The sequence below is a fragment of the Nonomuraea bangladeshensis genome, assembly GCF_039529455.1.
In the GTDB taxonomy this organism is placed as follows: domain Bacteria; phylum Actinomycetota; class Actinomycetes; order Streptosporangiales; family Streptosporangiaceae; genus Nonomuraea; species Nonomuraea bangladeshensis.
Genome location: NZ_BAAAMV010000004.1, coordinates 392,816 through 505,340 on the forward strand (window position 1 = coordinate 392,816; position 112,525 = coordinate 505,340).

Sequence of the window (112,525 nt, forward strand, 5' to 3'; positions counted from 1 at the left end):
GCCGGGTCGGACAGCCAGGCGGTGTCCGGCTTCAGCACGAGCACGCTCTGCCCGTTCTCCTTGACCACGTCCGTGGGGATCGTCGCCTGCCGCGGGCCGCCCCTCCTCTGCTGGGACGTCCCGCTGCTGTCCCACATCACCGGCTCGGGCGCCTCCGCCACGACCTTGCCCTTGCCGTCGCTGAGCCGCAGGCCGCCGTTCTTCCGCTCCGCGAAGCTCAGCCCGCTGGTCTCCACCGGGATGCGGTATTCCACGGGCCCGGCCGGCCGCTCACGCAGCACCACGTCGTGGCGGAACCCTGTCGGCAGCGCGGTCACCACCAGGTCCGCTCCCGGGCCCGCCGCGTCGCGGTACTCGGCGACGTTGGCCTTGATCGTCGGCTTGGGGAGCTTCGTCGGCCAGGTGAGCGCGAATCGCTGCCCCTCACCGCGTTCCATGGAGGCGAACGGCGCGTCACCGCCGGCCGAGAACGCGACCTTCGCCTTGGTCAGCCTGGGTTTGAGTACACCGTCCTGTTCGACCAGGGTGGTGTCGAGCCAGGCCCACGTTCCGTCGGGCTGCTTGAGCTGGGAGGGGCCCGCGTACGACTCGGTCGTCAGGTGACCGTCGGGGTGGGCCCACGTACGGGAGGCCTCGGTGTAGATCTCCTCGACGGCGACCGGCTTGTTCTGCTTCTTGGCTTCCGCGAGCGCCGCCCGCAAGGGCGCGTCCGGATCCTTGGGGGCGGGGAAGGCGGTCGCCGTCGGGGCGGCCTTCGCGGCCGGCTCGGGCTCGGCCTGGGCGACGGCCGATGGGCCGGCCACGAGCAATGCCGCCGTGGCCGTGAGCGCCGTGGCCAGTGCTAGCCGGCGAGGTGGCCGAGTCCGCCTCGCCGATCTGCCTAATTGGTTCACTGACACCTCAATCCAGGAGGTTGTAAAGGGTTGGTGGCAGCATGCGGCCCAGCGCTCTTGATCTTGACCTCGACAACTCTCGATCTTGTCGTGCCGATCTGATATCCAAGGTTGGAGCTGCGAAGATCCGGGAGCCCCACCGCGGCGGCCATGCGCACGACCTTCGCTGTCGGGATCAGCTTGAGCGTTGCGAGGAGGGCAGGTGGAATACCGGGTCCTGGGCCCAGTGGATCTGTGGCGCGACGGGAGGTCGATCCCGATCGTCGGTCAGAAGCAGCGGACGCTGCTGGCGGTCCTGGTGCTCAAGGGCAATCAGGTGGTGTCCCACGACCGGCTGCTGAGCGCGCTGTGGGGGACGGAGATCCCGGCCTCGGGCCGGAAACTGCTGCACAACCATCTGTGGTCGCTGCGGCGGGCGCTGGGCACTCCCGCTCATCTGTCGGGCACCCCCGCGGGATACCGGCTGCACATACCGCCGGGTGGCTCCGATCTCGACGTCTTCGGCGCCGGCACACGGGCGGCACGCACCTCCCTGGCCGCGGGTGACGCCCGGCAGGCGGCTGACCAGTTCCGCGCGGCGCTGGCCCTGTGGCGTGGCCCCGCCTTGGCCGGCACCCGTGACGAGCTCCTGCTCACGGACGGCGCCGCGCTCGAGGAGCTGCGCATCGCCGCCCTCGCGGACCGGATCGAAGCCGATCTCGCCCTAGGCCGCCATGCGGACCTGATCGGCGAATTACGGCACCTCGTGGCCGAATATCCCCTTCAGGAGCGGCTGCGTGGCCAGCTGATGACGGCACTCCACCGTTCGGGCCGGACGGCGGAGGCGCTGGAGGAATACCGGATCGGGCGGCACCACCTGCGGCAGGAGCTCGGATTGGAGCCGGGCGAGGAGTTGAGCGCGCTGCACCAGGCGATTCTCTCGGCCGCTCCCGAGGAAAGACCCCACCAGGCACCTCCACCGGCTGTGCGGCCACGCCAGCTGCCCGCCGACGTCGTCCGCTTCGCCGGCCGCGAGGACAGTCTCCGTGAGCTGGATCGGCGGCTGCTGTCCGGCGAGGCCGCCTCGGTGAGCATCGCCATCGTCACAGGCGCCCCGGGAGTCGGCAAGACCGCGCTGGCGACCCGCTGGAGCCACCGGCGCATGTCCCTGTTCCCGGACGGCCAGCTCTACATCGACCTCCACGGTCACTCCCCCGGCGAGCCGGTCACGAGCATGCAGGCCCTGCACCAGCTCCTGTACGGGCTCGGCGTGGCACAGGACGCGATCCCGCCCGGGGCGGGGGAACGAGAAACGCTCTACCGTTCGCTGCTGGCCGACCGGCGGCTTCTCGTCGTGCTCGACAACGCGGCCAGGGCCGATCAGATCCGGCCCCTGCTGCCCGGTTCCGCGCACTGCAAGGTGATCATCACCAGCCGGGAGTCGCTCCGCGGGCTGGTCGCCACGCACGACGTGCATGCCGTTCCCCTCGATGTGCTGTCGCCCGACGAGGCGATGGCGTTGCTCGGCGCGATCCTGGGTCACGAGCGGGTCGCCCGCGAGCGGGACGCCGTGGAGTCGATGGCCCGCCTCTGCGGTCACCTGCCGCTGGCGCTCCGCCTGGCCGCAGCCCACCTGGCCGGTCAGCCGGATCTCCCCGTCGCCGATTTCGTCGCCGGATTCATCGGGCGTGACCGGCTGACCGCGCTGAACGTCGAAGGCGACCCCCGCGTCGGCGTCCGGCACGCGTTCGCGTTGTCCTACCAGGGGCTCGCCGAGACACACCAGAGGACGTTCCGGATGATGGGCCTGCACCCCGGCCCGGACATCGACGCCGACGAGATCACCGCCATGACCGGGGAGTCCAGGGAAGAGATCGCCTCGGCGATCGACGCGCTCGTCAGCGCCCACCTCGTCTACCGCAACCGCAGCGGACGCTACGTGCTCCACGATCTCGTCTGGCTCTTCGCGCGCGAGCTCAGCCACGCCCACGACAGCGAACGGCTTCGCAACGACGCCTTGTCCCAGCTCTTCGACTGGCTCGTGTACGCCACCAGGGCGGCCATGCATCAGGTCTACGCCGAGCTCACCGGCGAGCCCAAATGCGCGAAGCCCGTGCACGAGGTGCCGGTGTTCGACGGGTTCGACCCGGCGGCGGCGTGGCTGGACCTCAGATACCCCATGCTCATGGCCACGATCCAGTACGCCGTGCAGCACGGCTCCCACGCGCACGTCTGGGAGCTCGTGGACGCCCTCGACTACTTCTTCTACCTCAGGAACCGGATCGACGACTGGCTGGCGAGCCTCCGGCTGGCGCTGGAGGCGGCACGGGAGCTGCGGGACCGGGAAGGCGAAGGCCGCGTACTGAACGCTCTCGGCATGGCCTGCCTCTTCGCGGGGCGCGTGCGGGAAGGCATCGAGTACCAGCAGCAGGCCCTGGACCTCAGCCGTGCGGTCGGAGACGCCGTGGGCGAGGCATACGCGACCTACCGGATCGGCTACAGCCGTCTCTGGACCGGCGAGTTCCGTCAGGCCATCTCCGACAGTCTGCAGGCGATCGACCTGTACCGGCGACTGCACAACGAGCGGGGGGAGATCCTGGCGACCTTCGCCCTGAGCATGGCCTACCGCCGGGTGGGGCGGCTGGACGACGCCCTGTCCGGGGCGCTCAGCTGCCTCGACTACGACCGCGCGGCCGGCAATCCCGCTGACGAGGGCTACACGCTCGCGCTGCTCGGAGACATCTACGACGACATGGGCGACTCCGCGAGGGCTCTGGACGCCTACGAGCGTGCCGTGGAGCTGAACAGCGAGATCGGCCAGCGCAGAATCGAGGCCCAGGCTCTCAACGGCCTCGGCCGGGTCCATCGCAAGCAGGGTCGTCTCGCCGAGTCACTTGATCTGCTCCTGCGCGCGCTCGCCCTGATCAGGCAGGACGGCGACCGCACCAGCGAATGCGACATCCTGCTGGATCTCGGCCACCACCACCTCGCCGTCGGCGACGCCGAGGAGGCGCTGACGCACTATCGGCTCGCCCTGAACATCGCCGACGACCTCGCCGACCGGTACCTGCAGGGGGTCACGCGTCACGCGGTCGCCGACGCCCATGACGCTCTGGGCCGGCCGGACGAGGCCGAGGGTCTCTTCCGCGAAGCGCTCGACATCCTGGAGCCCATGGGCGTCCCCCAAGCGAAAGCGGTGATCGAACGACTAGGCGGCGTCGGCCGTCAGGCCGCCTCGAAGGAGCGGCGGGACAGGCCAACGCCGTAGCCGTCGAGCTCGCCCACGGCGCCGCGGGCCAACGCGGCGTCTGCACCGTCATCACTGAGACCGGCCGGGCCAGATACGTCGAGGCGAGCCGCGCCCAGGTGGAAACCCGGCGAGCCGCTCTCAAGGAAGCGGGACAGGCCGACCCGTACCGGGCCACCCCACTTACGACGCCGCGCCGCCGAATATGGGCGAGTTGTCTCCTGTATGGGCAGGTTAGTCAACGGCTACCCCCGTCGGTCGCGGCCGCGACTCGACCATGACACGGCGCGGACGAGGCAGAGACACGCCCGGCCGACAGTAGAGGCAGTCGGCCGCCGGGCGCTCCCAGCATCACGGCGTCGCCCTCCTCAAGCCGGCCGGGACGAACCGGCCGTGGCGTTCTGCCGGTCCGTCGAACAGGAAGTCATGGCGAAGATGATCACGATGAGGAGAAGGCGTGGCTGATGACGGGAAATGGGACCGGCGTTCGCTGTTGCGCGGCGCGGCCGTGCTGGCCGGAGCCGCCGCGGCCGCGCCGCTGCTGGACGGGGCGGCCACCGCGTCAACCGGCTGCGGTGACGCGGACGCGCTGTTCGAGGCCGGCAAGTTCGAGCAGGCCGGCCACGCGTACGAGGAGATCCTGAAGAAGGACCCCAGGAGCCTGCACGCGGCCCGCCGGCGCGGTTACCTCGGGCTGCTGTCCAACCGGTTCCCCGAACGCCGAGGAACACCTCGAGACGGGACTCGACCTGGCGCCCGGCGACAAGGAGACCAACCACCTCCTGGGCGACTGCTACATCCGGCAGGACAAGTTCGCCCTGTCCGCACCCCACTTGAAAGCGGCCGGGGAAGAAGGCTACGCCAAGTGGTTCGCGGCGGTCAGCGGCGAGGCGTACCAGATCCACGGCGGGACCACGCGGGTGGCATTCCAGCAGATGGACCCGATGCCGCTGGTGGAGGTCTCGGTCAACGGCGGACCGGCGAAGCGCTTCACGTTCTACACCGGCGCCCCGAATCTGAGCATGGCGCGCGTCGGTGGCCAAGGAGGCCGGGCTTAGCCCCGTCGCCAGCCAGAAGATTGACTTCATGGACAGCCCCATCTGGGTCCACTACGGGATACTGGGCTCCATCAAGTCGAGCGGCATCGAACTGCGCAACATCCCCGTGAGCTGGTCGTCGACGGAGTCGGGCGACGATGTCGAAACCGACAGCGACGGCCTGATCGGCACGTGGGTCTTCCACCACTTGCTGACCACCTTCAACTACGCGGACCGGCAGCTGATCCTGCGCCGTCGTACCCCCGAAACGGCCCGGAAGGCACGCGCCGCCGCCAGACGGGCGGGCACCACACCCCTGCCGCTGTGGCTGGCTCGTGAGCAGTACCTGCACAGTACGGGCAGCTTCACCGGCGCCGCAGGCTCCGGCACACGGGTGGTGGGTGTGAACCTCGGCAGAGTCGGCGAGATCGCCGCGGGCCTGCGAGGGGGAACGGCCAATCGGTTGGGGGTCCGCACCGGCTACGACGGCAGAATCGGAACTTTCGCCCAAAGCCACCCGGCTACCCCTGCTACCCGAACGAGATCCGCCTCGGCAACGCCGTCGCCAAGGAGGTCTACTGCACCACCAACCCGAACCAGCCGGTCAACGTGCCCTGGCCCTATGGGGCGGGTTTCGACTCGATGGGCTGGTTCGCCCACTGCTTCTGGAAGCCCTACAACATCACCGTCGACTTCACCGACATGAAGCTCTTCATCGCCCGCGGCAAGGCCGCCTGATCAACGCGACGGCACGAGGGCGAGGAGCTGTCGGCTCCTACGGGCGCGGAGGGAGGGTTGACCCGGCGCCCCTACCCCGTCGTCCGGCAGCGCGCCCCTGATGGCATGGCCTCGCCGCAGCAGCGGATGTCCTTGTCGCCGCGGACGCCGATCCCGTTCCTCGTCCGTCCGATCGCCGACACCTTGCGGGGAGGGATCTGGCGAGGCGCGGCGCTCGTCAGCTCGCACCTGGACGTCGTGTTCGGCACAAACCGGCGGCCGATTGCGGACTTTCCCGTCCCGGTTGGCGAATCGCGCTACCCGAGTACATTTCCGGATGAGACACTCTCCGCAACGAGCCGAACACGAGGCACGATGGGGCGGGCCATGCTGGACTGGTTTGTCGCAATGGGGGCGGGAGCGGGTGGCGGGGCGATCGTCGAAGGTGTCGCGCTGTGGGGGAAGCTGAACGCCTGGCGAGAAGATCGTGAGCGGGTTCGCACGTCCGGCAAGGACGAGCTGCCAGGGCTGCTCGACTACATCGATGTGTATCCGGACACGCTGGTCGCGTTGACCCGCGTCGTCATCGGGGCCGTGGCGGGGGTGCTGCTGCGCGACCAACTGACCGGCTGGATGGCCGCGGTCGTCGTTGGCGCCTCCGGTCCGGCCCTGCTCAGACGGTTCGGGACGGCGCGAAGCCCGGCCACTGTCCAGCCCGTGGAGGAGCCCTCCCTCGCCGAAGGGAGTGGCGTATGACCGGGTTCGCGAACCGCTACTGGAGGTCGCTCGTCGACACGCGGACCCCCTCATCCGCTCGAGTGGCTCGCCGCGGATGGGACGGGTACGGCTTCTGGAAGCGGTACTGGGCCTCGCTCCTGGACGTCCCCCTCGAAGCGCCGCGTCCCGGACAGGAGGAGCTGGAACCCGATCCCGGCCCGGCACGCCGCCGGGTGAGGCCACAAGCCCAGCACGATCCGGAATCCGGACGCTTCCGCCTTCCCCTACCGCCCAGGAGGGGCGTGGTCACGGCCGCCGGGTCGGGTGGCGTCGTCCTGAGGGTCTCCGGGCCGGATCGGCTGGAGCTCCTGCTGCACCGGATAGACGGCCGCGAGGCCGACGCCCAGAGATCGGACTACCGGCTGGAGGTCATCTCACCGGAGACCGCTGATCTTCCGGTCGTCCTCTCCGTTTGGTATCGGCGTCTCGGGGACGACACCGAGCAGGAAATCCTCATCCCGCTCACTCGGGCACCGCTGGGGCCGGCCAGTTCCGTCATCGGGTTGGCCGGATACGATCCCGAGGCTGGCTGGCAGATATCTCGGCCGGTTTCCGCGGGTCGGATTCCGGCCTGGAACCTGGACACTGCCCGCACATCAGTGGCGGCTGCGGCGAGCCAGGCCACCCTGAACGCCTGGCGTGACGTCGCCGACCAGGTGGATGAACGGGCTCGCACCATGATTCTCGGATACATGCCATGACGAGCGTCAAAGAGGGCGCTACGAACCTGCTTCACCGAGCAGAACTGCACCGGCGGCTGGCAGGGCTGAAGGCAGGAGCCGACGGGTGCTCTCCCGGCGAGGTGGTCTGGGATCTGACGGGACCCGAGCGGTTGTGGTGGAACTGCTGCAAGGAGGCGGTCGCCCACGAGCCGGAATGGCTGGCCGAGGACGAGGCTTCGGCGGTGCTGGCGTTGATCGCCGCGCACGCCTCCGGAACCACCGACGAACGTCGGGCGGTGACCGACTCCGCCACGATGACTCTGCTCGTGGCCCAGGCGCTCGGCGCTACCGATGGCGAGCGGCCATACGTCCTTGAACCGGTGGTCGATCATTGGAGCACCGCCGGGGCGCTTCCACCGAGGCCGGGCGGCGCGGGGCTGCTAGGGCGCGAGGGCATCGCCGCGGCCGACCTTCCCCTGCGGCCTCAGCTGGAGTCCCTGGTACGCACCCTGGAGAGGCTCGGCGACGATCCGGTCCGGGCGATGGTCGCGTTGACCGGTCTGCGGCTGGCCAGAGAAGACAAACAGTCACAGTACGTCGTCCGTATGTCGGTCGTTTTCGGTACGCCTGGAGAAGACGGCGCGGAGAAGGGCGCCGCCGGAAGCCTGGAACTGTGGGAATACCCGGGCGGACCCGCCGGTCTCTTCCCCGATCCCCGGACGATGGCGGGCATACGTGCCGACGGCGCTTTCGAAGACGCGCTCGCCGTCGCTTGGAACGCCTCGCCGGGACGTCGGGGCGGGCGGTGTGTACTGTGGCGGATCGTCGTCAACGGCGCTCCGGTGCCGTCGGTGGAAGGACCCTCGCTCGGCGCGGCCTTCGCGCTGGCCTTGCGTGAACTCCTGCGCAGGCCCGCGTCGCGCCGCCCATCTGTGGCCGCGGTGCGCGGGTTCCTCCGCGGGCCCAGGCCGCGAACCGCAGTCACCGGAGCGATCGACGAAAACGGTCGGCTGACCCATGTGGGCGACATCGAGGACAAGGTCGAAGCCGCCCACCGTAGGGGCTGGCGTCTGGTGGCGCCCCGGGAGAACCAGGGCGATCTCGCAAGCGCCCGAGATCCCGCGGGGATCGTCTTCGCCGACGATCTCAAGGATGCAGGCAGGCTCGCCAGACGCTGGCGCACAGGCCGCGCCCTCGTGGCACTCGCGGTGGTTCTGCTCCCCGCGGCTGCCGGATATGGCGTCTACCGGTACACCGTCACCGAGATCCCAAGGCTGAGAGTCGACGCGACGACGCAGACCGGCGCGGCCGCCTTCGAAGCCTTCGTCCGTTCGCACGAACGCCAGATCGTCTACCTCGACGTCAGGTGCGAGTCCTACACGTCGGACGCAAAAGAGATCCATCCCCGATCGCACTGCTGGTTCCAAGAGCAGGACAACTACAGCGACGAATCCCCCACAGCTTTTTTACTGTTCACCCACTCCCACGCCGAAACCGCCTACGAATGGTGGAACGGCCCCTCCCACGACTCCTGGGCCGGGCAGGGCGTTCTCTTCACCTATTTCCCCCAGAAGCCGGTCGGCAGCAGCGCGTTCTTCGCCCAGAACCACGGAGATGGCAGCAGCGGCGCGGGGGGCCTCGAAGCGAAAGGCTACTTCGAGATTGTCATCTCCGGAACCGGCTCTTTGGGCCCGCCCGGCGTGGACGTCGTGGACCTGCGCCCACGCTCGGCACCCTCCTGAACACGCACAGCGCAACGTGCTCACCCCCAGCAGGCGGAAGGTCGTCGAACCTCTGGAGAACCTGATCCGCCGTATGAAACGCCCCGGCTGCCCGCCACCGGCCTACGCCGGGGCAGGCGGCCAGCGACTGGAAGCCAGGGGCTGGTTCGGGCGGGGAGGCTCCGCGGACAACATGCCGCCTCCCAAGGCGCAGAAGGCGTCGGAGGAGAGCGCACAGCACCAAGCGCACGTGAACGAGTCCCGGCTGCGCGAGCTCAACGTCCAGGACAGGTTCGCGAAGAAGGCCATCAGAGACGCCGAGAGGGTCGGCAGGACGGCCAGCGCGGAGGCGCTCAAGGCCCGCACGTGAAGAGGTGCAGAAGGAACAGCGGAGCAGAGGATGGGGACGGCACAACTGACCGCGTGAGACCCGCTCCCCGAACCGGGTGAACCGGCCCGATCAGCAGCGGTGGCGCTGACGGGGCCCGGGCGACGGCGACTGTCAGGCTGCCTCGAAGGAGCGGCGGGACAGGCCCACGCCGTAGCCGTCGAGCCTGGTGACCACCGGCGCCGTGGGGTCGCCGGCGGCGCCGAGGGTGACGAACAGCGGGGTGAAGTGCTCCACGGTGGGGTGGGCGTACGGCATGCCGGGGGCGGCGGTGCGGAAGCGGGCGAGCTCGGCGACGTCGCCGCGGGCCAGCGCGTCGGCGGCCCAGGCGTCGAAGTCGGACGACCAGCCCGGCACCACGTTCCCCTGGAACATCTCCCTGGTCAGGAACGGCAGGCCGTGGGTCATGTGGCCCGAGCCGATCACCAGGACGCCCTGGTCGCGCAGCGGGCGCAGCCGCTCGCCGATGGCCAGCAGCCGGTCGGGGTCCTCGGTGGGCAGGCTGAGCTGGAGCACGGGGATGTCGGCGGCCGGGTACATGATCTTGAGGGGGACCCAGGCGCCGTGGTCGAGGCCGCGGCGGCCGTGCCGGTGGACGTGCTCGGTGTCCGGCATGAGGCCGGTCACCTGCCTGGACAGCTCGCCGGCGTCCGGGGTGTCGTAGCGGAAGGTGTAGTAGAGGGCGTCGAAGCCGCCGAAGTCGTACACGAGCTCGTCGGGCCGGTCGGCGCTCACCGACAGCGGCGCGGACTCCCAGTGCGCGGAGACGACCAGGATCGCCTTCGGCTTGGGCAGGGAGCGGGCCCAGTCGTGCAGCGGGGTGAGCCATTCGGGGCTCTGGAAGGGCAGGGGCCCGCCGCCGTGGGACAGGTAGAGGCTGGGCAGCGGCCCGTCCTGCGGCGTCCACGCCCGGTGCGGGTCGGCGGCCTCCAGGGCGGCGGCGCGCCGCAGGTGGGCGGCGAAGGGGTGCGCGGCCGGGATGCGGGCGTCGGCGGCGGCGGTCGGGGAGGGGGCGGGCGTGGGCATGGAGGCTCCTTAAGGCCGGGGGGCTGCGATGTGCTTCACGGGGCAGGATCATCATGGGTAGCAAACTTGTCGCGACAACCATTCCCGGATAGGACGGATTCTTTTGGACACTCCCTGGCTCGACCGGCCGCAGCTGCGCGCCTGGGTCCGGCTGCGCGCGGTGCTCGAACTGCTCCCGGGCGTGCTCGACGCCCAGCTGCGCCGCGACGCCGGCCTGACGGAGTTCGAGTACTACGTGCTGGCGACGCTGTCGGAGACGCCCGGACGGACCTCGCGCATGACCGAGCTGTCCTGGGGCACCAACGCCACACTCCCCCGGCTCTCCCACGTGGTGACCCGCCTGGAGGGGCGGGGCCTGGTGGAGCGTCTCTCCCGCCCGGAGGACCGCCGCACGACGCACGTCCGGCTCACCGACGAGGGGTGGGAGAAGGTACGGCAGGCGGCCCCCGGCCACGTGGAAACCGTCCACCACCACGTCGTCGACGCCCTCACCCCGGAGCAGCTCGACCAGCTCGCCGCCATCGCCGACGCCGTCCTCGCCAGGCTGGACCCTTCGGGGACGACGGCGGCGATCTACACCCGCTACGACGAACAGCTCAAAAAGGAAAAGCGCGATCCTGGTCGCGGACGGTGACCCACTGCAGCTCGCTGAACTCCTCGGCGGCGAACCCGAGCCCGAACCGCCCCCAGCCGCTGTCCTTGACCCCGCCGAACGGCATCTGCGGCTCGTCGTTGACCGGCTGATCGTTGACGTGCACGATGCCGACGTCCAGCCGGGCGGCCAGCCTCAGCCCGTGACGGGGGTCGCCGGTGATCACGGACGCGGCCAGGCCCAGGTCGGAGGCGTTGGCGCGGGTCACCGCCTCCTCGGCCGAGTCGACGGCCTCCAGCACCACGACCGGGCCGAACGTCTCGCCCTGCGCGATCTCGGCCTCGTCCGGCACGTCGGTCAGCACGGTCGCGGGGTAGCACGGGGGCCGGGGCACCCCGCCCGCCAGGACGCGGGAGCCGAGCTCGACGGCCTCCTTGACCCGGCGGTCCAGCAGCGCCAGCGCCCATTCGTTGATCACGGGGCCGACCACGGTGGCCGGGTCGTGCGGGTCGCCGGTGGGCAGCGCCGCCACCTTGGCCGCGAACCGCTCGGCGAAGGCGTCGGCCAGCGGCCGTTCCACGTAGATGCGCCGGGCGCACATGCACACCTGGCCCTGGTGAATGAAGGCGCCGTAGGTGGCGGCGTTCACCGCGTAGGCGAGGTCGGCGTCGCGGGTGACGATGAGCGGGTTCTGGCCGCTGAGCTGGAGCACGACCCGCTTGAGGTGGCGGCCCGCCTTCTCGGCCAGGCGCCGGCCGGTCGGGGTGGAGCCGGTGAAGTTGACCCGCTTGACCAACGGGCTGGCCAGCATGGCGTCGGCCACGCCGCCGGCCTCGCCCGGGGCGTGCGTGACCACGTTGAGCGCGCCGGCCGGCAGCCCGGCCTCGTGCAGCACCTCCGCCCACAGGGCGCCGCCGGTGTACGGGGCCTCCTCCGACGGCTTGACCACGACGGTGTTGCCGAGGGCGAGCGGCCCGACGACGGCCCGTCCCGACAGGGTGAGCGAGGCGTTCCACGGCGCGATGGCGCCGACGACGCCGACCGGGCGGCGGACCGCCATCGCCTGCATGCCCTCGACGTCGGACGGCAGCAGGCTGCCGGTCGGCTGGTAGGCGAGCTGGGCGGCCTGGCGCAGCAGCTTGAGCGCGAAGTCGACCTGGACCTCGCCGAAGTAGCGGCCGCACCCGGTCTCGGCGGCCAGGGCGTCGAGGATCTCGCCGCGCCTGCCGTCCAGGATGTCGGCCGCGCGCAGGAAGACGCGCTGACGCCGCCCGGGCGGCAGCGCCGACCAGCCGGGGAACGCCGCGTGCGCGGCGGCGATGGCCGCCTGCGCGTCCTCGGCGTCGCCGGCGGCCACCTCGGCGAGCACCTCGCCGGACCACGGCGAGTGGTCGGGATAGGTACGGCCGGAGCCGGCGGCCACCCACTCGCCGCCGATGAAGTGCCCGAATCGCGACTTGCGCCAGTCGCTCCCCGCTCGGGCCATGTGCCGTGGTCCTCTCGTTCGACGTGTTCGCATCAGAAGCATTCGGATGACTGGAACGCTGGAATCATATGCTGACCCCTGTGACCGATGAAGAGCTGGCCCGGACCTCCGCGGCGTCCCACTCGGTGTCGCTGGAGCGCGGGCTGAGCATCCTGGACGCGTTCACCGGCGACCGCTCGGTGCTGGGGATCGCCGACCTGGCCAGGGCCGTGGGGCTGAACAAGAGCACCACGCACCGCTACGTGGCCACGCTGACCTCGCTGCAGTACCTCCAGCAGGACCCGGAGACGAAGAAGTACTTCCTCGGCCCGCGCGCCGTCGACCTGGGCTTCGCCGCGATCGACTCGATGGAGCTGACCCGCGTCACCGGGCCGCTGCTGCAGGCGCTGGCCGACGAGACCGGGTTCACCACCAGCGTGGCCGTCGCCGACGGGCCCGACGTCGTCTACGTGGACCGGCGGCGCAGCACCAGGCGCACGTCCCTGGCCATGGACCTCAACCTGCACGTCGGCTCGCGGCTGCCGGCCTACTGCACCTCGATGGGCAAGGTGCTGCTGGCCTACCGGGACCCGGCGGCGCTCCGGCAGATCCTGGACCGCACCGACATGGCCCGCCGCGGGCCCAAGACCATCACCAACCGGGAGCAGCTGCTGGCCGCGCTGGCCAAGGTACGCCAGAACGGGATCGCGGTCAACGACGAGGAGCTCGCCCCTGGCCTGCGCTCGTTCTCCGCTCCGCTGCGCGACCGCTCGGGCGACGTGGTGGCCGCGATCAACATCGCGGTCTACCTGACGATGGCCCCGACCACCGTCGAGGCGCTGGCCGGGCGGCTGGAGGCGCCGCTGCGGCGCACCGCCGCGGAGATCTCCCGGCGGCTCGGCTACCGGCCGTCGGCGTAGCCGCGTTCCAGTCAGTGAATTCGCGTTCTACCCCTTCGGACGTCCTGTTGCACGGGTGTTAACGGAGCCGTACGGTCGGGGTCACCTTCACGGCATTCCGCAGGTCGGAGCCGCGCCATGGCCACGAGCCGGGCCGGCAGCCGACCCTCCCCTTCCTCGAATGTCCCCGCGGCGCGCGTCGCCATGGACGGGACATCGTCCGGCATAAGGAGTCCTCGCGTGAGCGACGCTTCCCCCGGCGGCATGAACCGCCGATCCTTCCTCAGCGCGGTCGGCCTCGGCGCCGCCGCGATCGGCGGGGCGCCGCTGCTGAGCGCCTGCGGAGGCCTCAAGGGCACCGGCGCCTCGTCCTCCGACGTCCTCAAGATCGGGTACGTGAGCCCGCAGACCGGCGCGCTGGCCGGCTTCGCCACCGCCGACAACTTCGTGGTCAAGCAGGTCACCGAGGCGCTGCGGGGCGGCTTCACCGCCGGCGGGAAGAAGCGCACCGTCGAGATCATCGTCAAGGACACCCAGTCCAACCCCAACCGGGCCACCGAGGTCACCCGCCAGCTCATCAACAGCGACAAGGTGGACCTCATCGTCGGCTCCTCGACGCCGGACACCACCAACCCGGTGGCCGACCAGTGCGAGGCCAACGGCATCCCGAACGTCACCACCATCGCCCCCTGGGAGGCGTGGTGGAACGGCCGGGGCGGCAAGGACGGCGAGGGCTTCAAGTACACGACGCTGTTCTTCTTCGGGATGCAGGAGTTCGCCGACTGCTTCTTCCCCATGTGGGAGCGCATGGAGGTGGGCAACAAGAACGTCGCGGCCCTGTGGCCCAACGACACCGACGCCAACGCCTTCCGCCAGGGCCTCGGCCCGATGATCACCAAGGCCGGCTACGAGGTCGTGGACGGCGGCGCGTACCAGAACGGCGTCACCGACTTCAGCTCGCAGATCGCGAAGTTCAAGTCGTCGGAGGCCGAGCTGTTCACCTGCACCCCGATCCCGCCCGACTTCCAGACGTTCTGGAAGCAGGCCCGCCAGCAGGGCTTCAGGCCGAAGCTGGCCACGGTCGCCAAGGTCATGCTCTTCCCCTCCGAGGCCGAGGCCCTCGGGCAGCTCGCCAGCAACATCGCCACCGACTTCTGGTGGAGCCCGGCGCACCCGTACAAATCCACGCTGGACGGCAAGACCGCCCAGCAGCTCGCCGAGGACTTCGCCGCCACCGGCAAGCAGTGGACCCAGGCGCTCGGCTCGGTCTACTCGCTGTTCGAGATCGCCGTCCAGGCGTTCAAGAACGCCGGCGACCCCAAGGACCGCGACGACGTGGCCGACAAGCTGCGCACCATGAAGATCAACTGCATGAGCGGCGACCTGGACTTCACCGCCGGCCCCAAGCCCGGCATCGCCCTGCAGCACCCGGTCGGCGGCCAGTGGCGCAAGGGCACCAAGTTCCCCTGGGACGTGGCCATCGTCGACAACACCCCCAACAAGGCCGTCCCCATCGGGGGCGACCTGCTGCCGACCGGCGCATGATGACCGCACCGCTGCTGCGCCTGGAGAGCCTGTCCAAGAGCTTCGGTCAGGTGACCGTCGCCCGGGACCTGGCCCTGTCGCTGGGACCGGGCGAGGCGCTGGGCATCGTCGGGCCGAACGGGGCGGGCAAGTCCAGCCTGTTCGCGATGATCTCCGGCGACCTGCGCCCGGACGCCGGCACGGTCTGGCTGGACGGGCGCGACGTCACCGGCGTCCCGCCGCACGCCCGCACCCGCGCCGGCATCGGCCGCACCTACCAGGTGCCGCGCCCGTTCAGCCACCTCACCGTGTTCGAGAACGTCCTGGTGTGCGCGCACCAGGGCGCCGGGCTGCACGGCAAGCAGGCCTGGTCGCAGGCCATGGACGTGCTGGAGCGCACCGGCCTGGCCGACCTGGCCAACACCGCCGCAGGGCGGCTCACCCTGCTGCAGCGCAAGCGCCTCGAAGTGGCCCGCGCGCTCGGCACCGGCCCCCGGCTGCTGCTGCTCGACGAGGTCGCCGGCGGGCTCACCGAGCCCGAGGTGGCCGAGCTGGTCGAGGTGATCAGGCGGCTGCACGCCGACGGGCTCGGCATCGTGTGGATCGAGCACGTGGTGCACGCCCTGGTCAAGACCGTCTCCCGGATGATCTGCCTGGCCGGCGGCGACGTCGTCGCCGACGGCGAGCCGGTCGCGGTGCTCGCCGACGCCAAGGTACGCGAGCTGTACCTGGGCGGCGTCATGGAAGGGGAGGGATCGTGACCCTGCTGTCGATCCGCGACCTCACCGTGCACCACGGCCTGCTGCGCGCCGTGGACGGCGTCAGCCTGGAGCTGGAACGCGGCGAGGTCCTGGCCGTCATCGGCGCCAACGGCGCCGGCAAGTCCACGCTGTTGCGGGCCCTGGCCGGGCTCAACGCCCCCACGTCGGGGACCGTGCACCTCGCGGGCCGCGACATCACCCGCTCCCCCGCCCACCAGCGGGTCTCGGCCGGGATCGCGCTGGTCCCCGAGGGCCGGCGGCTGTTCCGCTCCCTCACCGTCGAGGAGAACCTGCTCACCGGCACCTACCGCAAGCGCGGCGGCCCCTGGACCCTGGAACGGGTCTACGAGCTGTTCCCGTGGATGACCGAACGGCGACGCCAGAACGCCGCGCAGCTGTCCGGCGGCGAGCAGCAGGCCGTGGCCATCGGCCGTGCCCTGCTGACCAACCCCGACCTGCTGCTCGTCGACGAGCTGTCGCTGGGCCTGGCGCCGGTCATCGTGCGCCGCATCTACGAGACGCTGCCGGAGATCGTCGCCGCCGGCACCACCGCGCTCGTCGTCGAGCAGGACGTCTCGCAGGCCCTGCGCGTCGCCGACCGGGTGCACTGCCTGCTGGAGGGCCGCTCGGTGCTGGCCGGCCGGCCCGCCGAGCTCACCGCGGAGCAGGTCGAGCACGCGTACTTCGGCATCGGCGACCTCACGCAGGACGGGAAAGACTGACATGCAATGGTTCAACGCGGTGGTCCAGGGACTGCTGCTCGGCGGCCTGTACGCGCTGTTCGCGACCGGCCTGTCGCTGATGTTCGGCGTGATGCGGATCGTCAACCTCGCCCACGGCGACCTGGCCGTCGTCGCCTCGTTCCTGGCCCTCGCCCTCGTCGGCGGCACCGGGCTGCCGCTGTGGGTGGTCATCGTGGTGACCGTGCCGCTGTTCGCGGTGCTCGGCTACCTCACCCAGCGGGTGCTGCTGCAGGGCAGCCTCTCGTCGGGGCCGCTGGCCACCCTGCTGGTCACGTTCGGGCTGTCGATCGTGCTGCAGAACGTGCTGCTGGAGATCTTCTCCGCCGACACGCGCACCCTGGACGGCGGCTCGTTCGCCACCTCCTCCTTCCAGCTCGCGGGCTCCGTCACCGTCGGCTGGCTGCCGCTGGTCACGTTCCTGCTGGCCTGCGCCGTGCTGGCCGGCATCCAGGTGTTCCTGACCCGCACCGGGCTCGGCAGAATGCTGCGCGCCTCCTCCGACGACCGCGAGACCGCGAACCTGGTCGGGGCCGACAGCCGGCACGTGTACGGCGTCGCCACCGCCATCGCCTTCGCCACCGTGGCGCTGGCCGGGCTGATGTTCGCGGTGCGCTCGTCGTTCGACCCGGCCACCGGCCCGTCGCGGTTGATCTTCGCGTTCGAGGCGGTCGTCATCGGCGGCCTCGGCTCGCTGTGGGGGACGCTGCTGGGCGGCATCGTGCTGGGCGTCACCCAGTCGCTCGGCTCCCAGATCGACCCGGCGATGACGCTGCTCGCCGGACACCTCGTCTTCCTCGCCGTGCTGGCCTTCCGGCCGCAGGGCCTGCTCGCCGGACGGACCACATGAGCCTCTCCCATCTGCTGACCGAGCGGGCGGCGGCCGCCGTGGACGTGCGCCGCGCCGCCCGCACCTCCAAGGTGTCGGGCGGGGCGATGCTCGCCGTCGTGGTGCTGCTCGCGGCGCTGCCGTACGTGGTCTTCAGCGACGTCACCGACACGCTCGTCAACTTCTACGTGCTGGTCGCGCTGGCGAGCATGTGGAACCTGCTGGCCGGGTTCGGCGGCCTGGTCTCGGTCGGGCAGCAGGCCTTCGTCGGGATCGGCGCCTACAGCGTGATCGCGCTGGCCGACCTGGGGGTGCAGCCGTACCTGGCGGTGCCGCTGGCCGCGCTCACCTGCGTGGTGTTCGCGGTCCCCACCTCGTGGCTGGCCTTCCGGCTGCGCGGCGACTACTTCGCCGTCGGCACGTGGGTGATCGCCGAGGTGTACCGGCTGCTGGTGGTCCGCGTCGACGCCCTCGGCGGCGCCAGCGGCAAGGGCCTGGCCGGGCTGTCCGGCCTGGACCCCGCGCTGCGCGGCGCGCTGACCTACTGGGTGGCGCTGGCGCTCACCCTCGCCACCGTCGGCGGCTGCTACCTGCTGCTGCGCGGCCGGGTGGGGCTGTCGCTGATGGCGGTCCGCGACGAGGAGACCGCCGCGAGCGCCGCCGGCATCGACGTGACCCGGGCCAAGCGGATCGTCTACCTGGTGTCGGCCGCCGGGACCGGCGCGGCGGGCGGGGTGATCACGGTCGGCTCGCTCAGCGTCAACCCGGACGCGATCTTCAATGTGCAGTGGTCGGCGTACATGATCTTCATCGTGGTCATCGGCGGCATCGGCTTCGTCGAGGGGCCGCTGCTCGGCGCGGTGGTGTTCTTCGCGCTGCAGCAGCTGCTGGCCGACTACGGCTCGTGGTACCTGGTGCTCCTCGGCGCCGTCGGCATCGCGGCCGCGCGGTGGCTGCCGGGCGGGCTGTGGGGGCTGGTACGCGACCGGACCGGGCTGAGCCTGTTCCCCGTCGGCTACCACGTGCGGGGTGTCGATGTTTCCTGAGACGCTGAGCGGTGCTTCATCGGCCATCGGGCGCGGCGAGCTGTCGCCGGTCGAGCTCACCGAGCACCTGCTGGACCGGGTCGCCGCGACCGAGCCGGCGCTGCACGCCTACGCCACCGTCACCGCCGAGGCCGCGCTCGCCCGCGCCCGAGCCCTCGCCGGCGAGCCGCCGCGCGGCCCGCTGCACGGCATCCCGATCGGCGTCAAGGACCTCATCGACACGGCCGGCGTACGCACCAGCTACGGCTCGCCCCGCTTCGCCGGACACGTGCCGGACCGGGACGCGACAGCCGTCACCCGGCTGCTGGAGGCCGGGACGGTGATCCTCGGCAAGCACACCACACACGAGCTGGCCTGGGGCGGGCGCACCGACAGCGCCTGCTTCGGTCCCACGCACAACCCGTACCGGCGCGGCCGCATCCCCGGCGGCTCGTCCGGCGGGTCGGCCGCCTCGGTCACCGCCGGCAGCTCCCTGGGCGGGCTGGGCTCCGACACGGCCGGCAGCGTACGCATCCCCGCCGCGCTGAGCGGCTGCGTCGGCTTCAAGCCCACCCGCGGCCGGATCCCGCTGGACGGCGTGCTGCCGCTGGCCCCGTCGCTGGACCACCTCGGCGTCCTGGCCCGCACCGTGGACGACGCGGCGCTGCTCATGGACGCGCTCGCCGACCCCCTCACGGACGAACCGCCGGCCCGGCCGCGGGTCGGCTGGCTCGGCGGCTGGTTCGGCGCGGTGCTCGCCCCCGAGGTGCGCGCGGCGCTCGACGCCGTACGGGCCCGGCTGGAGGACGCCGGCGTGACCGTCGTGGACGTCGCCGTCCCCGACGAGCCGCTGATGCCGGAGGCGCCGCTGGCCAGGATCGTCCGCGAGGCCGGCGCCTACCACCGGGCCGCCTTCGCCGAGCAGCCGGAGCTGTTCGGGCCGGACGTCGCCGAGCTGATGCGGCTGCCCGCGCCGCCCGCCGAACAGGTGGAGCGGCAGGAGGCCGCGCTGGGCCGCATCGTCGCCGCGCTGCGCTCCGCGCTCGACGACGGCTGCGACGTGCTGGCCTGCGCCACCGTCCCGGTGACGGCCCCGCCCATCGGCGCCGGCACCGTCACCGTCGACGGCCGCGCGTGGCCCGTCGAATTCGTGCTGACCCGGCTCACCGCGCCGTTCAACGCGGCCGGCCTGCCGGCGATCACGGTGCCGGTCGCCCTGGCCGACGGCCTGCCGATCGGGCTGCAGCTCGCCGGCGGCCCGCTGCGCGACCCGACGGTGCTGGCCGCGGCCCGTCTCGTCCAGCGGCTCACCCCTCCCCCGCCGCCCCCCGCCATCCGTAGCGAAGGAGATCAACGATGAGAGTGACGGCCGCGGTCGTCGACGAGCTCGGCGGGCGCTTTCACGTCGAGGAGCTCGACCTCGACGAGCCGGGACCGGGCGAAGCCCTCGTACGCGTCGTCGCCTCCGGCATCTGCCACACCGACACCATCACCCGGCACGGCGACCTGCCGATGCCGTTCCCCGCCGTGCTCGGCCACGAAGGGGCCGGCGAGGTCGTGGCCGTGGGCGACGGCGTCACCTCCGTACGGCCCGGCGACCACGTGGTCATCGGCTGGCCCTCGTGCGGCGCCTGCCGCAACTGCCGCGACGGCGAGCCCCGCTACTGCGCCCGCCTCGGCGAGGCCCTGTGCGGCGGCGGCCGCCTGCTGGGGCCACGGGCCGGCCAGAGCGCGCTGCGCAGGCCGGACGGCTCGGCGGTGCACAGCCACTTCTTCGGCCAGTCGTCGTTCTCCACCTACGCGCTCACCTGGGCGGACGCCCTCGTCGTCGTGCCTTCGGACGCGCCGCTGGACCTGCTCGGCCCGCTCGCCTGCGGCATCGCCACCGGGGCGGGCGCCGTGCTGAACACCGTCAAACCCGGCCCCGGCTCCAGCCTGGTGATCTACGGGGCCGGCGCGGTCGGCCTGGCCGCGGTGATGGCGGCCAGGCTCTCCCCCGCCACGAAGATCATCGCGGTGGACCGGCACCCCTCCCGGCTGGAACTGGCCCTGGAGTTCGGCGCCACCCACACCGTCGACGCCTCGCGGGCCGACCCCGTCGCCGAGGTCCACCGCATCTGCGACGGCCCCGCCGACCACGCCCTGGAGTGCACCGGCGTCATCCCCGTCGTACGCCAGGCCGCCGACAGCGTCGGCATGCTGGGCACCTGCGTGCTCATCGGCGGCGCACCGGCCGGCGCCGAGTTCTCCCTCGACCACCTGACGACGCTGTGGGGCAAACGCATCGTCGGCACCCTCGGCGGCAGCGGCCGCAGCGAGACGCTCATCCCCACCCTGATCGAGCTGCACCGGCAGGGACGCTTCCCCTTCGACCGGCTGGTCCGCTTCTACGACCTGGCCGACATCGAGACGGCACTGCAAGACAGCCACCGGGGCGAGGTGCTCAAGCCCGTCCTTCGTATTAAGGATTAATCATGACCATCTCCCGCGAACTGCTCATCGGCGGCAAGAGCGTGCCCGCGCGGTCCGGCCGCACCACCGCCGACCTCAACCCCTACACCGGACAGCCGTACGCCACCGTGGCCGCCGCCGGGTCCGAGGACGTGACCCTCGCCGTGGACGCGGCGCAGGCCGCCTTCGACGACTGGGCGGCGCTCAGCCCCTTCGCCCGCCGCGCCATCTTCCTCAAGGCCGCCGACCTGCTCCAGGAACGCGGCGAGCAGGCGGCCGCCCTCATGGCGGGCGAGGTCGGCGGCACCCGGCCGTGGGCCCTGTTCAACGTCGGCCTGGCCGCGAACATGCTGCGCGAGGCCGCCGCCGCGATCACCGCCCCACGCGGCGACGTGCTCACCGCGCAGGAGGAAGGCGCGCTCGGCCTGGCCGTACGCGAGCCCGTCGGCGTCGTCGCCGCCTTCTCCCCCTGGAACGCGCCCCTCATCCTCGGCGTCCGCTCGGTGGCCGCCGCGCTCGCCGCCGGCAACACCGTCGTCATGAAGCCCAGCGAGGACGCGCCGATCGCCTGCGGCCTGTTCGTCGCCGACGTGCTGGCCGAGGCCGGGCTGCCCGGCGGCGTGCTCAACGTCGTCACTAACGACCCGGCCGACGCCGCGCAGATCGCCGAGACGCTCATCGCCGACCCCCGCGTACGCGCCGTCAACTTCACCGGCTCCACCGAGGTCGGACGCATCATCGGCACCCACGCCGCCCGGCACCTCAAGCCCGCCATGCTGGAGCTCGGCGGCAAGAACGCCATCATCGTGCTCGACGACGCCGACCTCGACTACGCGGTGGACGCGGCGACGTTCGGCGTGTTCATGAACGCCGGGCAGATCTGCATGTCCGGCGACCGGATCCTGGTGCACGAGTCGCTGGCCGAGGAGTTCACGGCCAGGTTCGCGGCCAAGGTCGCCACGCTGCCCGCCGGCGACCCGGCCGAGCCGACCACGGTCATCGGGCCGCTCGTCTCCGCGGCCGCGGCGCGGCGCGTCGCCGCCCTCGTCAGCGACGCCGTCGCCAAGGGCGCCACCGTCGTGACCGGAGGCGGCGAGCCTTCCGGGGCGGTGCACCCGGCGACCGTCCTGACCGGCGTGCCCGCCGACGCCGACCTGTACTACGGCGAGGGCTTCGGCCCGATCTGCGTCATCGACACCTTCGCCACCGACGAGGAGGCCGTCGCCAAGGCCAACGACACCGACCACGGCCTGACCGCGGGCATCATCACCGAGAACGGCACGCACGGCCTGCGCGTGGCCCGCCGGCTGCAGACCGGCATCGTCCACATCAACGACCAGTCGGTCGCCGACGAGCCGCAGGCCCCGTTCGGCGGCTTCAAGTCCTCCGGCTACGGGCGCTTCGGCGGCCGGTGGGGCATCGAGGCGTTCACCAACACCCGCTGGATCACCCTGGCGACCCAGCACGCCCACTACCCCTTCTAGGGTGCGCCCTACTGATCTGCGGCCACGACGTCGGCGAGCGGGGTGGCGGCGTGACCCGTCAGGTGCGTGATGTCGTCGCTCACCCCGTCGAGCTGCCCCGCCGCGATGGCGGTGTAGGTGGACACCCACGCGTCGACCTGCCAGTCCGGGGCACCGTAGGAGGCGCGCGAGCGATAGGCCTCCTCCACCGTCTCGGGCTGGTAGGTGATCGTACGGCCGCTCGTCCGCGACAGGATCCCGGCGACCTCTGTCAGGGTGAGCGCGTGCGGGCCGGTCAGGTCGTAGGTGCGGCCCGCGTGCTCGTCCGGCCGCAGCAGCACGGCGGTGACGGCGTCGGCGATGTCGTCCTGGGCCACGACCGCGGCCCGGCCCTCCCCCGCCGGGCCGCGGATGACGCCGTCCTCGCCCACGAGGGCGGGCGTGAAGTCGGCGTACAGGTTGTCGCGCAGGAAGGTGAACGACAGCCCGCTGCCGCGCAGGTGCTGCTCGGTGGCCCAGTGGTCACGGGCCAGGGTGAAGACGGCGTCCGGCGCGGCGCCGAAGAACGACAGGTAGACCACGTGCCGGACGTTCGCTCGCGCGGCGGCGTCCACGAACGCCCGATGCCGGTCCAGGCGGTCCGGTGACTCGGAGCCCGAGACCATGAACAGCACCTCGACGCCTTCCAGCGCGGCGACCGCGCCGGGCTCGCCGTAGCCGCAGCGCACCGCGGTCGCGCCGGGCAGGTCCGGGGCGCGGCCGGGGTCGCGCACCGCCAGCCGCTCCGGCACCCCGGCCGCGCCGAGCCCGCGGGCGACCCGGCCGCCGACGCGGCCGGTCGCCCCCGTGACGGCGATCGTCGCCTGGTCGGAGCGGGTCACAGTGGACCTCCTTCGATGTGTCGAACCTGGCGCCGATCTCCGGCACGAGCGGTTCGACGAAGTGCTTCAGTCAGTCTCGCAGCCGGGCAGCGGCAGCGGGAAGCTGACCGCTCCATGAACGCAGACCCAAGAGGGCTGTGGGATGCGAGAGGAGGATGCCTCAAGCGGGCAGCTTCGTGTCTATGACGAAGCTGATCTCGATGACCTGGCCGGGCAAGGTCAGGTCGGTGATGCCCACGACTGTGCTGGCCGGGCGGTGGTTGCCGAAGTACGCCAGGTTGCCCTCCGCGGTCGCCGTGGCGTTCTGCCGCAGGTTCACCACGTACAGAGTCTGCGAGACGATCTGGTTCCTAGTGGCGCCGTAGTGGTCCAGGACCCTGTCCATGTTGGCATAGGTCTGCTTGAGCTGCGCGGCGAAGTCGTCCGCGTAGAGGAACTGGCCTGCCCCGTCGAACGAGAGCTGTCCAGAGACGTGGATCAGCTCGCCGGACCTGATCGCCTGTGAGTAGCCGAAATCGCTCTCCGCCGGCACGTTGTAGCTGAAGACATCAATGCTGGTCATGGGTGCTCGTCCTTCCGATCCGCTCTCTTGTGGATACTCAGAAACTGTAGGAGAGTGAAGTCTGACCTGGAAGAACGCACTTTTTCGTGACTGAGGAACCAGATGGTGACCAAGCATCTACTCAAGGGCCTGCCCGAGGACGCTGACCTGCGGCGCGCCGACTCCCTGGCGCGAGAGATCTTCTCGGACGTCGCCAACAAGTGGGCCCTCCTGATCATCGAGGCGCTCGGCGAGCGCACCCTGCGTTTCAGTGAGCTGCGGAACGAGGTCGAGGGCGTCAGCCACAAGATGCTCACCCAGAACCTGCGCATGCTGGAACGCAACGGCCTGGTCGACCGGAAGGTGCACCCCACCGTGCCGCCGCGGGTGGAGTACACCCTCACCGAACCCGGCCAGGGCCTACGCACCGCTGTCGACGCCATATGCGGCTGGACCCACCAGCACCTCGGTCACATCGAGAGTGCACGCGGCCGTTTCGACGCCTGACGGGCACGCAACGGCACCTTCGTGTTGCGCGAGCAGTACTTCACCGCGCCGGTGGGGATGGCAGGTGTTGACGATCTCCCTCATGTCGTAGTTGCCCTGGTGACCGCCGATGGAACCGTGCCGGGCCTTCCACGCGGTGATCACGGGCTCGATCAGAGCCCATCGCTCATCGGATAAGTCGCGCCTGTAGAACTGGCGGTCACTCACAGGAGGCGGGTAAGCCTGTCCGGCCGGGGTGACCATCACCGACATCATCAGTCCCGTGGTGCCGGTCGGGGCCGCCCGTCCTGTGCCGCCACCACGCCTGTGGCCAGATCGGCCACGTGGAACTGCACTGCTCGGTCTGCGGGCAGCCGATGCGCGCCACGGACGTCGACGTCCTGCCCGGCCCCGGTGCCGAAAAGAACGTACGTGCCCGTGCCGCGGGGTCAGGACGAGGCGCGCGCAAGGGCGCCCGCGGTGAGCGTGGCCAGCATGTCACGCAGATGGGCCGCGATGTCCATCTTGTAGGTCGCGAGAGAGGGGTCGGCCTCGTAGGCGGCGAGCATCGCCTCCGGCGGCCGCGCGTGCGTCCATCCTGGGGGGCGTTGTCGCCCAGCTCGGGAAGGTGGTGGCGGGCGAGGGCGGCCATGACGCCGGCGTTGGCCACCGCTGCCCGCTTGTAGCGGGCGGCGACCTCTGCGGAGACGTTGTGTTCGAGGACCCCCGCCTGCGCGCTCAGCAGGTCGCACAGGACCGGGCGTTCGACGAGGGATGCGGTGACGGCGGCGGCGAACCGGTCGCCGCGCCTGCTCACCGGCTCGGCCGGTCGATGCCGGCATCCAGTTGCGCCGGGATCACCGGCGGGAACAGCGGCATCGGGCTGGAGACCGCTCGACCTCGACGCCGGAATGGTGCAGCGGGTCCGGCGGCGGCGCAGGTGGGCGCGGGGTCCTACGGGGAGGCGGGACCGGCAGTCGGCGATCCGCCCGTGGGGTGCGGATGCGTACGCAGACCGTCGAGCAGGATGCGGATCAGGGCGCCGGGGAAGTCCGGGTCGTTGTCGACGCCGGCGAGCGCGACGAGGCCGTCGAGGATCTGTCCGAGAGCGACGTCGCCGCGTACTTCTCCGCTGCGTTGCGCGGCGTGGAAAAGGGGTTCGCCGGCCGCGATCGTGCGGGAGCGGCTGGCGCGGAGGATGGGGGTGCCGTCGGCGGATTCGGAGAGGAGGACGGAGGCGAGAGGTCCCTTGCGGGCGCCGAGGGCGTGGAAGCGCATGAGCCAGGCGAAGAAGGCCTCGCCCGGCGTGTCGCCGCTGACGGATTCGGCTGCTTGGCAGATGTCGTCGACGGTGTGACGGAAGAGTTCCTCGACCAGATCGAGTCTGCCGGGGAAGTTGCGGTAGAGCGTGGCCATGCCGACGCCGGCACGTCGGGCGATCTCGGCCATCGACGGTGCGGCACCGGGGTCGGCGAAGGCCTCGCGGGCGACCGCGATGATCTTCGACCGGTTGCGCTCGGCGTCGGCACGTCGGGCGGGGGCGGGCTCAGCGCTCACGACGCATGCTTCCTTCCTTCGGCGTCCAGAACCTCAGCGTACCGGATACCCTTCTCACTTCTGCTTGCAAAACGGATAGGCTGTCCGTTACGTTAACCGGACAGGCAATCCGTTTGAGCCGGATCTGCCGACCAGGACACCAGGAGAGGAACAACCATGACCGCACCTGTGAGCGTCCCGCCCGTCGCCGACGCCGCCCGCCGTGACATCCCCGCCTTCGTACGTGCCGGTGAGCGGATGATGTGGATCGGAGGCCGGCAGGTCGCCGCGGTCTCCGGACGCACGCTGCCGAACACCGACCCGGCCACCGAGGAGGCGCTGGCCAGCGTGCCGCGCGGCGAGGCGGCCGACGTCGACGCCGCGGTCCAGGCCGCACGCGCGGCGTTCACCGACCCCGCCTGGGCGGACATGAGCCCCGACCGGCGCGGCCGGATCCTCAACCAGATCGCCGACGTCATCGAGGAGCACGCCGACGAACTGGCCACCATCGACTCGGTCAACATGGGCGCACCCCGCATGCTGACCGCGCACATGCTGGCCGAGGCGAGTGAGGTGTTCCGCTACTACGCGGGCTGGCCCACCAAGCTGTCCGGCGTGAGCGTTCCCGCGGGCAAGGACCGCATGGCCTACACCCGCAAGGAGCCCCTCGGTGTCGTCGGCATCATCTGGGGCTGGAACGGCCCGATGGGCCAGCTGCCCGGCAAGCTCGCCCCCGCCCTGGCCGCCGGCAACACCGTCGTGCTCAAGCCGGCCGAGACCGCCTCGCTGAGCACACTGCGCCTGGCCGAGCTGCTGGCCGGCACCGACCTGCCGGCCGGTGTCGTGAACGTCGCGACCGGCCTGGGCGCCGAGGCGGGCCAGGCGCTGGTCGCGCACCCCGGTGTCGCGAAGATCGCCTTCACCGGGTCGACCGCGACCGGCAAGCTGGTGCAGCGCCAGGCCACCGACACGCTCAAGCGCGTGACGCTCGAACTGGGCGGCAAGTCGCCGTCGGTCGTCTTCGCCGACGCCGACCTCGACGTCGCGGTCCGCGGCGTGGCGGCCGGCTTCCTGGGCAACGCGGGACAGGCCTGCGTCGCCGGATCACGGGTGTTCGTCGAGGAGAGCATCCGTGAGGAGTTCGTCGAGAAGTTGCTGAAGACGATGGAGGCGTTCACCCCGGGCGACCCGCTGGCCCAGGGCACGCTGGTGGGACCGCTCTCCACCAAGGCGCAGTTCGACCGCGTCAGCTCCTACCTCGACATCGCCCGCGAGGAGGGCGCGAACGTGGTGACCGGCGGCGGGCGCTTCGGTGACCACGGATACTTCTTCGCCCCCACGCTCCTCGACGACGTCCACCCCGGCATGCGCGTGGTCCGTGAGGAGATCTTCGGCCCCGTCGGCGTGATCACCACCTTCACCGGCATCGACGACGCCATCGCCCAGGCCAACGACACCGACTACGGACTGGCCGCCTCCGTGTGGACCACCGACCTCACCACCGCGCACCGCATGGCCGCAGCCATCGAGGCCGGCACCGTCTGGATCAACACCTGGGCCGAGATGAGCACCGGCAACCTCCCCTTCGGCGGTTACAAGCAGTCCGGCCTGGGCCGCGAAGGCGGCCTGGAAGGACTCGACACCTACACCCAGGTCAAGACCGTCCGCATCGCGCTGTGACCACGCCACCTCACGCCTGAGCGGCCCGGCCGTCCTCGAGCGCGACAGGCGGATGTCGCCGCCGCTGCCGGCACCTCACCCGAGACACGAGCTAATTGCAGGACTATGGTTATTGCGAGTTATATGCAAGTACGAGATTTCGAGGAGAGATAGCTCATGGGGCAGTACACCCTCCCGGACATGCCGTACGACTACGCGGCCCTGGAGCCCGCGATCACCGGCGAGATCCTTGAGCTGCACCACGCCAAGCACCACGCCGCCTACGTCAAGGGCGCCAACGACACCCTGGAGCGGCTGGCCGAGGCGCGCGACAAGGGCGAGTTCGGCGGGCTGGTGGGGCTGGAGAAGACGTACGCGTTCAACCTGTCCGGGCACGTCCTGCACACGATCTTCTGGCAGAACCTGTCCCCCGACGGCGGCGACCGCCCCGACGGCGAGCTCGGCGACGCCATCACCGAGCACTTCGGCTCCTTCGACGCCTTCAAGAAGCAGCTCACCACCGCCACCGCCACCGTGCAGGGCTCGGGCTGGGGCGTGCTCGCGTGGGAGCCGCTGGGCCGCCGTCTGGTCGTCGAGCAGGTCTACGACCACCACGGCAACGTCGGCATGAACACCACCCCGCTGCTCGTCTTCGACGCCTGGGAGCACGCCTACTACCTGCAGTACCGCAACGTCCGCCCGGACTACGTGGAAAAGCTGTGGGGCCTGATCAACTGGAACGACGTCATCGCCCGTTACGACGCCGCCCGCGGCGTCTGACGCACCCCCATGCCGGCGACGTCCGCCTGGCCACAGCTTGGTCCGCGGGGCCAGGCGGGCGCCGCCCCCTTCCAGCGTGAATCCCGGAGTAAATGGAGCGAGCGCCTACCTCAACGGGAGCATTATGGGAGGATCTGCCGGGATGAGTCCATTTTCGGTGGTGCGGTGGTTGCGCGCGGCGAGCTTCGCCGCCGCGTGCGCCGGCCTGGCCACCCTTGGACACCTGGCCGGCGGCGGTGCATTCGATCCGGCGGCGGCGCTGGCCGGACTGCTGCTGCTCCTGCCGCCCGCGCTGGCGCTGACCAGACGCGAGCGCTCGCTGGGCCACATCCTGCCCGCGACGGCGTTGGCGCAGGTCCTCCTGCACGTCCTGCTCAGCCGGAGTGACGTCGTCCACCAGGCGATGGGGCACCAGGTCGCGGATCATCACGCCGCCTCGCCGAGCCTGGGCATGGTGCCCATGCACGCGCTCGGCGTATTGCTGACCTCCGTGTGGCTGCGGTGGGTCGAGGAGGGCCTGTGCGCCCTGGTCCGGCAGCTTGCCGGGTGGGCGCTGCAACCGCTGCTGGTCCTGCTGTTCGTGGTCGCCGACTGGAGTTCGGCCCGGCCACGCGCGAACGCGCCCAGAGGCGAGGACGAGACCTGCCGGGCCGCGCTCGTCCTGCGCTACGCCGTGGTACGGCGGGGACCGCCCGCCGGGGCCGGTCCCGCGGTGTCCGTGTGATCCGATGATCGTGTGCCGGCCGGCATCGCCCGTGCTGACGGGCCTGCCGTCGGCCTGCTCGCGTACGCGCTGATCACCTTCGTCTGCGGGACGTCGACGACCTGCCGGACCCGCGCAGGCCACCTCGTGGCCGGGCGCCGTTTCCGGCTACCTCCAGACTCCTTCCGACAGGAAGCACCTACCGATGCGCCTTCGTCGTTCCCGCCGACCCCTGGCCGCCGCGCTGTGCGCGCTCACGGCCCTGACCGCCGCCGGCTGCGCCGGCTCCACCAGCGGCGCCTCCAGCCGGGCCGCCGCCCCCGCCGCTTCGGCGGCCGTGTCCGCCGGCCGTACCGGCTATCCCCTGACCTTCGACAACTGCGGCATGAGGCTCACCTTCGCCAAGCCTCCCGAGCGGGTGCTGATCCTCAACGGCACCAGCGTCGGCGAGGTGGAGAGCTTCATCATGCTCGGCCTGGAGAAGAACATCCTGGCCAACGTGCAGAGCTACGGCGTCTCCGACGACCCGTCGATGATCGGCAAGATCAAGGCCCTGCCGACCGGCGGGCTGAGCATGAACAAGAACTTCGACGTCCCCGCCGAGCAGGTGCTCAAGCTCAAGCCCGACCTGGTGGTGTCCACCTGGTCCGGCGGGTTCGACGCCAAGCGGGGCTTCGCCACCCGCGGGCAGCTCGCTGCCGCCGGCATCTCCTCGCTGGTCAACCCGACCAACTGCGCCATGGGCAAGCCCGAGGCGACCGAAGAGGAGAAGCGCGCCTACCGCAACCAGTCGATCAACTCCTCGCTGGAGTTCATCAGCCTGCTCGGCCGCGTCTTCGACGTGCAGCAGCGCGCCCTCGACCTGATCGGCGAGCTGCGGACCCGCGTCGAGACGGTGCGCCGGCGCGTCGCGAGCCTGCCCGCCAGGAAGGTGCTCATCGCCTATCCCGGCATGTCCATGATGAACGCGAACGGGCTGCCCGCCGTGATGACCGGCGGCATCTACGACGACGTCATCAAGGCGGCCGGCGGCGTCAACGCCTTCGCCGGGCTGACGGCGGACGCCACCACGACCCTCAACAGGGAGCAGCTCGCCACCGCCCAGGTCGACGTCCTGGTGGTCGGCCTGTTCACGCCGGACGAGAAGGGAGACGAGGAGGCGGCCAGGATCTTCGCCGCCTACCCGCAGTGGGCCGCGTCGAAGTCCAGGACCTACACGGTGGTCTCCGACGGCGTCCACCTCGGCCCGCTCAACGCCCACGCGGTGGAGAAGATCTCCAAGGTGGTCCACCCCGGTGGCTGACACCGTGACCTCCGTGCGCGGCAGGACGCACCCGATCTCCGGGCCGGCGACCGGGCTGCTGCTGACGGCCCTGGTCGCCGCCCTGGTCGCGGCGCTGGTGGTAGGCATCTCCATCGGCTCGGTCAGCCTGCCTCTCGGCCAGGTCTGGGGCGTGGTCCTGGCCTACCTGACCGGCCACGGCGCGCAGGCCGACCCGCTGCTCGGCCAGGTGGTGTGGGAGATCCGCACGCCCCGGGCGCTGCTGGCAGCGCTCGCCGGGGCCGGCCTCTCCGTGGCAGGGGTGGCGTTGCAGGCCCTGGTGCGCAACCCGCTCGCCGACCCGTACGTGCTCGGCGTGTCCTCGGCCGCCTCCCTCGGCGCGGTGCTGGTCCCCGCCCTGGGCGGCACCGTCGTGGCGGGCACGTTCGGCGTCACGGGCGCCGCCTTCGCCGCGGCCGTGGGCTCGGCGCTGCTGGTGTACGCGCTGGCGCAGCGTGCCGGGCGGCTGCTGGACTCCTGGCTGGTGCTGACCGGCGTCGCGATCGGCTACCTGTGCGCCGCGGCCACCACCTTCGTCCAGCTCCAGCTCAACCCCACCGAACTGCAGGGCATGATGTTCTGGCTGATGGGCAGCGTCGCCGGCGCGACCTGGGCCGACCTGGGCGTGCCCGCGCTGCTCGTCGTCTGCTGCCTGGCCTGGCTGGTGCTGCAGGCCCGGGCACTCAACGCGCTGACGGCCGGGGAGGACGCCGCGATCGCCATGGGCGTGCCGGTGGCGGCGCTGCGGATCGGGCTGCTGGTGGCCGGATCCCTGCTGACGGCCACCGTGGTCAGCGTCGTGGGCGGCATCGGCTTCATCGGGCTGATGATCCCGCACATGGTGCGGTTCGTCGTCGGCGCCGACCATCGCCGGGTGCTGCCCGTCTCGCTGCTGACGGGGGCGCTGTTCCTGGTGCTGGTGGACCTGGCCGCGCGGACCGCCGACCCGCCCAACGAGCTGCCGGTCGGCATCTTCACCACCGGGCTCGGCGTGCCGTTCTTCCTGTGGCTGCTGCGCCGCCGCGCGAAAGGGGGCACCGATGCGGCTTGACCTCGCGGGTGTGAGCGCGTCCATCGACGCGCGCCCCATCGTGACCGACGTGCACCTGACGGCCGGGCCGGGCGAGTTCGTCGCGCTCATCGGCCCCAACGGCAGCGGCAAGTCGACGCTGCTGCGCACCGTGTACCGCTCGTTGCGGCCCTCGGCGGGCGCGATCCGGCTGGACGGTCAGGACCTGTGGCGGATGCGGCCCCGCCACGCCGCCCGGCACCGCGCCGTGCTGCCGCAGCACGGCCAGGGCGGCGACGGCTTCTCCGTCGCCGAGATCGTCGCCACCGGCCGCCACGCGCACAAACGGCCGCTCGAACGCGACGGCGCCGCCGACCGCGCCGCGGTCGCCACGGCGCTGGAACGGGTCGGCATGGGCTGGGCCGCGGACCGGCTGATCTCCACCCTGTCCGGCGGGGAGCGGCAACGGGTGCTGCTGGCCCGCGCGCTGGCGCAGGAGGCGCCGCTGCTGGTCCTCGACGAGCCGACGAACCACCTGGACGTGGGATCACAGCTCCTGCTGCTGGACCTGATCCGCTCGCTCGGCCTCACGCTGCTGGCCGCGCTGCACGATCTCGACCACGCCGCCTCCTACGCCGACCAGGTGGTCGTGCTCCGCGACGGCCGCGTCGCCGGGCACGGACCGCCCCTGGAGGTGCTGACCCCCGGCTTCATCGAGGAGGTCTTCGGCGTGCGCGCGTACGTCGGCCCGCATCCGATCACCGGCCGCCCGCACATCGCCGTGGCCTCACGGAAGGAGTGAGCACATGCGAGCTTCCAAGGTGCTGCCGTGGGTGACGACCGTCGCCCGGTGTTTCGGAGGCGGCGTCCGGCTCGGGGCGGGGCAGGAGCCGGCCTACCTGCTCGGCGCCTGGATCGTCCGGTTTCCCCCTGGCCGGTTCTCGCTGGACGGCGCCCTTCACCTGACCAGTGACGTTGATGATGAGGAGAACGAGCAATGACGGAGAACGAGCGCGCCAAGGGTCCCGCACGGCGCGAGAAGATCAAGGAACAGCAGGCGGCCGCCCGCGCCCGGGACAAGCGCCGGCGTCTGGTCACGTACCTCACGGCGGGCACCGTCGCCGTGGCGGCGGTCGGCGCCGGCGTGTGGTACGCCGCCGGCACGTCCCGTTCCGAGGAGGCGGGAGCCGGGCTCGCGCCGATCACCGTCCAGCCGGACGGGAGCGTCGTCATGGCCAAGGCGGGCGTCACCGCGCCAGTCGTCGACGTGTACGAGGACTTCCAGTGCCCGGCCTGCAAGGAGGCCGAGCGGGTCAGCGGGCAGACGTTCAAGAACCTCGCCGCCGAGGGCAAGGCGAAGGTCGTCTACCACCCGATCACGATCTTCTCCCAGGAGCCGACCAGGTCCAACTCCGTACGCGCGGGCAACGCCTCACGCTGCGTGGCCGACGGCAGGCAGTGGATGGCCTTCCACGACCTGCTCTTCGCCGGCCAGCCCGCCGAGACAGTCGAGGGCTTCACCGACGACCAGCTCCTGAGCTGGGGCAAGGAGGCGGGGGTGAGCGCGCCGGGCTTCGAGCGGTGCGTCACCGGGCAGCAGCACGCCCAGGCTCACCTGACGTACAGCCAGAAGATCGGCGACGAGCAGAAGCTGTCCCGCACGCCGACCGTGAAGCTGAACGGCACGGAGCTCGACAACGCGGTGGTGTTCAGTCCCGCGCAGCTACGGGACGAGGTGACGCGGGCCGCCCGGTGAGGCCGATCCGACGGTGGTCGCGGCCACGCCGATCGCCCCTCAGCTCGCTTGCGTGGCGGCGTCCCGGTCGGCGACGTACGTGCAGCCACTGGCGGGGCTCTCGGTCGAGGCGATGACCGCGTCGAGGCGGTCACGGGTACGGGTCAGCCCGGCGATCTGGGCGTCGATGCGATCGCGTTCGGCGAACAGCCGGGCCCGGGACTCCGGAGTGCTGACCTTGGCCTCGACGCACGGCAGCAGCTCGGCGATGGTCCGGCTGGACAGGCCGGCCGCGTAGAGCATCTGGATCAGGTGGACCCGCTCGACCACCGATTCGGGATAGTGGCGCTGCCCGGAGGCGCTGCGGTGCGCCTCCAGCAGGCCCTGCTCCTCGTAGTAGCGCAGGGCCCGCACGCTGACGCCCGACCGCGCCGCCACCTCGCCGATCCGCATGGGTGACCTCCATCACAACACTTGCCTCTGACGTCAACGTCAGGTTTTAGCGTAGCGGCATGCAGATCAACGGAGCACATGTGCTGGTCACCGGCGCCAACCGCGGCCTGGGACGGCAGTTCGTCCTGTCTCTCCTCGAACGCGGCGCCGGCAAGGTGTACGCCACCGCCCGCCGTCCTGACCTCATCGACGTACCGGGGGTCGTCCCGCTGCGCCTCGACATCACCGACCCGGCGTCGGTGGCCGCCGCCGCGGCGGCGGCGCCCGACGTCAAGATCGTCATCAACAACGCGGGCATCTCCACCGGCGCGAACCTGATCGCCGGAGACCTGGACACGATCCGCCGCGAGCTGGACACCCACTTCTACGGCACGCTCAACGTGATCCGCGCCTTCGCGCCCCAACTGGCCGACGGCGCGATCATGAACGTGCTGTCGGCGATCTCGTGGCTCGCCACCGACGGCGCGGGCGCCTACCACGCGGCCAAGGCCGCCGAGTGGGCGCTCACCAACAGCGTCCGCCTGGAGCTGGCCCATCAGCGCACCCTGGTGACGGGGCTGCACCTGGGCGCCGCGGACACGGACATGATGGCCTGGTACGACGGCGACAAGGGCGACCCCGAGGTGATCGTCGCGGCGGCCCTGGACGGCATCGAGGCGCATCAGCCCGAGGTGCTCGCCGACGCCTGGAGCCGCCAGGTGAAGGCGTGGCTGCCGGAGGACCCGAGCGTCATCTACCGGGAGGCGGCGGCCGCCCTCACGGCCTGACCGGCGGGGCCGCGCGCCGGCGTTCGAGCAGGTCCCGCGCCTCCAGGAAGGGCGCGCGCAGGAAGGCCAGATGGTCATCCTGTCCGTGCCGATGGCAGACCCGCCCCGGCCACAGCCGCCGGCTCCGCTCGTCGATGTAGGCGAGCGACCCTTCGACGAGGTTCAGCATGTGCTCGACCGTACGGGCGTCGAAGCGTTCGTAGACCGCGCCGGTGCGCACGTAGACGGGCGAGGTGTGCGCCATGATCGGCCGCGCCCACACGTCGTGGTGCCGGGCGACGCCGGCGCCGGGGCCGTAGCAGCGGGCGGCGATCCAGGAGTCCTCGCCGACCGGCACGGCGGCGGTCAGTTCGAGCGTGCGCTCCGGCCGTGGGGTGCGGTGCTCGGCGACGACCTGGCCGTTGACGACGATCTCGACGCGGTCGACGGGGAAGATCGACTCGGCGCGTACGGCGACGTCGAGCGGCTCCCCGGCCAGCGCCTGGAGCTCCTGGCCCGGCCGGTGACCGGCGATGTCGAGGCTCAGCAGGGGCCCGCTGGTCACGAAGGTGGCCCCCTCGCGCACGGCCCGGCACCACGACCAGTAGTCCAGCTCCTCCTCCGGCGGCACGTGGGCGTAGGTGCGGAGGAGCCCGATCGGCACCTCGCTGCTCATCTTGTCCGTGCCGCCGACCAGCGTCACCCGGTAGCCGGCGTTGAGGTAGCGGTAGTACTCCTGGATGTTGTACGGGTCATAGGCGATCATCTCGACGGCGTCCAGCCGCCCGGTGGCGAGCAGGGCGGCGGCCTCCCCGTTCGGCACCGGGAAGTGCGCGAGGACGACCGTGCCGCCCTGCTCGTGGCATTCGTCGGCCCAGTGGGACAGCCTGGTCTCCAGGCCGCCGCCGAGCTCGGACTCCTCGGCGCCGCCGGTGCACCACGGCATGACCGGGCGGCGCAGGCCGAGCAGGTTGATGTGGCCCAGCATGCCGCTGCGGTTCTCCTGGCCGGCGAAGACGTGGGTGTGGCCGTCGGCGGAGGTGTGCGGGTGGCCGGTGAACTCCTCGGTGTTGGTGAACAGGTGCCCCCACTGGCTGAGCAGCAGGTTGGTGACGCGGACGTCCTCGCCCCGCGCTTCGAGCTCGGCGCCGAGCGTCGAGACGAAGTGCACGTGGGTGTCGCCGCTGTACCAGCCGGCGGCGGCCAGGTCGGTCAGCCGGGTCAGCGTCAGCTCCAGCTCGGCCTGGCCGGGCCGGATGGTGACGGTCGTGCGGAGCGGCTCGTACTCGAAGCCGCGCGCCGCCTCCACCGTGACCTCGCCCAGCGGCAGCCAGCCTTCGCAGGTGCCGTCGATGTAGGAGTAGGTGGTGGCGCCGAGCCGTACGTCGCCGCCGATGTCGAGGTTCCAGGTGTTGCCGTCGGAGTTGATGTGCCCGTGGTGGCCGTGCGGCGGGTACGGCACCCCGTCCGCCGACCGGAAGTGCACGCGGCACGGGACCGGCTCGCCGGTGGCCGCGTCGCGGACCACCGTCCGCACCCAGGCCCGCCCGGCGTCGGGCACCCGCCAGGTGACCGGGCCGTCCTCCAGGTGTCCGGCGGCGAGCAGCGCGCCCCAGTCGCAGGCGGCGAGCTCGGACGGGCCGCGCCTGAGGGTGAGGCGGGCCGAGGGGGTCGCGGCGACGCGTACGTACGCGCGGCCGTCCTCCTGCACCGGCGCCCCCCAGCCGTCGCCGGCCTCGCCCAGCCGGCGGTAGAGGTACGTCGCCGAGCCGCGGTCGACGCTCACCGTCAGGTCCTCGGTGACCGGGCCGGCCTGCGGGCCGAGGTCGACGAGCACGTCACGCCACACGGTGCGGCCGAAGGGGTCCTCGTCCAGCTCGCTGGTGGTCACGGCGCCGACGAGGACGGCGGGCCCGAGCGAGTCGAACCGCAGGGCGCGTACGGGCACGCCGGGGCGCGGGTTGCGGCAGGGCCACAGGTAGAACCGGTAGGGCAGCACGTACGGCGAGCGGGCCTGCGGGTCGTCGATGTCGACGAACCGCGCCCCGGCCGCGTCGTAACGGCCGTGGGTGCGCGGCATGAGCTGGTGCTGGGCGTCCGGGACCGCCAGGAACGGCGTCTGCCCCCAGTCCAGCGGGATCGCCCGGTCGCTCCACAGCCGCGGGGTGGGCCCGATCTCGAACCGCTGGCGGATCGGCAGCCGCTCGGTGTGCCCGTCCTCATAGACCAGCGTGTAGCAGGCGCAGACGTCGCCGACGCTCTGGCCGTCGAACAGGTCAGGCGACTCCAAGGCGTGGGCGACCACCATCCACTCGAAGGAGCGTTCCACGGGGACGGTGACCGGCGCGGACTCCACGCGCAGCAGCGCCTGGCCGCCTCGCTCGTCGCCGAACCGGAACGGGATGCCGTACAGCGTGCGTGACCCCAGCGGGTAGGACGCGCCGTCGTCGAGCACGGAGCGCGGCGCGTTGAACACCCCCGACAGGTCGACCGGCTGGTAGCCGCGGCCGTCACGCATGCTCGCCCGCCACGGCCGTCGGCTCGTCCACGGAGGTCTGGGCCAGCTCGGCGTACAGGTGCGGGGCGTGCGAGCGCAGGTGCAGCGCGCGGGCCACCCCCGCCGTGACCGCCACCACGGCGATCGCGATGATCACGACGTTGGTGAAGGTCCCCGCGCCGGTCAGCAGCGGCAGGTTGGCCAGGACGAGGACGAGCACCACGCTCAGCGCCACGAAGCTGAGCCCGGGGGCGATCGTGGTGCGGAAGATCCCCGCGTCGGCGCCCTGGCGGCGCAGGAACCGGATGACGGCCAGGCTGCACAGCGCCCACAGGGCGATGATGCCGAGGAACCCGAGTGCGCTCCCCCACAGCAGCAGGCCCAGGTAGGGGTCGCTTCCCGTGACGGCGAAGGTGATGACGGCGACCGCCGCGATCCCGGTCTGCAGCAGCCCGGCGGGCCAGGGCGCCTTGGTCCGCGGGTGCGTACGCCCCAGCGCCTTCGGCAGCAGCCCTTCGCGGCCGAGGGCGAAGAAGTAGCGGTTGGCGGCGTTGTGCAGCGCCAGCAGGGCGGCGAACGCGCTGGTCAGCAGCAGTACGTTCATCACCTCGACGATCGGCGCGGGGACGTAGCGGGTGAAGACGGTGACCACGAGGTTGACCGGGTCGGCCTCGGCCGCGGCGGCGATCTTGTCCGATCCGTACGCGATGACGACGATCCAGGTGATGAAGGCGTAGAAGACGGCGATGAAGGCGACGGCGATGTAGGTCGCCCGCCGGACCGTCCTGATGCCGCCCCGCGCCTCCTCGCTGAAGATCGCGGTGGCCTCGAAGCCCATGAAGGCGCCGGCCACGAGGGCGAACATGGCGGCGTTGTCCGGGGCGAGCACGGTCGCCGGGGAGAAGGACGTGGCGGCCCAGTCGCCGCTGCCCCCCTTGATCAGGACGTACACGGCCAGCACCACCAGGACGGCGGTCTCCAGGACGAGCAGGACGCCGAGGATGCGGGCGCTGGTGTGGATGCCGCGGTAGCCGAGCCAGGCGACGAAGACCAGGCCGGCCAGGGCGAAGACGTACCAGGGCACGTCCAGCCCGAAGTAGTGCGCGAAGGTGGTGTTGGCGTAGACGCCGAGGGCGCCGTACGTGCTGATCTGCAGCGCGTTGTACGCGGCCACCGCCAGCATCGCCGCGCCCGAGCCCACCGGCTTGCCGAGCCCGCGCGAGATGGTCGCGTAGAACGCTCCAGCATTACGGACATATCGGCTCATGGTCATGAAGCCGACGGCGAACAGCGCCATGACCACCCCGGCGACCAGGTATCCGCCGGGGACGGCCGCGCCGCCCTTGAGGAAGTGCAGCGGGGCGACGGCGACGATGAGCGTCAGGGGCGCGAGCGCCGCCAGGACGGTGAACACCAGGTCCTTGGTCCCCATCGCGTTGCCCGCGAGGGCGTGCGCGCGTTGGCCGCTGGCCTGAGCTGGCATGATGGCGCTCCTTACTTCGGCGCTTTGGGGGGTCGGCCGATAAGGGGGGAGCCTACGGTCGGCCCCGGCGGCTGGACGAGGGACGATCCGTCCAGGCGGGCGCGAGGCCGCTGTGCGTTCCGTACAACCTGGTCAGAGCTCCTCGATGGCCCGCAGCGCGAGATAGAGCTCCATGCGCGTGTCCGCGTCGCCCAGCCGGCAGCCGAGAGCGGTCTCGATCTGGCCGACGCGGTGGCGCACGGTGTTGCGGTGCACGCCGAGCTCCTCGGCGGCCCGGTCCCAGTGGCCGTTGTGCCGCAGCCAGACCCGCAACGTGGCGAGCAGGTCGCCGGCGTCCTGCTGACGGCGTTCGCGCAGGGGGCGGAAGCGGCGGTCGGCGTAGTCGCGCAGGCGGCTCATGTCCAGCGCGGCGGCGAGCCCGTCGACCTCGGCGCCGCTCACCACGGACGAGCCCTGGAACAGGGCGGTGCGCAGGAGCCGCGCGGCCTCGTCGTGGGCCTCGCCCAGCCGCCCGGCCGGGTAGGCGGAGCTGATCCCGGCCGTCCAGCCCGCCCGCGAGAGATCATCGGTGAGCTTGGCCAGCGGCTCGGACTCCGGCACCAGCGCCACGTACACCTCGCCGTCGCGGTCCACGAACGGGGAGCCCAGCAGCGACGCCAGCTCGCCGAGCCCGGCCCGGCCGCCGCCGGCGACGCGGGCGCGGACGATCCGCCAGCGGGTGTCCTCGACCCCGAAGACCTCGGCCGCGTGCCGGTCCCAGCGGGAGGAGCCGGGGGCGAGCGCCTGGGCCAGCGCCACCCGGCCGATCCGGTGGGCGGGCCAGCGGTCCACCGGATCGGGCAGCAGCAGGCCCAGCAGGGACGCCGCCGTGGTGATGACCGCGTGGTCGGTGATCCCGGCCATGACCGGAGCGCCGACCGCCAGCGCGTAGCCGGTCGGCAGCGGGCCCGCCACCGACTGGATCATGACCCGCTGGTCCGCCGAGCTCATGGTGGCGCTCGCGGGGCTCGTGCTGGCGCAGACGCGGCCCAGGGCGGCCCGCACGTCGTCGCCGAACCGGGGCCGGCCCCCGGTCCACTCCCTGCCCCTGACCTGGTCGGCCAGCAGCGCCCATCCTCCTACGTGCGTGGCCAGCAGCTCCAGCGTCCTGACGAGCGGCGACGGGCCCGCGGCGGTCCTGATCAGGGCGCGCTGCGCCTCGGTGAGCCGCCTGATCTCCGACAGCTCGGCGGACAGCAGCTCGCCGTAGAGCACCTCGGCGCAGGACTCGAACGTCACCGCGGGCGCGACCTCCAGCAGGGGGAGGTCGTTCGCCCGGCAGGCCGCCACGAGTTCGGGCGGCACCTGGTCGAAGACCGGCGTCACGCCGAAGCCCAGGGCCGCGACGCCGGCCGCCTTGACCCGCGTCACGTAGCCGGCGCAGGCGTCGGGCCGCAGGCTGGTGCCCGCCAGCAGCAGCAGCTCGCCGCCCTGCAGGAATTGGGACGGGTCGGGCAGCTCGCTCACGTGCACCCAGCGGATGGGGACGTCGAGACGGTCCGCGCCCGCGAGCACCCGCAGCCCCAGCCGGGCGACGAACATGTTCAGCGGCACCATGGCGCCACGCTAGCCGTCCGCCCGACCTGCTCCGACCAGGGCGGACTCACCTGGTGACGGCGAGGAAGACCTTCTCGCTGGGCTCCAGGGTGATCCAGTCACCCTGGAAACCCTGCGGGACGTAGAACGCCTCGCCCGCACCGAACTCCCTGCTGCGCCCCTCCGCGTCCCGCACCGCGACCCGGCCCTTGAGGATCACGCAGATCTCGTCGTAGGGCCAGGAGTCGAAGCGCACCGCGCCCGGCTCGCCCGTCCAGTAGCCGCCGGTGTAGGAGGTCGCCTCCCCGCCGAAGACCCGGAACTCCTCCTCGGTCCACGCCTCCGACAGCAGGTGGTAGTCGGCGAGCGGAGGCACGAACCGGGCGCCGGCTCCGGCGTGGATCGCGCGTACCTGGTCGATGCTCATTCCGCGGCTCCAAAACGGCGCAGCACGTTGTGCGTGATGCGTTCCACGAACGGGTCGCCCAGGCTGAGCACGTGCGCCCACTCCGTGCTGCCCCCGTTGAACACCTCGCCGTCGCCGCGGGTGAAGGCCGCGATCATGCCGGCGCCGCGCATCTCGCCCTCGTGCACGTACGCGGGCAGGTCGTCGCCCAGGTCGGCGTTGTAGGCGTAGACCTCCTCCTCGGGGCCGCCGATCGGCACGCGCCCGCCGAAGCGGTCCTCCTCGCCCCGCACCGCCGGCGCCAGCGCGAGGATCTCCAGCGTCTCGGGCGCGCCGTCCTCGAACGTCGGGTACGGCAGCCCGCGCCGGAAGGTGTACTCCACCGAGTCGAGCTCGAAGGCGGCCAGGAACGACGGCGGGCCGCCGAGCAGGTCGCCGTAGTAGAGGTCGGTGCCCTCCATCGCCCAGTGGTGCGGCCGGTAGACGATGAAACCGCCCGACGAACGCGGGGCGGCCACGCCGTAGCGGTTGTAGATGCCGCCCAGGCCGTTGAGCCCCATGGTGGTCGCGCCCGGCCGGCCGACCGACTTGGCCTCCCACACGGTCGTGGCCAGGTGGGGCGTCCGCGCGGCCTCCGGGTCGGCGGAGGGCAGCCGGTAGCAGTACTGCGTGGCGCCGTCGTCGCTGAGCCGGACCTGCCACTGGTAGTTGCCGCCGAACCTGGCCAGCCTGCCGCCCGCGTCCACGAAGGCGTCCACGGTGTCGCGCATCCGCCACGACCAGTACTCGTCGTGGCCGACCACGATCGCGCAGGCGTACCCGTCCAGCGCCTGCGGGTCGAAGTGCAGGTCGTGCTGGGTCAGGTAGTCCAGCTCGTAGCCGTTGCGCTCGGCCCACACCACGAAGTGCCGCTCGTAGGTGGCCCAGAACGCGTCGGCGTGGTGGCGGCTGTAGCCGAACAGCCGCGCCCACTCGTAGGAGGGGTAGCGCGGGGCGCCGTACATCGGCAGCGTGCCCGTGTTGGCCTCCCTCGGCGCGCCGGCCGGCTTGCGGATCATGCCGCGGGCGATGGGACGCTGCGACGAGGCCAGCGGCGAGCCGGCGTCGGCGCGGGGGTCGTCGCCGAGCCCCCGGTAGTGGTTGGCGCCGCCCCAGTCGTTGTAGGCCAGCATCGTGCTGGTGGTCAGCACCAGCGCGGCGCGTGCGCGCCGCTCGGCGGGCGCCTTGACCACGAAGAAGTGCTCGCGTTCCCACAGCTCGCCGGCAGGGGTGGTCGCACGTACGGTCACGATGTAGAAGCCGCTGCGCCAGTCGGCCGGGATCTCCAGCTCCAGCCCCGCGGGCCAGCCGCAGCCGGTGGCGTGCGCGTCGCACGGCGCCTCGAAACGCCCGGCGGACAGGCCCTCGCGCGCCCACACGACCTGCGGCTCCAGCCCGTCGCGCAGCACCTCCAGGTCGAAGGACGGGACGCTCGCGCTGAGGTGGAACCGTACGGTCTCTCCAGGGAAATAGGAGAACTTGTCGGTGTAGCACCAGACCTCGGCGGCATCCGGCGCCGCGAACGCGCGTTCGGACGGCCACCCCTTCGGGGACCATGCGAAAGCGGCCGGCAGCCCGGCCCGCTCGATCGTGTCGTCCACGACCCTCCTTCATTCGTACGGGTCTCCGAGCTTATGAACCAGGGTTTCTGCCGAAATGAACGACTCGCACAACCCCGGTGGACACTTCGGCCAAAGAGAGGCCGGATCGGCCGCCCGTAGTCTCGGCGTGCCTACGGAAGGACTGATCGAAGATGACCGAGCCTCGGGGGCCCGTCGACTCCTCCCGCGTCCCGCGCTTCGCCGGACCGGCGACCTTCGCCAGGCTGCCCCGCCTGGACGAGGTCGGGCACGCCGACGTCGCGGTCGTGGGCGTGCCGTTCGACAGCGGCGTCTCCTACCGGCCCGGGGCGCGCTTCGGCCCTTCGGCCGTGCGTGAGGCCAGCCGTCTGCTCCGGCCGTACCATCCTGGCCTGGACATCTCGCCGTTCGCGGCCCAGCAGGTCGCCGACGGCGGCGACGTGGCGTGCAACCCGTTCGCCATCGACGAGGCCGTGACCACCATCGAGGAGGCCGCCTCCGGGCTTGGCGCGGACGGGACCCGGCTCGTCACGATCGGCGGCGACCACACGATCGCGCTGCCGCTGCTGCGCGCCGCCGCCCGCCGGCACGGGCCGGTCGCGCTGCTGCACTTCGACGCGCACCTCGACACGTGGGACACCTACTTCGGCGCCGAGTACACCCACGGGACGCCCTTCAGGCGAGCCGTCGAGGAGGGCCTGCTCGACACCGAGGCGGTCAGCCACGTGGGCACGCGCGGCCCGCTGTACGGCAAGAGCGACCTCGACGAGGACAAGCGCCTCGGCTTCGGCATCGTCACCAGCGCGGACGTCATGCGCCGGGGCGTGGACGAGGTCGTGGACGCCCTGCGGCAGCGCATCGGCGACCGGCCGCTGTACGTCTCCATCGACATCGACGTGCTCGACCCGGCGCACGCGCCCGGCACCGGCACCCCCGAGGCCGGCGGCCTGACCAGCCGCGAGCTGCTGGAGATCCTGCGCGGCCTGGCCGGCGCGAACCTCATCGGCGCGGACGTCGTCGAGGTGGCGCCGGCCTACGACCACGCCGAGATCACCGCGGTCGCCGCCTCCCACGTCGCCTACGATCTGGTCACCCTCATGGCGGCCCGCCCCCGCGAAGGAGCCTGACATGCCGGACATCACCTACGCCGTCGTCGACCCGGCCACCGGCGAGACGGTCGCCACCTACCCGACCGCCACCGACGCCGTCATCGACGACGCGCTCGCCGCCGCCCACCGGGCGGGCGCCCGCATCGGCACCGTCGCCGACCGCGCCGCCCTCCTGCGCAAGGTCGCGGACCTGCACCGCGAGCGCCGCGCCGACCTCGCCGCGACCATCGTGCGGGAGATGGGCAAGCCCCTGGAGGAAGCCGAAGGCGAGATCGACTTCTGCGTCGACATCTACACCTACTACGCCGACCACGCCGCCGCCTTCCTCGCCGACGAGCCGATCGACATCGGCGCCGGGCAGGGCGGCGCGGTCGTGCGCCGCAGCCCGTTCGGCGTGCTGCTGGGGATCATGCCGTGGAACTTCCCCGCCTACCAGGTGGCCCGCTTCGCCGCTCCCAACCTCGCCGCCGGCAACACCATCCTGCTCAAGCACGCGCCGCAGTGCCCCGCCTCCGCCGCCGCGCTGGAGCAGATCTTCCTGGACGCGGGCTTCCCCGAAGGCGCCTACGTCAACATCTACGCCACCCACGAGCAGATCGCCCGCCTCATCGCCGACCCGCGGGTGCGCGGCGTCTCCCTCACCGGCTCGGAACGGGCCGGCGCCGCCGTGGCCGAGATCGCCGGACGCCACCTCAAGAAGGTCGTCCTCGAACTCGGCGGCTCCGACCCCTTCATCGTCCTGTCCACCGACGACCTCGACGCCACCGTGGACCAGGCCGTCGCCGCCCGCCTGGACAACACCGGCCAGGCGTGCAACGCCGCCAAGCGGTTCATCGTCGCCGAACCCCTCCACGCGGACTTCGTGGCGAAGTTCACCGACCGGTTGCTCGCCCGCTCACCCGCCGCCCCGCTGTCCTCCCAGGCCGCCGCCGACCACCTCGCCCGCCAGGTCGACGCCGCGGTGGCCCAGGGCGCCACCTTGTCCACCGCGGGCCGGCGGCGGGGGGCGTACTTCCCTGCCGGCGTCCTGACCGGGGTCACCACCGAGCACGACGTCGCCCACCAGGAGCTCTTCGGCCCGGTCGCCATGATCTTCGCGGCCACCGACGAGGACGACGCCGTCCGGATCGCCAACGACACCCCGTACGGCCTCGGCTCCTATGTCTTCACCACCGATTCCGAGCAGGCCGAACGCGTCGCCGACCGCATCGAGGCGGGCATGGTCTTCGTCAACGGCGTCCTGGCCGAGAGCGCGGAGCTGCCGTTCGGCGGCGTCAAGCGCTCCGGCTTCGGCCGCGAGCTCGGCCGCCCCGGCATCGAGGAGTTCGTCAACAAGAAGCTGATCCGCACCCTCGTACTAGGGTGACGGTCCGGTCAAGATGCGGCTTCGAGCAACTTCTTGACCGTCGCCACCCGGTCCGGCAGCTTGCCTGGAGCGATCGGCACGCACTCGTAGCCGAGTGAGCTGTAGGTGTCCTGGTGGATCTGCTCGAACCGCAGCGACTCCTCGAAGGTGATCAGACGCGCGTCGGTCGGTGTGACGAACCCGAGGCTCTGCACGAAGAACACCTTCTTGGCGTAAATCCGTTGTGCCTGGATGCGTTCCAATTCGCGGGCCAGAGCCGGCGAGACGGGATGGCCGAGATAAGTGGCCAGGGCATACGTGCAGACGGGCGACCGGTCGTAGATCTGCACATCACCGGGAAGGGCCGCGGCCTGTTCCTGCCGTCGGCGCTGCAAGGCGGCGACCGCCCCCACGAAGGACGGCTTCGTCCACGGCTCGGGTTCACCCCGGGCCTGCTCCAGGGCGATGACGTCTGTCGCCGCCTCTTCGACGACGGTGTAGCCGTCACACTCCAGCCATCGCAGGATCGCCGTCTTCCCGGCTCCAGGGGTGCCGGTCAAGATGTAGCGCTTCATCAATCGCCTCCGTATGTCTTGTACATGGACGCCGCCCACATCACTACAGCAGCGCTTGTTTCCTCACGGTTTGCGGCGCCAACCCGATCGGGGGTGGAAACAGGGAGGAAACCCCGCTTGGTCTAGGCATGAGCCCGAACGCCGCGGCCGGCGCCACCGCTGGACCGCGAGACTCCGACGGAAGGAACTTCTCGTGAATCGTGCGACAGCGGCCGGCCTCGCGGGGCTGGCCTGCGCCATGCTGACGCTGAGCACCCTGCCCGCCGCGGCGGACCCCGCCGCGAACCGGGGTCGACTCGGCGACGTGCAGCGGGCGCTGGCGGCCCTGGCCAAGTCTCCGCAGGTGGTGGGCGCCATCGGCGAGGTCTACGTCGACGGCAGGCGCGTCGGCAAGGGCTCGGCCGGCACCCGCCTGCTGAACGGCAAGGGCGGCAGGATCCCGGCCGGGTCACGCTTCCGGGTCGGCTCCCAGACCAAGCAGATGACCGGCGTCGTGGTGCTGCAACTGGTCGAAGAGGGCAAGCTCAAGCTCGACGACAAGCTCAGCGACCTGCTCCCGGAGGCCGCCGGTAAGGACCTGGTGGAACGGGCCGGCGAGATCACCTTGCAGCAGCTCATCCAGCACACCTCCGGCATCCCCAACTTCTTCGACGACAAGCTGGTCGACACCTTCGACTTCACCACCCACTACCCGCCCATGGAGCTGGTGAAGAAGTCGCGCACCCTGCCCCGGACCCAGGAACCGGGAGAGAAGTTCTCCTACTCCAACACCAACTACATGCTGCTGGGCCTGATCATCGAGAAGTACACCGGGCACACCCTGGCGGCCGAGTTCGAGCGGCGCGTCTTCGACCCCGTCGGCATGGACGACTCCTACCTTCCCACCAGGTTCCCCGACGGCATCAAGGGCCCGCACGGCCACGGCTACTTCCCGGACAGCACGGGCGAGCCGCGCGACGTGGACCGGCTCAACATGAGCTACGGCTACGCGGCCGGCGGCGTCATCTCGACCGCGCACGACATCAGCGCCTTCCAGCGGGCCTTCGCCCAGAACCGGCTGCTGCCCGAAGAGCTGAAGAAGGTGCTCATGGGACCGCGCAGAAGCGCGCCACAGCCGTCGGGGCAACCGTCCGAGGGTGGGGGCGGCCAGCAGCAGCCCGCGGTGCCATGCGGGGGCGAGCCGGTGATCATGTCGCTCAAGGGCAGCGCCCCTGGCTTCAACGCGGTCACCTTCACCTCGCCCGACGGCCGGATGCAGTTCGCCCTGTCAGCCACACTGGCCGTCTCCAACATCGACGAATCGGTGGATCCACTCCTGGTCAAGGCCGCCGAAGCGGTCTTCTGCCCACAGAAGTGACAAAAGGCCTGAAACAGGGATAACAGCGAGGAAAACAGCGACTCTGCCACGCTCCAGCCCTCGACAGATTCCACGAAAAGGGCAGACAGAGTGACTGGAGTCAGCAGAAGAGCCGTGCTCACCGCCGATGCGCGGCGCTCGCCGCACCGGCGGCCCCGGCGAGCGCCGTGTCCGCGCAGGAGCGCGGCGCCGACCTCATCGACCACGACCCGGAGGTGAGCGTCGGCGTGCTGCAGGCCGTCCTCATGACGCCGCTGCACCGCGGCCGGCTGGCCCGTCCGGACCCTCGACCGGCTCATCGACGTCGTCGCCACCGGCCTCACCCGTCCCGAGCAGTGGCGAGGTGGCCAGAGGAGGCGCGCCGGCAGCGGCAGCCGGTGGTGCGACAGGATGCGCCCTTCCCGGCGCGCTTGAACCCGTGTGACTTCCGTCTCACCACGCAACCTGGACAGCGAGTACGCATGGAAGAGATATGCGATTCGCGAGTCAACGAGCGGTGGAGAAACCGGCGCCACCGCCGCAAGGAGTGCCGCCTTCCGAGGCTGTGCTGGCCGAACTGTTCCTGACCCAGCGGCTGGGCCTGGTCCGGTTGGCGTACCTCCTGACGGGAGACCAGGAAACGGCCGAGGACGTCGTCCAGGACGCCTTCACCGCACTGCACCGCCGGTGGGACCGGCTGTCCGACCACGATCGAGTCCTGCCCTACCTGCGGACGAGCGTGGTGAACGGATGCCGCATGATCCACCGCCGCCGCTCCATCATGAGCCGGTTCACCGGCGACCGGCAGACGCCGTCCCGGTCAGCCTCCGCGGAAGCGGCCACGCTGCTCGGGGAGACGCGCCGGGAGGTGTCGGCGGCCGTACGCGCCCTGCCCCGCCGCCAGCGAGAGGCCGTGGTGCTGCGCTACTACCTCGGCCTGTCGGAGGCGGAGATCGCCGAGACGATGGGAATCAGCCGCGGCACCGTGAAATCGACCGTCTTTCGAGCCCTGAAGGCACTCACCGTCAAACTGGAGGGAAAGCGATGACGTCATGGCTCGAAGACCGGCTCCGCGATGCTCTGACGGCCGACGCCGAGCAGATCCGCCAGGAAACCCTGCGCCCCGCCGAGCAGGCGGCGCCGCGAACCAGGACCGTCGTTCCCCAACGCCGGTTCGCCCTGGCGGTCCCGTTCGCGGCCGCGCTCGTCGTCGCGGTCATCGGCACGGTCGCCGCCATCGTGGCCGCGACAGCAGGCACAACTCCGGCCGTGCCCGCGACGAGCCCTCTCGCCGGTCCCCGCTTCCTGCTGACCGCCGCCAACGACGGCGTGACGGTCCACGACGCCCGCACCGGAAAGATCACCAGCCGGCTCGCCCTGCCCCCGACCCCGCAGGGCAGCTTCCGCGAGCCCGGCGGCTATCTGCTCGCCGGCGCCGGCGACGGCGCGACCTTCTACGTCGCCCAGAGCGTGCAGTCCCGCGAGACGCAGGTGAGCAGCACGAAGTTCTACCGAGCCCGGGTCGATGACCAAGGGAGGGTGGCCGAGCTGGTCCGCGACGTGATCCCCGAAGTGACCGGTACGACGGCGAGCTCCCTCGCCGTCACCCATGACGGGACTCGCCTCGCCTACAGCCTCGACGGCAAGGTGTGCGGCCAAGGGAAAACGCTGCGCTTCTGCCCCGGAGCCCAGCTCACGGTCGTCGATCTGCCCACGGGAACGACCCGGACCTGGACGACGAACGCCGCAGAACAGATCGAAAGCCTCTCCTGGACCGCCGACCGCCGCACACTCGGTCTCGTGGTCAAAACCGAGTCCCGGATTCTGGACACCACCGCCCCCGGCACCACACTCGCGTCCAGCCAGGTCATAGCTCCAGGCACGCAGGCCACCACGGCGACGATCAGCCCGGACGGCCGCAGCATGCTGATCGGCCACAGCCGACCGCCCCGCTACACCGTGGATGAGTACTCCGTCCCGGACGGCCGCAAGATCCGCACCCTCGTGAGCAGGAGCCACGACGGCGACAGCATGGCCCGATGGAACCTGATCCGTTACGACACCACCGGACACCATCTGCTGCTCGGGGGGAACGTCGAGCCCCTGAGCAGACTCGACGACGGCCGGATCACGCCCCTGATCCGCCCCGGAGCTCCCGACCCCCAGCTCTTGGGGTCCCCAGCAGAGATCCAGGCGGCCTGGTGACCAGCCCCGGCCAGGCCGACGCTGATGAAGCGCACGAACCCGTACGCGAGGCCCCCGGGATTGGGACGATCGAGCCCTGGATCTTCCCGGAGTACACCGCCGGCCTCGCCCTGGACGCCCGGACATCCGAGTGAAGCGTTCGTGGATACCATGCTGGGACGGCAAGATAGGCCCATGGTCGAGGCTGGCGGGGTGTCGGAAGAGCGATTGCTGGCTGACGCGCAGAGGGGCGACCAGGCGGCGTTCGATTTGCTGGTGGAGCGGCACCGCGGGGACCTGTACGCCCACTGCTACCGAATGCTCGGCTCGGTCCAGGACGCCGAGGACGCCGTCCAGGAGTCGCTGCTCAGCGCATGGCGAGGCCTGGCCGGCTTCGAAGGCCGAAGTTCGCTGCGCACCTGGCTCTACCGCGTGGCGACCAACGTCTGCCTGCGGCTGTCCTCGCGGCGACCCCGCCGGATGCTGTCGTCCGAGCACGGCCCGGCCCGCTCCGACGTCCACGATCTCGGGGATCCGGTGACCGGCCCGGTCTGGCTGGAGCCGTGGCCCGACGACCTGCCCGCGGAAGAGGAGTCCGACCCGGCGGCGGCCTACCTGCGCCGAGAGAGCGTCGAGCTGGCCTTCGTCGCCGCGTTGCAGCACCTGCCGGGCACCCAGCGCGCGGTGCTGATCCTGCGCGAGGTGCTGGGGTTCACCGCCGCGGAGGTCGCCGGGATCCTCGACACCACACCTGCGTCGGTGAACAGCGCGATGCAGCGCGCCCGGGCGACACTGGGGCAGCGGGTGCCGCGACGCACCCAGCAGGCCGAACTGGCCGCGCTGGGTCCGGACGGACGCCGCGCGTTGGTGGACGCGTTCGTGACGGCCTGGGGGCGGGCCGACGTCCCGGCGCTGCTCGACCTGTTGACCGAGGACGCCCGGTTCACCATGCCACCTCTGCCCGCGTGGTTCGACGGGCGAGAGGATGTCGGCCGGTTCATGGCCGAGCGGGTGTTCGCCACGCGGTGGCGGCTGGTGCCGATCGCGGCGAACGGGCAGCCCGCGTTCGCGTGCTACCAGTACGACGGGGAGGGGTTCTCGCTGGGCGCGGTCAATGTGCTGAGCCTGCGGGACGGCCGGGTTTCGTGGATCGCGGGGTTCGTCGACCCCCAGGTGACTCGCCACTTCTCCGTCCCCGTGAGATTTTCCCGCCAGGACCGATGAATCCGGCATCGACGGTGTCTCTGATCGGGTGACAGCTCGAACACCAACCTGAGGGGCACAGCCATGCGCAACCTGATCGTCTCCACCATCATGTCGCTCGACGGGTACGTCGAGGGGCCAGGCCGCAACGTGATGGCTCTGCCGATGGACGGGTTCTTCGACGAGCACAACCTTGAGCGGCAGCGGGCCGCTGACACGCTGCTGCTCGGCGCGACGACGTACATGGGGCTCAAGGGGTACTGGCCGGCGGTGGCCGAGAACCCCGCGGTGTCCCCGGCGGTGGCCAACACCCCCGACGTGGCCGACCTGCACCGTGAGACCGGTCAGCGCAACAACGAGATGCGAAAGATCGTCGTGTCCGATTCCCTGACCGAAGACGACACCGCGCCGTGGACCGACACCACGACCATCGTGCGACGAGCGGACGCGCACGAGGTCGTCGCGGAACTCAAGGACCAGCCGGGCAAGGACTTCCTGATGTTCGGAAGCCGGACGCTCTGGAACGACCTGCTGGTCGCCGGGCTCGTCGACGAGCTGTACATCATGGTCGGCCCCGCCGTTCTCCGCGAGGGTACCCCGGCCTTCAGCACCGGCCCGGTCCCGCCGCTGCAGCTCGTGGACACCCGGCGCCGGGACGGCTCGGACAACGTGCTGCTGCATTACAAGGTGGCCGACCGCGACGCATGACGTCGACGAAGCACCTCCTGGCCGGATGCCTCTGAACGGTTCACCGTAGGCAGTTCCTGGTCCCTGCTTCTCCGCGCCGGCGGGCGTCGCGGGCCGACCGGACTTCCCGGCTCTCGGCGCCCACCTGACAGCAGCGCCGTCAAAGGCGGCGGACGCCTGGCGGACTGTCTCGCCTGCCCGATGTCCCGGCGGCCGAGGACGATCAGCCCCATGGGGGGAAAGCCCCTGCCACGACGGTGAGCACGGCGTCGGTGGCCGGTCCAGGGTCGGCCAGGGGCGAGTAGTGGACGTGGGCGAAGGGCGAGAGCCGATCGTCAGCGGGCATTCGGCCGACCAGCTCGGGCAGTGATCAAGGTAGAAGATGCGTCACCATCCGGCGTCCGGCTTCCTGGTGCCGTTCGAGGGCCCTCGGTCGGGTGGCGCCCCGGCCGCGGACCGGGCGAACTCTCTGTGGTGGTGAGGAACTCCTCGGTCTCTTGCCTATGGTCATCGTATTCGGATCTGTCCGAACAATCCGATAAGATGGACAGGTGAGTGTCGAGGAGTTCGTAGAAGATGCGGGGCTCTTCTACGAGCGGCTCGGGCTGAGCCGCACGTCGGGCCGCGTCATGGGATGGCTGCTGACCGCCGACACGACCGGCGCGGACGCGCCGGAGCTGGCCGAGGCGCTGGGCGTGGCCAAGAGCAGCATGAGCGTCGCGCTGCGACAGCTGGAGCAGGCGGGCCTCATCGAACGGTTCCGCGTGCGCGGCGAGCGCCGCGACCGCTACCGGCTGGCCGAGGACGTCTTCGCCCGCGCCTTCCGCGCGAAGATGGCCGAGTTCGAGAGCTTCCGCGCCCTGGCCGAGCAAGGGCTGCGCGCGGTGGGCGACGCCCCGGAGCGCCGTCGGCGGCTGGAGCTCATGCGCGACATGTACGCGTTCATGATGGACCGCTTCCCCCGTCTCCTGGACGAGTGGGACGAGCTCAAGGACCGGCGATGAGACCGTTACTGATCACCGTGGGCAGCCGTGGCGACGTTCAGCCCTACCTCGCCCTCGCGGTTGGGCTGCTGGACGCCGGGCACCGGCCGATCCTGGCCGCACCCCGCCGGTTCGCGCCGCTCGCCGCCGCCCGGGGGGTGGAGTTCGTGCCGCTGAACGACGAGATGCTCGCGCTGCAGGACAAGCTTCAGGGGCAGGGCGTACGCGTCGCCATCACCGCCGCCCGCTCGGTCAAGCCGATGCTGCGCCGCCTGCTGGACGACGAGGCCGGGCTCACCGCGCTCGGCGCCGACGTGGTCGTCTACCATCCGAAATCGCTCGGCGGGCCCTACGTCGCCGAGAAGCTCGGCGTCCCGGCCCTGGCTGGGCTGCTGCTGCCGCTCTACCTGCCCACCGCCGCCTTCGCCTCTCCCCTCCTGCCGGTACGGGTGCCGCGCGTGCTCAACCGGCCGAGCTGGCGCGTCTCCTCCGCCGTCGAGGGACCCTACCGCGGCATGATCCGGGCTTGGCGAGCGGGGGAGCTGGGCCTGCACGACGGGTTCCGATCGGTGGCCGACCTGGTCGAGGCGGGCGGCGTCCTGCATGCCTGGAGCCCGCACCTGCTCCCGGCCCCCGCCGACTGGCCCGCCGACGCCCGTCCCACCGGCTTCTGGACGTTGCCCGCCGACGACTGGACCCCGCCCGAGCGGCTGGCGCGGTTCCTGGACGACGGCGACCCGCCGATCTACGTCGGCTTCGGCAGCTCCTTCAGCGGCGACCCGGAGGCGCTGACCGCCACGGTGCTGGAGGCCGTCCGCCTGAGCGGGCGCCGCGCCGTCCTGGCCACCGGCTGGGGCGCGCTGCGGGCGGGCGCGGAGCCGGACGGCGTCCTGGTGATCGAGGAAGCTCCGCACGAGTGGCTGCTGCCGCGCGTGGCCATGGCCGTGCACCACGGTGGCATCGGCACGGTGGCCGCCGCGCTGCGTGCCGGCGTCCCGCAGGTGGTGCGCCCGTTCCTGGGAGACCAGCCGTTCTGGGCGGGACGCCTGCACCACCTCGGCGTCGCACCCGCCCCCGTCCCCGGCCGCCGTCTCACGCCCGTGGCGCTCGCCTCCGCCATCGAGGCCGCCGCCGCCCTGGCTCCCGCCGCCCACGTCCTCGCCGCGAAGGCCCGCGCCGAGGGCGGCATCGCCACCGCCGTGACCCGCATCAGCAACGCGGTCTGAGGCCGAGTCACGGCCAGGCCCGGCTCCCCCGGCCCGCGGCCGCCCGGTAGCTCAGGCGATCAGGCGAGTGCTGGACGAAGGCGCCCTGCCCGCCTACACGCACGACCCGAGTCTCGCGTCAACAAGGACGAGCCCGGGAGCGTCGGCCCGCGCGCCGAGAACACCAGGGCCGGGCACGACTGGAGCGCCTGGCAGTCCTATCTGGTCGACTTCCTCGCGTACGCCTTTGTCAACAAGAAGCTGATCCGCACCCTGCCGCGTTGAACGGTCTCAGCGATCCCGTTCGGCGGCGAGCTGGAGGGCCACGTCGATGATCATGTCTTCCTGTCCGCCGACGTAACCGGCCTCACCCACCCGCTGCAGGATCTCGTGGGCCGGGACGTCGTAGCGCTCGGCGGCGCGCTCGGCGTGGAGCAGGAAGCTGGAGTACACCCCGGCGTAGCCCTGCGTGATCGCCGGCCGGTCCGCGAACGGCAGCCTCGGCAGGAACGGCTTGACCACGTCCTCGGCCGCCGCCAGGACGCCCTGCACGTCCACGCCCGTCGGAATGCCGAGCCGGTCGAAGGTGGCCGCGAGGACCTCGGTGGGCGCGTTGCCGGCCCCGGCGCCGAGGGCGCACAGTGCCCCGTCGATCTGGGTGGCGCCGTTCTGCGCGGCCAGTACGGAGTTCGCGATGCCCAGAGACAGGTTCTGGTGGCCGTGGAAGCCGACCTGCGCGTCGGAGCCGAGCTCGGTCACCAGGGCGCTGATGCGTTCCTGGGCCTCGCCGAGCACGAGCGCCCCCGCCGAGTCCACGACGTAGACGCACTGCGCGCCGCCGTCCACCATGATCCGGGCCTGCCGGGCGAGCGCCGCGGGGGCGATGCGGTGCGAGAGCATGAGGAAGCCCACCGTCTCCATGCCGAGCTGCCGCGCCGCCGCGAAGTGCTGCAGGGACACGTCGGCCTCGGTGCAGTGGGTCGCGATCCTGGCCACCGAGGCGCCCGCGTCCCGCGCGAGCTTGAGGTCCTCGACGGTGCCGAGGCCGGGCAGCAGCAGCACCGCGATCCTGGCGGTCGTCGCCTCGTCCACGGCGGCGGCCACGAGCTTGACGTCGTCCTCCAGCGAGAAGCCGTAGTTGAACGACGAGCCGCCGAGGCCGTCGCCGTGGCTGACCTCGATGACCTCGACGCCGGCCCGGTCCAGGGCGTGGACGACGCCGCGCACCTGCTCCTCGGTGAAGCGGTGGGCCATGGCGTGGCTGCCGTCCCGCAGGGTGGAGTCCGTGATCCTGATCTTCGATGTCATGCGGCGGCCCTCTCCCGGGCGAGTTGCTCGCCCACCTGGGCGGCGGCTGCGGTCATGATGTCGAGGTTGCCGGCCCAGGGCGGCAGGTGGTCGCCGTTGCCGCGGACTTCGAGGAAGACCGCCACTCGGCCCCAGCCGTTCCACGCCTCCCGGGGCTCGTCGAACTGCGGCTCCGCGCGCAGGGTGTAGCCCGGCACGTACGCGGCCACCCGGGCGACCATCCGATGCACGGAGGCGGCGACGGCCTCGGTGTCGGCGTCCGGCGGGATGGCGCAGAACACCGTGTCCCGCATGATCATCGGCGGGTCCACCGGGTTCAGGATGATGATCGCCTTGCCCCGGCCCGCGCCGCCGACCTGCTCGATGGCCCTGGCCGTGGTCTGGGTGAACTCGTCGATGTTGGCCCTGGTGCCGGGCCCCGCCGAGCGGGAGGCGATCGAGGCGACGATCTCGGCGTAGGCGACGGGCACGACCGTGGAGACGGCGTACACGATCGGGATCGTGGCCTGGCCGCCGCAGGTGATCATGTTGAGGTTCGGTACGTCGGCCAAATCGTCCAGGTTGACCGGCGGGCACACGTACGGTCCGGCCGCGGCGGGGGTGAGGTCGATGGCGGTGATCCCCGCCTCCCGGTAGCGGGGGGCGTTGGCCAGGTGCGCCTTGGCGGAGGTGGCCTCGAAGACGAGGTCGGGCAGGCTCTCCTGGCTGAGCAGCCAGTCCACGCCGCCCGCCGACGCCTCCACGCCGAGCGCGCGGGCGCGGGCCAGGCCGTCCGAGTCCGGGTCCACGCCCACCATCGCCTGCACCTCGATCGCGTCGCTGCGCAGCAGCTTCACCAGCAGGTCCGTGCCGATGTTGCCGGGGCCCACGATCGCGGCGCGGAGCTTGCGTGCGGACATCAGCTCGCGGGTCCCTTCATGAAGTCGGCCGTGACGGTGCCCAGGCCGGCGATGGTGGCGGTGACCACGTCCCCGGGCTCGACGGGGATGGCGGCGGTGATCGATCCGGGCAGGACGACGTGCCCGGCCTCCAGCGTGGTCCCCGTCTCGCCGAGCTTGTTGGCCAGCCAGATCAGCGCGTTGAGCGGCGAGCCGAGCACGGCTCCGGCCGCGCCGGTCTGTTCGAGCCTGCCGTTGCGGTGCAGCAGGCACCCGGCCAGACGCAGGTCCAGACCGTCCAGACCGGTGGGGCGCGTCCCGAGGACCAGGCCGCCGCTGGAGGCGTTGTCGGCGATCGTGCCGGACAGGGTGATCTTCCAGTTCGCGATGCGCGAGTCGATGATCTCCAGGGCCGGCAGCACGAAGTCCACGGCGGCGATCGCCTGGGCGGCGGTGACGCCCGGCCCGCGCAGCGGGCGCTTCAGGACGAAGGCGATCTCGGGCTCGATCCTCGGCTGCAGGAACCGGGCGGCCGGGATGGGGGCCTCGTCGGTGTGGAACATCGAGTCCATCAAGTGGCCGTAGTCCGGCTGGTCAACGCCGAGCTGCCGCTGCATCGCGGCAGAGGTCAGGCCGACCTTGTGCCCGGCGATCCTGGCTCCGCCCGCGACCCACGCCTGGACCTGGTGGCGCTGGATCGCGTACGCGTCCTCGATCGGCAGGTCGGGCAGCGGAGCGACGGGCTCCTTGGTGGCGTAGGCGTCGAGCAGCGCGGCGGCGACGCTCTCCGGGTCCATGGTGGCTCCTTTCACGAGATCCGGACCAGATGCGCCCAGGCGTCGGCGAGCTGCCGGGGCCCGTAACACCGTTCGCGCTTGGCCAGCGCCTCCTCCTCGCCCGACCAGGTGTATGAGGCCCCGGTGGCGGCCGCGGCCAGCTGCATCCGGCATGCCTTCTCCAGGAAGATCGCGGTCATGACCGCGGTCGGCGCGTCGGGCCCCACGGTCACCAGGCCGTGCTGATGGAGGAGGATCGCGTTGCGGTCACCGAGCGCCTCGGCCAGCCGCTGCCCCAGCTTTCGGGTGTGGATGAGGTCGCCGGTGGCGGTGAACCTGGCGATGTCCGGCGGCCAGAACAGGGTCCCCTCGTGACCGAGGGGCAGCAGCGGCAGCCCGGTCGCGGCGAAGGTGACGGCCGCCTCCGCGTGGCTGTGCACGACCGCGCCGACGTCGGGGCGCGCGGCCATGATCTCGGCGTGGATCGGATACTCCAGGTGCACGCGTCCCTCGCCACCGAGCAGCTGGCCGTCCCGGTCGATGTGGACGACGCGGCCGGGGGTGATCTCCTGGTAGCCGTACCCGGCCGCCTTGAGCCACAGGCCCCGCCCGCCGGGGTCGCGCCGCGACAGGTGGCCCCAGACGAGGTCGGAGTGCCCGTGGGCGGCGAGGACCCGGCAGCCGGTGGCGACCTCCTCCGCCGGGCCGCTCACGCGTCCTGCCCGGTCAGGAAGTCGCCGACGATCCGGTTGAACTGCTCGGGCTGCTCGAACATGGGCCAGTGACCGGCGTCGGTGATGAGGTCGTAGCTGCCGTTGGGCAGGATCTCGCTGGCGCGCTTCCCGACCTCGGCGGGGGTGGTCGGGTTGTGGTCGGTCCACAGGACCAGCGTCGGATGCGTGATCGAGGCGAGGTCGGCCTCGGTGAGCATGTGCTTCCTGTTCTCCTCGCCGGGCTGTTCGGCCACGAGCTTGGCCTGGGCCTTCTCCGCGCCGGGGAGCGTGTAGTAGCGGTAGCGGCATTCCACGAGCTCGTCGGTGACGGTGGCCGGGTCGTGCATGAGCCACTCCAGCCGGGCCCGTACGCTCTCCCGGGTCGGGGCGGCCGCGGCCTTGGCGGTGACGGCCTTGACCTGGGCGTGGACCCGTTCGCTCTCGTCCTTGCGGCCTTCGTCGTCCAGCAGCAGGCCGGCGCCGGTGACGGACACGACGCGGCCCACCCGGTCGGGGTGCTTCAGCGCGGTGCGCAGCGCGGTCCAGCCGCCGAGGGACTGGCCGACCAGGTGCGCCCGTTCGGCGCCGATCGCGTCGAGGAAGCGGAGCAGGTGCTCGGTGAAGAGGGGGGCGTGGTAGGTGACGTCCGTCGGGCGGGCGCTGAGGCCGTGGCCGATGGCGTCGATGGCGTACACCCTCAGACCGCGGCCGGCGAGCGGCAGCACGTTGCGCACGAACCCTTCTGCGTGCCCGGTCAGGCCGCCCATCATGACGACGGGCTCGCCCTCGCCGGCCTCGATCGAACGGGTACGCCAGCCGCCGGCGTCGCGGAAGCGGATCTCGGCACCGAGTGCCTCGGTCCAGAAGGTGCTCATGGGGTGGTCTCCTCGGGGGTGAGAAAGCGGATGAGTGCGTCCCCGACCAGGTCGGGCCGCTCGTACTGGGGCCATTGCCTGGCGCCGGGGACCGTGACGAGGCGGGCGCCGGGGATGGCGGCAGCGGCGGCCTGGACGACGGCGAGCGGCGTGTGGCCGCCTTCGCCGCGCAGCAGCAGGGTGGGCACGGTGACGCGGGACAAACGTGCGGGGGTGAGCAGCAGGTCGTCGTTGTCGGCCGCGCGGACCAGCCGGTGGACCTGGCGCGCCTCGGCGGGGCCGTAGAGGGCGGTGCGTACGTCCACCAGCTCGGGATCCACCTGCCCGGGATCGGCCAGCAGCCCTTCCAGTCGGGTGCGGACGGCCTCCCGGGTCGGCGCGTCGTAGGCGCGGCCGCCGCGCTCGTACGCGGCGCGTACCCGGCTGTCGGACAGCCGTTCCGCCTCGGACTGGAGCCCGGCGGGCTCGATCAGCGCCAGGCGGCGCACCCGGCCGGGTGCGCGCAGCGCGACCAGGGCCGCCGCCCAGCCGCCCAGGGACTGGCCGACCAGGGCGACCCGGCCGAGCCCGAGGGCGTCGAGCGTGGCGACGACGTGGGCGGCCAGCCGGTCCACCGGATAACCGCCGGGGACCCGGCCGGTCAGGCCGTGCCCGAGCAGATCGACGGCGATGGCCTCATGACCGGCGGCGGCCAGCGCCGGCAGGGTGCGCGCGAAGGTCTCGGCGTGCCCGCCGCGCCCGTGCAGCAGCACCACGGGGTCGCCCGAGCCGAGCGAGACGACCCGGGTGGGCACGCCGTCCGCGCGGACCATGCGGACCTCCGCGCCGAGCAGGTCGGTCCACAGGGTCACAGATGGGCCTTCAGGAACGCCATCGTGCGGTCCCACGTCTGCCGCGCGGCCTCGGGATGGTGGTTGGGGTGCGTGTCGTCGTGGTAGGCGTGGCCCGCGCCCTCGTACACGTGCACCTCGACGTCCTGGCCGCTGAGCTTCAGCGCCTCTTCGAGCCTGGCGACCTGGTCGAGCGGGATGACCTCGTCGGCGCCGCCGAAGTGGGCCTGGACGGGGCAGCGGACCTGGTCGGCGATCTCGATGCGGGACCGGGTGGCGCCGGTCGGGCTGTAGGACGGGGGCAGCTCCGGCAGCCCGTACAGCGGCACCGCGCAGACGAGCCGGTCGGTCGTGGTCGCCCAGGCGAGGACGAGACCCCCTCCGAGGCAGAAGCCGACGGCCGCGGCCCGCGTGGTGTCCACGTCGCCGCGTCCGGCCAGGTAGTCCAGGCCCGCGTCCAGGTCGGGGATGGCCTGCTCGTCGCGGGCGGACAGGAAGGCCTTGGCCCGCCGCTCGTCCGCGGTGGTGTAGTCCTGCGGCGGGCGGCCGCCGATCCGGCTGTAGAGATCGACGGTGAGGCAGGCGAATCCGGCCGCGCCGAACAGTTCGGTGACCGCCTGGCGGTGCGCGGTGACGCCGAGGTTCTCGTGGGCCATGATCACGGCGGGCGGGCGTCCGTCGCCGGCCGGTCGTGCCAGGTAGCCGCGGATCTCGTCACCGCCGCTGGGGAAGGTCACCCATTCGGCGCGGACATCGGGGCTCATGATCGTTATCCTCCTGATACTGCTTTGGGTGCTTGGGCGGGCAGCGCTCGGCCGAGCAGCTGCTTGAGGTCGAGGGCCAGGGCGTTGAGCCTGCGGCGGGGCAGGTTCGCGGTCGGGCCGCAGACGGCCACCGCGCCGATCGGGCGTCCGGCGGACATGACCGGCACCGCCACGCCGGCGATGCCGGGCAGGAACTGCTCGACCTCGACGGCGTGGCCGCGGTTGCGCGCCGCCTCGACCTCGCGCAGGAACTCCTCGGCGTCGGTGATGCTGGCCGGCGTGCGCTTGGCCAGCCGCAGGTGCGGAAGCAGGCTGCGTACCTCCTCGGCGGGCAGCCCGCTGAGCACGGCCTGGCTGACGCATCCGTTGGCCAGGACGGAGCGGCGGCCGACCGGCGACAGCGCCGTGGGGCTGTGCGGGGCCTGGAGCTTGGTGGTGATGATCAGGCTCTTGTCGGGCCAGTCGGCCTCGGCGACCAGCAGCGCCTCTCCGCCCGACAGCGGGAACGCCTGGGCGGCCGCCGTCAGCCGGGCCAGCTCGGTGGTCGCCGAGACCAGGCTGCCGAGTTCGATCAGTCTGCTGCCCAGCGTGTAGGCGCCGTCGTCGTCCTGGCGGAGGAAGCCGCGCTCGACGAGCGTCACCGCGATGCGGTGCGTGCTCGTCTTCGGCAGCCCCGCCGCCTCGGCCAGCTCGGACAGCTGCAGCCGGGGGTGGACGGCGCTGAAGGCGGTCAGCACGTCGAGCGCGCGGTCGACGGCGCGGACCCCGCGACGGCGGGGGCTCATCGTGGTGGGCGTGCGGTCGGTGAACTCTGCGGCCATGGGGTCCCTCACAGGCAGTACGGTGGCGCTTTGTCAGCGTTGTCCCTGGTTACCAGCATGTCGGGCACGGTGGCCACCTTCGTCACGCCTTCCTTCTTCTGCAGCAGCCCCACGACGTTGTCGATCGCCATCTCGCCGACGCTGCGCGGCGTGTTGCTGACCGTCGCGGCGAACTCGCCGGATCGCACGGCCTGCAGCCCGGCGTCGCTGCCGCCGTTCGTGACGATCTTGATGTCCGTACGCCCGGCGCTCTTGAACGCCGCCAGCGCGCCGAGCGCCATGTCCTCGTTGTGCACGAAGACGTACTTGACCTTGGGGTGCGCCTGGAGCAGGTTCTCGGCGACGTCCTGGGCCTTGGCGCGCTGCCAGAGCGCCGGCTGGTCGAAGACGACCTTGGCGTGCGAGCCCAGGTTCGCCTTGAAGGCGTCGTTCATGAGGTCCGCCGCCGCGCCGGGGGCGCCGCCGATCACGGCGACATCGGCGGAGGTGTCGCCGGTGTCCTTCGCGATCCACTCCCCGAGCTCCTGCCCGACCTTCTTGACGTCCGTGACGACCGCGCCGAGGATCTTGCTCTGGTCGACCGCCGCGACCGACGTCAGGAAGATCGGTACGCCGGCCCGGTTGGCCCTGGCCACGCCGCCTTCCAGCGCGTCGATGTTGACCGTCTGCACGACGACCGCGTCGACCTTCTTGGCGATCATGTCGTCGATGTTGGACAGCTCCTTCGCCGGGTCCATCGCCGACTGCGCGATCAGCAGGTCGACGTTCGCGCTCTCGGCTCTGGCCTGCATCGACTTCTGCAGGCAGGTGTGGAACTCGATGGTGTTGCCGTTGACGAAGCCGATGGTCAGGCGCTTGCCGGGATCGACGGCCGCGGCGTCGGTCGACGTCGCAGGGGTGCTGACCGAACAGGCGCTGAGAAGGAGGGCGGAGGCGACCGCCAGGGTCGCCTGGACGCGGTGACCAGCCATGGGAAGTCCTTTCGGGGGGTGGGTGGTGCTCAGGTGCGCCGGCCGCGCAGGTGGTTGGCGATGGCGGCGACGGCGAGGACGGCGCCGAGCGCGACGTCCTGGTAGTAGGGGTTGATCTGGAGCAGGTTCAGTGAGTTGGCCACCACGCCCAGGAGCAGGACCCCGAGAACGGTGCCGACCATGGTGCCGCTGCCTCCGTGCAGCGCCGTGCCGCCGATGACCACGGCCGCGACGACGGTCAGCTCCAGGTGCAGGCCGCCCGCGCCGGGGCTGGCGGCGCCCAGCCTGGCCACGAGCATCACGCCGCCCAGCGCGGCCAGCAGCCCGCCGAGGGTGTAGAGCAGCAGCTTGGTACGGACGACCGGGATGCCGGACAGGCGCGCGGCGCTCTCGTTGCCGCCGATGGCGAAGGCGTTGCGGCCGAACGCCGTCCACCGCATGACCAGCGCCGCGGCCACGCAGACGGCGGCGGCGATGACGACGGACACGGGGATCGCGCCCAGCACCTCACCGAAGCCGATCATCTCCAGGTGGTCGCCGATCGAGACGCTCTGCCCGCCGATGATCAGCAGGGCCGCGCCGCCGAGCGCGGTCGAGGTCGCCAGGGTGGCGACGAACGGCGTCACCTTGAACCACGTCACCATCACCCCGTTGACCAGCCCGATCGCGGCCCCCAGGGCGAGCGTCAGGAGCACGGCCAGCCAGTCGGCCACCCCTGCCACGATGAGCTGGGCGGCCACGCCGTGGGCGACGGCGGCGATGGCGCCCAGCGAGAAGTCGATGCCGCCCGCCGTCATCAGCAGCGTCAGGCCCGCGGCCAGCACGGCGACGACCGCGATCTGCTGGGAGACGTTCAGCAGGTTCGCGCCGGTCAGGAAGACGTCGCTGCTGGTGGCGGTGAAGACGCCGATCAGCAGCAGCACGGCGAGGACGCCGGTGTGTCGCAGGAACCAGGGCGGCACCACGAGGCCGGCCCTGCGCTGCGGAGTGGAGATTGCGGTCACGATGCGGTTCCTCCAACCGTGAGCGAGACAAGGGCGTCCCGGGACAGCCCCTCCACGGGAAGGTCGGCGACGACCCTCCCGGCGCGTACGACGACGACGCGGTCGGCCAGGCGCAGCACCTCCTCCACGTCGGCGGAGGCCAGCAGCACGGCGGTGCCCTGGTCGGCCAGGTCGTCGACGAGCCGGTGGATGTCGGCCTTGGCGGCCACGTCGACCCCGTTGGTCGGCTCCTCCAGCAGGCACGCCCGTACCGGCGCGTCGAGCCATTTGGCCAGCAGCACCTTCTGCTGGTTGCCGCCGGACAGTGCCGACACCGGCGGATCGGCCTGGATCGTGGCGACGCCGTAGCGCGAGCGGCGCTCCGCGGCCTGCCGGTGCAGCCGCCCCCAGCGCACGAGCCAGGGCCGGCGCAGGCCGCGCCGGGTCAGGTCCAGGTTCTCGTCCACAGTGAGCCCGGGCACCAGGCCGTGTGCCAGGCGGTCGCCGGTGACGCACCGCAGACCGGCCGCGAGGGCCGCGCCGACGTCGCCGGCGGCGACGTCCGCGCCGGCGACCCTGATCCGGCCGCCAGAGGGGCGGCGCCGGCCGCTCAGCAGGTCGAACAGCTCGGACTGGCCGTCGCCGGCGGGCCCGAGGACCGCGACGACCTCGTGGGCGCGGACCGTGAGGGTCAGCTCGGCCAGCCGCGCGCCCGACGCCAGGGCGTCGAGCTCCAGGACGGTCTCGCCGGCCGCGCGGTCCCGCTGCGGGCGCTCGTGCGAGATCTGCTCCCCCGTCATGGCCCGGACCAGGCCCGGCAGGTCCAGGTCGGCGCCGGCGGCCGTGACGATCCTGCGGCCGTCGCGCAGGACGGTGATCCTGTCGGCCAGGCCCAGGACCTCGTCCAGGTGGTGCGAGATGTAGACGATGGAGATGCCCGCGGAGCTGAGCCTGCGGACCAGGTCGTGCACGGTCGCGGCGTCGGCGCCGCCGAGGCTGGCGGTGGGCTCGTCCAGGACGAGCACCTTGCCGCCGGTCGCCACCTCGCGGGCGATCTCGACCAGGGTCTGCTGGGCCGGGCCGAGCTCGCCCGCGACCGCCCTGGTCGGGACCTGGACGTCGAGGGCCGCGAGGGCGCGGGCGGCCTCGGCGTGCGCCCGGCGCCAGTCCACCGCGCCCGCCCGCCTGGGCAGGCGGCCGAGCAGCATGTTCTCCGCCACCGTCAGCTGGGGGACGAGCGTCCGGTGCTGGTGCACGATGCTGACGCCCAGCGCCCGGGCCCGGCGCGGGGTGAGCGCGCCGTGCCCGGCGCCGTCGATGCGCACCTCGCCGGCGTCGGGGACGAGCGCGCCGGAGAGGATCTTGACGAGGGTGGACTTGCCGGCGCCGTTCATGCCGACGAGCGCGTGCACCTCACCGCCGTGCACGGCGAAGTCGATCTCGCGCAGCGCGACGGCGCCGCCGAACGACTTGCCGACGCCCGCCAGCTCGATCCTGACGTCCATGGACAACCTCATCTCCCTGGGCGTACGGCGGACAGGTCCAGCCCCAGGCGGAGCCGGTTGAGCAGGTCGATGAGGACGGCCAGCTCGCTGTCGCGGTAGCCGCCGAGCGCCCCGGACATGCGGGCGGCGAAGCGGGGCAGCAGCTCGTCCAGCAGTTCGTCGGCGGCGGCGGTCCTGGTGACCAGGACGACGCGCCGGTCCGACGGATCGGCCGAGCGGCTGACCAGGCCGCGCTGTTCGAGCAGGTCCACCAGGCCGGTGGCGTTGCGGGCCGTGGTCATCACGTGGGTGGCCAGCGTCCCCATGGGGATCCCGGCGCCGCCTGGGTCGATGCTGCGCAGCACCATGAGGACGTTGAACCGCGGGTGGCTCAGGCCGTAGGCCGTGAGCTCGGCGTCCACGGCGGCCTCCATCGCCGCGGCGGCGGCGAAGAAGGCCAGCCTGGCCTCCATCTGCAGGGCGTCGATGCCGGGCAGGCGCCGCGCCTCGCCCTCCGCCATGCGGACGTGGGCCTGGTCGCGGTGGCCGTCGGGCCCGTCGACGATGAATCCGGTCGTGCTCATGTCAGTGGCCCTTCCGGATACATCTCGTGGTGGGCCACGCCGAGGGTGACCATGAGGTTGCGCAGGGCCACGGGGTTCATGCCGGCCCGCAGCAGCCAGGCCGCGTCCCTGCGGGTCACGGCCGAGCGCTCCTCCTCGGTCAGCGCGTAGCCCGGCAGGACCTGCCCGGGGTCGGCGGCGAAGCGCTCGTGCAGTCCCGGAGCGTGTTCGAGGTCCCGGGCGAGCCGGTTGAGCCCGACGATGCTCATCAGGGTCCCTCCAGAACGTCGAAGGCGGCGACGCCGATGCCGACCGTCCACGCCGCCATGGGCTCGTAGGCCAGGACGCGGGCCGGTCCGCCCGCCGCTGCGGCGGCGATCAGCCAGGTCCGCAGCTCCAGGGCGCCGTTGCCGGCCTCCTGCTCGATCCAGGCGTCGTCCCAGCGGGCGATCTCGTCGAGCCGGCCCTGGACGAGGAGGTCCAGCAGCGTGTGGTCGAACGCCTCGTTGATGTCGCCGAAGCGCGGCAGGCCCACCCAGTGCGAGAGCCCGCCCGTGCCGAGCACGCCGATCCGCTGGTCGCCCGGCAGGTCGTGGATGCTCTCCCGCAGCGCCCTGCCCAGCTCCAGGCAGCGGCCCAGGCCGGGCAGCGGCGGGGTGTTGCAGTTGACGAAGAGCGGGACGACACCGGCCGCGGCCGCGGACGGGAGTTTCACCAGCGGCACCATGAAGCTGTGGTCCAGCGCCATCGTGTGCGAGCGGGCCAGGTCGAAGCCGCGGGCCGTGAGCCCTTCGAGCAGGTGGGCGGCCTGCTCCGGCCGGCCCGGCACGGTGCCCGACGGGTTGCCGAACTCGCCCCACGCCTCGTGCTCGGGCGCCAGCCCGAGGCAGAAGGCCGGATAGTTCTCCAGCCCGAAGGTCTCGTAGTGGTCGGTGGCGATGACGACGACCGCGTCCAGCTCCAGGCGGGCGATCTCCCCGTCCAGGCTCCGCCACGCCTGGTGGAGCGTGCCGGACTGCTCGGGGGTGGCGTCGGGGTTCTTGACGATGGCGCCCACGTGGGAGGTCGCGGCGCACAGCGCGAGAGTGGCCACGTCACACCTCCGCGTCGAGCAGCCGGATGTCGTCCAGGTGGGCGGCCTCGCGGCGGACGACGTCGGCCGTGTGCAGCAGCCCGCAGCCGGGACACGCGTACAGCCGCAGCTCCAGCCCTTCGTCCAGGCGCGTGGCGTGGCCGAGCGCGTGCACGTCGCGGACCACGCTCATCCCGGCGTGGCGGCGCCACTGCCCGCCGGCGGGGGCCAGCACGACGCCGCACCGGCAGGCGACCCAGCGGGCGTGGTCCGCCTCGATGACGTCGAGACGGTCGCCCAGCGGGTGCAGCCGGGTCCGCGCGCCCCCCGGCTGTGCGGGCAGCGGCCGTTCGGCGGGCCAGGCGCGCCGCTCGTCCCGCAGTTGCTCGCGGCGGGCCAGGGTGGCGGCCTCGTCGATGCGGCCTGCGCCGTCCAGCACCGCGTGGTAGACGCGGACCGCGGCCTCCGGGGTCACGGCGCCGAAGTCCAGGTCGGCCTGGAGCGCCGGGAGGGAACGTTCCAACGGGTCGCCCCACCCGCCGCCGGCCTGCGGCACGGTGGCCAGGACGTCGTCGTCGCCCAGGTGGTAGAGGCCCTGCCTGCCGCGCATGACCGGACGGTCGCCCGACAGCTCCTCCACGGCCGGGATCCGCCCGGCGGCCAGCCGCGCCCGGACGTCACTGCCGTGGATCACGGTGCGGGTGTTCTGCGCGCCGGGGTAGCCGCCGAAGATCCCCGTGGAGTTCGGCACCTCCCACCCGTGGGCCGAGTTCAGCGCGGTGACGTCACGGCCGCCGTGCACCGTGTAGACCGCGCCCATGCTCATGCCGCCACGGGTGCGTCCCGCTCCCCCGGAGTCGGCCACCAGGCCGCGCCACAGGTAGAGCAGCGGGGAGTCCATCTCCACGGCCTCCACGTTGGAGATCTTCTGCCGCTCGATGTTGTGCTGGCCCTGGGTCCAGACGCCGTCGCGGTGCGCGTAGGCCGCGCCGCCCGTCGCCAGACAGTCCATGATCACGTACGTCTGCCGGCCGCCGTTCTCGCCCGCCCCGGTCAGCACGAACTTGTCGGGGCCGCCCGCGGGCACGGCCTGGGCCTCGGCGATCAGCTCGTCCGAGCACGCCGCCAGCTTCGACAGGCACTCGACGGCGGTCATCTCCACCAGCCAGCCCGCCTCCAGCGCGCCGCCGCTGACCGCCGCCGGCCGGGACGCGTTGCAGATCAGCCCCTCCGGGCAGTGCACCTGGACGGGCTTGAACAGGCCCTCGTTCCACGGCGCGTCGTAGGCCAGGGTCGGCAGGAGGGCCGCCGCGATGCCCGCCATCATCCCGGAGAAGGCGCAGTTGATGTAGCCCTTGGCCTGCGGCGAGGAGGCCGAGTAGTCGAAGTGCAGGCTGTCGCCGCGCTTGGTCAGGACGAGGTCCACCTCGTAGGTGGCGTTCTCCCGCGACAGGGCCAGCCCGCCGTCGTTGTCCAGGAAGGCCCGCGAGTGCAGGCGCGCGTCGGGCAGCCTGGCCAGCCGGTTGCGCAGCCGCTTCTCCGACAGCTCGATGAGGCTGCTCATCACCGCCCGCACCGTCTGGGCGCCGTACTTGTCGGCCAGGGCGGTCATCGCCTTGATCGCCGTGTGGTTGGCCGCGATGAGGGCCCGCAGGTCCAGGTTCACCGTCGCCGCCATGCGGGTGTGCGCGAGGACGAGGTTCCAGACGTCGGTGCGCACCTTGCCGCCGTCGACCAGCTTGGTCGGCGGCATCTGCAGCCCCTCCTGGTAGGAGTCGGTGGCGTCGATGCAGAAGCTGCCCGGCGTCATCCCGCCCACGTCGACCATGTGGCACATGGCGCCCGTCCAGGCGAGCAGCTCGCCCTGGTAGAAGATCGGCGCGACCACGCCCACGTCCTGGGCGTGCACGGTGCCCTTCCACGGGTCGTTGACGATGAACATGTCACCGGCGTTGATGCCGGGGTCGTCGGCGCAGTCCCCGATGACCGAACGGGTGATGGCGGCCATCGACGAGGAGTGCGACAGGATGGTACGGCCCATCGCCGCCACCGAGCCGTCGGGCAGGTAGAGGCCGACGTTGTAGTCGCTGGCCTCCACCACGTGGGTGGAGCCGGAGATGGCGGCCAGGGTGGCGCCCTGCTCGTCGGTGATGGCGAGCAGCCGGTGCCTGATGACCTCGAAGGTCACCGGATCGATGGCGGTCACGCGTTCCCCCTGCAGTCGATGACGACGTTGTTGTACGGGTCGACGGCGAGCGACTGACCCGGGCCGACCACCACGGTGGTGCCGGCGAACTCGAGGATGGCGGGGCCGCGCAGCGACGCTCCCGCTCCGAGCCCTTCGCCCCGATAGACCGAGGCGTCCACCCGGCCGCACTCGGGGAAGTACACCGGCCGCGAGCCGATCAGCGACTCCGCCGCCTCCGCCGAGCCCTCGTAGCCGCCCTCGGTGATCCCGGTGACGCCGACCCTGCCCTCGACCCGGAGGGTGTGCAGCTCGACACCGGCGCCGAGCAGCGCCGTTCCCGCGCCGTACAGCCGCTCGTAGGCGTCCCTGAACTCGGCGATCAGCGCCCGCAGGACGTCGGTGGTGACCTCACCGTCCGGCACGGCCAGCGGCAGCTCGTGCGCCTGGCGGCGGAACTTCAGGTAGACGATGCGGCTCAGGCGTACGCGGGGGTCGTCGTCGAGGTCGGCCCGGCAGCGCAGGCTCAGCTCGTCCAGCGTCGCGTTGATCCGCGCCGGGTCGAGGTGCTCGGCCGGGTCGGCCGCTCCCGGCGGCGTCCGCTGGACGTCGGTGGTCTGCACGGCCCGGTACCGGTCGGAGGTGACCGTGCCGTAGGCCGAATGGACGGTGGACGTGGGCGGCACCACGAGCGTGGCGATGCCGGCCGCCTCGGTGTAGGCGTACGCGTGCGTGGGACCGGCCCCGCCGTAGGCGTAGACGGTGAAGTCACGCGGGTCGTAGCCCTGCTCGACCGTGACCTTGCGCAGCAGGTCGGCCATGTGGTTGTCGGCGACCTGGCGGATGCCCGCCGCCGCCTCCTCCACGGAGAGGCCGAGCGGATCGGCCACGTGCAGCCGGATCGCCTTCTCGGCCAGCGCCCGCTCCAGCGGCATCCGGCCGCCCAGGAACCGTTCCGGGTCGATCACGCCGAGGACGACGTCGGCGTCGGTGACGGTCGGCCGGTCGCCGCCGCGTCCGTAGCAGGCCGGACCGGGGACGGAACCGGCGCTCTCCGGCCCGACGGCCAGCACCCCCGCCTCGTCCACCCAGGCGATCGAGCCGCCGCCCGCGCCGATCGCGGTCACCTTGATGCGCGGCAGCGCGAGGTGCAGGTCGCCCACCTCGCTGACCCGCTCCACCAGCGGCTCGCTGTCGACGATCAGGCCCACGTCGAAGCTGGTGCCGCCCATGTCGGAGGTGATGACGTTGCGGTGGCCGAGCCGCCGCGCCAGCGCGGCCGAGGCCAGCACCCCTCCGGCGGGCCCGGAGGTGAGCATGGAGGCCGCCCGCCGCGCGGCGTCGGCCGCCCGCATGACGCCGCCGCCCGAGTCCATGATGGAGAAGTCGCCGGTGAACCCGGTGCTCCTGAGCCGGCCCTCCAGCCCGGCCACGTAGTCGCGGATGACCGGGCCGAGGTAGCTGTTGACCACCGTGGTGGCCGAGCGCTCGTACTCGCCGAGCACCGGCGCCACCTCGTGCGACAGGGTGACGTACGCCTCGGGCCACTCCTCCGCCACGATCCGGCCGACGGCGCTCTCGTGCTCGGCGTTGAGGAACGACCACAGGAAGGACACGGCCAGCGCCCGCACGCCCTCGTCCCGCAGCCGGCGCAGCAGGCCGCGTACCTCGTGCTCGTCCAGGGCGACCAGCTCCCGCCCCGAGGAGTCGATGCGCTCGGTGACGCCGGCGATCCGGTCGCGGGGGACGATGGGATCGGGGTTGCGGCGGCGGCTGTAGTGGCCGGTCGCCGCCCCCATGCCCACCCACGAGGTCATCGACCGCTGGATGAGCAGCGTGTCGGTGAAACCGCGGGTGGTCAGCAGCGCCGTCGGGGTGCCCTTGCGCTCGATGAGGGCGTTGGTGGCGGCCGTCGTACCGTGCGAGAAGTACGCGATCGCCGCGCAGAACTCCCGCAGGCTCACGCCGTACGACGCGGCCGCCAGGGCGAGCGCGTCGACCACGCCTTCGGACCGGTCGTGCGGCGTTGTCGGCGCCTTGAACAGGCGCGGCGGCCGGTTGTCCTCGAGGACCACGAGGTCGGTGAACGTTCCACCGACATCCGTGCCGACGAAGAACCGCACGGCGGTGTCCGTCGTTGTTCCCACACTGGGCTCCCTACAGATTCGCGCAGCGACAGCGAAGATGTGTCGTGCATGTAGCCGCTGAGTAACGGCTGTTTTGCGTTGCGTCCACTCTGTAGTGACTGGAACGTCCCGACAATGGAGCAATCCGCACAGCGGACCGGGGCCGAAGAGGTCCGGCGTCACCGCACCCTGGGACCCTGACCGCCCTCCCGCTCTCGATCGCCCAACGCCTGCCGAGCCGATCAAAAGGTGGACAAGGTACCAACCGGTCGGTATTTTCGCCGGCATGAGGCTGGAACGCCGCACTTGGCGGACGCTGGAGCCGTTGCACGGCATGATCTACTTCTCCCCGGAGGCGGATGCCGCTTACAAACAGCTCGGACTGACCGGCCGGATGGGGTACTTCGCATCCAGGGCGGCCGCGTTCGGCCCGGTTCCCGCGGAGGCGGTGATCGCCACTTTCTACAACTTCAATCCACAGGTGGTCCATCAGGCGATACCGGCCGCCTGGCACCTCGCTTCCCCGGCCGACATCCTGGACGCCCGGCTGAACGCAGTCGACACGACCTTGCGCCAGGTGCTCGGCGACGTGGTCGATTCACCGGAGATGTCTCATGCCGCCGCGCTGGCCCGGGAGGCGGCCCAAGCCATCTCGGGCGAGCTGAGCGGGCGGCCTCTGTACGCCGCGCACGCCGCACTGCCCTGGCCCACCGCCCCGCACCTGGTTCTCTGGCACGCCGCGACCTTGCTGCGCGAGTTCCGCGGTGACGGCCATCTGGCCGCCCTGCTGGCCGCCGGGCTCAGCGGAATCGAAGCCCTCGTCACCCACGCCGCCACCGGCGCCGTCCCGGCCGAGACGCTCCGGGTCACCCGCGGCTGGACCGAGACCGACTGGGCGGCCGCTGAGCGCAGGCTGGAGGAACGCGGCTGGCTCCGCGACGGCTCCTTGACCGAGCAGGGCCGCAGGGAACGTGAGGGGATCGAAGAGGCGACCGACCGGATGAGCACGGCTCCCTACGCCGCGCTCGGCGACGATCGCTGTCAAGAACTGTGCGTCCTGGCGCGCCCTTGGAGCAAACAAGTGGCGGCCGAGCTGATGTCCTGGGCCGCGGCCCGCAACTCCCGGGATCCCCGAACGCCGCGAACGGACTGATCATCGTCCCACCCAACCGAGCGACGTCACTCCCGCGAGGCCGCCGTGACGCTCTCCGCCTGGCTGTCCGTGAAGCGCCCTTGATCCAGACCTAGCACACCAGCCCAGCAGCGTTACTGAAAGCGTCAGGCCATAGCGCTCCACCGCATGGTCGGCGTTCGACCAGGCCATCCATGACGGGTGCGTCGCGGGCGACGGCGACATCACGGTGGATACGCCGTTCACCTCGGTCAACGGCCGTACCGCCATCACCTCCCGGTTCGCCGTCGGCGAGCCGCTCCGCGAGCTCACCTGGACCGGCAGCGCGATAGGCTCGCGCGCCGCGCACCACCACCTCATCACCACCCGGCAGGAGAAACTGCACGCCGAGCTGACGCGCCGGCTCGGCTCGATCAAGACCGCCGCCGAGCAGCCGTGACTCTGGCAGGGTGTCTTTGATCCACAGGGTCAGAGACACCTCTCTCATGCGGCGTGTAGCGCGGACATCAAGATCCGCTACGACCTCTGGTCGTAAGCGTGATCGCCGCGACGGTCAGGTGAGCCTCGCTGTGCCAGGGTTTGTGCTCGTGATCAATCGCGTTGCGTCTGACCTGGCCGTTTGGTCACGATCTTCAGCGTGAGGCGGAGGAAGCGGCGGGCCTACCCCACCAGCATCCCGGCGTAGGCGCTGTCAGCCCAGACCAGGGTGAGCTGCGGGTGCAGCATCCGGAGCCGGGCCGGCAGTCCCCGGGCGGCGTCACGGTCGGAAGCTGCTCTCCCTGCCGGTGATACCGGACATGCGGGCAGGATTCCGGCTGTCGATGATGAGGGGTCGCGCTCGGTGCGGCGGGAGGTGGTTGTGGTGAGTTTGCACAGATGCCACGGCTTTACATTGTAGATTCGATCTGGCCCGGGGGACACATGCAGTGGCGGGGCTGACTCCGCGGTAACACCCCCGGCGCGCTATCGGGAGGCCTGAAGACATTCCCTCGAAACCGTCGGTTTGACCGCATACGCTCCCAGCAGTGGCCGACGCGCTGGTCCACTTCCGAGCCTCCCGCCCACACGCGGCGGACGGCGCTGCAGGTGGACGGCGCGGTCGGGGTGGACGTCCGGTTGACCCCGCGCGAGCGGAAGGAGGCGGAAGTGTGGTTCGGCGAGCCGCTGGCCGCCGTGCTCGGCACTCCCGTCTGATTGGCGTCCTCATCCCCCACCAACGGGCCTCCTGCATCGCCCACCCGGGCGCGGGAGGCCCTTCGCATGTGACTCGGGCGGGGTCGCATTCCTGTGGGCGTCCTTCTCCCGAAGCTGTCCCCAGCCGTCAGGTAGCGCTGATCGGACAGAACGCCTATTCTGTCCGGTTCCGGAATGACCGAGTCGCAGGTCAGCGCATCCGAGACGCTCTCCATGCGGATTCGGGCGCATCCCAGCGCTAACGTCCGGTGCCGAAAACTCGGTCTCTGCTGTCCGGCGCGGACCCCGCGCGACCTGTAACGATCGGTCTGCTTGACGGGTGGGGCCACGCTCGGGAGGAGGCCCCTTCCTCTAGTGGACAACGCGCACTGTAGGCGCTTCACACGGGCGGGCCCGCCTTGACGCGCCGCACCAGTCGTTCCATCGACCCCCGGTAGCTGTGGAGGTGCTCCAGCCACCACGTGGCGCCCGCATCGGCGTAGGCCCGGACCGACGAGCCTGGCTCGCTCACCCCGATGACCGCCACGTCGAGGTCGCCCGCGTTTGCCCGGTGCCGGCGCAGCTCGCTGACCTGGGCAGCCAGGGAGTCAGGTGAAAGCGTCATGCGGCCTTCCCGGTCGTCGCCGGTGACGATCCAGCCGTCCCATCGGGCGGCCCGCCGAAGGGCACCCGGAGCCGTGCCGCCGACCCACACCGGCACCCGGGGCCGCTGGAGGGGCAGCGGCGCGAGCCGCACCCCGTCGACGGCGTAATGAGCGCCCCGGTGGTGCACCTCCTCGCCGGACCAGAGCGAGGCCATCACGTCGAGCGCCTCGTCGAGCACGACCCCACCGGGTCGCGTTAAGCCGAAGGCGGTGAACTCCTGCCTCACGCCGCCCAGCCCGGCGCCCAGGATCGCGCGGCCGCCGCTCAGCCTGTCAAGCGTCGCCACCGTCTGGGCCAGCCTTTCCGGGCGGTGCCGGGCCACGGCCGTCACGGCCGTGCCCAGCCTGAGGTGCGAGGTCGCCTGCGCCGCCGCGGCCAGCGTCACCCACGGGTCGGCCGATGGCATGCCCCAGGCGAAGGCCAAGTGGTCCCACACCAGCACGGCGTCCCACCCGGCGGCCTCGGCCTCCCGGGCGAGGGTGACCAGGTGTGCCGGCTCCCCGAGGTCGCCGAGGATCGCGACGTCGATGCCGTAACGCATGCCCCCACTCAAGCATTCGGCACCGACAGTTCTGGGGGTGCCGCGATCATGCAGCGCGACGCCGACGAGTGGCCTGCGCCACAAGCCGTCACACTGCGCGCATCTCTCGCTCGACGCTCTCCCGCCACGATCCCGACGCCCTCCATGGTCCGCATGCCAGGCACTCAGAGGCTACGCGGGAATTCCCGGCGAATATGGCCAGGGCCTCGAAGTGATGCGCCCTGTTGAGCCCTGTCGCGCCACCCTGAATGGTTCAGCCTCATCCCGTGCTCGTTGCAATAGTGTGTGCCGCACAGTATCGTGTGGCATGTGCACGATGACGATGAGCTGCTTGCCACCCATCTCCAGGAGCTGCGGCGGGGCACCGTCGTCCTGGCCTGCCTGCTCATGCTCGACCGCCCCGACTACGGCTACGCCCTGCTCGACCGCCTCACCCGGGCGGGCCTCGCCGTCGACGCCAACACCCTCTACCCCCTTCTGCGCCGCCTGGAGAAACAGGGTCTGGTGACCAGCGACTGGAACACCGAGGAATCCCGGCCGCGCAAGTTCTACCGCACCAGCGACAGGGGCGCCGCGCTCGCCGCCGCGCTCAGTCGCGACTGGGACGAGCTCGACACCGTACTCCGCTCCCTGAAAGGCGCGTCATGACCACTACCGCCACCACCAACACGCTCACCGACCGCTATGTCGCGGCGGTCCTGCGCCATCTGCCCGGAGGCCGGCGAAGCGGGAGCCGGCGACCCGAGGACCAGCGATCCGAGGACCAGCGGTCCGACATCGACATCGAACGCGAGCTGCGGGCCTCCATCGCCGACGCCGTCGACGATCGCGTGGAGGCCGGCGCCGATCGGGCCGAGGCCGAGTTCGCGGTGCTCACCGAGCTCGGCGACCCGGCGCGGCTGGCGGCCGGTTACGCGGACCGTCCGCTCCAGCTCATCGGCCCCGCGTTCTTCCTCGACTACACACGGTTACTGACCGCCCTGCTCGTGACCATCGTGCCCGCCGTGGCCGTGGCGGTGGGGCTCGTGCAGGGACTGCGCGGGGCGGGCGCGCTCGACCTGATCGGCGACACCCTCGGTGCGGCGCTCACCACCGCCGCGCACCTGGTCTGCTGGACCACGCTGCTGTTCGCGGCCATCGAACGCGCCGCGGGACGCCGCACGCCCGCCAGGCGCTGGACGCCCGACGCGCTCCCCGAGCCGCCCACCCGCCGCGCCCGCTACGGCGAGCTGATCACCTACACCGTGGCGATGGTGCTGTTCACCACCCTCATCCTGCTCTCCCCGGTGATCAGCACCGAGACCGACGCGCACGGCGCCCCCATCGGCGTGTTCGCGCCGTGGCTGTGGCAGACCGGCTTCGTGTACGCGTTCATCGCCCTGGTGGCCCTGAACCTCGCCGTCGCCTACGCCAAGCACTACGCCCGGTGGAGCGTTCCGCTCGCCGTGGCCGGGACACTGGTCGAGATCGCGTGCCCGATCGCGCTGCTCTGGCTCGCCGCCGGTGACCGGGTGCTCAACCCCGGCTTCACCCAGGCCGCCGCCTGGCCGCAGAGCGCGACCACCTGGATCAACACGGCGCTCATCGTCGTGTCCGCCCTCACGATCGTCTTCGCCGTCATCGACGGCATCGCCCGAGCCACACGTCGCTGAACCCACACGAATCAGGAGACCGACATGAAAGCAATCGTCTATCAGGAGTACGGCTCGCCCGACGTCGTGCGTCAGGCCGACGTCGACCGTCCCGCCCCGGCCGCGGGTGAGGTGCTGGTCCGGGTGCGTGCCGCCGCGCTCAACCACGCCGACCTGCTCACCCTGCGCGGCACGCCGCTCCTGCTGCGCCTGGTGTTTGGGGTGCGGCGGCCGAAGGCCACCGTCCTGGGACGCGCCGTCGCGGGCACGGTGGCGGAGATCGGCCCGGACGTCAAGGACCTCCAGGTCGGCGACGAGGTCTTCGGCGAGGCGGCCCAGTGCGGCTTCGCCGAATACGTCGCGATCCCGGCGAAACGCCTGGCCAGGAAGCCGGAGCAGGTGACGTTCGAGCAGGCGGCCACCTTACCCGTGGCCGGGGTCACAGCCTTGCAGGCGCTGCGGCTCGGCGCCGCGCGCCCCGGCACGACGGTGCTGGTCAACGGCGCCTCCGGCGGGGTCGGCACGTTCACCGTGCAGCTCGCCAAGGCGCTCGGCGCCGAGGTCACCGGCGTGTGCAGCACCCGCAACGCCGAGATGGTTCGCTCGCTCGGCGCCGACCACGTGATCGACTACACCCGCGAGGATTTCACCCGGGATACCCGCCGCTTCGACGTCCTGATCGACATGGTCGGCAACCACCCGATCTCGGCGCTGCGCCGGCTCCTCGCCCCCAGCGGCATCTACATCGCCTCCAACAGCGCGGGCGGGCCGGTGCTCGGGCCCATTCCCCGGCTGCTGGCCACGGTCGCGCAGACGCCGTTCGTCCGGCAGCGGCTCCGCGTCCTGACCTCCCGGAGCAACGCCGAGGACCTGCGGACGCTCGCCGGCTTCGTCGCCGACGGCAAGGTGACACCGGTGATCGAACGTACGTATCCGCTCAGCGAGACCGCCGACGCCCTCCGGCTCCTGGAGCGGGAGCACGCCCGCGGCAAGATCGTCCTTCTGGCGTAGGACGAGGAGGCCGGGCGCCCAGGGCCCGGGGCCTGGACGAAAGTACGAGTCGCGGCCGGCCGAGGGGCGGGCGCAGGTCGAGCCGGCGGCCCGATGAGCCGTCCCCGCCTCTCGTCGCAGGGGCGATCCATGACCGAGCACTCGAATCCGACGCTCTCCCGCATGCCAGGTGCTCGGAGGCTTAGTGGTCGGCTCCGGAAGTCCTTCGGGGGTTGATCACGCTGCTGGGGTAACGGAGGATTCTTCCTGGCGATCGGTGGTGTGCCGGTCGAGCCTGGCCAGCAGATCGTCCAGGTCGGAGGTGGTGGACCTCCACTGAAACGGCTGTGCTGTGGCGTTGTAACGGTCTTCGAACGCGCGGAGCCGATCCCTGACCTCGCCGAGGTCGGTGAATTCGTTGGGCTGGACGACCTTGCGCTGCACGACCGGAATGCGGCGGCCAGGCGGTCAGCGGCCTTCTGCTCGCGGTGGGAGGAGCCGTTGTCCACGATCCAGAGCACGCGTTTGGCGCTGGCGTACGGCTCGGTGCGGCCGAACACCTTCGCACGGTGGACGTCGTAGGCGGCCAGATAGGCCAGAGCGCCGCCACGGCGCGCCCGCGAGCCGCGTGCAGGACGACCTGCGCGCGCAAGCGCAATCGATACTCGGTCTTGTGCCCGTAGGCCACCTTCTTCAGCCGCTTGCGCTCGGCGGCGGTCGGCGCTACCGGGCGGGCCAGGGCAACGGGCATGAGACGAGGGCCGATAGGGAGGTAGCCGGTAATCGGACGTTGTCCTGTCCGTGACTGCGCGCGGGTGGTCGGGCTTGCCGGGCCTGATCACGGCTGTTGGGTCAGCTCTCGGCGAGTCGTGCCTTCTTGACCTTGTTGCCGCAGGTGTTCATGGAACACCAACGGCGGTTGGCTCCGCGGCTGGTGTCAAGGAAGAGCCCCGCGCATCCGGGGCCTTCGCAGTTCTTGATGCGGTTGCGGTCGCGGCCCCCGAGGATGTGGATGGCATCCGTGGCCAGGACCCCGAGGGCGTCACCGACAGGCGTCGACTCGGTCAGGCGCCATCCTGCGAGACCGCGTTCGAGCGCGGCCTTCGCGTGCCCAGCGGCCGCGACCGTGTTGAGAGTGCGGACATCCTTCGAATCGGGCTGTTCACCTGCGGCGACCGCCGATCCGATGCGGTAGATCACCTCGCGCAGTTCGATGGCGTCCTTCAGATCGGTCAGCGACACGTCCGTGGCGTCAAGCCCTGTCGCCTGCAGCCACATCTTCAGTCGTGCGGGGTCAGTCAGCCGCTCTCGCGGCGCCATGCCGGCTCGATCGCTGACGGTGGCAGTGAATCGGAACGCCAGGACCTCGTTGTCCATTCGGAACACACGACGTACGTCCTCGGTCATTCCAACCTCCGCAGTGAGCGACAACACCTTCCGAACCGTCTCGGCCAGTTCGACATGATGGTACCCCTCATGACATCGTGGAACCGCCTTAGGCGGTTCATTGAGAGGGTTCTCCGCATGAGCGACATCGCGGTCATCGGTCTGGGAGCAATGGGGCGGCCCATCGCACGCAACCTCTTGAGAGCCGGGTACGACGTTGTGGTGTGGAACCGCTCCAACAGGCCCGCGGACGAGCTTGTCGCGGCGGGTGCCCGGCGAGCCGCGTCAGTCGCCGAGGCCATGCACGCGCCGGTGGTCTTCTCGGTCCTGGCCGATGACCGGGCCGTCGCCGAGGCGTTCATCGACTCCGGTGTTCTCGCTCAGGCCCCGGGCGGGACTGTTCACGTCAACCTCGCGACGGTGAGCGCCGGCCTGGCTCGCCGGGCCGGCGCAGCGCACGTTGAGCATGGTGTCGGGTATGTCGCGGCACCGGTCTTCGGCCGTGTTCCGGTCGCCGAAGCCGGAGCACTCAACATCCTCGCGGCGGGCGAGCAGGGGCTGATCGACCGCGTGCAGCCGCTCTTCGACGTGATCGGCTCGCGGACCTGGCGACTCGGCGATCGTCCGGAGCAGGCCAACATCGTGAAGATCCTCGGGAACTACCTGATCGCCTGCGCGATCCAGTCGCTGGGCGAGGCTGTCAGCCTCGCGGAAGGCGCCGGTGTCGACTCGGGGCAGTTCGTCGAACTGTTGACCTCAACACTCTTCCCGGGAGCCGTCTACACCGGCTACGGGTCGATGATTGCCGAACGGCGCTACCAGCCGCCCGGATTCACTACAGTTCTGGGCCGCAAGGACCTCCACCTCGCGCTCGATGCAGCGAACGACCACGACATTCCGCTCCCGATCGGTGCACTCCTGCGGACTGTCTTCGATCAGGCCATCGCCGACGGTTGCGGGGCGGACGACTGGGCGGTCATCGCGGAACAGCAGCCGCGGTGACCGCCGTGGGCCAATGACAGTGGCCGTGTCCTGGTGATCGCGCTACGAGGCAGCTCTTCGCGTTCGCCTGGTGCCGTTGACGCTGCTCGCGGGTGGGCTCATCGCCGCCCCTGAGAGCTGACGAGGCGACATGCCCCACTGGATGCGAAGTCAACCGCCGAAGGACTTCGGGAGCTGACCACTTAGCGGGAATTCCCGCCGAATATGACCAGGGCCCCGGTGGATCCGGCCGCGCTGGCCGCCGCGCTGGATGAGGACACGGAAAGCTGGCTCGTCCCGCACCCAGCAGGTGCGCCGAGGTGAGCCGGTGCATGAGCCGGGCCGCGCCCAGTCCGTCGAGGTCCGCCAGCGCCGCCGTGCGCAAGCTCCCTGCGAGTGGTGAGCCGTCCGGCGTTGAGCGCCAGGACTCCCAGCATCAGGCGGCGGGCGGGCGGCCGGGCGTCGACCTCGCGATCATCGGGCCACACCCGGAGGCGGCCGAGCACGTGGACGACCAGCACCGCCACGGGTGTTCAGCGAACGTCCAGAGCCTGTCCAGAGGCCGGAGTTCTCCTTCGTCCAACAGATCCTTTTTACGCAGGGAGAATCCCGTGGTCAGATGGAAAGCGGGGATCGCAAGTGGCGCGCTGATCCTTTTATCCGTGTTCGTCCCCACTTCGTTCGCCCCCACCGCCTCGGCGACGACGGCGGCGGAGCCGGACCAGCCGCCCACCCCGAAGCCCACCCTCACGAAGGAGTGCGGCACCGACCTCACGCAGGAGGCGGCGGCGCTCGCCGGGGACGGCAAGACCGGCAACGCCACCTGCATCCGCAAGCAGACGAGAAAGCCCGGCGACGCCAGCACCTCGAAGTCCTCCAAGGGGGCCGATGCCCAGCTCGCCGCCGACATCTGCGGCGGCCAGGCAACCATCAGCCGGTCGGCCAACTGCGTCATCGAGGACGGCATCCTGCTGATCTTCACGGTGCCCAACGGGGTCGTCATCGGCTCGATCCAGTACACCGTCTCCAGCCTGACGACCCTCGACTACGCCTCGCTGAGGTGGACCCAGTCGTGGCACTACCAGGCCAACACCGTCGCAGGACCGGCGATCCCGCCGGTGCTCGACACGTTGGTCTACGCCGAGCCGCAGTGCCTGGCCAACTGCACCGTGTCCAGCAGCGGACTCGTCGGCGGATCGGCGCTGCCCGGCCGCACCCACTCGGCCACCACGTACTTCCAGACCCCGCTGAGCGGCTCCTCGTGGCAGGCGCACGGCGGCATCAGGTACTGGTTCTACAACGCGGCCTGGGTGAACACGTCGTCGAACGCCTCGATCACCACGCCGGCCGTGCACCGCTGCGACAACGTGCTGACCGGATACCCCTCGGGCTGCGTCTACAACTCGGTCCTCCCGGTGCACGATGTGCTGAGCTACCGCTATCCGACGTACGCACGCCACCTGAGCCTCGCCATCAACCACTACAAGATGAAGAGCATCCTGACGAGGACCCAGGACGAGAACCTCATGAACAGGAACTACGAACGATCCTGCCGGGAGAACGTTCCCAACCCCATGCCTGCGGGCTCGTGTGACGAGTACCCGTTCAAGTCCACCCGCGAGGGCGCCTACTCCCAGCCCTACGGCCGCACCATCTTCATACTCAACATCAACGGGAACTCGTTCTCCTGCGGTGCCACCTGGCTGCCCGTCCGCGCTCCCAACGACTCCGGCGGCTACAGCATCTGCATGATCCCCCTGTCGGAGAACCTCCTCGGCGGATCCGACCTGGGCGCCTTCTACTACAAGTCCCGCGTCATCGATGGGGACCAGTTCCAGGTCCGCGTCATCTGATACTCCAGGGACACTTGCCGACCTTGCAGCGTTCGGGTCACATGGCGACGGCCACCGCGTGATCATTCGGAGTTTGTGAAGACAACCGACGATCGTGCGGTGGCCGCGAGCCACAGCGGAGACCCTGACGGCTGGATGGTCATCTTCAACGAGCTGACGACCCGGATCATCCGCGATCTGCATCGGTCGGCGGGAATGCGCGGAAAATACCCCGATGGTTCTCGGGGCGGTTATGGGCGGCACTTATAGCCCGCCGTTGATCGAGAAATAGCGAAATAATGTCATTAATCTTGTCAAGGTCCCGTCGTGCGCAGAAAGTGAGGGGTGACCAGGAGGAACCACGACCGATGGAGGAACGGTGGACCGACCCGTGAACGGGCTCCGGCGCGTCCGGCCGACGATCCGGCGCGCGTTATCCGTGGCTCTGGGAATTCTCACCGTGGCATTTGTCGCCGCGCCGCCGGCCGCTGCGCTGACGCTGCCCACGCCGAAGGATTTCGTGTCGTACCTCGACCTCGAATGCTTCAAGACCGACCCGTACCAGCCGCCGGCCGTCGGGCTGGCGCTGCGGCACCTCAACCCGGTGCTCGAGGGCCTGCCGGTCGAGCAGGTCAGCCTCGGCGCGCGTGAGCAGTTGTGCGTGCCGGTCGCCAAGAACAACGTGTTCCCGCCGCCCGGGGTGCTGGACTTCGTCAGGTTCGTCGACCTGGCCTGCTACCGGGTCGTCACCCCGGCGCCCGGCAAGGGGCTGGTGCTCAGCCACCTCAACCCCGTGCTGCAGGACCTGCCCCGTACGGAGGTCGTGCTGGGCAGGGCGGAGCAGCTGTGCGTGCCGGTGGCGAAGAACGGCGTCGTGCCGCCCGCGGAGGTGCTGCGGCTGGTGCAGCACATCGACCTGCTGTGCTACGGAATCACCCCGAACCAGCCGATGAACCGGGCGCTCAACCTCACCCAGCTGAACCCGGTGCTGACCGGCCAGATTCCCCCGGCGACGGCGCGGGTGACCTACGCCCGTCAGCTGTGCGTGCCGATGCAGAAGGGCGGAGACGTCATTCCGCCGGAGGTGCTGCAGGTGGTGCGCTGGGTGGATCTGGAGAAGTTCGACATCGCCGCTCCGGCGATCGCGCCGGTGACGCTGAGCCTGCGGCATCTGAACCCGGTGCTGGGGTCGTTGCCGCCGGAGCGGGCGACGCTCGCCGGCGCCGCGCAGCTGGGTGTGCCGGTGGCGAAGAACGGCCAGTTCCCGCCGGGGTGAGCGTGCCGCCGGTGGCGTAGGTCCCGGCCGGGCCTCCAGGCGGGGTCCGGCCGGGCATGCGGGGCCGGTCGGCCGACGATCGGAGTCCTCGGATCGGACTGCGAAGATCAGCCGAGCGTGAACGTCCTGGCACGGGTACGGCGCCGGCTGGGAGGGTGGCCTCATGATGGAGGACTTGCGGGACGCCGAGCGCCGGCTCCAGGCCGCGCAGCTCGCTGGAGATGTCGAGGCGCTGGATCGGCTGCTGGATGATCGGCTGATCTTCACCTTCGGTGCGAACGTTGCGACCAAGGCGGACGACCTGGAGCTGCACCGCACTCGGACGCAGGTGATGACGAAGGTGGCCGAGGAGGAGTTGACCGTGCTCACCGATGGGCGCACCGGGGTGACGTGGTTTCTCGGCACCGTCGAAGGGACCGTCTCCGGTGAGCCGTTCGCGGCCAGGATGCGCTACACCCGTACTTGGCTGTACGACGAGACGCACGGCTGGCGAATCATCGCCGTGCACGCCGGCACGGCCGACTGACATAGCCGACGTTGTCCGACGACCGGCCGGCCGGATGGTCGGGCGAGGCCCGGAGTAGCGCTGGGTGAGGTTTCAGATCCCGCGCCACACCGCGGTCATGGTGGTCTCCGATACGGGGCCCGAGGTGATCCCCCTGCGTTTCAGCGGCTGAAAGCGGGACGCCGCTCCCTCCAGGACGCGAACCTATCGCCTCGGCGGATCATTCGGCATCTGCCCACGGTCGGACATGCGCATCCGTCCGGGGTCGTACCACCTGCTCGTGCCCGCCCACCAAGATGCGACCCGAGCCAGACGCGTGCCCACCGCACCGCCCCTCACCATTGCGGTGTGCCCCGACATACCGGTCCGGGCGCACCGACACGGACAGGACGGGCGGCAATCCATGAAGCTTGAGCTGGGCGGGCGCATCACACGATGGCGACAGGCCGGCGCGGACCGACGGGCCGCCAACGCCGCCGCCAACCTGGACCGCCAGCCCCCGTTCCCCGGCCGATGGGTGAGCGCCATCTCGCTGATCGGCGGCCCCAGCCTGATCATGGCCGGGACCCTCCTGCGCTCCCCGTTCTACTACTTCGTCCCTTACCAGCTCACCGCCTACACCCAGCATCCCGCCCTCATCACCGCCGCCTACGCCTGCTTCGCCAGCGGGTTCGTGCTGCTGTGGCCGGCGGTCATGACGCTGGCGCAGCGGATCGCCGCCACCAGCCCGCTGTGGGGACTCTGGGGCGGCTGCCTGGTGATCGTCGGCCTGTTCACCCGTACCTTCCAGTTCGGCACCGATCACCTGGCCTTCCACCTGACCGACGCGCTCGGCCTGCAGACCATGCTCACCGGCATCGACGGCTACTACGTGGCCTGGCGGGACACGGTGTGGCACCCGTTCAGGTCCATGTCCGGGCCGGCCTTCTTCGGCTGGGTCGTGCTGGCCGTCGGCGCCTACCGCTCCGGCGCCCTGGGGCTGGGCCGCTCGATCGCACTCGGCCTGATGTCGGCGCTCGCGCTCGGGACGCTCAAAGGCACCGAACCGCAGTCGTTCGTCGCCGTGGGCGGCCTTTGCCTCGCCTTCATCCCCCTGGGCATCTCGCTGCTGCGCGGCGGCCCCGCGCCGACCACGCGCGCCTGGATCTGGGTCGCCGTCCTCATCGGCGTGCACGTCCTCATGACGGGCTTCGGCCCGAGAGGATGACATCCGGACCGGTCACCGGTGGCCGGCCGGATTGACGATGAGCCCGCCCTCGTAGGCGGCGATGACGAGCTGAGCCCGGTCCCGGGCCTGCAGTTTGGCCAGGAGGCGGCCGATGTGGGTCTTGACCGTGCCGACGGTGAGGTGCAGGTGCTCGGCGATCTCGGCGTTGGACATCCCCTTGCCGATGAGGGTGAGCACCTCGCGTTCGCGCGGGGTGACGTCCTCGAGGCCCCGTACGCCCTGGGTGGCTTGAGGGCCGCGCAGGAACTCGGTGATGAGCCGGCGGGTGACGGTGGGCGCGAGGAGCGCCTCGCCGGAGGCGACGACCCGGATGGCGGCCAGCAGCTCGGTCGCCGTGGCACTCTTCAGCAGGAAGCCGCTCGCGCCCGCCCGCAGCGACGCGTACACGTATTCGTCCAGGTCGAACGTGGTGAGGATCAGTACGCGCACCCCGGCGCAGGCGGGGTCGGCGTGGATGCGCCGGGTCGCTTCGATGCCGTCCATGTCCGGCATCCGCACGTCCATCAGGACGACGTCGGGCCGGTGCCGGCGGGCCAGGAGCACGGCCTCGGCGCCGGTGCCGGCCTCGCCCACGGCGGCCAGCCCCGGTGTGGCGTCGATGAGGACCTTGAGGCTGTCGCGGATCAGGACCTGGTCCTCGACGAGCAGGACCCGGACGGGTGGGGACGAGTCGTGCGGTGCGGCGCCGATGCTCGTGTCGTCGATGCTCATGCCGCGGTGCCGTCCTGATCGTAGGGCAGTCGAGCCGACACGTGAAAACCTCCTGCCGGACGGGGCCCCGCCTTGAACGTGCCTCCGTACATCTTGGTCCGTTCGCGCATGCCGACCAGGCCGTGTCCGCCGTGGCCCGCGCGCGGCGGCCGGCCGTGGCGGGGGCCGTCGTCGACGACCTCGATCACCGCCTCCCGCCTGTCGACGTCCACCGTGACCGCGCAGCGAGTCGGCCCCGCGTGGGTGACGACGTTGGTGAGGGCCTGCTGCACGATCCGGTAGACCGACATCGCGACCGCGGCAGGCAAGGCGGCCTCCTCACGGACGGTCAGCTCCACCTCGACCCTGGCCGCGCGGGCGTGGGCGGCCAGCTCGGGCAGGTCGGCCATGCCGGGCGTGGGCACAGGCTCCTGCCGGGGATCGCCGTCGGAGCGCAGCAGGTCGAGCACCCGGTGGATCTCGGCGAGCGTGCTGCGGCTGGTCTGCTCGATGACGGCCAGCGCGGCGCGCACCTCCTGCGGGCGGGCGTCGGCGACGTGGTTGGCGACGGTGGCCTTGACGGCGATCAGGCTCATGCTGTGGCCGATGACGTCGTGCAGTTCCCGGGCGATGCGCCTGCGCTCGTCGGTCACCGCGGCGTCGGCGAGGTGGCGGACGAGCCGGGCGGTCGTGTCCCGCTTCCAGCGCACGGCCGTTCCGAGGGCCCACGCAACGGTCAGGAGCACACCGGTCGTACCGATCTCGATCGGCCAGGCCATCGGCAGCTCACTGGGCGCCGCCGCGAGCGCGAGACCGGGGAACACCTGGGCGTAGAAGATCAGGATCGCGGTCACCGCGGCGGCCAGGCAGACCGCCAGGCCCGCCACCGACCAGGCGATCGAGGCGGTGGTGGCCACCAGGTACAGCACGAGCACGGTCGGCACGAAGGTCAGCCAGATCGCGCCCGCCGCGACGGCGCCGGCCACGGTCACCGCCGCGCCCGCGGCGCACGCGACGGCGAGCACGACCCGCGGCCGGCGCCGCCGGACCGCGATGGGAAAGCTCAGGACCGCGGCCACCAGCCAGGCCGACCACGCGGGCCAGGGTGACGACGGCCCCGGCGGATCGACGATGGCGTATCTGATGAGCAGCGCCACGGCGACCGCCACCGCCGCGTCGGTGACGCCCCTTCGACCGCGCCGCCATCCAGCCCATTTCATGAGGGGAAGGTATCGCCTCACCGGATCACGCGGCATCCGCCCACGGTCGGACATCCGCGCCCGCCCGCGCATCCGTCCTGGGTCGTACCACCGGCTCGCACGCCCGGCAGCGGGCGACCTCTGTGTCGCTCACCCGCCCTCGCTTCGACGGGCGTCCGCGCTCGTCCGGTACGGCAAGCAGGGCTACATCAAGGACACCGGCCCCCGCGCGGCCCGCCTCATCCGGCGCCTCCGCGCCGCCAACCACGTGGACCTGCCGGTCACCCCCGACAACCTCGCCGGCACCCTGCGACGCGAAGCCGAACGGATTTTGCGGCTGCATGGCTGAGGCTCACCGCCGCCCTGCGCGCACAGCGCCCTTGAATGGTTCTGCGCATGCGTATACGCCGTCGGCGCGGCTCACTAACATTTGGCCATGTCTGTCGATCTTGGTATCTGCGTCGCCGTGTTCGTGGGCGTTTTCTTCATGGCCGTGGCGGCGGGCATTTCTGGCACATCAATCTCCGCCTCGCACGGTCGCCGCGAGCTCACGAACCGAAGAATCGTCGTCCTGGGACTGTTCACCTCGTTCTCCGGAGTCTGCTTGATGGCGCTCGGCGCGTGGCTGGCGCAGGAGAATTCGCGGTACGGCGTCTGGGAGATCCTCGGCATTCTGCTGCTCACCCTCGCCGGCGCGGGTCTGCTTGCCGCCGGTCTCGCCCCGCTGCCTCCGTGGCTGGTGGAGATCATCGGCCCGTACGCGGAACGGCTGCCGCCGCCCGTTCGCCTGGCGGTCCGCGATCTGGGCCGCCGCCGGGCCGGCGCGGCGCTCGCGGTCCCGCTGGCGATGACGGCGACGGCCTTCGGCCTCGCGCTGACGGTCGTCGCCGTCGGGCTGACGGCGCAGAGCAAGGCCGAATACCGTCCCTCGGCACGACCGGGCACTTTATCGGTCCGGGCAGGTTCGGCCGCGGAAGCGGCCACCGTGCGAGCGACGATCGCGCGGGAACTGCCCGGCGTGCCGATCGCCCAGCGGGAGACCGTCGTGGACTCATCCCGGCTTTTCGGTGTCGAGGCGGCCAATGTCGAGGCGTCGGAAAAGGCATTCTACGGCGAGACCATCGGTGACGAGAATCTGCTGCGCTACCTCACGGGCGACCGGTCGACGCCGTACGACGAGGGCACCGCCGTGGTGGTCACATCGGCCGACGTGAAAGTCGACTCGGTGACCCTCACCTACGAGATCGACAAGGACGACGAGAACACCAAGAACATCCCAGCAATTGTCGCCAAAACCTCCGACCCTCACATGGAGACGATTTTCCTCCCCTCGACAATCGTCCGGGAGCTCGGCTATCAGCTCCAGCCGAGCGAGCTGATCGTCGACCCCACCCTCTACCGGGTCACGGCCGAGGATCAGCGGCGCCTCGACGACCGGCTGGACGACGCGGTCGCGGAGATCTACGTCGAACGGGGCTTCGAGGCTCCCCTCGGGTGGCTGCCCGTCGCCACGGCGGCATTCCTCATCGCCGTCTTCTGCGCCTTGACGTCCGGTTTCGGCCCGGACGCGAACGCGCGCCAGGCCCGCGTCATGAGACGGGCCGGCGACAACTTCCGGTGGTTCTGCGCCTCCCGCGCCGGCCTGAGCGCTCTGTGCGCGACAGTCCTCGGCGCGGTCGTCGGATGTCCTGCCGGGATGTTCCTGCTGTGGCCTCTGACGATCAGTGGCTCGTGGGAAGAGCCGGTACGGCCGCCGTTCGAGACCCCCTGGCCGGCGATCACGGCGGTCGTGGTCGGTCTGCCTCTGCTCACTGCGGCTGTCGCCGCGATCTTCGCCCGCGAGCATCCGCACGTACTCGGGCCCCGGCCCCTCGCGCCGGCCGGGCGCTGATCGCGCCGCCCGGGTCCGCCGCCTGGAGGATCCGGGCGAGCAGACGGTCAAGGTGTCGGTGACCCGCTGCCTGTCCTCGTCCGGCAGGTCCGCGGCCAGGGCCTCCAGCCTGCTGACGATCTTCCCGTGCACCCGTACGGCGAGGTCCTCGCCCTCGGGCGTCAACTCGCCCCGGCACGCGCGCCGGCCGGCCGGCAGACGCAGGGCTGTCGTGGCGTCACGGGAGATCGCCCGGCTTGAGCAGCCCGGCTCGCCCAAGGGCGACGAGATCCGGGTGGCCTCCAACAAGCCCATCGTCGGCGGCGGCCTCTTCCTCAACGGCGTCTCGAACGTCATCATCCGCAACCTGACGATCCGCGACACCCGCCCAAGGGACAAGCCCAGCGGTGCTGCAATCCGCGGCGTGGTCGGCTCGGGCCTGAAGGGCTAGGTCCGAGGTGTCACCTCGATGGTGACGGTGGCCGGCGGCAGCCCGTCGGCCCGTACGGTGACCGTGACCCGCCCGTCCACCCCCGTGGGCCGCAGCACCGCCAGCGCGTGGCCCTCGTACGTCGTGCAGGAGTTCGCCTGGAACGGCTCCTCCGTGGACGGCCGCGCCGTGCCCAGCGCCTGCAGGGCCGCCGGGCCGTCGAGGGTGACGGTCACCGTGCGGTCGCTGACGGGGTTGACCGTGCCGTGCTCGTCGACGAGCCGGATGTCGAGGTGGGCCAGGTCCTGCGCGTCCGTGCTGAGGCCCGGACGGTCGGGGGTGACGAGCAGCCGCGCGGGCGCGCCCGCGGTGACCAGGCGGCAGCGGCCGGTCTCGGTCCCGTCCTGGTAGGCGACGGCCTCCAGCGTGCCCGGCTCGTACGGCACCTCGGCCGCCGCCAGGAACGCCTTGTCCACGCCGACCGGCGCCTTCGCCACCGTGACGCCGTCGAGCAGCAGCTCGATCTCGTCGGCGTCCGCGTACACCTCGACGGTGACGGGCGTGCCGGCCGGGACGTCCCAGGTCCAGCTCGCGACGGAGTCGCTCCAGGCCCAGCCCTTGGGCCGGAAGGGGTGCTCGCGGTGCTCGGGGCGCTGCACGGCCAGGTAGGGGTCGCGCCGCAGACCGTAGACCGTCTCGCGGTAGTAGGAGACCGGGCGGCGGCGGCCGGTGATGTCCAGGTCGCCGGTGGAGGCGGTGAGCCACGGGTACGGAGCGCCGAAAGCGACCGGATCGTCCGGGTACGTCGGCCGGCCGATCCCGCTCTCGCCCAGATAGTCCCAGCCCGTCCAGGTGAAGTCGCCGATGACGTGGCCGTGCTCGGTGACGAGCTTCCAGTACTGGTCGATCTGCGTGGGGAAGGTCTCCGTGCCGACCATGACCCGGTTGGGGTGGGTCTCGTGGTCGGCGAGGTAGCGGGAGTCGCCGTAGTTGAGCCCGACGACATCCAGTACGGCGGCCGACTCGGCGATGCGCTCGCCGACCTCCGGCAGCGCCGCGAGCGCGCCCATGCCGTCCAGCAGATCGTTGAACCCACCGTTTTCGGCGGGCGCCGCCTGGGCCATGAGCGCCGGGATCAGGTCCATGATCGCGAGCATGCCGTTGAGCGCGTTGGTGACCAGGCGGGTCGGGTCCTGGGCGCGGATGCGCTCGGCGAGCAGGCGTCCCCAGCGGGCGCCGTACGGGGTGCCGATCTCCAGGATCTCGTTGCCGATGGAGTAGAAGATCACGCTCGGGTGGTTGAAGTCCTTGGCGACCAGGGCGTCCACGTCCCGCTCCCACCACTGCGGGAAGCGGCGCGCGTAGTCGTCGTCGGTCTTCGACACCGTCCACATGTCGAACGTCTCGTCCATGACCAGCATGCCGAGCCGGTCGCAGGCCGCCAGCATGGCCGTGCTGAGCGGGTTGTGCGCGGAGCGGATGGCGTTGAACCCGGCGTCCTTGAGCAGCTGGACGCGCCGCTCCTCGGCGCGGGCGATGGCGGCCGCGCCGAGCGGGCCGTTGTCGTGGTGCACGCACGCGCCGCGCAGCTTGACGGTCTCGCCGTTGATCCGCAGGCCGTGGACGGGGTCCACCGTCACGCTGCGGACGCCGAACGTCGTGCTCGCCTCGTCCACCTGCCCGCCCGCGTCCGTCAGCCGGACGGTCGCCGTGTACAGGTTGGGCGCGTCCACGCTCCACAGCGCGGGCCGGCGGAGGTAGGCACGCTGCCGCACCGTCGCCCGTTCCCCGGCCAGCACGGTCAACGGGACGCGGTCTTCGGCCACGACCGCGCCGCCGCCGTCGCGCACCTGCAGCAGGACGTCGACGGTACGGGTGCCAGTGCCCTCGTTGATCACTTCGGTGGCGACCGCGGCGACGGCCAGGTCGTCGTCGATCTGCGGGGTGGTCACACGCAGCCCGGCCGGGGTGACGTGCAGCAGGCCACCGATCAGCAGGTGCACCGGGCGGTGGATGCCGCCGCCGCTGTACCAGCGCGAGTCCTTGTGCGCCTGCGCCTCGACGCGGATGGTGTTGGTCGCGCCGTAGCGCAGGTACGGATCGGCCGCGACGTGGAACGTGGCATAGCCGTTGGCCCACTGACCTGCGAAGACGTCGTTGACGTAGACCATCGCGTCCCGGTACACGCCTTCGAACTCGAACGTCACCCGCTTGCTCGCCCACTCGGCCGGCACCTCGAAGTCCTTGTCGTAGCGCCAGGCTCCGGGCCGGTGGTAGCCGGTGTGCGAGCCGTCCGAGCCCTCGGCGGAGCGGCCGGCGGCGAGCATGGCGTCGTGCGGCAGCGTGACCTCCGTCGTCGCGGCGGCCGGCATGAACTGCTCGAAGAGGGACGTCCGGCCGCTGACGCGCCAGCCGTCGTTGAAGGGTTCGCGGATCACTGGCTTGCTCCTTCGGCGTTCACGCGTGTGAATCACGCGCGTGAACGCGAGCGTAGGGTGTGGCCCGCCGCTCCGTCTACCATCAATCCGAGCACGCCCCGCAGACCGACCACCCCGGAAGAGACGACAGGAGTGCCCGTGCCGATGAGGGTCAGCAGCGAGGACGTCGCGCAGCGGGCGGGCGTGTCCCGCTCGACGGTCAGCTACATCCTCAACGGACACGGCGACCGGTTCAGCGAGGCCACCCGCGACGCCGTCGAACGCGCCGTCGCCGAGCTCGGCTACCGCCCCCACTCGGCGGGCCGCGCGCTCGCCCGCGGACAGAGCGACCTCGTGCTCCTCGTGCTCCCCATCGCCCCGAACAGCCAGTTCAGCCAGGTCGCCGACCAGCTCACCGAGACGCTGGCCGAGCACGGCCTGTCGCTGCTCATGTGCTCGTCCACCGCTTCTCCGCGCTCCTTCGCCGCGATGATCGACGCCGCCCGCCCCCGGGTGGTCATCGCGCTGTCCGAGCTGCCCGAGGCCAAGCGCACCGTCCTGCGCGCGGCCGGCGTCCGCACCCTCGACATCGCCCACGCGATCTCCCAGCGCGGCGGGCTGAGCTGGCGAGCCGGACGGCTCCAGGCCGACCATCTCATCCAGCGCGGCTACCGGCGCCTCGCCTACGCCCGCCTCGCGGAGGCCCGCGACGACGTGCTGCTGCGCGCCCGCGAACAGGGCGTACGCGAGGCATGCGAAGCCGCCGGCCTGGACGAGCCCCAGGTCATCACCGTGGCCCTCCGCGCCGACGCCGACCTGGACGCCATCGCCGCCCTCCCCAACGGCACCGGCCTGGCCTGCTACAACGACGACACCGCCGCGGCGGCACTGGCCGCCGCCCGCGTCATCGGCCGGGCCGTGCCGCGGGAGCTGGGCGTGGTCGGCGTGGACGACACCCCGGTGGCCACGCAGACCAGCCCCCGCCTGACCACCATCAGCTTCGGCCCGCCCACCTCCTGGGACCACCTGACCCGGCTCCTCCTCGACCCGTCCCCGCCCGCGGACACCAGCCTCGGCGGCCTCGGCGAATGCCACCTCGTCCAGGGCGACTCGACCTGAAGATCCGCCTGCCCGGTCGAGCATGGGGGAAGGGCAGTACGCTTCATTACCGGTCACCGTCGGAAAGGACAAAAGGGATGCCGCATGCGGCGAGGCCCACGGTCACGCTGCACGACGTGGCCGCGGCAGCCGGGGTGTCGATCTCCACGGCGTCGCGGGTCCTGAGCGGCAGCGCGCGGAAGGTCGCCCCCGACTACGAGGCCCGCGTCCTGGCCGCCGCGGCGGCCCTGCGGTACACGGTGGACGCCTCCGCCCGGGCGATGCGCCGGGCCAGCGATTCGATCGCGCTCGTGGCCGACGACCTCACGACGCCGTCCATGGGCATGGTGGTCTCCGCCATGGAGCGTGAGGCGCGCTCGGCAGGGGCGTTCGTCACCGTGTCGGCCACGATGGGCGTCGCGGAGCGGCAGGCCGAGACGGTCCGCGTGCTGCGCTCGTTGCGCCCGCGCGCGCTCGTGGTCACCTCCAACCGCTTCCTGGCGGCCGAGGCCGAGGTCCGGCTGTCGAGGGAGTTGCGGGCGTACGAGCGGGAGGGCGGGCGGGTCGTCATCGTCGGCGAGACGGACATGGAATTCGACTCGATCGGCTTCGACAATTTCCGGGTCGGGCAGATCATGGGCGCCTTTGTCGCCGAAATCGGGCACCGCCGGGTGGCGATTTTCGCCGGTGTCAGGAATCTGCGCAACCTGGCCGACCGCACCGCCGGATTCATGGCGGGACTGCGCGCCGGAGGCGTCGAAGAACGCGATATCCGGCTCGTTCCGTGCGAGGTCAGCCGCCGTGGCGGCGTCGATGCCGCGCGCCGGCTGGCCGATTCGGGAATGGCTGGCGTGGGGGCGGTTCTCGCCGTCAACGACATCGTCGCCATCGGCGCGCTCAGGGCATTTCACGCCGCCGGCGTGGTGGTGCCGGGCGACGTTTCCGTGACGGGGGTCGACGACATACCGCTCGCCTATGACGTGACGCCGCGGCTGACGACGGTGGCGCTGCCGCTGGCGGAGGTCGGGGCGGAGGCGATCCGCGTCGTGCTGGGCGAGGGCGGCACGGGCCGCCGGATGAGCGTCGAAGGCCGCCTGATCGTCCGCGACAGCACCCGCCCCGCCACGGCACCGACGACCCCCGCCTGATCTCGCCGCGCCACCAGCCATCCCCGCCTGAGCGCCGCGGCACCAGCCACCCCCGCCTGACCACCCGCTGCGGACCTCCGCCACTCCCCCGCGACCCCACGTCCGCGCTCCGCCTCTCGCGCCCTTGACTCTCGGTAACCGCCACCGGAAAGCGCCCCGCAGCCCTGGAAACGCGCCCCGGCCAGGCCCGCGAGCCCCTGTCCCCCGCCTCGACCACGTCCGTGCTGGTCAGATCCCCGCCGCTCGGACCACACAGTTCGCTGATTGCTCCAGCAACACTCTTGACGCTCACGTTACGTCCGTGCAAACTGCGGAATACGTTTTCCCAAGGCGGTCCCGATCCCGTCCTTGGTGACAGGAGGTCACGGATGATCGCGTCGAGGAGGCCCGCTTGAGCGCTCTCGGCGAGTTGCGGCGGATGCGCAAGGGCAGCGGCGGAACTCTCGGCGGCAAGAAGGAGAACAAGGCCGCCTTCGTGTTCCTGGCCCCCTGGTTCGCCGGTCTGCTGCTCATCACGGCGGGCCCGATCGCGGCCTCGTTCGCGCTCGGTTTCACCGACTACAACCTGATCCAGCCGCCGGAGTTCACCGGCCTGGACAACTTCACCCGCATGCTGAGCGACACCCGGCTGCACCACGCGCTCGGTGTGACGCTGGTCTACGTCATCGTCTCCGTCCCGCTCCAGCTCGCCTGCGCCCTCGGCCTGGCGCTGCTGCTCGACCGGGGGCTGCGCGGCCTGGCCTTCTACCGCTCGGCGTTCTACCTGCCGTCCCTGCTCGGCTCCAGCGTGGCCATCGCGGTGCTGTGGAAGCAGATCTTCGGCGCCGAGGGCCTGGTCAACCAGGTGCTCGCGGTGGTCGGCATCGAGGGGCGGGGCTGGATCTCCGACCCCGACACGGCCCTGTCGACGCTGATCGTCCTGAACGTGTGGACGTTCGGCGCCCCGATGGTGATCTTCCTGGCCGGTCTGCGGCAGATCCCGGCCATGTACTACGAGGCCGCCGCCACCGACGGCGCCGGAAAGTGGACGCAGTTCAGGAGGATCACGATCCCGCTGCTGTCACCGATCGTCTTCTTCAACCTGGTGCTGCAGATCATCCACGCCTTCCAGTCGTTCACCCAGGCGTTCGTGGTCTCGGGCGGCAGCGGCGGGCCGTCGGACTCGACCTTGTTCTACACGCTCTACCTGTACCAGCGCGGGTTCGGCAACTTCGACATGGGCTACGCCTCGGCGCTCGCCTGGCTGCTCCTGCTGATCATCGCCGGGTTCACCGCGGTCAACTTCTGGGCCGCCCGATTCTGGGTCGTTTACGATGACTGACCTTCGCAAGGCGGCCAAGCACGCCGCCCTCATCCTCCTGGCCCTGGTCATGCTCTACCCGGTGCTGTGGATGGTGGTCAGCTCCCTGCGGCCCAACAGCGAGATCTTCCGCCGCCCCGGCCTGATCCTCGACAGCCTGCAGGTCCAGAACTACGGCGAGGGCTGGAACGCCCTGGCCTCCCCCTTCGGCCACTACCTGCTCAACTCGGCCATCCTCGTGCTGGCCTGCATCGTCGGCAACCTGGTGTCCTGCTCGATGGCCGCGTACGCGTTCGCCCGGCTGGACTTCACCGGCAAGCGCCTGTGGTTCGCCGTCATGCTCGGCACGATCATGCTGCCGATCCACGTGATCATCGTGCCGCAGTACATCCTGTTCTCCCAGCTCGACTGGGTGAACACGTTCCTGCCCCTGGTGGTCCCGAAGTTCCTGGCCACGGACGCGTTCTTCGTCTTCCTCATGGTGCAGTTCATCCGCGGCCTGCCGCGCGAGCTGGACGAGGCGGCCAGGATCGACGGCTGCGGCCACGCCCGGATCTTCGTCCGGATCATCCTGCCCCTGATGCTGCCGGCGCTGGCCACCACGGTGATCTTCACCTTCATCTGGACCTGGAACGACTTCTTCAGCCAGCTCATCTACCTGACCGACCCGGAGATGTACACGGTCCCGGTCGCGCTGCGCTCGTTCGTGGACGCCACCGTGTCCACCTCGTGGGGATCCATGTTCGCGATGAGCGTGGTGTCCCTGGCCCCGGTCTTCCTCGCCTTCCTCGTCGGCCAGCGGTACCTCATCCGGGGCATCGCCACCACCGGCGGCAAGTGACCCCCCACCGAACAGGAACCACCATGAAGAGAATCGCCCTTGCCGCCGCGGCGGCACTCCTGCTCAGCGCCTGCGGCAGCGGCGGCGGCGGCAACGCGAGCCAGGAGCTGTCCAAGGACCCGGTGACCCTCCGCTTCACCTGGTGGGGCGCCGACGAACGGCACAAGCGCACCCAGCAGGTCATCGACGCGTTCCAGAAGAAGCACCCGAACATCACGGTCAAGGGCGAGTTCAAGGACTGGAACGGCTACTGGGAGAGCCTCGCGACGACCGTCGCCGCGAACGACGCCCCTGACGTCATCCAGATGGACGAGCTCTACCTCGCCTCGTACGCCGAGCGCGGCGCGCTGCTCGACCTCGGCACCGCCTCCCAGCACCTCAAGACCGCCGACTTCGACAAGAGCGCCCTGGACACGGGCGTGGTGGAGGGCAAGCAGTACGGGCTGCCCGTCGGCCTGAGCACGTACGCGATCGTCGCCAACACCACCCTGCTCGACCAGCTCAAGGTGAAGCTGCCCGACGACACCACCTGGACCTGGGACGACCTGAAGAAGACCGCCGAAGAGCTGTCCAAGGCCGGCGGCGGCAAGGTCACCGGCATGCAGTCCTTCGGCTTCGACGCGGGCAGCATGAACATCTGGGTCCGCCAGCAGGGGGCGGCGCTGTTCGACCAGGCGGGCAAGGTCGCCGTTCCGGAGAACGTGCTGGCCGGCTACTGGAGCTTCATCAAGGACCTGAGCAAGGGCGGCGCGGCCCCGTCGCCGTCGGTGACGATCGAGCGGGCCGGCGGGTCGCTCGACCAGTCGGGCACCGCCACCAACGCCTCGGCCTTCGCCACCTGGTGGAACACCCAGCTCACCTCGCTCACGGCGGCCAGCGGCCAGCAGCTGAAGCTGCTCAGGCTGCCCGGCGAGTCGCAGGCGTCCGCCCCGGGCGCGTACTTCAAGCCGTCGATGTTCTGGTCGGTCTCCTCGCGCAGCAAGCATCCGGCGGAGGCGGCGCTGTTCGTGGACTTCCTGGCCAACAGCCAGGAGGCGGCCGACATCCTGCTGACCGACCGGGGCGTCCCGGCCAACACGAAGATCCGCGCCGCCATCGCCCCGAAGCTCAACGAGACGGACAAGGCGGCGGCCGAGTACCTCGACACCGTCAAGGTCGGCACGGCCCCCCGCGTGACCCCGAACGGCGCCAGCTCCATCGAGGCGATCATCAAGCGGCACACCGAGGAGGTCCTGTTCGACCGGGAGACGCCGGAACAGGCGGCCAAGGCGTTCATCGCCGAGCTCCAGGCCGAGATCGACGGCGCCTGACCTCCTCCACCAGCGAAGGAACACATGTCTGAACGCAACTACCGGGCCGCGATCATCGGCACCGGAGCGATCGCCCACGCCCACGCCCAGGCGATCCAGGAGACGAAGGGCCGCGTCAGCCTCGTGGCCGTGGCCGACGTGGACGCCGGGCGCGCGGGCGAGTTCGCCGCCACGTACGGCGGAGCCGCCCGCGCCTACGGAAGCGCGGAGGAGCTGCTGCGCGCGGAGGAGCTCGACCTCGCGCACCTGTGCACGCCGCCGCAGACGCACGCGCCGCTCGCCCACGCGTGCCTGGAGGCCGGGGTGACGGCGCTGATCGAGAAGCCGCCGACGCTGTCGCTCGCCGAGTTCGACGCGCTCGCCGAGGCCGAGCGGCAGACCGGGGCGCGCGTCGCGACCGTGCTGCAGCACCGTTTCGGCCCGGGAGCCGTACGGCTGCGCCGCCTGGCGGACGCGGGCGACCTCGGCCGCCCGCTGCTGGCCACCTGCGTCACGCAGTGGTACCGCGACGAGGCCTACTACGCGGTGCCGTGGCGCGGCACGTGGGAGTCCGAGGGCGGCGGCCCGACGATGGGCCACGGCATCCACCAGTTCGACCTGCTGCTGTCGGTGCTCGGCCCGTGGCGCGAGATCACGGCGATGGCCGCCAGGCAGGCCCGCGCGGTGGACACCGAGGACGTGTCGATGGCGCTGGTGACGTTCGAGAACGGTGCGCTCGCCACGGTCGTGAACTCGGTCGTCTCCCCCCGGCAGACCTCCGGGCTGCGCTTCGACTACGAGCACGCCACGGTCGAGGTCGAGCACCTGTACGGCTACACCGACGACGACTGGACCGTCACCCCCGCGCCGGGCCACGAGGACGTCCAGGCCCTGTGGGACAAGGACCGCTCGGAGGAGGCCAGCGGGCACGCGGGCTGGCTGGCCGCCGTCCTCGACGCGCTCGACCAGGACCGGCCGCCGCCCGTCGGCACCGCCGACACCCGCCGGACGATGGAGTTCATCGCCGCCCTGTACGCCTCCGCCTTCACCGGCGAGCGCGTCCGCAGCGGCCAGATCACCGCCGACAGCCCGTTCGCCCGGCGCATGGACGGCACGGGCGCCCCCTGGAGGAACGCATGACCCTGCACGCCGTCCACACGATCGGGCGGTCCGTCGCCGTCAGCGCGGGAGACGTGGAGCTGTTCACCTACGTCTACCGCCCGGACACGCCGGTGCTGGAGTCGCCCAAGCCGTACGTGCACCCGATCCGCACCCTCGGCGGCGCGCTCGTGTCGCTGTTCCGGCCGCACGACCACGTCTGGCACAAGGGCATCGCCTGGTCGCTGCCGCACGTGGGCGAGCACAACTTCTGGGGCGGGCCGACGTACGTCGAGGGCGAGTACGTCCAGCTCGCCAACAACGGCAGCGCCACCCACCGCGAGATGACCACGCTGGAGGCCGACGGCGACCGGTTCGTCATCGGGCACACCCTCGGCTGGACCTCCCAGGAGGGCGCGCCCGTCATCGAGGAGCGGCGTGCGCTGAGCGCCACGGTCGTGGACGCGTTCACCTGGGCGCTGGTCTTCGAGACGACCATGACCAACGTGTCGGGCGCCACGCTCGACTTCGGCTCGCCGACCACCAAGGGCCGCGAGAACGCCGGCTACGGCGGCCTGTTCTGGCGCGGCCCCCGCTCGTTCACCGACGGCGTCGTCCAGTCGCCGGACGGGGCGGGCGGCGACGAGCTGCGGGGCACGCGAGCCGAGTGGTTCGGCTTCCGCGGCCGGCACGACGAGAGCGGCGACCACTCGACGATCGTCATCGTGGACGACCAGGCCAACCCGCGTCATCCGCCGCGGTGGTTCGCCCGCACCGAGGACTTCGCCTGCCTCAATCCGGCCCCGTTCTTCAGCGAGGAGCTGGCGCTGCCGGACGGCGAGAGCGTCTCCTTCCGGTACGCGGTCGTGATCGCCGACGGCGACCGGGGCGAGGAGGGCAGCGCGTTGCTGGCCGAGCAGGGCCGCAAGGCGCTGCGCTGACCCCGCCGGAAGGCGCCACCGAACCGAGCTGACCTCCCGCCGGCGCGCCCGCGCCCACCCCCTGATGAGGAGCACGGCCATGCCCCCTGCCCGATCGATCCTGCTGCGCCTGCTGGCGGCGGCCCTGACGGCCACCGCCCTGGCGCCCCCCACCGCGGCGGCGGCCACGACCCACGCCGCCGCGGCCGGCACCACCTACTACGTCGACGCGACCGGCGGCGACGACACCGCCTCCGGGCTCGACGAGACGCACGCCTGGAAGTCGCTCGCCAAGGTCAACGCCACCACCTTCCAGCCCGGCGACCGCATCCTGCTGCGCGCCGGGCAGCGGTGGACCGGCCAGCAGCTCTGGCCCAAGGGCTCCGGCGCGAGCGGAGCCCCGATCACCATCGACCGCTACGGCGAGGGCGCCAAGCCGCGCATCGACGCCGCGGGCCATGTCGGCGACGCCGTACGGCTGTTCAACCAGGAGTTCTGGACCATCCGCAACCTGGAGGTCAGCAACGAGGTCCCGGCCACCGGCACGCCCGGCGCGAACCTGCGCGACCTGCGCGGCATCCACGTCTCCGGCGACAACGGCCAAACTCTCGACGGCTTCGTCATCGACGGCGTAGCCGTGCACGACGTCACCGGCCAGGTCAACTGGATCGGCGGCAGCGTGGCGAACAACGCGCCCGGCATCCGCTTCCAGACCGGCTGGGACGGCTCGAAGAAGACCGGCGGCATCGTCTTCGACACGACGGTGCCCGACATCGGCGCCCCGCCGGACCGCGCGACCGTGCTCAACGACGTGCTGATCCAGAACTCCACGATCGCCGACACGTCGTTCGCCGGCATCGTGTTCAAGCAGTACACCGGCGACGGCCGCAACGACGCCGGCGAGATCGTCGCCGAGCCCACCGGCTGGGGCACCCGCGAGAACCGGGACGACCCGAAGTTCACCCCGCACACGAACATCGTCATCAGGAACAACCACATCACCCAGGCCGGCACCGCGTACGGGTGCAACGGCATGTACCTGACCAACATCCGCGGCGCCCTCGTCGAGCGCAACGTCGTCTACCGCACCGGCACCTCCGGCATGGAGACGTACTACGCCGACGACGTGACGTTCCAGTTCAACGAGGTGTACGAGACCCAGCAGAAGGCGGGCGGCGCCGACTCCAACGGCATCGACCCGGACAAGGGCACCACCCGGCAGGTCGTCCAGTACAACTACCTGCACGGCAACGGCGACGGCGTGCTGCTGTGCCAGTTCGGCTTCGGCGACGCCGTGGTCAGGAACAACGTCATCGCGGGCAACACCCGCTACCAGATCTACCTGCACTCCGACCGGGCCGCCACCGCGAAGATCTACAACAACACGATCTACAACGACCGGTCGGGCTACCTCATCTACGGGTACGGCAGCTACCTGGAGGCCCGCTACGACATCACCGGCAACCTGCTCCACTCGACCAGGGCGGGCGCGGTGCTGACGACCAGCCCGACCATCTCCTACAGCCACAACCTCTACGGCGGCGCGGCGCTCACGGTGCCGCCCGGCGACCGGAACGCCGTGGTCACGGCCGACCCGCGCTTCGTCAAGGCCCCGCTCGACGGCCCCTACGGCACCCCGGAGACCGGTCCCGCCCTGGAGACCGCGTACGGCCTGCGCGTCGCCTCCGGCTCGTACGCGATCGACGCGAGCACGGAGATCGCCGGGAACGGCGGCCGTGACTACGCCGGGGCGACCCTCTACAACGGCGCCCCCGACATCGGCGCCTTCGAGTACACCACCCCCGACGGCGCCGCCGGCGAGGCCGTCACCGGCACCGTCCGCACCCCCGCGGGCGCCCCCGTCACGGGCGCGACCGTGACCGCCGCCGGGGCCACGTCCGTCACGGGCGCCGACGGCCGGTTCGCGATCGGGAACGTGCCCTTCGCCGACGGCGTCGAGGTCACGGCGACCAGGAACGGCTACGCCACCGCCACGGCCACGGTGAACGTACGGCGGGGCAACGTGAGCGTCGTCGCCCTCACCATGGCCTCGACCAGCACGGTCGGCACGATCACCGGCCGCGTGCTGGACCAGGCCGCCGAGCCGCTGCCCGGCGCCGCCGTCACCGTACGCGACGGCGACCAGACGCTCGCCACCGCCACCAGCGGCCCCGACGGCGCCTTCACCGCCGCGAACGTGCCGATCGGCGAGGGCTACACGCTGCGCGCCACCGCCGACGGCTTCGTGACGAGGACCACGCCGGCCCCGAAGGTCGAGGCGGCCGCCACGGCCGCCGCCGGCTCGCTGCTCCTCGTCCGCCCCGCACCCACCTACGTGGCCGTCCATGACTTCGACCGGCTCCCCACCGGCCCGCTCACCAGCGGCGACGGCCTGACGGTCAGCGCCGCGGGCGGCAGCGCCGGGATCGTCGAGGTGGCGGGCGACCGGAGCGTCCGGCTCACCCGCACCACCAACAGCGGCGTCACCAGCCTCACCCGCGACGTCGCGCTCAAGGGCATCGTGACCGTCGAGACGAACGTCAGGAGCGAGCGTCCCTACTCCTCCGGCAACCACTGGTGGTCGGTCCCCTACATCAAGGACGCGCGCGGCCAGAACGCGGTCAGCCTCGCCTTCACCAAGGACACGATCGTCGCCTACACCGGCGCGACCACGAAGACCGTGGGCGCGTACGAGCCGGGCCGCTGGTATCACGTCGCCGCCGTCATGGACACCGTCAACCAGCGCTTCGACCTGCTGATCGACGGCCGCAAGGTGCTCGAAGGCGCCGCCTTCAGAACCGCCGCGGACGCCGTCGCGAAGCTCGAGTACAGCGCCACCAGCACCAACTACGGCAGCATCGACCTCGACGACATCCGCGTCGCGCAGGGCGTCGGCCTCGCCCGCGACGACGCCGGCCTGCTCAGCCTGAACACCGACCAGGGCACGCCCGCCGACGGGGTGCTGGAGGTGCCGGCCCGCGTGTCGAAGGTGACGGTGACCGCCGTGGCGCGCAGCCCGTTCGCCAGGTCGGTGGCCATCGACGGCGAGCGCGCGGACGGGGCCCGGGCCACCCGCGAGATCACGCTCGGCGACACGGGCGCCGAGGTGAGCGTCGTGGTCACCGCCGAGGACGGCACCGAGGGCTCCCACACCCTGCGGATCAAGCGTGGTCCGCTCGCCCAGGACACCACCCTGTCCGCCCTCGTCCCCGGCGCGGGCACGCTCGACCCCGCCTTCGACCCCGACGTCCGCGCGTACACGCTGACCGTCCCGCACGACCGGATCACCTTCACGCCCACCGCGCTCAACCCGAAGGCGGCCGTCACCGTCCAGGGCGGGCCCGTCGCGAGCGGCACCGCCTCACCGGCGATCCCGCTCCCGGTCGGCGAGACCGAGGTCACCGTCAAGGTGGTCTCCGAGGACGGCACCGCGGACGCCACCTACGTCGTCAAGGTCACCCGCCCGGAGCCCGAGCCGCCCCAGGACGGCGCCGTCAAGCCCCCGGCCCGCGGCACGCTCTCGGCCACCGGCGCCGACCTGCGGCGCGGCGCCTACGACGTGACCATGAACCTCTGGTACGGCGTCAACGCCAGCGTCTTCGTCCTGTACGAGAACGGCAAGGAGATCGCCAGGCGGGACCTGACCCCGCGCACCCCCGCCGCCCAGCAGGCCACGGTCCCCGTCGGCGGCCGGGTGAACGGCACCTACGTCTACACCGGCGAGCTGATCAACCAGGCCGGCCGCACCGCCACCACCTCCGTCACGGTGAAGGTGACCGAGGCGAACCCGGGCACGCCGGTGCTCAGCAGCGACAACTGGGACCGCGACGGCGACTACACGATCCGGATGAACATGTGGTGGGGCACCAACGCCACCACGTACCGGCTCTACGAGGACGGCGTCCTGGTCGACACCCAGCGGCTCACCGCCGCGACCCCGGCCGCCCAGACCGCCGCGACCGTGCTCGAAGGCCGCCAGGCGGGCGAGCACACCTACGTCGCCGAGCTGGCGAACGCGGCCGGCGTGACCAGGAGCCGGCCGTTGACGGTGATGACAAAATGACCGCCATGACTGACGGGTCCGCAGCCCCCTTGTCCCCCCCGACTCTGCACGACGTCGCCAGAGAGGCGGGAGTTTCGGTCGCCACCGCCTCGCGCGCGCTCAACGGCAGCTCGCGCAACGTCAGGTCGGAGAACGTCTCCCGCGTCCGGGCGGCGGCGGCCAAGCTCAACTACGAGCCGCACCTGTCGGCGCAGGCCATCGCCAAGGGCTCGACCAGGACCGTCGCGCTGGTGGTGCGCGACGTGGCCGACCCCTACTTCTCCGCCATCGCCGCCGGGGTCGTCCAGGCGGCGGAGGCGGCCGGGCTGATCGTCACCATGGCGGTGGCCGACGGCTCGCCGGAGCGGGAGCTGGAGATCGTCAGGACGCTCCGGGGGCAGCGGCCCAGGGTGATCATCGTGACCGGCAGCCGCATCGAGGGCACCGGGCTGCGGGAGACGCTCGTCGAGGAACTGGGCGAATACCGCACGGCCGGCGGCAGGGTGGTGCTGATCAGCCAGCGGGACCTGCCGTTCGCCACGGTGACCGTGGACAACAGGGGCGGGGCCGCCGCGCTGGCCCGCGCGCTGCTCGGCGTGGGATACCGGCGGTTCGCGGTGTTCCACGCGGCGCCGGAGATCCGCACCTCGCGGGAACGGCACGAGGGCTTCCTGGCGGAGCTGGCCGCGGCGGGGGCGCCGGAGCCGCTCGCCGTCGAGACCGGCTTCACCCGCACGGGCGGCTACGAAGCGGCCCGGCGGCTGGTGGAGCGGGGGTTCGAGGACGTCGAGGCGGTGTTCGCGGTCAACGACGTGATGGCGATCGGCGCGATGACGGCCCTCCGCGACGCCGGGGTGCTGCCCGGGAGGGACCTCGGGGTGGCGGGCTTCGACGACATCGACTCGGCCGTGGACGTGCGGCCGGCGCTCACCTCGGTGGCGGTCCCGTTACGGGAGGCGGGACTGAGCGCGATGCGCCTGGCCCTGTCGGGCGACGGGTCGGGCGACGGGTCCGGGGAAGCGGGCGTGCGGCTGCCCGCCGAGGTCGTCCTCCGGGAGAGCACGCCACCTCGCCGCCCCGGCTAGCGCCCGGACTGCTCGCCGTGCACCTGCCTGGCCAGCTCGACGTCCGCGATCGAGCGTTCGACGAGCGCTCGCATCGCGGACTCGGCCGCCCTGGGCCGCTGCCTGCGTACGGCGAGCAGCACCTCGGCGTGCTTGTCGGCGGACTCTCCGGTGAGCGCCGTGTGCACGAACTGGTCGCGCAGCCGCAGCCCGGCCTCGATGGCGGTGGTCATCTGCGCCATCAGCTCGTTGTGCGACGCCCGGAGCAGCGCGTGGTGGAAGGCCAGGTCGGCCTCCACGTGCTCGCCGACCGGCCGGCCCACGGCCGCCCGCATGCCGGCCAGCGCGTCCTCCAGATCGGCCAGGTCGCGATCGGTGCGGCGCAGCGCCGCCATGCGCGCCACGGCCGGCTCGACGGTCAGCCGCACCTCGCCCAGCTCGTCGAGAAAGCGTTCGTCCACCCGGTCCGCGAAACGCCAGCGCAGCACGTCGGCGTCGAGCAGCGCCCACTGCTGCCGCGGCGCGACGAAGGTGCCCCGCCGGGGCCTGGCCCCCACCAGGCCCTTGGCGGCCAGCACCCGCAGCGCCTCGCGCACGGCGGTCCTGCTCACCGCGAAGCGGTCCTGCAGCGCCGGCACGTCGAGGTCGGCGTCAGGGCCGATGTCGCCGTTGACGATGGCCGCCCCCAGACTGCTGACCACCCGGTCGTGCGCACCGGCTCTCCCGATCTCCGTCATGGCGGAATCATGCCATCTGCCCCTGGCGTGGTTGCCGCCTCGCCGGCTGGTTCAGGTCCTCCACCGGCGTGTAGGGCTCGTGCAGCCCGAAGGCGGCCGGCCCGAAGACCTCCAGCGCCTCCGGGGTGCGCATGATCGGCGGGGTCGAGATGGCGAAGACGGTCAGCCGCTGGCCGTAGCTGAGCGCCTCGGTGGTGACGGGCGTCCCGGTCTCACTGTTCAGCGTGCAGATGAGGTCGGGCACGATGGCCAGGACGCGCCCGCCGCGGCGGGCCACGAGGTGCTCGTTCTGGAAGACGATCTCCAGGGTGTCCCCGTCGTCGGCCGCGTCGGCCAGCGTGACGCGGCCGCGGGCGAACCCGTCGACGGTTCTGCGGTCGACGTCGACCACCTTGCCGGCGAACAGCACCCGGCTGTGGGTGTAGATGGTGTCGGCGAGGGTGGCGCTGAGTGCGGCGAACGGGTCGGCGTGCTCCTGGCGGGCGCGCCGGAGCGTGGCCCCCAGGCGCCGGGCGAGGGTGAGGGTGCCGGGGATGGCGGTGCGCCGTACGGTCGCCGCGTCCATCGGATAGTCGCAGATGTAGGCGGCGCCGCCCATCTGGATGGTCAGCGCACGGGCCAGGTGCTCCATCCGCCGGTTGTCGACCGCCTCGACGATGCCGACGTCGCCGTGATCGGAGGCGATCGACATCGGGCTGCCCGGCACACCGTAGACGGCGAACGTCTCCATCTGCAGCTCAGGGAAGGCGCGGCCCATGCCGTCGGCGTCGACGACGGGCAGATCGGCCTGGGCGGCCAGCAACAACGGCATCATGCTGTTGAGCCCGCCGCACTCGATCGGCATGGTGGCGGCGGCGGAACGGCCGAGATGTCGTTCGAGGGCACGCAGGGCGGCGAGGTTGCCGTCGCCGGACGGCAGCTTCTCCACGAAGACCGTGGGCGCCCCCATCATCGCCGACGGCAGCACCAGGGCGTCGTCAGGCAGCTCGTCGACGCCGATGACGTGGATGCGCCGGCCGGCGCGAAGCTGCCGTTCCACCAGCATGCGCCCGATGTAGGGGTCCCCGCCGCCTCCGGTGCCCAGCAGTGCGGCGCCTTCGGCCAGGTCACGTACGTCTTCCAGCGTCAGGTCGTCACCCATGGCCGGTCCTCCTCAGGGGTACGTGGGCGGCTGAGGTCGAGATCACCGATGGCCTTGACGCGGACGCGGACCGCGTTGCCCGGCAGGTACGCCACGTGCACCTCGTCGATGTCCACGACCTGGACGCTGCCGGGGGCGGCGCCCGCGGCGACGGCCCGGTCGATCGCCTCGGCGCGAGCCTGGTCGAGCACGTCCTCCCGGCTGAGCGCGGCGGTGATCGCGAACAGCCGGTCCACCTCGCCGCCGATCTGCCCGATGGCGGCGCCGATGGCGTTGGCCACGGCGTGATGCTCGGGCCGATGCACCGAGGGGATGCCCGGCAGGTCCGGCGGCATGAGGACGCTGCCGCCGCCGACGACCACGACCGGCAGCGGAGCGGACGACACGCGCATGCGTTCGACCAGGTCGGCCACGCGGGTGGCCATCCAGTCGATGCCCTGCCGGACCAGGTCGCGGTCCAGGTGGTCCACCAGCGCGCGATCGCCGATGTCGGCCAGCCCGGCCGCGACCGCCAGGTCGGTCGCGGTCAGGACGCCTCCCCCGAAGACCTTCGCCTGCTCGGTCAGCCGGTAGCCGACCGAGTCCGGGCCGACCTCCAGCGCGGGACCGGTGACGACCCGGCTCCCGCCGCCCAGACCGATGGACAGCACGTCCGGCATGCGGAAGTTCGTCCGCACCCCGCCGATGTCGACCTCGCCGGTGGCCGCCCGCGGATAGCCGTTGGTCAGCACCCCCACGTCGGTGGTGGTGCCGCCGATGTCCACGACCGCGCAGTCGCTCAGCCCGGACAGATAGGCCGCGCCGCGCATGCTGTTGGTGGGGCCGGAGGCGAACGTACGCACCGGATAGCGGCGCGTGTACTCGGCGTCCATGAGCGTGCCGTCGTTCTGCGACAGGAACAGCGGCGCCGTCACCCCGACGGCCTCCAGCGCGCCGGCGAACGCGTCCACGATCTGGTCGGCCAGCCGGCGGAGGCAGGCGTTGACGATGGTGGCGTTCTCCCGCTCCAGGAGACCGACCCGGCCGATCTGGTGCGACAGGCTGATGTGCAGGTGCGGCAGCTCGGCCAGCAGGATGGCGGCCGCCTGCTCCTCCAGGTCGGTGGCCACCGGTGAGAACACCGAGGAGACGGCCACCGTGTCGATGCCGCGCGCGTGCAGCTCGGCGGCGGCGCGTTTGAGTTCGTCGGGTCTGAGCGGGGAGATGAGCCTGCCGTCGAACTCGTGGCCGCCGTGACACATGTGCACGGACGGGCTGATCGCGGACAGCAGGCGGTGCGGCCAGTCCACCATGGGAGGCAGGGCCGCGGTGGCGGGCAGGGCGAGCCGGACGACGCCGGTCGGCGCGAGGTGCCGGCCCGTGACCAGGGCGTTGGTGAAATGCGTGGTGCCGATCATGACCGCGGAGACCTGGTCCCTGCCGATGCCGCCGGCGGCCAGCAACTCACGCAGAGCGGTGACGATTCCCGTGGTGACGTCCGGGGTCGTCACCGTCTTGATCTCGGCCCGGACGGTGGTGTGGTCCATGATGACGGCATCGGTGTGGGTGCCTCCCACGTCGATCCCTATGCGCACCCGTACTCCTTCGTTCAGGACTGCGTCCACAGGCGGGCCTTGCCCGCCGCCACGTACACGAGCGCGGCGATGACCAGCGCGTTGAGCGCGGGGATGCCCCACGCCAGGTAGTGCCCCGCGAAGGCGGCGATCACCCAGGCGGCGAGTCCGGCGGGCACCCAGTTCGGCGCCTCGTCGGGCAGGCCGCCGCTGCGCCGCGACGACGTCAACTCCTCACGCCACCGCCGCACCACGTAGTATTCGGCGATCATGATCCCGGCGATCGGCGGGACGGCGACACCGAGCAGCACCAGGAAGTCCACGAGGTGGTCGGCGATGCCGAGGGCGGCCAGCGCCGTGCCGATCACCCCGAGGCCGACGGTGACGGCCGCCCGCCCGAGCCGCACGCCGAAGATGGTGTGCAGCGCGTTGGTGACCCCCAAGGAAGCCGCGTACAGGTTCCAGTCGTTCGTCTTCAGGGTGGCGGTGAGCAGCACGACGGTGCCGACCACGCCGGAGGTGGTGGTGACGATCGCCACCACGTCACCGGTGCGCAGCGCGTGTGCGAGCAGGACGCCGATGAGGGCCAGCAGGTACTCGCCGAGCGTGATCCCGATGACGGTCTGCTTGACCACGTCGGCCGCGCTGCGGTTGAAGCGGCACATGTCCGGGCTGATGACCGCGCCCACGATGAAGCCACCCGCGACCAGCGTGGCGCCCTGTGCCAGGCTCAACGGCGTGCCGGGCGGCGCGGACGCCACCAGGTCGGCCACGTCGTGCTTGCCGAGCTCGACGACGATCGCCCAGCCGGCCAGCGCCAGGAAGGCCGGCACGGTGATCCAGGCCGTCCAGGCCATCCCGGCGAACCCGACGACCACGATCGCCGTGATCACCAGCCCTCCGACGATGGCCCACGCCCAGACGGGCGGCCCACCGAGCAACGCGGCGAGCCCCTGAGCGAGGACCGCCGACTGCACGCCGAACCAGCCCAGCAGGCAGACCGCGACCACGATCCCGACCAGCCCCGACCCGTGCCGCCCGAACCCGGCCCACCGGGCCAGCACCGTGGTGGACATGCCTTCCCGCATGCCGGCGATGCCGACCGCGATGGCCACCAGCTCCAGGATCACCGCGCCGAGGGTGATGGCCACGACGGCGTCCCAGAACGTCATGCCCATGCCGAGCGTGGCCCCGAGGAGGAACTGGCTCAGTGCCGACAGCAACCCGAAGCGCTGAATCGCGACCGTGGGCCATGCGTAGCGGGCGGAGGGCGGAACTCGTTCCAAGGCGTAGTCGTCGCGTGCGGGAGTGTCGCCGGGTAAGGCCGGCACCGAGGTGGAACGCATGAAGCCCCTTCTGGCCGAGGCGGTCTTTTCATGCGAACGCTACGTCGGCGTAAGTGATCACGGGAAGAGGCGGGACGCCCCTATTCCAGCGGTGCAGCGCATCCCAGAGTGCGACCTGACTTTCGACGGGGACGACGGTTGACGATCGGCAGATGATCTCCCAGCTCGCTCTCGGCAGGCTCGCCCCCATGAACACGCTCTTCCCCGGACGGTGGATCAGCGGTGCGACGCTCGTGCTGGGGCCGTTGATCATGTGCGCCGGATACCTGCTGCGCTACCTGGGAACAGCCACCGCCCTCACCCCTCAGCAGCACGCGTGGGCGGAGGCACAGCCCTTCGCCGCCTACGGCCAACTCCTCGCGTACACCTCGGCGCCCGCCCTGCTCACCCTCGCCTATGCGGTCTTCGCGCTGGGGGCGGTGCTGCTCTTCCCCGCCTTCGTCGCCCTGGCTCAGCGGATCGGCGGCGGCCTCGCCTGGTGGGGCGCCACGCTGCTGGCCGCCGGGCTCTTCTCCCGCCTGTACTTCGCCGGCGCCGACCAGACCGCCTTCCAGCTCACCGAGGTGATCGGGCTGGACCAGGCGACGAACGCGATCATGAAGGAGTACGTCGACATCTCCTACGGGCCGTGGCGGGTGCCGGTCTGGGCCTCGGTCGGCCAGTACGCGGGCTCGCTCCTCCTGGCCGTCGCCGCCTGGCGATCGGGCGTCTTCGGCACCGCCCGCGCCGCGATGCTGCTGCTGGCCGGGGGCACCTGGGTGGGCGTGCTGAAGGGCGCCTCCATCCCTGACGTGCTGGTCACCGGCCTGCTCTGCGTGGCCCTGGTCCCGCTGGGCGCGCAGGTGCTGCGCGACCGGCTGCCTGCCCCAGCCGGCCGTCCGAAGATGCTCAGCTGGTAACCGCTGCGCTGATCGTGATGGCTTCAGGATGCGCAGGCCGGCGCTACGCGCAGGTCTTCTTCTCCGGGGCGCAGAACTTGACCTCCGGGTAGCTCGCCGACGGCTGGTCGAGCAAGGGCTGCGGCTTCTTGCGCAGGTGCTGGTCGAAGAAGGCCGCGACGTACCTGCGGGTGATGGCCATGGCGCGGACGCCGGGGATGTCGGCGCCGTCCTCGATGCCGAACTGGTCGACCAGCACACCGAGGTCGGTGAAGGACGTGTGCGCGGCCCCGTCCACCAGCAACCAGCGCTTCCAGCCGTGCAGCCCCGCCCAGACGCTCTCCCAGTTGGCGGCGGTCCCGGGCTTCCCAGGCGTGTACGTGGCGGGCTTGCCCAGCAGAAGGAACGGCCGCGACAGCCCGCCCTCGGGAAGCGCGGCCTCGACCGTGCCGTCCACGTCGATGCCGGCACGCAGCCGGCGGTCGGCGGCCATGGCCGACAGCGTGCTCGCGCCGCCGGCGGACTGACCGGACATGCCGATCCTGGAGGTGTCGATCAGCCGCGCGTACTTCCACTTGGGGCGCGCGCCGGTCAGCTCGTCCAGCACGAAGGAGACGTCAGCGGCCCGGCCCTTCTCCAGCTTCACCCATTCGGCCGGGCCCTTCTTCATCTCGCACGTGACGCAGGTCGTGACCCGCCCGTCGGGGAAGGTCTGGGCGACGTTCTCGTAGGTGTGGTCGATGGCGGCCACCACGTATCCCCGGCTTGCCAGGTCCTCGGCCAGGGCCGTGAGCTCGGACCTGGGCTTGCTGTGCCCGGGAGAGAGCACGACGAGGGGCAGGCTGTGCGGGCGTCCCGCGGGGCGGGCGTCGGTGAAGGCGTGGGTGCGCACCTTGCTCAGGGTGCCGGCCGGGACGCTGGTGATGTCCCCGTCCTTGAGCAGCAGCTCGGACTCCTTGGGCGTCATGTACCGGGCGCGGTGGCGGCCCGGCGCCTCGGCCGGATACCACAGCGAGACCATGAGCTCGCGAGCCTTCACGCTGGGGACCCAGGGGTCGGGGCGCGAGGCGTCCTTGAGGTGCAGGGAGGTGGTGCCGACCGGCCGCGAGCCGGTGGGCGCGGGCAGATACGGCTCAGCGGACGCGGAGGCGGAGGCGGAGGCGACGGGCGCGAGGCCGGACACGGCCATCACGGCGACGAGCCCGGCGACGGCGGCCCGCCGGCCTCGCCGCCATGTTGGACGCGGCGCAAAGGGATTGGTGGACGTTCGGTCGTCGATCATCTGACTCATGCCGAGCGACTATACCTTGAGAGTATACGCCCGGTGTATAAAGTCATGAGAGGGACCCGCGACAGGCCGCACGACGCGGCCGGCGCGTCGTCCGGTCCGCCGACGTCGTTCGCCGCTCATCAGGGCAGGCGGGCGTGTTCGGCCCGGGTGGCGGCGATCCGCTCACGCGCGAGCGTACGGGCCCGCTCGGCGTCGTCGCCGGTGAGCCGGGCGAGGATCGTCGCGAGCGGCCTGATCTGGCCCCAGCCGCCCCAGTGACCCTCGGGGATCTCGGTGGGGAACACCCAGATCCGGCTGGCGTCACGCGGCCAGGCGCCGTTCTCCGCGTCGAGGATCGCCTCGGTGACCTCGGCGATGACGCTCGCACGCTTCTGCTCGTCGAGCTGACCCTCGGGGACGGACGGGACGACCTTGTAGCGAGGTGCGTCCGCGGGTTCGCCGCCGACGTAGACGCCGGCCGGTCGGTGCAGCCAGAGCCAGGAGACGGAACGGCTCACCGGGTCGTCAGGGTCGAATCCCTCGTTGCGGACGAGGATCTCGGTGATGCGCTTCAGCAGGGCCGCCTCGGCGTCGGGCTGGAGCGCGCCGTCGGGAATGTACACGTCGAGCATGGGCATGGTCGATCTCCTCCATGAGTTTAATTCTTCAACTCAGGCCCCGGAGTCTAGGGTGGCTAAGTACAACTTGTAAACCCAGATGGGTACACTCGTCCCATGGAGACGCGGCGAATCGACCCGGTGAACTGCTCGGTGGCGCGCGCCCTCTCGGTGGTGGGGGAGCGCTGGTCGCTGCTGATCGTCCGTGAAGCGCTGGACGGCGCGCGCCGGTTCGGCGAGTTCCACTCCCGCCTCGGGATCGCCAGAAATCTCCTGGCGACTCGGCTCGAGACCTTGGTGACCGCGGGAGTGATGCGCCGCGTGCCCTATCAGGAGCCCGGGGATCGGCAGCGCTTCGCCTACGAGCTCACCGAGCAGGGCCGGGCGTTGCGGCCCACGCTCGTGGCGCTCCTGGAATGGGGCGACACGTATCTCGCCGACCCGCAGGGCCCCTCGGTCATCGTCCGGCACCGGCCCGTCGGCGATGCGAGCTCCTGCGACGAGCCGGTCAAGGTCGTCCTGGAGTGCGCTGCGGGGCACAGCCACCTCGCCCCGGACGACATCTGCCGCACACCCGGGCCGGGCGCGCGCTTCGTGGAAAGCTCCTGAGAAGCAGTGGGACCAGGTGGCCGGAGTCGCTTCCGGGCCGTACACACCTGCACAAACGTCCGACGGACGGTTCGGCCGGCCCGGCGGCGGTGGTCAGACCGGCGTCTCGCGGAAGCGGAAACGCACGATGCGGGTGGAGCGCTTCATGCCCGGCAGCAGGTTCATGACCCGGTACAAGCGGCGGACGCCCGCCGGGGCCTTGGCCATCAGGAGCGGCGCGTCGTTCATCGGCGCCTCGTCGACGTACTCCAGCCGCGGATGCCACGCGGCCAACGCCGCCGGTACGTCGAAGCCGCAGTGGAACCGGGCGTCGTACATGCGCAGCGTGGGATTCCACCTCGAGGTGCGCCACGCCCAGACCGCCACCGTGTCGAACTGGATCTGGCCCGAGGGAAAGGCATCGACGACGCTCGTCAGCAGCCGCCGGACGTCCTCCTCGGTCAGGTACGGCACCAGCCCCTCGGCGATCATCAGCGCCGGTCGGCCGCGAGGGACGCGCTCCAGCCAGGTCAGGTCGGTGACATCGGCCCCGATCAGCGCGTGGTGGTGCTCGCGCGGCGGAAGGAGCCGCCGGCGCAGGTCGATGACGGTGGGGTAGTCCAGGTCGTACCAGTCGACGGTGGGGGGCGGGTCGATGCGGTAGGGGCGGGCGTCAAGGCCGCAGCCCAGGTGCAGGACCACCGCGTCGGGGTGCTCGGCGAGGAAATCGCGGGCCCAGTCGTCATGGGCCCGGGCGCGGACCACGGCGACCAGGCCCAGCTGGCTGGTGCCGAATCTGCGCTGGTCGTAGGCGGGGTCGAGGAGGCGCATCACCCGCTCGGCGTAGGTGTCGCCGAGAATCGGGTCCGGGAGCCGGTTGTCCAGCGCTTTGGCCTTGAGGACGGGAGTGAGGGTTTTCTGCACTCCGAGGAGTCCGGTGTCCATCACGACAACGACGCTACTCCTATTTCACGAAATTCGTGAAATTTCCGAAATGCTCTAGACTCTGGCGTCATGACGGCGGAGGACGGAGCGGTGGTGACGCGAGCCGGCGAGGACGCCATCGCGGACTTCCGGGAACGGTTCGCGCAGATCCTGGTCGAGTCCGGCATGCCGCGGATGGCGGCACGCGTGTACGCCGCGCTGCTGGTCACCGACTCCGGCAAGCTGACGGCCGCCGAGCTGGCCGAGCGGCTGGGCGTCGGCGCGCCGGCCATCTCGGGGGCGGTCAAGTACCTGGTGCAGGTACGGCTGGTCGAACGCGGCCGCGCACCCGGCAGCAGGCACGACTTCTGCCGCATCCACGAGCACACCTGGAGCCACTACATCAGCCGGTCCGTGCCGGTGCTGGTCCACGTACAGACCGGCGCGGAGGAAGGCGTCACGCTCCTGGGCCACGACTCCCCCGCCGGGCGGCGGCTTGAGGAGACTGGGCGGTTCTTCGCGTTCATGCGCGAGGAGATCGAGCGATCGATGGCCAAGTGGCGTCGCCTCCAGGCGGCCGACCCTGAGGACGACTGAACCGCCGCAGTAGCTCAGCGCGATCGAGCCTCGATCAGGTCGTGGATCTGCCGGGTCACGGGATCGTGCGGGTGAGCCGCGTGGGACATGTGCAGCCAGCCGTCGGCGTCGATCCGGAAGACGTCGTCGCGGATGGACGGATCGGCACCGCGCTCCAGAAGCAGGCGGATCACCTCGACGTTCCCGGGCGGGATCGCCCAGTGCAGGCCGGTCCGCCCGAGGTAGGGCGCGACGTCGGGATCGACGCCGCGATCGAGGAACCAGCGCACGACCTCGATCCGGCCGTGCTGGCAGGCGTGCACGAACGCCTCCCCCACGATCTCCTCCGGATCGTCAGTAGGCGGCAACCGGGCGAGGAAACCGCCGCCGGCGGCGTCAGCGAGATCGGGGCGCGCCGATGCCGCGTCCGGCCGGAGCCCGCCGTCCGCGTCGAAACAGGACTGCACGAGATCCAGCCGCCCGCAGGCGGCGTACGTCCACAGCGCCCGCGGGACGATCCCGTGCCCGGCGAGCAAGTCGACGAGCTCCGTGCCGCCAGAGAGAACGGCGTTCTCCAGCGGGGTGCTGCCCCAGATGCGGGCGCCGGGATCGGCTCCGGCTGCAAGCAGCAGGCGTACGTACTCGACCCGACCGCAGCGGACAGCCTGGATGAGCGGGGCGTCCAGGCCGGTGGCCCTGCCGATCAGAACCTCCACGGCGGCACGCGGCACGCCGAGCTCCTTCTCGAGCCGGACACCGGGGATCGTCTCGGGACCCGCCAGCATCTCCAGCAGGGTGTCGGCCTGCTCGGCGGTCAGACCGGCCAGCCGATCGGTGTCGCCGGCCAGCAGGGCTTCGGCCTCGCGGTGCAGCCGCCGCCGCTCCTCCTGGCGTTCGTCGAGGTCACGCCGGGATTTCTCGGTGAACGCCACAAGTTCCCGCCACGTCGGGAAGCCGGACTCCCGCGCGATGATCAGCCGCGCGTCCCGGAGCTCGACGGTGGCGGCGGAGGTCGCGATGGCATGCCGGGGCACGTAGGCCCGCAACCGTCGCAGTGCGCCGGGATCGCTGCGGCGCAGCTCGGCGAGGAGACGGTCGGCCATCGAGACGTAGGCGCCCGGCCTGATCCCCATGAGGCGGGAGACCGGCCGCTCCTCGGTCGTGCTGCGTCCTTCGATGTGAGCGCGGAACTCGGCCCAGGTCCGGAATCCGTGTTCCTGGGCGAGCACGAACTGGGCGTCGCTGAGCAGGAACCGCTCGCCGGCCCGGCCACCCAGCACCTCGGCGACCCGGGCTGCGGCTGCCGCGTCGCCCGCCGCGTATGCGCGATGCAGGTGCTTGGCCTGCTTGCGGTAGTACTCCAGGTTCGGATGAGCCGGCAGTTCGAAATGGCGGGCGGACATCGCAACCTCCTTCGTCGCCGAGGTCCGCTCGCCCGGCCGGAAAGAGGATGATCTTGTCCGGTGCGTCGATGTGCTGCTCGAGGTGGGAAAATCCCTGCCCGCGGACTGGCAGCGCCCTCGCACGCTCCCTCCAGCCTAATGAT

106 protein-coding genes and 2 pseudogenes (1 of these 108 only partly in view) are annotated in these 112,525 nt (G+C 71.4%); 61 read left to right on the top strand and 47 right to left on the bottom strand.

What is annotated here, in order from left to right; all coding sequences use genetic code 11:
• Positions 1 to 803 carry the start of a LamG-like jellyroll fold domain-containing protein gene (locus ABD292_RS13650; protein WP_344207531.1) on the bottom strand. The gene continues 4,078 nt to the left of window position 1, outside the view, so only the first 803 of its 4,881 coding nucleotides appear in the window; the start codon lies at positions 801 to 803; its stop codon lies beyond the left edge, outside the window.
• Positions 804 to 1,095: 292 nt separating this feature from the next.
• On the opposite strand from ABD292_RS13650, the gene ABD292_RS13655 reads away from it, so the two are divergent.
• The 7 genes from ABD292_RS13655 to ABD292_RS13685 all read left to right on the top strand — a co-directional run bounded on the left by ABD292_RS13655 (position 1,096) and on the right by ABD292_RS13685 (position 9,403).
• Positions 1,096 to 4,140, top strand: coding sequence for an AfsR/SARP family transcriptional regulator (locus ABD292_RS13655; protein ID WP_344207532.1), 3,045 nt, complete (start codon positions 1,096 to 1,098; stop codon positions 4,138 to 4,140).
• Positions 4,141 to 4,952: 812 nt separating this feature from the next.
• Positions 4,953 to 5,177, top strand: coding sequence for a hypothetical protein (locus ABD292_RS13660; protein ID WP_344207533.1), 225 nt, complete (start codon positions 4,953 to 4,955; stop codon positions 5,175 to 5,177).
• Positions 5,178 to 5,765: 588 nt separating this feature from the next.
• Positions 5,766 to 5,894, top strand: a complete 129-nt coding sequence (locus ABD292_RS13665; protein WP_344207534.1) for a hypothetical protein — start codon at positions 5,766 to 5,768, stop codon at positions 5,892 to 5,894.
• 105 nt (positions 5,895 to 5,999) lie between these two features.
• On the top strand, positions 6,000 to 6,629 hold the full coding sequence (locus tag ABD292_RS13670; RefSeq protein WP_344207535.1) for a hypothetical protein: 630 nt from the start codon (positions 6,000 to 6,002) through the stop codon (positions 6,627 to 6,629).
• The gene (locus tag ABD292_RS13675) at positions 6,626 to 7,351 is read left to right on the top strand and encodes a hypothetical protein (protein WP_344207536.1); all 726 of its coding nucleotides are present in this window, start codon (positions 6,626 to 6,628) and stop codon (positions 7,349 to 7,351) included. Before ABD292_RS13670 ends, ABD292_RS13675 begins: the two co-directional genes overlap by 4 nt.
• The gene (locus ABD292_RS13680; protein WP_344207538.1) at positions 7,348 to 9,054 is read left to right on the top strand and encodes a hypothetical protein; all 1,707 of its coding nucleotides are present in this window, start codon (positions 7,348 to 7,350) and stop codon (positions 9,052 to 9,054) included. The genes ABD292_RS13675 and ABD292_RS13680 overlap by 4 nt, the downstream gene beginning before the upstream one ends.
• Positions 9,055 to 9,226: 172 nt before the next feature.
• Positions 9,227 to 9,403, top strand: a complete 177-nt coding sequence (locus tag ABD292_RS13685; RefSeq protein WP_344207539.1) for a hypothetical protein — start codon at positions 9,227 to 9,229, stop codon at positions 9,401 to 9,403.
• Between the two features lie 132 nt (positions 9,404 to 9,535).
• On the opposite strand, the gene ABD292_RS13690 is transcribed toward ABD292_RS13685, so the two are convergent.
• Positions 9,536 to 10,447 carry a dioxygenase family protein gene (locus ABD292_RS13690; RefSeq protein ID WP_344207540.1) on the bottom strand — a complete coding sequence of 304 codons (912 nt, stop codon included), beginning with the start codon at positions 10,445 to 10,447 and terminating at the stop codon, positions 9,536 to 9,538.
• Between the two features lie 103 nt (positions 10,448 to 10,550).
• Here ABD292_RS13690 and ABD292_RS13695 point away from each other — a divergent pair, with 103 nt between their 5' ends.
• Positions 10,551 to 11,081, top strand: a complete 531-nt coding sequence (locus tag ABD292_RS13695) for a MarR family winged helix-turn-helix transcriptional regulator (RefSeq protein WP_344207541.1) — start codon at positions 10,551 to 10,553, stop codon at positions 11,079 to 11,081.
• Here ABD292_RS13695 and ABD292_RS13700 read toward each other — a convergent pair.
• Positions 11,044 to 12,525 carry an aldehyde dehydrogenase family protein gene (locus tag ABD292_RS13700; protein WP_344207542.1) on the bottom strand — a complete coding sequence of 494 codons (1,482 nt, stop codon included), beginning with the start codon at positions 12,523 to 12,525 and terminating at the stop codon, positions 11,044 to 11,046. The genes ABD292_RS13695 and ABD292_RS13700 overlap by 38 nt on opposite strands.
• Before the next feature lie 80 nt (positions 12,526 to 12,605).
• Between ABD292_RS13700 and ABD292_RS13705 the strand changes: the two genes are divergently transcribed.
• The 9 genes from ABD292_RS13705 (at position 12,606) to ABD292_RS13745 (ending at position 22,217) form a co-directional block, all read left to right on the top strand.
• Positions 12,606 to 13,424, top strand: coding sequence for an IclR family transcriptional regulator (locus ABD292_RS13705; protein ID WP_344207543.1), 819 nt, complete (start codon positions 12,606 to 12,608; stop codon positions 13,422 to 13,424).
• Between the two features lie 219 nt (positions 13,425 to 13,643).
• Positions 13,644 to 14,948, top strand: coding sequence for an ABC transporter substrate-binding protein (locus tag ABD292_RS13710; RefSeq protein ID WP_344207544.1), 1,305 nt, complete (start codon positions 13,644 to 13,646; stop codon positions 14,946 to 14,948).
• Entirely contained in the window at positions 14,945 to 15,688 is a 744-nt protein-coding gene (locus ABD292_RS13715) for an ABC transporter ATP-binding protein (RefSeq protein WP_344207545.1), read from the top strand. The genes ABD292_RS13710 and ABD292_RS13715 overlap by 4 nt, the downstream gene beginning before the upstream one ends.
• Entirely contained in the window at positions 15,685 to 16,410 is a 726-nt protein-coding gene (locus tag ABD292_RS13720; protein ID WP_344207546.1) for an ABC transporter ATP-binding protein, read from the top strand. The genes ABD292_RS13715 and ABD292_RS13720 overlap by 4 nt, the downstream gene beginning before the upstream one ends.
• 1 nt (position 16,411) lies before the next feature.
• A complete protein-coding gene (locus ABD292_RS13725) occupies positions 16,412 to 17,278 on the top strand; it encodes a branched-chain amino acid ABC transporter permease (protein ID WP_091094198.1) in 867 nt (288 codons plus the stop codon).
• Positions 17,275 to 18,303, top strand: a complete 1,029-nt coding sequence (locus tag ABD292_RS13730) for a branched-chain amino acid ABC transporter permease (RefSeq protein ID WP_344207547.1) — start codon at positions 17,275 to 17,277, stop codon at positions 18,301 to 18,303. Before ABD292_RS13725 ends, ABD292_RS13730 begins: the two co-directional genes overlap by 4 nt.
• The gene (locus ABD292_RS13735) at positions 18,293 to 19,642 is read left to right on the top strand and encodes an amidase (protein WP_344207946.1); all 1,350 of its coding nucleotides are present in this window, start codon (positions 18,293 to 18,295) and stop codon (positions 19,640 to 19,642) included. The genes ABD292_RS13730 and ABD292_RS13735 overlap by 11 nt, the downstream gene beginning before the upstream one ends.
• The gene (locus ABD292_RS13740; RefSeq protein ID WP_344207548.1) at positions 19,639 to 20,754 is read left to right on the top strand and encodes an NAD(P)-dependent alcohol dehydrogenase; all 1,116 of its coding nucleotides are present in this window, start codon (positions 19,639 to 19,641) and stop codon (positions 20,752 to 20,754) included. The genes ABD292_RS13735 and ABD292_RS13740 overlap by 4 nt, the downstream gene beginning before the upstream one ends.
• A 2-nt stretch (positions 20,755 to 20,756) precedes the next feature.
• Complete coding sequence (locus ABD292_RS13745) at positions 20,757 to 22,217, top strand: aldehyde dehydrogenase family protein (RefSeq protein WP_344207549.1); 1,461 nt, start codon at positions 20,757 to 20,759, stop codon at positions 22,215 to 22,217.
• Positions 22,218 to 22,225: 8 nt separating this feature from the next.
• Here the strand turns inward: ABD292_RS13745 and ABD292_RS13750 are convergent, their stop codons facing one another.
• Positions 22,226 to 23,077: an SDR family oxidoreductase gene (locus ABD292_RS13750; RefSeq protein ID WP_344207550.1), complete on the bottom strand. Its 852-nt coding sequence runs from the start codon at positions 23,075 to 23,077 to the stop codon at positions 22,226 to 22,228.
• 160 nt (positions 23,078 to 23,237) lie between these two features.
• The gene (locus ABD292_RS13755; protein WP_344207551.1) at positions 23,238 to 23,639 is read right to left on the bottom strand and encodes a RidA family protein; all 402 of its coding nucleotides are present in this window, start codon (positions 23,637 to 23,639) and stop codon (positions 23,238 to 23,240) included.
• Between the two features lie 102 nt (positions 23,640 to 23,741).
• Here ABD292_RS13755 and ABD292_RS13760 point away from each other — a divergent pair, with 102 nt between their 5' ends.
• Positions 23,742 to 24,125 (top strand): winged helix-turn-helix transcriptional regulator, encoded by a 384-nt coding sequence (locus ABD292_RS13760; RefSeq protein ID WP_344207552.1) that lies wholly within the window; start codon positions 23,742 to 23,744, stop codon positions 24,123 to 24,125.
• Positions 24,126 to 24,216: 91 nt separating this feature from the next.
• On the opposite strand, the pseudogene ABD292_RS48950 reads toward ABD292_RS13760, so the two are convergent.
• The 4 genes and pseudogenes from ABD292_RS48950 to ABD292_RS13775 form a co-directional block, all read right to left on the bottom strand.
• Positions 24,217 to 24,332, bottom strand: a pseudogene (locus ABD292_RS48950) (IS5/IS1182 family transposase); the annotation flags it as partial.
• Between the two features lie 221 nt (positions 24,333 to 24,553).
• A complete protein-coding gene (locus tag ABD292_RS13765) occupies positions 24,554 to 24,673 on the bottom strand; it encodes a hypothetical protein (RefSeq protein ID WP_344207553.1) in 120 nt (39 codons plus the stop codon).
• A gap of 95 nt (positions 24,674 to 24,768) precedes the next feature.
• Positions 24,769 to 24,921: pseudogene (locus tag ABD292_RS13770) on the bottom strand (TetR/AcrR family transcriptional regulator); the annotation flags it as partial.
• A gap of 137 nt (positions 24,922 to 25,058) precedes the next feature.
• Positions 25,059 to 25,661, bottom strand: coding sequence for a TetR/AcrR family transcriptional regulator (locus tag ABD292_RS13775; RefSeq protein WP_344207554.1), 603 nt, complete (start codon positions 25,659 to 25,661; stop codon positions 25,059 to 25,061).
• Between the two features lie 156 nt (positions 25,662 to 25,817).
• Here ABD292_RS13775 and ABD292_RS13780 point away from each other — a divergent pair, with 156 nt between their 5' ends.
• The 8 genes from ABD292_RS13780 (at position 25,818) to ABD292_RS13815 (ending at position 32,868) form a co-directional block, all read left to right on the top strand.
• The gene (locus ABD292_RS13780; RefSeq protein ID WP_344207555.1) at positions 25,818 to 27,320 is read left to right on the top strand and encodes an aldehyde dehydrogenase family protein; all 1,503 of its coding nucleotides are present in this window, start codon (positions 25,818 to 25,820) and stop codon (positions 27,318 to 27,320) included.
• A 156-nt stretch (positions 27,321 to 27,476) separates the two neighbouring features.
• Positions 27,477 to 28,079 carry a superoxide dismutase gene (locus ABD292_RS13785; protein WP_344207556.1) on the top strand — a complete coding sequence of 201 codons (603 nt, stop codon included), beginning with the start codon at positions 27,477 to 27,479 and terminating at the stop codon, positions 28,077 to 28,079.
• Positions 28,080 to 28,221: 142 nt separating this feature from the next.
• Complete coding sequence (locus ABD292_RS13790) at positions 28,222 to 28,803, top strand: hypothetical protein (RefSeq protein ID WP_344207557.1); 582 nt, start codon at positions 28,222 to 28,224, stop codon at positions 28,801 to 28,803.
• Between the two features lie 184 nt (positions 28,804 to 28,987).
• Positions 28,988 to 30,085 (top strand): ABC transporter substrate-binding protein, encoded by a 1,098-nt coding sequence (locus ABD292_RS13795; RefSeq protein ID WP_344207558.1) that lies wholly within the window; start codon positions 28,988 to 28,990, stop codon positions 30,083 to 30,085.
• On the top strand, positions 30,078 to 31,154 hold the full coding sequence (locus tag ABD292_RS13800) for a FecCD family ABC transporter permease (protein ID WP_344207559.1): 1,077 nt from the start codon (positions 30,078 to 30,080) through the stop codon (positions 31,152 to 31,154). The genes ABD292_RS13795 and ABD292_RS13800 overlap by 8 nt, the downstream gene beginning before the upstream one ends.
• Positions 31,144 to 31,914, top strand: coding sequence for an ABC transporter ATP-binding protein (locus ABD292_RS13805; RefSeq protein ID WP_344207560.1), 771 nt, complete (start codon positions 31,144 to 31,146; stop codon positions 31,912 to 31,914). Before ABD292_RS13800 ends, ABD292_RS13805 begins: the two co-directional genes overlap by 11 nt.
• A gap of 4 nt (positions 31,915 to 31,918) precedes the next feature.
• A complete protein-coding gene (locus ABD292_RS13810) occupies positions 31,919 to 32,113 on the top strand; it encodes a hypothetical protein (RefSeq protein WP_344207561.1) in 195 nt (64 codons plus the stop codon).
• Positions 32,110 to 32,868 carry a DsbA family protein gene (locus ABD292_RS13815; protein WP_344207562.1) on the top strand — a complete coding sequence of 253 codons (759 nt, stop codon included), beginning with the start codon at positions 32,110 to 32,112 and terminating at the stop codon, positions 32,866 to 32,868. The genes ABD292_RS13810 and ABD292_RS13815 overlap by 4 nt, the downstream gene beginning before the upstream one ends.
• 39 nt (positions 32,869 to 32,907) lie before the next feature.
• On the opposite strand, the gene ABD292_RS13820 is transcribed toward ABD292_RS13815, so the two are convergent.
• Complete coding sequence (locus ABD292_RS13820) at positions 32,908 to 33,300, bottom strand: MerR family transcriptional regulator (RefSeq protein ID WP_344207563.1); 393 nt, start codon at positions 33,298 to 33,300, stop codon at positions 32,908 to 32,910.
• Between the two features lie 59 nt (positions 33,301 to 33,359).
• Here ABD292_RS13820 and ABD292_RS13825 point away from each other — a divergent pair, with 59 nt between their 5' ends.
• The gene (locus ABD292_RS13825) at positions 33,360 to 34,067 is read left to right on the top strand and encodes an SDR family oxidoreductase (RefSeq protein ID WP_344207564.1); all 708 of its coding nucleotides are present in this window, start codon (positions 33,360 to 33,362) and stop codon (positions 34,065 to 34,067) included.
• On the opposite strand, the gene ABD292_RS13830 is transcribed toward ABD292_RS13825, so the two are convergent.
• From ABD292_RS13830 to ABD292_RS13850, 5 genes are all read right to left on the bottom strand, one after another.
• Positions 34,057 to 36,564 carry a CehA/McbA family metallohydrolase gene (locus ABD292_RS13830; protein WP_344207565.1) on the bottom strand — a complete coding sequence of 836 codons (2,508 nt, stop codon included), beginning with the start codon at positions 36,562 to 36,564 and terminating at the stop codon, positions 34,057 to 34,059. The genes ABD292_RS13825 and ABD292_RS13830 overlap by 11 nt on opposite strands.
• Positions 36,557 to 38,026: an APC family permease gene (locus ABD292_RS13835; RefSeq protein WP_344207567.1), complete on the bottom strand. Its 1,470-nt coding sequence runs from the start codon at positions 38,024 to 38,026 to the stop codon at positions 36,557 to 36,559. Before ABD292_RS13835 ends, ABD292_RS13830 begins: the two co-directional genes overlap by 8 nt.
• A gap of 132 nt (positions 38,027 to 38,158) precedes the next feature.
• On the bottom strand, positions 38,159 to 39,622 hold the full coding sequence (locus tag ABD292_RS13840; RefSeq protein WP_344207568.1) for a PucR family transcriptional regulator: 1,464 nt from the start codon (positions 39,620 to 39,622) through the stop codon (positions 38,159 to 38,161).
• A 46-nt stretch (positions 39,623 to 39,668) separates the two neighbouring features.
• A complete protein-coding gene (locus ABD292_RS13845) occupies positions 39,669 to 40,028 on the bottom strand; it encodes a cupin domain-containing protein (protein ID WP_344207569.1) in 360 nt (119 codons plus the stop codon).
• Positions 40,025 to 41,647 (bottom strand): N,N-dimethylformamidase beta subunit family domain-containing protein, encoded by a 1,623-nt coding sequence (locus tag ABD292_RS13850; protein WP_344207570.1) that lies wholly within the window; start codon positions 41,645 to 41,647, stop codon positions 40,025 to 40,027. Before ABD292_RS13850 ends, ABD292_RS13845 begins: the two co-directional genes overlap by 4 nt.
• A gap of 152 nt (positions 41,648 to 41,799) precedes the next feature.
• Here ABD292_RS13850 and speB point away from each other — a divergent pair, with 152 nt between their 5' ends.
• Both speB and ABD292_RS13860 read left to right on the top strand, forming a co-directional pair.
• Positions 41,800 to 42,753: an agmatinase gene (gene speB, locus ABD292_RS13855; RefSeq protein ID WP_344207572.1), complete on the top strand. Its 954-nt coding sequence runs from the start codon at positions 41,800 to 41,802 to the stop codon at positions 42,751 to 42,753.
• A gap of 1 nt (position 42,754) precedes the next feature.
• Entirely contained in the window at positions 42,755 to 44,101 is a 1,347-nt protein-coding gene (locus tag ABD292_RS13860) for an NAD-dependent succinate-semialdehyde dehydrogenase (RefSeq protein WP_344207573.1), read from the top strand.
• An 8-nt stretch (positions 44,102 to 44,109) separates the two neighbouring features.
• Here ABD292_RS13860 and ABD292_RS13865 read toward each other — a convergent pair whose 3' ends face one another.
• A complete protein-coding gene (locus tag ABD292_RS13865) occupies positions 44,110 to 44,655 on the bottom strand; it encodes an AAA family ATPase (protein ID WP_344207574.1) in 546 nt (181 codons plus the stop codon).
• A gap of 193 nt (positions 44,656 to 44,848) precedes the next feature.
• Here ABD292_RS13865 and ABD292_RS13870 point away from each other — a divergent pair, with 193 nt between their 5' ends.
• The 5 genes from ABD292_RS13870 (at position 44,849) to ABD292_RS13890 (ending at position 50,086) form a co-directional block, all read left to right on the top strand.
• Positions 44,849 to 46,012, top strand: coding sequence for a serine hydrolase domain-containing protein (locus tag ABD292_RS13870; protein WP_344207575.1), 1,164 nt, complete (start codon positions 44,849 to 44,851; stop codon positions 46,010 to 46,012).
• Positions 46,013 to 46,556: 544 nt separating this feature from the next.
• Complete coding sequence (locus ABD292_RS13875) at positions 46,557 to 47,039, top strand: RNA polymerase sigma factor (protein WP_344207576.1); 483 nt, start codon at positions 46,557 to 46,559, stop codon at positions 47,037 to 47,039.
• Positions 47,036 to 48,196 carry a hypothetical protein gene (locus ABD292_RS13880; RefSeq protein ID WP_344207578.1) on the top strand — a complete coding sequence of 387 codons (1,161 nt, stop codon included), beginning with the start codon at positions 47,036 to 47,038 and terminating at the stop codon, positions 48,194 to 48,196. The genes ABD292_RS13875 and ABD292_RS13880 overlap by 4 nt, the downstream gene beginning before the upstream one ends.
• A gap of 174 nt (positions 48,197 to 48,370) precedes the next feature.
• Positions 48,371 to 49,399, top strand: coding sequence for an RNA polymerase subunit sigma-70 (locus ABD292_RS13885; RefSeq protein ID WP_344207579.1), 1,029 nt, complete (start codon positions 48,371 to 48,373; stop codon positions 49,397 to 49,399).
• Between the two features lie 63 nt (positions 49,400 to 49,462).
• Positions 49,463 to 50,086 carry a dihydrofolate reductase family protein gene (locus ABD292_RS13890; protein ID WP_344207580.1) on the top strand — a complete coding sequence of 208 codons (624 nt, stop codon included), beginning with the start codon at positions 49,463 to 49,465 and terminating at the stop codon, positions 50,084 to 50,086.
• A gap of 202 nt (positions 50,087 to 50,288) precedes the next feature.
• Here the strand turns inward: ABD292_RS13890 and ABD292_RS13895 are convergent, their stop codons facing one another.
• Entirely contained in the window at positions 50,289 to 50,411 is a 123-nt protein-coding gene (locus ABD292_RS13895) for a hypothetical protein (RefSeq protein WP_344207581.1), read from the bottom strand.
• 205 nt (positions 50,412 to 50,616) lie between these two features.
• On the opposite strand from ABD292_RS13895, the gene ABD292_RS13900 reads away from it, so the two are divergent.
• The gene (locus ABD292_RS13900) at positions 50,617 to 51,069 is read left to right on the top strand and encodes a GbsR/MarR family transcriptional regulator (RefSeq protein WP_344207582.1); all 453 of its coding nucleotides are present in this window, start codon (positions 50,617 to 50,619) and stop codon (positions 51,067 to 51,069) included.
• Positions 51,066 to 52,274 (top strand): glycosyltransferase, encoded by a 1,209-nt coding sequence (locus ABD292_RS13905; protein ID WP_344207583.1) that lies wholly within the window; start codon positions 51,066 to 51,068, stop codon positions 52,272 to 52,274. The genes ABD292_RS13900 and ABD292_RS13905 overlap by 4 nt, the downstream gene beginning before the upstream one ends.
• A gap of 270 nt (positions 52,275 to 52,544) precedes the next feature.
• Here ABD292_RS13905 and dmpG read toward each other — a convergent pair whose 3' ends face one another.
• From dmpG to ABD292_RS13985, 16 genes are read right to left on the bottom strand one after another with little or no spacing between them, the layout of a single operon-like run.
• Positions 52,545 to 53,561 (bottom strand): 4-hydroxy-2-oxovalerate aldolase, encoded by a 1,017-nt coding sequence (dmpG, locus tag ABD292_RS13910; RefSeq protein ID WP_344207584.1) that lies wholly within the window; start codon positions 53,559 to 53,561, stop codon positions 52,545 to 52,547.
• Complete coding sequence (locus ABD292_RS13915) at positions 53,558 to 54,460, bottom strand: acetaldehyde dehydrogenase (acetylating) (RefSeq protein WP_344207585.1); 903 nt, start codon at positions 54,458 to 54,460, stop codon at positions 53,558 to 53,560. The genes dmpG and ABD292_RS13915 overlap by 4 nt, the downstream gene beginning before the upstream one ends.
• On the bottom strand, positions 54,460 to 55,236 hold the full coding sequence (locus ABD292_RS13920) for a 2-keto-4-pentenoate hydratase (RefSeq protein ID WP_344207586.1): 777 nt from the start codon (positions 55,234 to 55,236) through the stop codon (positions 54,460 to 54,462). Before ABD292_RS13920 ends, ABD292_RS13915 begins: the two co-directional genes overlap by 1 nt.
• A gap of 11 nt (positions 55,237 to 55,247) precedes the next feature.
• The gene (locus ABD292_RS13925) at positions 55,248 to 55,928 is read right to left on the bottom strand and encodes a class II aldolase/adducin family protein (protein ID WP_344207587.1); all 681 of its coding nucleotides are present in this window, start codon (positions 55,926 to 55,928) and stop codon (positions 55,248 to 55,250) included.
• The gene (locus tag ABD292_RS13930) at positions 55,925 to 56,803 is read right to left on the bottom strand and encodes an alpha/beta fold hydrolase (RefSeq protein ID WP_344207588.1); all 879 of its coding nucleotides are present in this window, start codon (positions 56,801 to 56,803) and stop codon (positions 55,925 to 55,927) included. Before ABD292_RS13930 ends, ABD292_RS13925 begins: the two co-directional genes overlap by 4 nt.
• On the bottom strand, positions 56,800 to 57,654 hold the full coding sequence (locus ABD292_RS13935; RefSeq protein ID WP_344207589.1) for an alpha/beta fold hydrolase: 855 nt from the start codon (positions 57,652 to 57,654) through the stop codon (positions 56,800 to 56,802). The genes ABD292_RS13930 and ABD292_RS13935 overlap by 4 nt, the downstream gene beginning before the upstream one ends.
• Positions 57,651 to 58,397, bottom strand: coding sequence for a dienelactone hydrolase family protein (locus tag ABD292_RS13940; protein WP_344207590.1), 747 nt, complete (start codon positions 58,395 to 58,397; stop codon positions 57,651 to 57,653). Before ABD292_RS13940 ends, ABD292_RS13935 begins: the two co-directional genes overlap by 4 nt.
• 5 nt (positions 58,398 to 58,402) lie before the next feature.
• On the bottom strand, positions 58,403 to 59,230 hold the full coding sequence (locus tag ABD292_RS13945; RefSeq protein ID WP_344207591.1) for an IclR family transcriptional regulator: 828 nt from the start codon (positions 59,228 to 59,230) through the stop codon (positions 58,403 to 58,405).
• Positions 59,227 to 60,189 carry a sugar ABC transporter substrate-binding protein gene (locus tag ABD292_RS13950; RefSeq protein WP_344207592.1) on the bottom strand — a complete coding sequence of 321 codons (963 nt, stop codon included), beginning with the start codon at positions 60,187 to 60,189 and terminating at the stop codon, positions 59,227 to 59,229. The genes ABD292_RS13945 and ABD292_RS13950 overlap by 4 nt, the downstream gene beginning before the upstream one ends.
• 29 nt (positions 60,190 to 60,218) lie before the next feature.
• Positions 60,219 to 61,193: an ABC transporter permease gene (locus ABD292_RS13955; protein ID WP_344207593.1), complete on the bottom strand. Its 975-nt coding sequence runs from the start codon at positions 61,191 to 61,193 to the stop codon at positions 60,219 to 60,221.
• Positions 61,190 to 62,677 (bottom strand): sugar ABC transporter ATP-binding protein, encoded by a 1,488-nt coding sequence (locus tag ABD292_RS13960; protein ID WP_344207595.1) that lies wholly within the window; start codon positions 62,675 to 62,677, stop codon positions 61,190 to 61,192. Before ABD292_RS13960 ends, ABD292_RS13955 begins: the two co-directional genes overlap by 4 nt.
• An 8-nt stretch (positions 62,678 to 62,685) precedes the next feature.
• A complete protein-coding gene (locus ABD292_RS13965) occupies positions 62,686 to 63,240 on the bottom strand; it encodes a MarR family winged helix-turn-helix transcriptional regulator (RefSeq protein WP_344207596.1) in 555 nt (184 codons plus the stop codon).
• Positions 63,237 to 63,488: a hypothetical protein gene (locus tag ABD292_RS13970; protein WP_344207598.1), complete on the bottom strand. Its 252-nt coding sequence runs from the start codon at positions 63,486 to 63,488 to the stop codon at positions 63,237 to 63,239. The genes ABD292_RS13965 and ABD292_RS13970 overlap by 4 nt, the downstream gene beginning before the upstream one ends.
• Positions 63,488 to 64,312 (bottom strand): DODA-type extradiol aromatic ring-opening family dioxygenase, encoded by an 825-nt coding sequence (locus ABD292_RS13975; RefSeq protein ID WP_344207600.1) that lies wholly within the window; start codon positions 64,310 to 64,312, stop codon positions 63,488 to 63,490. The genes ABD292_RS13970 and ABD292_RS13975 overlap by 1 nt, the downstream gene beginning before the upstream one ends.
• A 1-nt stretch (position 64,313) precedes the next feature.
• Positions 64,314 to 66,497, bottom strand: a complete 2,184-nt coding sequence (locus tag ABD292_RS13980; protein WP_344207601.1) for a hydantoinase B/oxoprolinase family protein — start codon at positions 66,495 to 66,497, stop codon at positions 64,314 to 64,316.
• Positions 66,494 to 68,623: a hydantoinase/oxoprolinase family protein gene (locus ABD292_RS13985; RefSeq protein WP_344207602.1), complete on the bottom strand. Its 2,130-nt coding sequence runs from the start codon at positions 68,621 to 68,623 to the stop codon at positions 66,494 to 66,496. The genes ABD292_RS13980 and ABD292_RS13985 overlap by 4 nt, the downstream gene beginning before the upstream one ends.
• 265 nt (positions 68,624 to 68,888) lie before the next feature.
• On the opposite strand from ABD292_RS13985, the gene ABD292_RS13990 reads away from it, so the two are divergent.
• Positions 68,889 to 69,755 carry an SCO6745 family protein gene (locus ABD292_RS13990; protein WP_344207603.1) on the top strand — a complete coding sequence of 289 codons (867 nt, stop codon included), beginning with the start codon at positions 68,889 to 68,891 and terminating at the stop codon, positions 69,753 to 69,755.
• A gap of 208 nt (positions 69,756 to 69,963) precedes the next feature.
• A complete protein-coding gene (locus tag ABD292_RS13995) occupies positions 69,964 to 70,173 on the top strand; it encodes a hypothetical protein (protein ID WP_344207604.1) in 210 nt (69 codons plus the stop codon).
• Positions 70,174 to 71,307: 1,134 nt separating this feature from the next.
• On the opposite strand, the gene ABD292_RS14000 is transcribed toward ABD292_RS13995, so the two are convergent.
• Entirely contained in the window at positions 71,308 to 72,114 is an 807-nt protein-coding gene (locus ABD292_RS14000) for an LLM class flavin-dependent oxidoreductase (protein ID WP_344207605.1), read from the bottom strand.
• Between the two features lie 309 nt (positions 72,115 to 72,423).
• Between ABD292_RS14000 and ABD292_RS14005 the strand changes: the two genes are divergently transcribed.
• Genes ABD292_RS14005 through ABD292_RS14015 form a run of 3 tightly spaced genes read left to right on the top strand, consistent with a single transcriptional unit; the run spans position 72,424 to position 74,756 of the window.
• Positions 72,424 to 72,762 (top strand): PadR family transcriptional regulator, encoded by a 339-nt coding sequence (locus ABD292_RS14005; protein ID WP_218156036.1) that lies wholly within the window; start codon positions 72,424 to 72,426, stop codon positions 72,760 to 72,762.
• The gene (locus ABD292_RS14010) at positions 72,759 to 73,766 is read left to right on the top strand and encodes a permease prefix domain 1-containing protein (protein ID WP_344207606.1); all 1,008 of its coding nucleotides are present in this window, start codon (positions 72,759 to 72,761) and stop codon (positions 73,764 to 73,766) included. The genes ABD292_RS14005 and ABD292_RS14010 overlap by 4 nt, the downstream gene beginning before the upstream one ends.
• 24 nt (positions 73,767 to 73,790) lie before the next feature.
• A complete protein-coding gene (locus tag ABD292_RS14015; RefSeq protein ID WP_344207608.1) occupies positions 73,791 to 74,756 on the top strand; it encodes an NAD(P)-dependent alcohol dehydrogenase in 966 nt (321 codons plus the stop codon).
• A gap of 216 nt (positions 74,757 to 74,972) precedes the next feature.
• Here the strand turns inward: ABD292_RS14015 and ABD292_RS14020 are convergent, their stop codons facing one another.
• Both ABD292_RS14020 and ABD292_RS14025 read right to left on the bottom strand, forming a co-directional pair.
• A complete protein-coding gene (locus ABD292_RS14020) occupies positions 74,973 to 75,179 on the bottom strand; it encodes a hypothetical protein (RefSeq protein ID WP_344207609.1) in 207 nt (68 codons plus the stop codon).
• A 408-nt stretch (positions 75,180 to 75,587) separates the two neighbouring features.
• Complete coding sequence (locus tag ABD292_RS14025; RefSeq protein WP_344207610.1) at positions 75,588 to 76,142, bottom strand: CGNR zinc finger domain-containing protein; 555 nt, start codon at positions 76,140 to 76,142, stop codon at positions 75,588 to 75,590.
• Between the two features lie 69 nt (positions 76,143 to 76,211).
• Between ABD292_RS14025 and ABD292_RS14030 the strand changes: the two genes are divergently transcribed.
• From ABD292_RS14030 to ABD292_RS14050, 5 genes are all read left to right on the top strand, one after another.
• Positions 76,212 to 77,123, top strand: coding sequence for an NAD(P)-dependent oxidoreductase (locus tag ABD292_RS14030; RefSeq protein ID WP_344207611.1), 912 nt, complete (start codon positions 76,212 to 76,214; stop codon positions 77,121 to 77,123).
• Positions 77,124 to 77,764: 641 nt separating this feature from the next.
• Positions 77,765 to 78,955 (top strand): NucA/NucB deoxyribonuclease domain-containing protein, encoded by a 1,191-nt coding sequence (locus ABD292_RS14035; protein ID WP_344207613.1) that lies wholly within the window; start codon positions 77,765 to 77,767, stop codon positions 78,953 to 78,955.
• A gap of 439 nt (positions 78,956 to 79,394) precedes the next feature.
• A complete protein-coding gene (locus tag ABD292_RS14040; RefSeq protein ID WP_344207614.1) occupies positions 79,395 to 80,210 on the top strand; it encodes a hypothetical protein in 816 nt (271 codons plus the stop codon).
• 163 nt (positions 80,211 to 80,373) lie between these two features.
• Entirely contained in the window at positions 80,374 to 80,736 is a 363-nt protein-coding gene (locus ABD292_RS14045; protein ID WP_344207615.1) for a nuclear transport factor 2 family protein, read from the top strand.
• 382 nt (positions 80,737 to 81,118) lie between these two features.
• The gene (locus ABD292_RS14050; protein ID WP_344207616.1) at positions 81,119 to 81,922 is read left to right on the top strand and encodes a hypothetical protein; all 804 of its coding nucleotides are present in this window, start codon (positions 81,119 to 81,121) and stop codon (positions 81,920 to 81,922) included.
• A gap of 12 nt (positions 81,923 to 81,934) precedes the next feature.
• Here the strand turns inward: ABD292_RS14050 and ABD292_RS14055 are convergent, their stop codons facing one another.
• Positions 81,935 to 82,654, bottom strand: coding sequence for a response regulator (locus tag ABD292_RS14055; RefSeq protein ID WP_344207617.1), 720 nt, complete (start codon positions 82,652 to 82,654; stop codon positions 81,935 to 81,937).
• The gene (locus ABD292_RS14060; RefSeq protein WP_344207618.1) at positions 82,651 to 83,853 is read right to left on the bottom strand and encodes a sensor histidine kinase; all 1,203 of its coding nucleotides are present in this window, start codon (positions 83,851 to 83,853) and stop codon (positions 82,651 to 82,653) included. The genes ABD292_RS14055 and ABD292_RS14060 overlap by 4 nt, the downstream gene beginning before the upstream one ends.
• Between ABD292_RS14060 and ABD292_RS14065 the strand changes: the two genes are divergently transcribed.
• The 3 genes from ABD292_RS14065 to ABD292_RS14075 all read left to right on the top strand — a co-directional run bounded on the left by ABD292_RS14065 (position 83,852) and on the right by ABD292_RS14075 (position 86,153).
• Complete coding sequence (locus ABD292_RS14065; RefSeq protein WP_344207619.1) at positions 83,852 to 84,181, top strand: hypothetical protein; 330 nt, start codon at positions 83,852 to 83,854, stop codon at positions 84,179 to 84,181. The two genes, ABD292_RS14060 and ABD292_RS14065, sit on opposite strands and share 2 nt — an antisense overlap.
• A gap of 87 nt (positions 84,182 to 84,268) precedes the next feature.
• Positions 84,269 to 85,723, top strand: a complete 1,455-nt coding sequence (locus ABD292_RS14070; RefSeq protein WP_344207620.1) for an FtsX-like permease family protein — start codon at positions 84,269 to 84,271, stop codon at positions 85,721 to 85,723.
• Positions 85,724 to 85,781: 58 nt separating this feature from the next.
• On the top strand, positions 85,782 to 86,153 hold the full coding sequence (locus tag ABD292_RS14075) for a polysaccharide lyase domain-containing protein (protein WP_344207621.1): 372 nt from the start codon (positions 85,782 to 85,784) through the stop codon (positions 86,151 to 86,153).
• Here the strand turns inward: ABD292_RS14075 and ABD292_RS14080 are convergent.
• Positions 86,150 to 88,570 carry a glycoside hydrolase family 2 TIM barrel-domain containing protein gene (locus ABD292_RS14080; RefSeq protein ID WP_344207622.1) on the bottom strand — a complete coding sequence of 807 codons (2,421 nt, stop codon included), beginning with the start codon at positions 88,568 to 88,570 and terminating at the stop codon, positions 86,150 to 86,152. The two genes, ABD292_RS14075 and ABD292_RS14080, sit on opposite strands and share 4 nt — an antisense overlap.
• A gap of 144 nt (positions 88,571 to 88,714) precedes the next feature.
• Between ABD292_RS14080 and ABD292_RS14085 the strand changes: the two genes are divergently transcribed.
• The 9 genes from ABD292_RS14085 (at position 88,715) to ABD292_RS14125 (ending at position 101,370) form a co-directional block, all read left to right on the top strand.
• Positions 88,715 to 89,668, top strand: coding sequence for a LacI family DNA-binding transcriptional regulator (locus tag ABD292_RS14085; protein WP_344207947.1), 954 nt, complete (start codon positions 88,715 to 88,717; stop codon positions 89,666 to 89,668).
• Positions 89,669 to 89,784: 116 nt separating this feature from the next.
• Positions 89,785 to 90,795, top strand: coding sequence for a LacI family DNA-binding transcriptional regulator (locus ABD292_RS14090; RefSeq protein WP_344207623.1), 1,011 nt, complete (start codon positions 89,785 to 89,787; stop codon positions 90,793 to 90,795).
• A gap of 418 nt (positions 90,796 to 91,213) precedes the next feature.
• On the top strand, positions 91,214 to 92,116 hold the full coding sequence (locus tag ABD292_RS14095) for a carbohydrate ABC transporter permease (RefSeq protein WP_344207949.1): 903 nt from the start codon (positions 91,214 to 91,216) through the stop codon (positions 92,114 to 92,116).
• Positions 92,109 to 92,936: a carbohydrate ABC transporter permease gene (locus ABD292_RS14100; protein WP_344207624.1), complete on the top strand. Its 828-nt coding sequence runs from the start codon at positions 92,109 to 92,111 to the stop codon at positions 92,934 to 92,936. The genes ABD292_RS14095 and ABD292_RS14100 overlap by 8 nt, the downstream gene beginning before the upstream one ends.
• A gap of 23 nt (positions 92,937 to 92,959) precedes the next feature.
• Complete coding sequence (locus ABD292_RS14105) at positions 92,960 to 94,246, top strand: ABC transporter substrate-binding protein (protein WP_344207625.1); 1,287 nt, start codon at positions 92,960 to 92,962, stop codon at positions 94,244 to 94,246.
• A gap of 24 nt (positions 94,247 to 94,270) precedes the next feature.
• Positions 94,271 to 95,365: a Gfo/Idh/MocA family protein gene (locus ABD292_RS14110; protein ID WP_344207626.1), complete on the top strand. Its 1,095-nt coding sequence runs from the start codon at positions 94,271 to 94,273 to the stop codon at positions 95,363 to 95,365.
• A complete protein-coding gene (locus ABD292_RS14115; RefSeq protein WP_344207627.1) occupies positions 95,362 to 96,264 on the top strand; it encodes a DUF6807 domain-containing protein in 903 nt (300 codons plus the stop codon). The genes ABD292_RS14110 and ABD292_RS14115 overlap by 4 nt, the downstream gene beginning before the upstream one ends.
• Positions 96,265 to 96,343: 79 nt before the next feature.
• Positions 96,344 to 100,306: a cadherin-like beta sandwich domain-containing protein gene (locus ABD292_RS14120; RefSeq protein ID WP_344207628.1), complete on the top strand. Its 3,963-nt coding sequence runs from the start codon at positions 96,344 to 96,346 to the stop codon at positions 100,304 to 100,306.
• Positions 100,307 to 100,311: 5 nt separating this feature from the next.
• Entirely contained in the window at positions 100,312 to 101,370 is a 1,059-nt protein-coding gene (locus ABD292_RS14125) for a LacI family DNA-binding transcriptional regulator (RefSeq protein WP_344207629.1), read from the top strand.
• On the opposite strand, the gene ABD292_RS14130 is transcribed toward ABD292_RS14125, so the two are convergent.
• Genes ABD292_RS14130 through ABD292_RS14145 form a run of 4 tightly spaced genes read right to left on the bottom strand, consistent with a single transcriptional unit; the run spans position 101,367 to position 106,126 of the window.
• A complete protein-coding gene (locus ABD292_RS14130) occupies positions 101,367 to 102,086 on the bottom strand; it encodes a FadR/GntR family transcriptional regulator (RefSeq protein WP_344207630.1) in 720 nt (239 codons plus the stop codon). The two genes, ABD292_RS14125 and ABD292_RS14130, sit on opposite strands and share 4 nt — an antisense overlap.
• 7 nt (positions 102,087 to 102,093) lie before the next feature.
• Positions 102,094 to 103,227, bottom strand: coding sequence for an S-methyl thiohydantoin desulfurase family protein (locus ABD292_RS14135; RefSeq protein WP_344207631.1), 1,134 nt, complete (start codon positions 103,225 to 103,227; stop codon positions 102,094 to 102,096).
• Entirely contained in the window at positions 103,212 to 104,801 is a 1,590-nt protein-coding gene (locus tag ABD292_RS14140; RefSeq protein ID WP_344207632.1) for a hydantoinase/oxoprolinase N-terminal domain-containing protein, read from the bottom strand. The genes ABD292_RS14135 and ABD292_RS14140 overlap by 16 nt, the downstream gene beginning before the upstream one ends.
• A gap of 14 nt (positions 104,802 to 104,815) precedes the next feature.
• Positions 104,816 to 106,126 (bottom strand): purine-cytosine permease family protein, encoded by a 1,311-nt coding sequence (locus ABD292_RS14145; protein WP_344207633.1) that lies wholly within the window; start codon positions 106,124 to 106,126, stop codon positions 104,816 to 104,818.
• Positions 106,127 to 106,278: 152 nt separating this feature from the next.
• On the opposite strand from ABD292_RS14145, the gene ABD292_RS14150 reads away from it, so the two are divergent.
• Positions 106,279 to 107,025, top strand: a complete 747-nt coding sequence (locus tag ABD292_RS14150) for a hypothetical protein (RefSeq protein ID WP_344207634.1) — start codon at positions 106,279 to 106,281, stop codon at positions 107,023 to 107,025.
• A 43-nt stretch (positions 107,026 to 107,068) separates the two neighbouring features.
• On the opposite strand, the gene ABD292_RS14155 is transcribed toward ABD292_RS14150, so the two are convergent.
• Both ABD292_RS14155 and ABD292_RS14160 read right to left on the bottom strand, forming a co-directional pair.
• Complete coding sequence (locus tag ABD292_RS14155) at positions 107,069 to 108,295, bottom strand: alpha/beta hydrolase family protein (protein WP_344207635.1); 1,227 nt, start codon at positions 108,293 to 108,295, stop codon at positions 107,069 to 107,071.
• 119 nt (positions 108,296 to 108,414) lie between these two features.
• Positions 108,415 to 108,912, bottom strand: coding sequence for a tautomerase family protein (locus ABD292_RS14160; protein WP_344207637.1), 498 nt, complete (start codon positions 108,910 to 108,912; stop codon positions 108,415 to 108,417).
• 96 nt (positions 108,913 to 109,008) lie between these two features.
• Between ABD292_RS14160 and ABD292_RS14165 the strand changes: the two genes are divergently transcribed.
• A complete protein-coding gene (locus ABD292_RS14165; RefSeq protein WP_344207638.1) occupies positions 109,009 to 109,500 on the top strand; it encodes a winged helix-turn-helix transcriptional regulator in 492 nt (163 codons plus the stop codon).
• 93 nt (positions 109,501 to 109,593) lie between these two features.
• Here the strand turns inward: ABD292_RS14165 and ABD292_RS14170 are convergent, their stop codons facing one another.
• Positions 109,594 to 110,424: a class I SAM-dependent methyltransferase gene (locus ABD292_RS14170; protein WP_344207951.1), complete on the bottom strand. Its 831-nt coding sequence runs from the start codon at positions 110,422 to 110,424 to the stop codon at positions 109,594 to 109,596.
• Positions 110,425 to 110,493: 69 nt separating this feature from the next.
• Between ABD292_RS14170 and ABD292_RS14175 the strand changes: the two genes are divergently transcribed.
• Complete coding sequence (locus tag ABD292_RS14175; RefSeq protein WP_344207639.1) at positions 110,494 to 111,000, top strand: GbsR/MarR family transcriptional regulator; 507 nt, start codon at positions 110,494 to 110,496, stop codon at positions 110,998 to 111,000.
• Positions 111,001 to 111,014: 14 nt separating this feature from the next.
• On the opposite strand, the gene ABD292_RS14180 is transcribed toward ABD292_RS14175, so the two are convergent.
• Positions 111,015 to 112,382 (bottom strand): ankyrin repeat domain-containing protein, encoded by a 1,368-nt coding sequence (locus ABD292_RS14180; protein WP_344207640.1) that lies wholly within the window; start codon positions 112,380 to 112,382, stop codon positions 111,015 to 111,017.
• Positions 112,383 to 112,525: the final 143 nt, after the last annotated feature.

Bases quoted from the DNA above. Each gene is read 5' to 3' on its own strand.
- ABD292_RS13670 (WP_344207535.1), top strand. From the start codon at position 6,000: ATGGCCTCGCCGCAGCAGCGGATGTCCTTGTCGCCGCGGACGCCGATC.
- ABD292_RS13675 (WP_344207536.1), top strand. From the start codon at position 6,626: ATGACCGGGTTCGCGAACCGCTACTGGAGGTCGCTCGTCGACACGCGG.
- ABD292_RS13680 (WP_344207538.1), top strand. From the start codon at position 7,348: ATGACGAGCGTCAAAGAGGGCGCTACGAACCTGCTTCACCGAGCAGAA.
- ABD292_RS13685 (WP_344207539.1), top strand. From the start codon at position 9,227: ATGCCGCCTCCCAAGGCGCAGAAGGCGTCGGAGGAGAGCGCACAGCAC.
- ABD292_RS13690 (WP_344207540.1), bottom strand. From the start codon at position 10,447: ATGCCCACGCCCGCCCCCTCCCCGACCGCCGCCGCCGACGCCCGCATC.
- ABD292_RS13700 (WP_344207542.1), bottom strand. From the start codon at position 12,525: ATGGCCCGAGCGGGGAGCGACTGGCGCAAGTCGCGATTCGGGCACTTC.
- ABD292_RS13715 (WP_344207545.1), top strand. From the start codon at position 14,945: ATGATGACCGCACCGCTGCTGCGCCTGGAGAGCCTGTCCAAGAGCTTC.
- ABD292_RS13725 (WP_091094198.1), top strand. From the start codon at position 16,412: ATGCAATGGTTCAACGCGGTGGTCCAGGGACTGCTGCTCGGCGGCCTG.
- ABD292_RS13730 (WP_344207547.1), top strand. From the start codon at position 17,275: ATGAGCCTCTCCCATCTGCTGACCGAGCGGGCGGCGGCCGCCGTGGAC.
- ABD292_RS13735 (WP_344207946.1), top strand. From the start codon at position 18,293: ATGTTTCCTGAGACGCTGAGCGGTGCTTCATCGGCCATCGGGCGCGGC.
- ABD292_RS13740 (WP_344207548.1), top strand. From the start codon at position 19,639: ATGAGAGTGACGGCCGCGGTCGTCGACGAGCTCGGCGGGCGCTTTCAC.
- ABD292_RS13745 (WP_344207549.1), top strand. From the start codon at position 20,757: ATGACCATCTCCCGCGAACTGCTCATCGGCGGCAAGAGCGTGCCCGCG.
- ABD292_RS13755 (WP_344207551.1), bottom strand. From the start codon at position 23,639: ATGACCAGCATTGATGTCTTCAGCTACAACGTGCCGGCGGAGAGCGAT.
- ABD292_RS13760 (WP_344207552.1), top strand. From the start codon at position 23,742: ATGGTGACCAAGCATCTACTCAAGGGCCTGCCCGAGGACGCTGACCTG.
- ABD292_RS13765 (WP_344207553.1), bottom strand. From the start codon at position 24,673: ATGCTCGCCGCCTACGAGGCCGACCCCTCTCTCGCGACCTACAAGATG.
- ABD292_RS13780 (WP_344207555.1), top strand. From the start codon at position 25,818: ATGACCGCACCTGTGAGCGTCCCGCCCGTCGCCGACGCCGCCCGCCGT.
- ABD292_RS13785 (WP_344207556.1), top strand. From the start codon at position 27,477: ATGGGGCAGTACACCCTCCCGGACATGCCGTACGACTACGCGGCCCTG.
- ABD292_RS13790 (WP_344207557.1), top strand. From the start codon at position 28,222: ATGAGTCCATTTTCGGTGGTGCGGTGGTTGCGCGCGGCGAGCTTCGCC.
- ABD292_RS13795 (WP_344207558.1), top strand. From the start codon at position 28,988: ATGCGCCTTCGTCGTTCCCGCCGACCCCTGGCCGCCGCGCTGTGCGCG.
- ABD292_RS13805 (WP_344207560.1), top strand. From the start codon at position 31,144: ATGCGGCTTGACCTCGCGGGTGTGAGCGCGTCCATCGACGCGCGCCCC.
- ABD292_RS13810 (WP_344207561.1), top strand. From the start codon at position 31,919: ATGCGAGCTTCCAAGGTGCTGCCGTGGGTGACGACCGTCGCCCGGTGT.
- ABD292_RS13815 (WP_344207562.1), top strand. From the start codon at position 32,110: ATGACGGAGAACGAGCGCGCCAAGGGTCCCGCACGGCGCGAGAAGATC.
- ABD292_RS13820 (WP_344207563.1), bottom strand. From the start codon at position 33,300: ATGCGGATCGGCGAGGTGGCGGCGCGGTCGGGCGTCAGCGTGCGGGCC.
- ABD292_RS13825 (WP_344207564.1), top strand. From the start codon at position 33,360: ATGCAGATCAACGGAGCACATGTGCTGGTCACCGGCGCCAACCGCGGC.
- ABD292_RS13830 (WP_344207565.1), bottom strand. From the start codon at position 36,564: ATGCGTGACGGCCGCGGCTACCAGCCGGTCGACCTGTCGGGGGTGTTC.
- ABD292_RS13835 (WP_344207567.1), bottom strand. From the start codon at position 38,026: ATGCCAGCTCAGGCCAGCGGCCAACGCGCGCACGCCCTCGCGGGCAAC.
- ABD292_RS13840 (WP_344207568.1), bottom strand. From the start codon at position 39,622: ATGGTGCCGCTGAACATGTTCGTCGCCCGGCTGGGGCTGCGGGTGCTC.
- ABD292_RS13845 (WP_344207569.1), bottom strand. From the start codon at position 40,028: ATGAGCATCGACCAGGTACGCGCGATCCACGCCGGAGCCGGCGCCCGG.
- speB (WP_344207572.1), top strand. From the start codon at position 41,800: ATGACCGAGCCTCGGGGGCCCGTCGACTCCTCCCGCGTCCCGCGCTTC.
- ABD292_RS13860 (WP_344207573.1), top strand. From the start codon at position 42,755: ATGCCGGACATCACCTACGCCGTCGTCGACCCGGCCACCGGCGAGACG.
- ABD292_RS13865 (WP_344207574.1), bottom strand. From the start codon at position 44,655: ATGAAGCGCTACATCTTGACCGGCACCCCTGGAGCCGGGAAGACGGCG.
- ABD292_RS13880 (WP_344207578.1), top strand. From the start codon at position 47,036: ATGACGTCATGGCTCGAAGACCGGCTCCGCGATGCTCTGACGGCCGAC.
- ABD292_RS13885 (WP_344207579.1), top strand. From the start codon at position 48,371: ATGGTCGAGGCTGGCGGGGTGTCGGAAGAGCGATTGCTGGCTGACGCG.
- ABD292_RS13890 (WP_344207580.1), top strand. From the start codon at position 49,463: ATGCGCAACCTGATCGTCTCCACCATCATGTCGCTCGACGGGTACGTC.
- ABD292_RS13895 (WP_344207581.1), bottom strand. From the start codon at position 50,411: ATGCCCGCTGACGATCGGCTCTCGCCCTTCGCCCACGTCCACTACTCG.
- ABD292_RS13905 (WP_344207583.1), top strand. From the start codon at position 51,066: ATGAGACCGTTACTGATCACCGTGGGCAGCCGTGGCGACGTTCAGCCC.
- dmpG (WP_344207584.1), bottom strand. From the start codon at position 53,561: ATGACATCGAAGATCAGGATCACGGACTCCACCCTGCGGGACGGCAGC.
- ABD292_RS13915 (WP_344207585.1), bottom strand. From the start codon at position 54,460: ATGTCCGCACGCAAGCTCCGCGCCGCGATCGTGGGCCCCGGCAACATC.
- ABD292_RS13920 (WP_344207586.1), bottom strand. From the start codon at position 55,236: ATGGACCCGGAGAGCGTCGCCGCCGCGCTGCTCGACGCCTACGCCACC.
- ABD292_RS13930 (WP_344207588.1), bottom strand. From the start codon at position 56,803: ATGAGCACCTTCTGGACCGAGGCACTCGGTGCCGAGATCCGCTTCCGC.
- ABD292_RS13940 (WP_344207590.1), bottom strand. From the start codon at position 58,397: ATGAGCCCCGATGTCCGCGCCGAATGGGTGACCTTCCCCAGCGGCGGT.
- ABD292_RS13950 (WP_344207592.1), bottom strand. From the start codon at position 60,189: ATGGCTGGTCACCGCGTCCAGGCGACCCTGGCGGTCGCCTCCGCCCTC.
- ABD292_RS13960 (WP_344207595.1), bottom strand. From the start codon at position 62,677: ATGGACGTCAGGATCGAGCTGGCGGGCGTCGGCAAGTCGTTCGGCGGC.
- ABD292_RS13965 (WP_344207596.1), bottom strand. From the start codon at position 63,240: ATGAGCACGACCGGATTCATCGTCGACGGGCCCGACGGCCACCGCGAC.
- ABD292_RS13970 (WP_344207598.1), bottom strand. From the start codon at position 63,488: ATGAGCATCGTCGGGCTCAACCGGCTCGCCCGGGACCTCGAACACGCT.
- ABD292_RS13990 (WP_344207603.1), top strand. From the start codon at position 68,889: ATGAGGCTGGAACGCCGCACTTGGCGGACGCTGGAGCCGTTGCACGGC.
- ABD292_RS14000 (WP_344207605.1), bottom strand. From the start codon at position 72,114: ATGCGTTACGGCATCGACGTCGCGATCCTCGGCGACCTCGGGGAGCCG.
- ABD292_RS14010 (WP_344207606.1), top strand. From the start codon at position 72,759: ATGACCACTACCGCCACCACCAACACGCTCACCGACCGCTATGTCGCG.
- ABD292_RS14015 (WP_344207608.1), top strand. From the start codon at position 73,791: ATGAAAGCAATCGTCTATCAGGAGTACGGCTCGCCCGACGTCGTGCGT.
- ABD292_RS14025 (WP_344207610.1), bottom strand. From the start codon at position 76,142: ATGACCGAGGACGTACGTCGTGTGTTCCGAATGGACAACGAGGTCCTG.
- ABD292_RS14030 (WP_344207611.1), top strand. From the start codon at position 76,212: ATGACATCGTGGAACCGCCTTAGGCGGTTCATTGAGAGGGTTCTCCGC.
- ABD292_RS14045 (WP_344207615.1), top strand. From the start codon at position 80,374: ATGATGGAGGACTTGCGGGACGCCGAGCGCCGGCTCCAGGCCGCGCAG.
- ABD292_RS14050 (WP_344207616.1), top strand. From the start codon at position 81,119: ATGAAGCTTGAGCTGGGCGGGCGCATCACACGATGGCGACAGGCCGGC.
- ABD292_RS14055 (WP_344207617.1), bottom strand. From the start codon at position 82,654: ATGAGCATCGACGACACGAGCATCGGCGCCGCACCGCACGACTCGTCC.
- ABD292_RS14065 (WP_344207619.1), top strand. From the start codon at position 83,852: ATGAGGGGAAGGTATCGCCTCACCGGATCACGCGGCATCCGCCCACGG.
- ABD292_RS14060 (WP_344207618.1), bottom strand. From the start codon at position 83,853: ATGAAATGGGCTGGATGGCGGCGCGGTCGAAGGGGCGTCACCGACGCG.
- ABD292_RS14070 (WP_344207620.1), top strand. From the start codon at position 84,269: ATGTCTGTCGATCTTGGTATCTGCGTCGCCGTGTTCGTGGGCGTTTTC.
- ABD292_RS14085 (WP_344207947.1), top strand. From the start codon at position 88,715: ATGAGGGTCAGCAGCGAGGACGTCGCGCAGCGGGCGGGCGTGTCCCGC.
- ABD292_RS14095 (WP_344207949.1), top strand. From the start codon at position 91,214: ATGCGCAAGGGCAGCGGCGGAACTCTCGGCGGCAAGAAGGAGAACAAG.
- ABD292_RS14100 (WP_344207624.1), top strand. From the start codon at position 92,109: ATGACTGACCTTCGCAAGGCGGCCAAGCACGCCGCCCTCATCCTCCTG.
- ABD292_RS14105 (WP_344207625.1), top strand. From the start codon at position 92,960: ATGAAGAGAATCGCCCTTGCCGCCGCGGCGGCACTCCTGCTCAGCGCC.
- ABD292_RS14110 (WP_344207626.1), top strand. From the start codon at position 94,271: ATGTCTGAACGCAACTACCGGGCCGCGATCATCGGCACCGGAGCGATC.
- ABD292_RS14115 (WP_344207627.1), top strand. From the start codon at position 95,362: ATGACCCTGCACGCCGTCCACACGATCGGGCGGTCCGTCGCCGTCAGC.
- ABD292_RS14120 (WP_344207628.1), top strand. From the start codon at position 96,344: ATGCCCCCTGCCCGATCGATCCTGCTGCGCCTGCTGGCGGCGGCCCTG.
- ABD292_RS14125 (WP_344207629.1), top strand. From the start codon at position 100,312: ATGACTGACGGGTCCGCAGCCCCCTTGTCCCCCCCGACTCTGCACGAC.
- ABD292_RS14130 (WP_344207630.1), bottom strand. From the start codon at position 102,086: ATGACGGAGATCGGGAGAGCCGGTGCGCACGACCGGGTGGTCAGCAGT.
- ABD292_RS14135 (WP_344207631.1), bottom strand. From the start codon at position 103,227: ATGGGTGACGACCTGACGCTGGAAGACGTACGTGACCTGGCCGAAGGC.
- ABD292_RS14145 (WP_344207633.1), bottom strand. From the start codon at position 106,126: ATGCGTTCCACCTCGGTGCCGGCCTTACCCGGCGACACTCCCGCACGC.
- ABD292_RS14150 (WP_344207634.1), top strand. From the start codon at position 106,279: ATGATCTCCCAGCTCGCTCTCGGCAGGCTCGCCCCCATGAACACGCTC.
- ABD292_RS14155 (WP_344207635.1), bottom strand. From the start codon at position 108,295: ATGAGTCAGATGATCGACGACCGAACGTCCACCAATCCCTTTGCGCCG.
- ABD292_RS14160 (WP_344207637.1), bottom strand. From the start codon at position 108,912: ATGCCCATGCTCGACGTGTACATTCCCGACGGCGCGCTCCAGCCCGAC.
- ABD292_RS14165 (WP_344207638.1), top strand. From the start codon at position 109,009: ATGGAGACGCGGCGAATCGACCCGGTGAACTGCTCGGTGGCGCGCGCC.
- ABD292_RS14170 (WP_344207951.1), bottom strand. From the start codon at position 110,424: ATGGACACCGGACTCCTCGGAGTGCAGAAAACCCTCACTCCCGTCCTC.
- ABD292_RS14175 (WP_344207639.1), top strand. From the start codon at position 110,494: ATGACGGCGGAGGACGGAGCGGTGGTGACGCGAGCCGGCGAGGACGCC.
- ABD292_RS14180 (WP_344207640.1), bottom strand. From the start codon at position 112,382: ATGTCCGCCCGCCATTTCGAACTGCCGGCTCATCCGAACCTGGAGTAC.